The following is a 111452-nucleotide window of genomic DNA, read 5'->3' as shown; positions in this document are numbered from 1 at the left end:
CAGGCCTATGCCACAACCGTTGCCGCTCCGGAAAAAACCTTGAAGGCGGCTGCAACCAAGATTGAAGATAAAATCAAACAGCTTGAGCAACTTTTGAAATCTGTCAACGGATTGCAGAGCCAACTGAATCCCCTGGCCACTCCACTTGCCGAACTGAAAAAAGTCCTGGATCAGTCAGTAGGATTTTCCTTTGCGTACCCTTGCGGCACCAAAATGTGTTCCCAAAACACTCCGTATCCCTGCGGCGTCAAAATCTGCAAAAAATATGGCGTCAAATATCCTTGCGGCACAAAGATCTGCTATAAGGAAGTGCCATTCCCCTGCGGTGTCAATACCTGTTCCGAAAATGTTTCGATTTCGGTCGGCACCGTCATTAATGGTGCTGATGCCGTCGAACAAAAGATTGAATCCCTGTTGAGTTCAACCGCATGGGAAGCATTGAAAGTCGTTGGCGTGAAGAAATATGTTGATGAACTGCAGAGTAAGGCCAACTCTCTTGTCAATCCGGTACTAAGGAAATTCAATCTGGATATTTCCACCACCTTGCCAAGCCTGGATGTATCTATCGATCCCTCAAGCCTGACCACTGCTACCCAGCAACTTACCCATCTTGCCGATGCGCTTGCCCAGATCGGCAAAAAAATCGATATGAACAATGCTGATTTTGCTCCCGAGATAAAAAATCTGAATTCGTTGCAAGGCGATATTACAGGCCTTTTGAAAACTTCCGGGTGCCAAGCTGCTGCGCCCAAAGCCGCTCCGCTAATGCAGAAACGAATTATCTGGAGAAAGGGTAACGGCAAGTAATTACGTGACCCAAATCCCCCCTCCCGCAAGGGAGGGGGATAATCCAACCCGCCCTTGAATAGCCGTTAAAACCGTTTACAATTCCCCCCAGGTATCTTACAGTTTACCCCCCATCCCGCCCACTCTCCTTTATGAGGAACTGCCATGGAAACCCTCAAAAATACCCCCCTTTGCACCGAACACGAGAAGCTGAACGCCCTAATGGCCCCCTTCGGCGGCTGGAACATGCCGATCCAGTACGAGGGAATCATCGCCGAACACCGCTGGTGCCGGGAGCAGGCGGCCCTCTTCGACATCTGCCACATGGGGGAGTTTCTCTTCACGGGGGACATCGTCGCCTCGGGGCTCGAAGATGTCTTCACCTTCTCCGTTAAGTCGATCCCGGTGGGGCGCTCCCGCTACGGCTTCCTCCTGAACGAAAACGGCGGGGTCATCGACGACCTCATCGTCTTCCGCCTGGCCGATGACGAGGCCATGGTAGTGGTGAACGCCGCCACCATCGAGAAAGATTTCGCCGCCATCTCCGCCCGCCTCTCCGGCGGTGAGTTCCGCGACATCTCCGCCGCCACCGGCAAGCTGGACCTCCAGGGGCCCCTCTCCCGGGACGTGCTCTCCGGCGTCATCGGGCCGGATATCGCCGCCATCCCTTACTTCAAGTTCATCCGGACCAAGGTTCTCGGCGCCGACGCCATCGTGAGCCGCACCGGCTACACCGGCGAGCTGGGGTACGAGATTTTCCTCCCGGCGGAAAAGAGCGCGGAGCTATGGGCAAGGCTCCTCGCCGACGAGCGGGTGAAGCCCGCCGGTCTCGGCGCCCGGGATGTGCTCCGGCTGGAGATGGGGTACAGCCTCTACGGGAGCGACATCGACGAGGCCACCACCCCCCTTGAGGCGGGGCTGGAGGCCTTCGTGAACTTCGACAAGGCGTTCGTGGGAAAAGAGGCGCTCCTGAAACAGCGGGCCGAAGGGGTGAAGCGGCTCAAGGTGTCCTTCGACGTGACCTCCCGCCGCTCGCCGCGCCATGACTACGCAATCCATTTCGAGGGTGAGCGGGTCGGCACCGTAACCAGCGGCGTCTTTTCCCCAATGCTCGGCTGTGGCATCGGCATGGGGTACGTGAATCCTTCCGTGGCCACCCTTGGCGCTCCTCTCACCATAACTCACGAGAAGGTGAGCATGGAGGCCACGGTGGTGGATCTGCCGTTCTACCGGGGCGGTTCGCTGCGTTCGTAGGGGCGCTGCTTGCTGCGCCCTGAATGCCTATGTACCCCCTGCCAAAATGGGCGGAGCAAGCGCCACCCCTACAGCTATTTTATTCCCATTAAACGATAAGGAGGATTGTCATGGAAATTTATTTCACCAAAGAGCACGAGTGGGTCAAGGTCAAGGACGGGGTTGCGTCGGTGGGGATCACCGAGCATGCGGCCCACCAGTTGGGAGATGTGACCTTCGTGGAGCTGCCAAAGGTGGGAAAGACCGTGAAACAGTTCGAGGTCCTGGCGGCCATCGAGTCGGTTAAAGCGGCCAGCGACATCTACTCCCCGGTTTCCGGGAAGGTGACCCAGGTGAACGAGGCCCTGGAGGAGCGCCCCGAGATCGTCAACGAGGCGGCCGAGGATGCCGGTTGGATGGCTATTCTTGAAATGGCCGACCCGGCCGAGCTCCAGAAGCTCATGACCCGTGACCAGTATGATGATTACCTGGGGAGCCTCGCATGAGCACCCCCGGTTACTGTCCCAACACACCGGAGGAGGTGCGGGGGATGCTGGCGGCCATGGGGGCGTCGAGCATCGATGATCTGTTCCGGCCGATTCCGGCCGGGCTGCGGGCCAGATCCTTCGAACTTCCGGCGGGGATGTCCGAGTTCGAGATGCTCCATCGTTTCGAGCACCTGGCCGGGAATAACGCCCAGCATCTTTCCCACTTCGTTGGCGGGGGGTACTACGACCACCTGATTCCGGCGGTGGTGGACCATCTTTCGGGGCGTGCCGAATTCTACACCGCCTACACCCCCTACCAGCCCGAGTGCTCCCAGGGGACCCTCCAGGCCCTTTTCGAGTACCAGACCGCCATCTGCCGCATTACGGGAATGGATGTCGCCAATGCTTCCCTCTATGATGGCGGCACGGCCCTGGCCGAGGCGGCCATGATGGCCCTGCGGATCACGGGGAGAAACCGCCTCATTATCGACGGGGCCGTGAACCCCTTCCACCGGGAGATTGTCCGCACCTACCTGGCAAACCTGGATGTGGAGCTGGTGGAGATCGGGCCGAAACTCGGCATGGAGGACGACCTGCGCATCCGTGCCGCCATCGACGACGCCACTGCCGCGGTCCTCGTCCAGAATCCCAATTTCTTCGGGAGCGTCAGCGACTTCCGCAAGCTGGCCGCCGACACCCACGCCGCCGGGGCGCTCCTGATTGTTTCCGCGTATCCGGTGGCCCTGGGGCTCGTGGAGAGTCCCGGCGCCATGGGGGCCGACATCGTGGTGGGCGACGGCCAGAGCCTCGGCAATCCCCTTTCCTTCGGGGGGCCGTCTTTCGGCTTCATCGCCAGCCGCAAGGAGTACATCCGCAATCTGCCGGGCCGTATCATCGGTGAAACCGTGGATGGGAACGGCCAACGGGGCTTCGTCCTCACCCTCCAGGCCCGGGAGCAGCACATCAAGCGCCACAAGGCCACTTCCAACATCTGCAGCAACCAGAGCCTCTGCGCCCTGCGGGGCCTCATCTTCCTCTCCTCCCTGGGAAAAGAGGGATTTGCGGAGCTGGCGCGCCTCAACTACGACAAGGCCGAGTACGCGAAGAAGGTGCTCGGCAACCTCGCCGGGGTCGAAGTGATGAACGGCGGCGCCACCTTCAACGAGTTTACTGTCTGCCTCCCCAAGATTGCCGAGGAGGTGGTCACCAATCTCCTCCGCAAGGGGATTGCGGCCGGAGTGCCCCTGAGCCCCTACTATCCGGAGATGGAGCGGTGCATGGTGGTAACGGTGACCGAGAAGCGGACAAGGGATGAGATCGACACCTTTGCCCGGCATCTGGAGGGTATCCTATGCAGCTGATTTTCGAAAAATCGGTTCCCGGCCGCCGGGGCGTGCGCCTTCCGGCAAGCGATGTCCCGGCTGCCCCGGAGCTACCCGCGGCACTCCGCCGACAGGAGGCGGCCGCCCTTCCCGAGGCGAGCGAACTGGATGTGGTGCGCCACTTCACGAACCTTTCGCGCCGCAACTTCTCGGTGGATACCAATTTCTATCCCCTGGGCTCCTGCACCATGAAGTACAACGCCAAGGCCCTGGAGGAGGCGGCAAAGCTTTTTGCCCCCTACCACCCCATGGTGCCGCTCCTTCCCCATGGGGCTTCCTTCAGCCAGGGGTGCCTGGGGCTCGCCTACGAACTGGGGGCGGCCCTGGCGGAGATCACCGGCATGGACGAGGTGACCACCCAGCCCCTGGCCGGCGCCCACGGCGAGATGACCGGCATCATGCTCATCGCCGCCTACCACGAGGCAAAGGGGAACAAGAAGAAGTACGTGGTGGTCCCCGACTCCTCCCACGGCACCAACCCCGCTTCCGCCGCCATGGTGGGGTACGAGATCATCACCGTGCCGACGGCTCCCTACGGCGACATGGACCTGGATAAATTCCGCGAGGTGATGACCGACGAGGTGGCGGCGGTCATGATGACCTGCCCCAACACCCTGGGGCTTTTCAACCCGCACATCCAGGAGATCTGCGACATTGCCCACGACCACGATGCCCTCATGTACTACGACGGTGCCAACCTGAACGCCATCCTCGGCAAGGTCCGCCCAGGCGACGTGGGGTTCGACGTGATTCACGTGAACCTCCACAAGACCTTCGGCACCCCCCACGGCGGGGGCGGCCCCGGCAGCGGCCCCGTGGGGGTCAAGAAGCAGCTGGTCCCCTTCCTCCCGGTCCCGCGGATTGTGAAATACGACGACGGCTGCTACGGGATCGACGCCCCGGCCCACGGGACCATCGGCCGCCTTGCCGGTTTCTTCGGCAACTTCGGGATCATGGCCAGGGCCTTTGCCTACATCACCATGCTCGGCCGCGACGGCCTCATCCAGGTGAGCGAGCAGGCGGTGCTGAACGCCAACTATGTGATGCATCGCCTGAAGGACGTCTATGACCTTCCCTATGATCAGACCTGCATGCACGAGTGCGTCTTTTCGGCGGCCCGGCAGGTGAAAAACGGCGTCCACGCCATTGACATCGCCAAGTTTCTCATCGACCGGGGCTATCATCCCCCCACGGTCTACTTCCCCCTCATCGTCAAGGAGGCCATCATGATCGAGCCTACCGAGACTGAGAGCAAGGAGACCCTGGACGCCTTCATCGCCGTAATGCGTGAGGCGGCGGAGCTTGCCGAAACCGATCCGGCGGCCTTCGCCGAGATGCCCGGGACCATGCCGGTCACCCGCCTCGACGAGACCAAGGCGGCCCGGGAGCAGAATGTCTGCTATTTCGGCTGCTGATGTTACCGGGGGCCAGGGGCCCTGGCGTCTCGTGGATACCGGCCCCCTGGACGGCCCCGCCAATATGGCGGTGGACGAGTCGCTTCTCCGGCATTTTGATCCCGCCTCGTCTCTGCCGGTGCTCCGCCTTTACGGGTGGGAGCCACCGGCTTTTTCAGCGGGGCGTTTTCAGCGGCCGGAGGAGGCGTTGCTGCTCGACCGGTGCGCGGCCGCCGGCATTCCCGTTGTGCGGCGGATAACCGGCGGCGGGGTTATCTATCACGCTGCGGAGCTTACCTATGCCGTGGTCTGCGCCCCGCGCCACATTTCCGGCGCCCGGGGAGTCAAGGAAACGTTCCGGGCACTCACCGCCTTCCTGCTCCGTTTTTACGGCAACCTCGGCATAACGGCTTCCTGGGCCATGGATTCTCCGTTGGCTGGGGGGGGCTATGGCGTGCGAACGCCCATCTGCTTTGCCGGCAAAGAGGAGTACGACATCGTTGCCGGGGGGAGGAAGATCGGCGGCAATGCCCAGCGGCGGCTGAAGGATGCGATCTTTCAGCATGGCTCCATCCCGCTGAGCTGCGCGATTTCCGAGGCGCTGCCCTTTTTTCGCGAGCCCCCCGCCGGTCTTGTCGACGGGACCACGAGTCTCGCCCAGTTGGGAGTGACGGCAGACCCGGCTTGGCTGCGGGGGGAGCTTGCCCGCGCCTTCGGGGAAACCCTCGGCGTCGAACTCATCCCCTTGGCCCTCACGGCGGAGGAAGGGGCAACCGCCTCCGGTCTCGGCGCCGGGCGTTATGGCGGGGATGCCTGGAATCTGCACGGAGAAACGCCATGAACATCGCCCGCAAGCCCGAGTGGCTGCAAAAGAGGATAAACCCGGCGGCCCACGCAGCCATGGAGGGGCTTCTGGGGGAGTTGCATCTTCACACGGTTTGCCAGGAGGCCCGCTGCCCCAATATTACAGAATGCTTCCGGGAGCGGCAGGCAACCTTTCTCATCCTGGGGGCCGACTGCACCCGTCTCTGCTCTTTCTGCAACGTTACCAAGCGGACGCCGCTCCCCCCCGACTCCACTGAGCCGGCCCGGGTGGCGGAGGCGGTTTTTCGCCTCGGTCTCTCCCACGTGGTAATAACGAGTCCCACCCGGGATGATCTCCCCGACGGCGGCGCCGGCCATTATGCCGAAACCGTTGCCGCCATCCGGAGTGCTGCACCCGCCACGAAGGTGGAACTCCTCATCCCCGATTTTCTCGGCAGTAGCGAGAGTCTTGCCCGGGTCGTAGCCTCGGCGCCGGCCATAATCGGCCACAATGTGGAAACGGTGCCGCGCCTTTATGATATCCGCGCGGGGGGCGAATATGGCCGCTCCCTCCGGGTGCTTCGCATGCTTGGGGAGTTGGCGCCGGCCGTGCGCAGCAAGTCGGGAATCATGCTCGGCCTGGGCGAGACGGAGGACGAAGTGCTGACGGTTTTTGCCGACCTGCGAGCCGCCGGTTGTTCCTATCTCGGAATTGGCCAGTATCTTGCCCCCAGCAGACAGCACCATCCGGTCCGGGAATTCATCAGGCCCGAACTATTCGAAAAGTACCGGATTACGGCACTGTCCATGGGGTTTGCCCACGTGGAGAGCGGGCCATATGTGCGGAGTTCCTACCATGCAGCCCGTTATGACGGGGCGCCATAAACCTCGGCACGAAATGTGCTGAATCTCCGGCAGAACCCTTTGGTCCCCTTTGTCAGGGGGGAGACGGGGATGTGACGGATATTTGACTAATGGGGGTAGTTACGTGGTCTGCGCATGGTGGTGCTGGATAGTCCTGGGGGTTGCATTAATCGGAATCGAGCTTCTCTTCCCCTCGTTTACCATTGTCTGGTTCGGGTTTGGCGCCCTTATGGTCGGAGGGGGGGCGCTTCTTTGGGGAGGGGACTCTTTGCTGATGCAGGCTCTTGTCTGGGTTTTGATTTCGGTTTCCTGTTCCCTTTGCTGGCGCAGGTATCTGCGGCGCAGGTTGAGTCAGGGGGAAAATCGGGACCCCTCTTTACCCCCTTTTGAGGGATGCTCCTCGGTGGCAGACCTTGCCGTTCAGGTCGTCTCCCGCCAGGGGCATCTCCTCAGGGTTGTGACGCTTGCATCCGAAGCCAACAAACGCTTGAACGTCCTTACGACAAAGTGACGGGACGTTACCTAGCGGTTCCGGCGCTTTACACGTATTCACCCGGTGGTATGCTTGTGGAAAATCCAGGTTGCGGAGGATGCCATGAGCTACGGTGACGACAGAGTCTACAAAAAAGTGGAGATTATCGGGGTATCGAAGCGCGGGCTTGATGCGGCCATTCAGGCGGCGGTCACAAAGGCCCACAAAACGCTGCAGAAACTCTCCTGGTTCGAGGTCCAGGATATCCGCGGCCATGTGGGCGATGACGGTACCGTGACCGAGTACCAGGTGATATTGAAGGTGGCATTCGAGATTAAAGAGTAGGCAGATGCCGGACCAGGCAGTTCATTTAAACAAGTGAAAGGAAAAGTAAACATGGCACAGGCAAAAAAGGGTGACACCGTCAAGGTTCACTATACGGGCAAGCTTTCGTCCGGCGAGGTCTTTGATTCTTCCGAAGCAAACGGGAACACTCCCCTCGAGTTCACCATCGGCGAGGGTGACGTGATTGCAGGTTTCGAGGAAGCGGTTATCGGCATGAGTTCCGGCGAAGCCAAGACGGTGACGATTCCCGAGGACAAGGCTTACGGGCCGAGGATTGAAGGGCTTGTGGCCGAGGTGGAGCGGGAATATCTCCCCAAGGATGCCGAGCCCAAGCTGGGGCAGCAGTACGAGGTGACCCAGGATGACGGGCAGATTTTTAACGTGATGGTTACGGAGATGACCGACACTACGGTGACCCTCGACGCCAACCATCCGTTGGCCGGCCGAGACCTGATCTTCGAGATAAAGCTTGTGGAAATTGCCTGATCGCCCGGAGTTGCGTAAAAAGTGAAAAAGGGAAGCGGCCTTGAGCCTCTTCCCTTTTTTTATGACTGCTGATGGGTGCCGTAACCCCGAGAGTGCTTCAGTTCTCGGTCATGAAGTGCTGTTCGTACAAATCCTCAAGCTGTGTGAGGTGTTTTGCCTCGTCGGCCAGCATTTTCTGGAAGATGCCCGCCATGGGGGCGCCTGCACACCCTTCGGCCATACGCTTGTAAAAATCCATTGATCCCTTTTCGAGGTGAATGGCGTAGGCCAGGGCTTCACGGGTATCCGAGTTGGGGCTCAGCTCTTTCTTTGCCAGAACGTAGCCGAGGTTCATGGTCGAAATCGGCCTGTCGAGGGCTTCGGCTCCTTCCATCTCCCCTTCAAGGAGGGCCTGCTCCAGGCTCTGCTTATGTTCCAGTTCGTCCATGGCGGCTTCCTTGAGAATCTCGCGCGCCCCTTTGTTTTTTACCTTTTTTATGGCGGTCAGATAGTGCCGGAATCCTTCTTCCTCCATCTGGATAGCCATTTCCACGGCGGCTTCGAACGTGTAGCAGACCGCACCTTGTTCGCTCATGGTCCTCTTCCCTCCCCGTGTTTCGTTAAATGATTCTTTATTAACACACCCGCTCTTCAAGCACAAGGGTCTTGTATACGATACGGACTGGCAAAAGGGCGTGCGTGCGTTACACTTTGTTCAACTGACCGAGAGTGATGCGTTGCACGGAGGAGTTGCCATGAAAATTTTCCTTTCCGGTGGAACCGGTTTTGTCGGCGGACACCTGAGGCGTGCGCTCCTGGATGCCGGGCATACCGTCCGGCTCCTCGTCCATGGGCAGCATGAGGGTGTGGAGCAGGGGGTGGAGCAGGCCGAAGGGGATGTGACGAAGGTGGAGACTTTCGCAGGGGCCGTGGAGGGGTGTGACGCCACCATCAATCTGGTGGGTATCATCCGTGAGTTTCCCTCCAGGGGGGTCACTTTTGAGCGGCTCCATGTGGAGGCAACTAAAAACGTCCTGGAGGCTGCCCGGCTGGGGGGAGTCCGGCGCCACCTGCAGATGTCGGCCCTGGGCTCCCGGCCCAATGCCACTTCCCGGTATCACCAGACGAAATGGCGCGCCGAGGAGCAGGTGCGCAACTCGGGGCTCGATTGGACCATCTTCCGCCCGTCGATTATCTTCGGCCCTAAGGATGATTTCATCAACAAGCTGGCCGGCTACATCAGGTCATACCCGGCCGTTCCGGTCATAGGCGACGGGAGGTACCGGCTTCAGCCGGTGTCGGCCGACGACGTTGCCCGCTGTTTCACCCTCGCCCTGGAGAAGCCGGAGACTGTGGGGCAGGCCTATGAGCTCTGCGGCCCGGATTGCATCGTCTATAACGATTTGCTCGACATCATCGGCCGGGTGATCGGCAAGGGTCATGTGACGAAGATTCCCAATCCCCTGGGCATCATGAAACTGGTCGTGCCGGTCATGCAGGGCTTCTCTTCCTTTCCCATAACCATGGACCAGATTACGATGCTGGTGGAGGAGAATATCTGCACGAGTCCATGGCCACGGGTATTTGAAGTCGAGCCCGAACGGTTCGAGGCGGGAATTTCCAAATATCTGAGCCGCTGACCCGTTTGCCCCGTTACATGAAACCGGCGGAAATGAAACTTGTGAAGCGGCCGTCTCCGATGATGATGTGATCGAGAACCTTTATTCCCATGAGGTCACCCGCCTCCCGGAGGCGCCGGGTGATTTCCAGGTCTTCGCGGCTCGGAGCCGGGTCCCCAGTGGGGTGGTTGTGGACGAGAATCACCGCTGCCGCCGACTCCCGCACGGCCGGGTTGAAAACTTCCCTTGGATGGACGATGCTCTGGTTTAGGCTTCCTTCCGAAATCTGCACTTCCCGCATGATCCGGTTTTTCCCGTCCAGCAGAAGCACCATGAAGTACTCCTTGCGCCGGTCACGGAAGGCATAGTGGTAGTGGTTGTAAACCTGCTCGGGGGAGGTGAAGCGCTCGCTGCAGATCATGAGCCGCTCCGAATTGATGCGGGTTGCGATCTCCAGTGCCGCCTTGATGGAGGCCGCCTTGGCGGGGCCGGTTCCCTTGACGGCGCAGAGTTCTCCCACAGTCGCGCCGGCCAGGGTTCTGAGATCCCCGAATTCCTGGAGCAGGTCCCTGCCGAGGTCGATGGCGCTGCGCTTTGTGACCGTATCACCGGTACGGATTATAAGGGCCAGGAGTTCTGCGTCGGAAAGGGCGGGGCTTCCCCGTCTCACCAGTTTTTCCCTGGGACGCTCGTCCTCGGGCCACGACTTGATGCCGCCTGCCATGCTATGTATTCCTCCCTGCTGATTATTCCCGGTTCGGGAGCGGGAACTGTAACATGGGGGAGAAATAATTAAAAGCTCCTAAGCGTCGCTTATTGGTTGAATATATAGAGGAGAACCGCTCCCCCGGCAAAAATGCGATACCAGACAAAGGGGTAGAGGGAATAGCGCTGCACCAGCTTGAGAAGGAGGGCGACGCTTATGTAGCCGAACGCAGCCGAGACGGCGATGCCGATCAGAAGCGGCTGCAATTCACCTTGTGGCACTCCCTGATGCGCCAGTTGGCCCACTTTCAGCAAGGCGGCCCCGGCAACTATGGGGAGCGAGAGGAGGAACGAGAACCGGGCGGCCGTCTCGCGGCTGAAGCCGAGGAACAGGGCCGCGGTAATTGTGATGCCGGAACGGGAAGCCCCGGGAATGAGCGCCAGACACTGGGCCAGGCCGATCAGCATGGCGTTTTTGAGGTTGATGCGGTCCATTTGCAGGCGTTTTGCGCCCATGGTGTCGGCCAGGGCCAGCAGAAGGCCGAAGCCGATGAGGAGCGTGGCGATTATGGCCGGATTTGAACGGAAGATTTCTTCAATGGGTTCTTCGAGAGTCTTGCCGACGATGGCGGCCGGGATGCACGCTGCAACTATGTAATAGGGAAGGCGGATGGCGGGGGAGCCTGCTCCCTCCCTGAGCCCTGCGATGGCGTTTACGGCCATTTTGGAGATGTCGCGGCGGAAGTAGAAGGCCAAAGCGATGAAGGTCCCCAGATGGAGCGCGACGTCGAAGGTGAGCCCCGATTCGGGCCAGCCCAGCAGCCATGGAACAAGAATCAGGTGTGCCGAACTGCTTATGGGAAGCACTTCGGTCAGTCCTTGAACGGCTCCGAGTACTGTTGCGTGAAGGGGGTTCATAACCGGTCTCCTTGGTGTGCGGGCATAAGTTATACAACCTAATAAATATGTGCCCACAAGTCAAAGGTTGATGCTGATATGGCACAGAGTTGTAACATCGTCGCAATAATTTTCATAGGCAAAGGAGCGATTTTGTGTTATTTCTCTTCTGTTACAGACCTTAATCAGCGCGGCGTAGTGCCGCCTACCAGAATCGGAGGAAGCAATGTTCGGCCTTATTCCGAAGGAAGAGAAGTTTTTTGCCCTGTTCAATGACATGACCGCCAATATCATCGAGGGGGCCAAGCTCCTCAAGGATATGATGGATAATTACGACGACCCCCAGGGGAGTCAGAAAAAGATCAAGGACATCGAGCATAAGGGTGATCAGATAACCCACGACATCATCCAGAAACTCAACAAGAGCTTCGTGACCCCCCTTGACCGGGAGGATATCTACTCCCTGTCGGCGGCCCTCGATGACATGATCGACCTCATTGACGCATCATCGCAGCGCTTCATCATGTATAACGTGGAGAAACCGACACAGGAAGCGAAGGAGCTTGCCTTCATCATCCTCAAGTCGTGCGAGGCGGTTGCCAAGGCAGTGGGACACCTGGGGGGCAAGTTCGAGCATATGGCAGGGCACTGCGTTGAGGTCAACGCCCTGGAAAACGAGGCTGACCGCGTTTGCCGCGAGGCCATAAGCAAGCTCTTCGACGAAGAGAAGGATCCGATTCAGCTCATCAAGTGGAAAGAGATTTACGAAACACTCGAGCGGGCAACCGATAAGTGCGAGGACGCAGCCAACATCCTTGAGAGCGTGGTGGTGAAAAATGCCTGATGCGACATTGCTCATGCTTGTCCTGGTTATCGGGGCGGCACTGGCTTTCGACTACATCAACGGCTTCCACGATACGGCAAATGCCATCGCCACCTGCGTATCCACCCGCGCCCTTTCCATAAGGGCTGCAATCACCATGGCGGCGGTGCTCAACTTCGCCGGCGCAATGATTTCCACGAAAGTGGCCGCCACAATCGGCAAGGGGATAGTGGATGCCAACAACGTAACTCAGATGGTGGTGCTTGCCGGGATACTCGGCGCCATCGTCTGGGACCTCATCACCTGGTATTACGGGCTTCCCGCATCCTCTTCCCATGCCATCATCGGTGGACTGATGGGGGCGGTCATAGCCCATGCCGGTACGGCTGCCCTCCATTGGAAGGGGCTTGAAAAGATAGTCCTGTCGCTGGTTCTTTCCCCCATCGTTGGCGTCGTGCTCGGTTTCATTGCCATGATCATCATGCTTTGGTGCTTCAAGAGCAAATCGCCCCATTCCATCAATAATAATTTCCGGCGGCTCCAAGTCCTGTCGGCCGCTTTCATGGCCTTCTCCCACGGCACCGCCGACGCCCAGAAATCCATGGGCGTCATCACCATGGCACTGGTGAGTTACGGCTCCCTGACCACCTTCGATGTCCCCACATGGGTCAAGATTGCCTGCGCATTGGCCATGGGCTTCGGCACCGCTGCCGGCGGGTGGCGGATCATCAAGACTGTCGGGAAGGACTTCGTGAAGCTTCAACCGGTTCACGGCTTCTGCGTCGAAACCGCCTCGGCGGGGGTCATCCTGGGGGCCTCATCCATCGGGATGCCGGTAAGTACCACCCACGTAATCACCTCATCCATCCTCGGCGTCGGCCTCTCGAAGCGCCTCACTGCGGTAAACTGGAACGTGGCAGGCAGGATAATCGTCGCCTGGGTTCTGACTATCCCGGCATCGGCGATCATGGCCTACGTCTGCTATCAGGTTCTTAGCCCGCTGCTCGGGCAGTGAGCGCGGGGATTCCCGTGGGTGCCCGGCCGATTGGCTACGGTTGGTAAAAATTCAGAGAAAATGAAAAAGCGGGGATTTCCCCGCTTTTTCTATTCCAGGTCCTCGCCCAGTTCTTCCATTTCATCGGTGAGAGTGGCAAGGGTTTCGTCCTTTTTCCGGAAGCGGACGATGAGCCAGTAGCAGAGGGCGTAGGAGAAGAGGGCCGCTGCAAAGCCTAAAATGGATGAGCCGATGATGAGGGTTGCGGCATGGCTCTTGAGGTGAACCCACTGGATACTCTTGAAATGGAATTCCTGGGGAGGGAGTCCTCTGACGACGAGGCCGATCTTGTAGCTGGCGGCCAGGACCGGCACTACGGTGAGGGGGGTGTTGACCCAGGCGCCCGTGACGCAGGTGAGCTTGTTGAGCCGGAAGATGAAGGCTGCTGCTATGGCAAGAACGGTGTGCAGCGAGAAAAAGGGGGTGAATCCGATAAATACGCCGACGGCCAGCCCCGCTGCGATATGGCCCGGATGGCTGTCCAGGGAAAGAATCGCTCGTATGTTGTGCTTCCACTTCTCTTTGTTGATCACGAAATCCTCCGCAGGTAACGCAGGGGTTCGAGTCTAAGGTCCCGTCCCCCGCATTGTCAATCCATTTCCCCCCAGCCCGTCTCCCCCGGTTTTTTGTCCCCATCTTCACCCCTGACAAATTATATACTTCCGCTATACTTAGAACTTGTTCGTAAATAAGCTTTGCGGTCCCGCATCCCGCCTTCACGGCATCTTTGCCTCGGCCTCAATCGCAAAATCCTCAACGTAGCCTTGCTACGCCTGCGGTTTTGTTCAATCGGTCAAGTCAAATCTGCCCCAAATCCGGGCGCGGTCCTCGCGGCAGTTGTTTACGGACAAGTTCTTATTAACGGTTGACAACGAGGAATGTGATATATATAAAAATATATATGTTTGATGCGCCGTAGGGATTATGAAGGACATCAACGAGAAGGGGTTGCCCGTGAAGTTTTTTGCTGCCGGCTTGCTGATACTGTTGCTGGTTCCCAATGTGCTGCTGGGGGCCGAGCGTTCCGTCGCCCTCGATGAGGTGCTTATACTTGCCCTGGAACGGAACCATCTGGTGAGCGGCGCAGCCTACGAAAAGCAGGCCGCCGAAGAGGGGGCCGCGGCGAGCCGCAGCCGTTACTTGCCGCGCATTACGTTCGACGAGGCGTTCAGCGCTTCCGACCTCCCCACCCGGGTTTTCATGATGAAGCTGGATCAGGGGCGCTTCACCGCGAACGACTTCGCCATCGGCAATCTGAATACCCCTTCCTCCACCACTGATTTCCGCACATCACTCTCCCTGGAGCAGCCCCTGTTCGATCTGGGGATAGGCTACGGGCGGGAGATGGCCCAGCGGGAGGCCGAACGGATGGGCGAACGGTTCGAGGGGCGGCGCGAGGATGTGGGGTTTGCGGTTTATGCCGCGTATCTCGGTGTGCAGAGGGCAAAGGCGGTGCTGGCGGCGGCCGAGAAGGATGTGGCCGAGGCACGGGAGCACCTGCGGGTGGCAAAGGTCCGCAACGAGCAGGGAGCCGGCCTCAAGTCCGATGAGCTGCGGGCACGTACCTTTCTTTCGGAGATGGAGGAGCGAAACATTACCGCACTCAACGACCTGAAGCTGGCCAAAATGCGGTTGGCGCTGGCCGTGGGGGGGGATGCCGGCGACTCCCTCGACATCCGGGGGGATGTGACGGCAGAGGCATTCCGTCTGGACGAGGCGGAGGTCGTGGGGACGGCCGTTGCCAACCGCCGTGACCTGAAGGGTGCCGAAAAAGGGGTGGAGCGGGCCGAGGCCGCCGTGGGACTTGCCCGCAGTGCCTGGTTTCCAACGGTTTACGGCGGGGCTTCAGTGCAGATGAATGACAGGGATGTTCCCTTTGGCCATGACAACGACGGATGGAGCGCGGGGGTGAACCTGCGCTGGGAAATCTTCGACGGACTCGGGCGAAGCCACAACTCGGCCAGGGCCCGTGCTGAGCGGGATGCGGCGAACCAGTACCGGGAACAGCTGCGCAAGGAAATCGAACTTCAGGTGCGCGAGAGCATCCTGCGCCGCGCCGAGGCCGGGAAGCGGCTGGAGGTGGCGCGTCACGCGCTTCTGGCGGCCGAAGAGGGGACGCGGCTGGTGAACAAGCGGTTTGCAAACGGTCTTGCCACCATGGTGGAGCTCCTGGATGCCCAGTCATCCCTGAACCGTGCCCGTACCGGGCTTGTGGAGCGGGAGACCGACCACCTGCTGGCTACGGCGCGGATTTACCATGCCGCCGGCATATTCCTGAAGGAGATGACCCAATGAGGAGCCCCACGGCAATAATTCCACTCCTTGCTTTAACCGTTCTTGCCTTTTCCGGCTGTGGCGGCGACAAGGCGGGATCCGGAGAAAAAGAGAAGCCCGTCGTCGTGACCGGAGTGCCGACGGAGAAGGTTGAATCGGTGGCGCTTCCCGAAGGGATGGAGGCGGTGGGGACGGTTAAGGCCCGCAACTCCGCAGTCATTGCTTCCCGGATTCCGGGTACGGTTACCGGCGTTTTTGTGACTGAGGGACAACGGGTCGGGCGGGGGAAGATTCTCGTGACCCTGGAAGCTGCCGAGAGCACTGCCCAGGCTGCCGCCGCATATGCGTCGGTGGAAGAGGCGGAGAGGGGGCTGGAGGAGGCGCGGGCGCGCCGGCGCCTTGCCGATGCCACCTTCGAGCGTTACCACAACCTCTTCAGGGAGGAAGCGGTCACACGGCAGGAGCTGGACAACCGCCGGGCCGACCGGGACGTGTCCGCCCAGGCGGTGGCCCGGTCGGAGGCGAGGGTGGCGGCGGCGCGGCAGGCTGCCCGCGCGGCCGGAGCCGTTGCCGGCTACACCCGCATCTCGGCTCCCATGGCCGGAGTGGTCACGGCGAAGCAGGTGGAGCGGGGAATGACGGTTTTTCCGGGTACGCCGCTGCTGACCGTTGAGGAAGAGGGAAACTATCGCCTTGAAGTGGCGATTCCGGAATCCCTTGTGGCACAGGTGAGGGTTGGCGACACGGTACAGGTGTCGGTGGATGGGGCCGGTGTAGCCTCCTCCGGGCGCATTGCCGAGGTGGTTCCTGCCGCGGACCCGGCGAGCCGCACCTTTACCACCAAAGTCGATATCGCGGGCAAAGGGCTGAAATCCGGGATGTTCGGCCGCGTATTCCTCGCGACCGGCGAGCGGAAAGGCGTCGCCGTCCCCCGGGGTGCCGTCGTGGAGCGTGGTGCTCTCACGTCCGTATGGGTGGTTGACGGGCGCAACATTGCCCGGATGCGGCTTGTCAAGACCGGCTCGCTCCATGGGGACCGCCTGGAAATCCTCTCGGGGCTCTCCCCGGGGGAGCGGGTGGTGACCGGCGGCGTGGAGAAGGTGGTCGAAGGGGCGGAAGTCCGATAATACGGTTTTTCAGCCATTGGGGAGGCGCTCTGCATGCGTCTCGGCGATGATGATATCCGCAGCGGGAGGTACCTCGTCTGGTTCCTCTGCTTCCTTGCGGTCTGGCTGCTGCTTGCCGGTATAGTTCTGGTGGTGCGTCACGGCTGGTCGTTTCCCGATATGGAATAGGGTGCATTAGATGGAAAAACTCGGCATTGCCGGAAAAATAGCCAAATCGTTCATCAACTCGAAGCTGACTCCTCTTCTGGTACTGGCCGCGCTTCTGCTCGGGGTCTATGCGGTGCTCGTGACCCCGCGGGAGGAGGAGCCCCAGATTGTCGTGCCGATGATCGACATCTACCTCCCACTTCCCGGTTCTACCCCCAAGGAGGTGGAGGAGCGGGTGGTGGTCCCCTTTGAGAAGACCATGTGGGAGCTTCCGGGGGTGGAGTACGTCTACTCCATGAGCAAGCCGGGGATGGGGCTGGTGACGGTCCGTTTCCTCGTGGGCGAGGATATGGAGAAGTCCCTCGTCAAGCTCCACAACAAGGTGATGGAAAAGCGGACCATCCTCCCCCCGGGGGCCGGTGAGCCGCTGGTGATGCCCAAGTCCATAGATGATGTGCCGATCCTGACCCTGACCCTCTGGTCCGGCCGCTACGACGGCCAGACGCTCCGGAAATTGGGGCGCGAGCTCTGCGAAGAACTGAAGAAGGGGTACAACGTTGCCGAAACCAGGATTGTGGGTGGGCTCGGCCGCCAACTCACGGTGCGTCTCGATTCTGCGCGGCTGGCCGCCTACGGACTCTCGCCCCTCCAGGTGATGGGGGCGATCAAGGGGGGGAACGCACGCCTGCCTTCCGGGGCCTTCTCCACCGGGAACCGGGAGTTTCTGGTGGAGACCGGCAGCTTCATCGCCGATGCCGAGGATGCCCGGCGGCTGGTGGTGAGCGCCCGCGACGGCCGCCCCGTCTACCTCTCCGACGTGGCCACGGTGGTGGACGGTCCCGAGGAGCCAAAGGACTACGTCTTCTTCGGCCTGGGACCGGCGGCGGACCACAAGGGGATTTCCGGAAACCGGGCCGAGAGCTACCCGGCGGTCACCCTCTCCGTGGCAAAGCGCAAGGGGGCCAACGCCACCTGGGTGGCGGAGGACCTGATCCGGCGGGTGGAGTTCCTGAAGGGTAAAGTCATCCCCTCCGACGTGCAGGTTACGGTCACCCGCAACTACGGCGAGACCGCGAAAGAGAAGAACAACGAACTTCTGTTCCACATGTTCCTGGCGGCCATTTCGGTCACGCTTCTCATAGCCGTTTTCATGGGGTGGCGGGCCGGAGCGGTGGCGGCCATCGCCATCCCGGTGACCCTGGCCCTCACCATGCTGGTCTTCAACCTGATCGGCTACACCCTGAACCGGATTACGCTGTTCGCCCTCATCTTCTCCATCGGCATCCTGGTGGACGACGCTATCGTGGTTGTGGAGAACATCCACCGCTATTTCACCACCACCCGGTTCAAGCCCCTGGAGGCGGCCATCCGGGCCGTGGACGAGATCGGCAACCCCACGGTGCTCGCCACCTTTGCAGTCATCGCCTCCATCCTCCCCATGGGGTTCGTGGGGGGGCTCATGGGGCCGTACATGCGGCCCATTCCCGTGGGGGCCAGCATGGCGATGCTCCTCTCCATGTTCATTGCCTTCATGGTCACCCCATACTTTGCCTACCGGCTCATGAAAGGGGAGTCCCATTTCGGGAGCGATGCCGAGGCGGAGGAGTCGAAACTCACGCTTTTCTACCGGAAGTGGATGGGGCGTCTCATCCACCGCAAGCCGCTCCGCTACGGCTTTCTGGCCGGGGTGACGGTGCTGCTGCTCGTGTCGTGCTCTCTCATCTACTTCAAGCTCGTCACCGTGAAGATGCTCCCCTTTGACAACAAGAACGAGCTCCAGGTTATCATCGACGCCCCCGAGGGGACCCCCCTGGAGGAAACGGCGCGGATGACCGTAGAGATGGCCGAGGCCCTGCGCACCGTGCCGGAGGTGACCGACTTCCAGACCTACGTGGGGACCAGCGCTCCCTTCAATTTCAACGGTCTCGTGCGCCATTACTATTTGCGGAGCGGCTCCAACGTGGCCGACATCCAGGTGAACTTCCTTCCCAAGGGAGAGCGCAAGGACCAGTCCCACGCCCTGGCTACCCGCATAAGGCCCGTTCTCAAGGCCGTGGCCGACCGCCACGGCGCCCGCATCAAGGTTGCCGAGGTGCCGCCGGGACCACCGGTCATCTCCACGCTCGTCACCGAAGTGTACGGGCCGGACCAGGCGACTCGCCTTGATATAGCGGCAAAAATCAAGGCTATCTACGAGAAGATTGACGGGGTGGTGGACACCGATTGGTACGTGGAGGACAACCAGCAGAAAGTCACCTTTGCCGTGGACCGGGAGAAAGCTGCCCTCTCCGGCATTGCCGTGGAGGATGTGGCGAAGGCGCTCCGGATTGCCCTTGCGGGGATGGACGCCGGCATCATGCACCTGCCGGAAGAAAAAGAGCCGGTTCCCATAACGCTTCGGCTTCCGGTTGAGCAGCGGAGCTCCGTGGCTTCCCTTTCCTCCATCTACGTGCCCGGCCCCCGCGGAAACGTCCCCCTGTCGCAGCTGATACGGGTCGCCACCGGTAATGAGGACCGGAGCCTCTACCGGAAGAACCTGAAGAGCGTCGTCTATGTCACCGGCGATGTGGCCGGGAAGATCGAGGCGCCGGTTTACGCTATCCTGAAGATGCAGAAGGAGATTGACAAGATAGCGCTCCCCGGCGGCTACCATATCGAGCAGCGGGCCGCCACCCAGCCCTGGAGCGAGGAGCGCCCCGGCATCAAGTGGGACGGCGAGTGGCACATTACCTATGAGGTATTCCGTGACCTGGGGCTTGCATTCGGAGCGGTGATGATCCTAATCTATGTCCTGGTTGTGGCCTGGTTCAAGGATTTCACCACTCCCCTCGTCATAATGGTGCCGATTCCCCTCACCCTCATCGGCATCCTGCCGGGGCACGCCCTTTTCGGCGCCTTTTTCACCGCCACGAGCATGATCGGTTTCATCGCCCTGGCAGGCATCATTGTGCGCAACTCCATCATCCTCATAGATTTCGCCGAATTGAAGCGGCGGGAGGGGCTGCCACTGGATGAAGCCATCATCGAGGCGGGCGCGGTGCGGTTCCGGCCCATGCTTCTGACCGCGGCGGCGGTGGTGGTGGGGAGCTTCGTCATCGTCTTCGACCCCATCTTCCAGGGGCTGGCTCTGGCCATGATGTTCGGGGAGATTGCTTCCACTACCCTTTCCCGCGTGACCATACCGATACTGTACTATCTGGTGGAGGACTGGAAGGAGCGCCGCCGGAAACGCGACTTTCCCGCAATATCTGCGTAAGTCTTCGGGTTCGCTTGTGCGGCGTAGCGCTGCTACGCCTCCGCGCTCTCCCTTGACAGCCTTGATCTTGCGGGAAATTCACGTTTCCTCGATCACACAATAAATTTTGGAGGTTCAATGTTCTGGCAGAATAAACAAAACGTTCCCGTTGCGGAGTCCGTGGCGGATAAGGTGGGCATAGAGGCGGAAGGTTTTTACCGCTCGGGGAAGATGCACTGCGCCGAATCGGTGCTCATGGCGGCCCGTAACCAGTTTTTCCCCTCCTTACCCGAGGAGGTCGTGCGGGCTGCATCCGGTTTCGGCGGCGGTTCCGGGGTGGGGTGCATCTGCGGCGCCGTCTCCGGCGGCACCATGGCCTTCGGTTTCGTCCTGAAGGACGACAAGCGTACCCTCAAGCGGGTCACCAAGGAGCTGCACGAGTGGTTCAAGCACGAGTACGGCGCCGCCTGCTGCCGCATTGCCACTAAAAACGCCAAGGACAAGGGTGGGTGCGCGGTCCTGACCGGCGAGGTGGCGAAGAAGGTGGCCGAGCTTCTGCTGTCGTAGGGGCGAATCTTGTATTCGCCCGGTACTGGGGCGATCATGAGGATTGCCCCGACGAAACAAGGAGGTTTGTCATGGAACTCACGAGATCGTATGCATTCGGCAAGACTGTGGAGATGGGCTATGCGGAGACCGTGGCCAGAGTCCGGGAGGAACTGGCGAAGGAAGGGTTCGGCGTCCTCACCGAGATCGACGTTACGGAGAAGTTCCGGGAGAAACTGGGCCGTGACTTCCGCGACTACATAATCCTTGGAGCCTGCAACCCGGCCATGGCCTGGGAGGCGTTCCAAATGGAGCTGAACATCGGGACCCTGCTTCCCTGCAACGTGTGCGTCTACACCGGCAATGACGGGAAAACCGTCGTGATGGCCATGGACCCGGTAGCTGCACTCGGTATCATCGGCAACGCCGAACTGACCGACGTGGCCGCAACGGTGCGGCAGAAAATGGAGCGGGTGCTGGCCGCCCTGTAACAAACGCAAGGAGAATAGCTTATGTACATCGATCGCCTGCTCAGAATCATTGCCGGCAGCTTCATTCTGATTTCGCTGCTGCTGGCCCATTATCACAGCCCCAACTGGCTCTGGTTCACCGCCTTCGTGGGGCTGAACCTCTTCCAGTCGGGATTCACCAACTGGTGCCCCATGATTACCATCCTGGATAAACTGGGGGTGCCGAGGTTCCCCAATGAGAGCTGCCGCAAATGAGCTGCCGGATAACCATCCTTTGCGACAACTCCGTGGGACCCATTGCCGGCACCATCGGAGAGCACGGTTTCTCCGCCCTGGTGGAGTGGGACGGCGGCTCGCTCCTGTTCGACACCGGCAGCGGCAAGGGGCTTCTTCCCAATGCCCAGCGCATGAACCGGGACCTCCGCAGGGTGGGCGCCGTGGCCATTTCCCACGGCCATCACGACCATACCGGCGGGCTGTGGGGGCTTCTTTCCGCCTGCGGCGGAAAAGAAGTACTGGCGCATCCGGGAATCTTTGCCCGGCGCTACCGGGTGAAGGATGGCGGCGCAGCCCTCTCTATAGGTATCCCTTACGCCGAGGAATTTCTCCGGGGCCAGGGTGCCAGTTTCTCCTTTTCGGACCAGTTCCGCGAGGTGGGGCCCGGTCTGTTCCTTACGGGCGAGGTGCCCCGGACGGCAACCTTCGAGGTTGGCGACACGGGGCTTTTCTGTGACGATACAGGGTGTGCCCCGGATTCCATCCGCGATGACCAGTCCCTCATCATCAGTACCGGACGTGGGCTCGTACTCCTTCTGGGCTGCTGCCACGCCGGGCTGGTGAATACCATTGAATGGGCCCGGGAGACCACCGGAGTCGCCGAAATCCATGCGGTCATCGGCGGGACCCACCTCGGTTTCTGCGGCCAAAACCAGCTGGACGAGACGGTGGCCGCGTTGCGCGGGTATGGCGTGCGGAAGATTCTCGGCAGCCATTGCACCGGTTTTGCCGCTGCCGCCCGGCTCCATCAGGAGTTCCCCGGCTGTTTCCACCCGGCTTCCGTGGGCTATACCATCGAAGTTTAGAATGTATGAATCCGTGACGGATGCCTTCCCGCCACGCTACGCGTGCTGCTCGTCACAGATTCGGTAGAAAGATTCCCCTCCTCAACGACGCGACGGCGGACCATTCCATCCGCCGTCGCGTTTTCCTTTTTTTACAATTTATAATCGCGTTTTAATCTAAAGAGATTTCCGTTCCTGCCGATAGGGATTAGTACGCCAATGCACTGTTTTCGCCATAAATTACCGTGTTTTGCATATATATAACCTCGATCCAGCAAAGGAGGCAGCCTATGACAATCAAGCGGTACAGAAACTGGGGGATTCTCCCCAAAGTCATGACCATCTCGGCGCTTACCGTGGTCCTCTTCGCCGGTATGGTCCTCCTCTTTTTCCTCCCCTATATCGAGGGGAAGATGATGGATGGCAAGAAGGAATCAACCAGGAATGTTGTCGAGGTGGCCTTCGCCACCCTTAACCGCTACGGCGAGAAGGCGAAACTGGGGGAGATTCCCCTGGAAGAGGCCCAGCGTCTTGCCATGGCTGATATCAAGGAGCTCCGTTACAAGGGGAAGGAGTATTTCTGGATCAACGACCTTTCTCCCCGGATGATCATGCATCCCGTGAAGCCGGAGCTTGACGGTACAGATCTCTCAGGAAACAAGGACCCGAAGGGGAAACATCTTTTCGTGGAGTTCGTGAAGGTTTGCCGGGAAAAGGGGGCAGGTTTCGTGGATTACATGTGGCCCATGCCCGGCCAGAGCGAGCCGGTACCGAAAATTTCCTACGTGAAGCTCTACGAGCCGTGGGGCTGGATTATCGGAAGCGGCATCTATGTGGATGACGTGCGCAGCGATATGGCAAAGCTCCACTGGGGAGTGATCGGCGGCACGCTCATCTTTTCCGTCCTTACCCTGATGCTTGCCTTGTCCGTGGGGCTCGGCATCGTGCGCCCCCTGCGGAATGTGGTGGCGAGCCTCCACGACATTGCCGACGGGGAGGGAGACCTGACGAAGCGGATTGCCGTGACGCGGGAGGATGAATCGGGAGACCTGGCCCGCTCGTTCAACACCTTTGTGGAAAAGCTTCAGGGGATTATCGGTCAGGTGGCCCAGAACGCTACCATGGTGGCGGCATCGGCAAGCCAGGTGGAATCCGCCTCGCGGCAGATGGCCAATGGCGCCGACCATGTGGCCGGTCAGGCCGGCACGGTGGCCACGGCCAGCGAGGAAATGGCCGCCACGAGCGTCGAGATTGCCGGCAACTGCGTGAGCCTTGCCGAGGGGGCCAACCAGGCAAGCGCCACGGCCCGCACGGGGGCTGCCGTGGTGCAGGAAACCGTGTCGGTAATGAGCCGGATTGCCGAACGGGTTAAGGATGCGGCCCGCACCGTGGACAGCCTCGGCACCAGGAGCGATCAGATAGGGGAAATCATCCGGACCATTGAGGATATTGCCGACCAGACCAACCTCCTGGCGCTGAACGCGGCCATTGAGGCTGCCCGGGCCGGTGAGTACGGCCGCGGTTTTGCGGTGGTGGCCGATGAGGTGCGCGCCCTTGCCGAGCGAACCACCCGCGCCACCAAAGAGATATCACAGATGATCAAGGCGATTCAGCAGGAGACCAAAGGGGCCGTCGCCTCCATGGAGGAGGGGGTCAACGAGGTGGAGCTGGGGACCGGCGAGGCGGCACGCTCGGGGGATGCCCTGCGGGATATCCTTGACCAGATCAACAACGTGACCATGCAAATCAACCAGATAGCCACCGCAGCCGAACAGCAGACTGCCACTACCACCGAGATCAGCCGGAATATCCAGCAGATTACCGATGTTGCCCACGATACTGCCAGCGGGGCACAGCAATCGGCGGGAGCGGCCGGGCAGCTTGCGGAATTGGCGGAAGAATTGCAGAAGCTGGTTGGACGGTTCCGCCTTGCGTCGTGACGGGGTTCTGTGATTAAGGGGTTAGAGCTCTTGGCTCGTGGCGCAGGCACGTTTGTCACCGATTGCAGTGGGTGAAAAAAGTCAAAACACTGACTTTGTTTCCGCATTTTGTAAGCGGCAATTGCGAGAGGAGAAAAAGGTACCATGCGTCTCACCATCAAGAAAAGGATGGGCATCACTCTTGTTCTGACCCTTGTCGGCATGGGTGTCATAATCGGGTTCATGCTCTTCGGTTTCGCCAAGGTTCACCGCCAGCAGGAGTTCATGGAGAAACTCACGCAGGTGAACAATACGGCGCTGCGCGGCAATATCGCCATGCTCAAGGCCAGGGAGTACGAGGCTGAATTCTTCGACCGGAAGCAGGATAAGTGGGTTCCGCGGGTCAAGGAGGCGGTGGCGAAGGTAAACAACAACCTGGACGCCATTGCCGCCGGCACCGAAGACCCGAAGATCCGGGAGTGGGCTGCCGGCGGCAAGAAGCTTGCGGCGCAATATGATGAACTGTTCGCAACGATTGCCCAGAAGGCCCTGGCAAGCAACTTCCAGAGCGAGGAACTTTCCGAGGACCGGGAGGAGTTGCGCGACGTAATTAATGAATTTGAACCGCTGCTGGACAACTATATTCCAAAGCAGGTGGGGGTTGTCTACCAGGCAGCCAGTGCCGAGATGGACCATATCCTCTCTGTTACCCGCATACAGATTCTGGCTACGATTTTTGCTGTTGCCGTGCTGCTGCTGGCCATGCTTGTTTCGACGGCCATGCGGGTCGGGTCTGCGCTCAAACTTTTCGTGGAACGGCTTCGTGACATTTCCGAAGGGGAGGGGGACCTGACGAAGCGGATTGAGTTTGCCCGCCAGGACGAGTTCGGTGAACTTGCCGCATGTTTCAATAATTTTGTGGAGAAGCTCCACGGCATCATCTTCGAGGTTTCCCAGAACACCCTTCAGGTGGCTTCGGCGTCGTATCAGCTCCAGTCCAATGCCGAACAGATGGCCCATGGCGCCGAGGAGGCAGCTTCCCAATCCGGAGCCGTTGCTTCGGCCAGCGAGGAGTTGGCCGCGTCCACCTTTGAAATAGCTTCCAACTGCGGCACCGTGGCGGAAAGCACCCGCAACGCCAACGATACGGCCATGACCGGCGCAACGGTTATCCAGAACACCGTAGCCATAATGGAGCGCATTTCCGACCGGGTAAAGGATTCTGCGCGAACAGTGGAGAGTCTTGGCGAGCGGGGGCAGCAGATCGGCGAAATCATATCCACCATTGAAGACATCGCCGACCAGACGAATCTTCTTGCGCTGAACGCGGCCATCGAAGCGGCCCGCGCCGGTGAGCAGGGGCGCGGTTTTGCCGTCGTTGCCGACGAAGTGCGGGCCCTGGCTGAGCGCACATCCCGGGCGACCCGCGAGATCTCCAAGATGATCAAGGGGGTTCAGGACGGAACCCGTGAAGCCGTTGCCGCCATGGAGGAAGGGGTGCGCGAGGTGGAGAAGGGTACTAGCGAGGCATCCCGTTCGGGTGATGCCATCCGGGAGATTCTCGAACTCTTCCGTGCCCTAGATTCACAGGTGGCCGAGATCGCCACCACTGCCGGCGACCAGACGCGCACCACCAGCGAAATCAGCTCGAACATCCTCACCATCTCCGAAATCATCGAGACCACCGCCAAGGGGGCCTCTGATTCGGCGGCGGCGGCGGATGGCCTGGCTCGACTGGCTGAGCAGCTGAAGTCCCTTGTCGGCAGGTTCCGGCTGGCAGAATAAGGGACGGTGGGATTATCGGCGACAGATTCTTTTTCGGTCTAAAGTTTTCCAGTAGTTGGCCGATTGGAATATATGTGGCACGGAAGACCACATTACCAATCGGAGAGGGAGGCCACCAATGGCACTTATTACGTGGAGCGACAGTCTTAGCGTTAAAGTAAAGCAGTTTGACGATCAGCACAAAAAGCTCGTGGATTTGGTAAACCAGCTTTTCGATGCCATGAAGACCGGAAAAGGTAATCAGGTCATGGGAGACATTCTCAAGCAGCTCACGGCCTATACCCAGACGCATTTTGCCGCCGAAGAGCGGCTTTTGAAGCAGCATGCCTATCCCGAGTTGAGCGCGCATCAGAAGGAGCACAGCGCCCTTGTCACGCAGGTGCTCGATCTTCAGAAGCAGTTCCAGGAGGGGAAAGCGGTCCTGACCCAGAACGTCATGACCTTCCTGCGGGACTGGCTCTCCAAGCACATTCAGGGTGACGACAAGAAATATGGCGAATTCCTCAACGGCAAGGGAATCAAGTAGGCTTTTATTGCCGTGGAAGCGCTGATGGAACGGACCATGCATCGGCTACGGATGTCCGGGGCGGATCTGCGGACGGGGAGGGGATTCGTGAACGTGGCAAAAATATCGGATACGGATCAGCTGGGACTGCTTCGAACTGCCGAAGAGCTAATCGATGCGGCCAATCTCCTGGCCCTGGATGCGGCCCTCGATGGTCTCGAAGATGTCGGGAACGGGCCTGTCTGTACCGATTGCCTCGTGCAGGCCGCGGAACGCGCGGTGCGCGCCACCGGCGATATCGCCCGCCTTGCGGGTGCTGCCGGACTTTGTTAGCAGGCGGTTCAAATTTCTGACTCACCGCGGTTGAGCGGTATAATTCTTACAAAAAAACAGAGGGAGACAGATATGGCCAACGTACTCATTGTGGACGACTCTTCTACCATGAGGAAGATAATTTCCCGTTCGCTCCGGCAGGCGGGACTTCCCGTTGACGAGATATTCGAGGGGGGTGACGGAATCGAAGGACTCAATGTCCTTGCCGGCAAGAGCGTCGATCTTATCCTCTCCGATATCAACATGCCCAACATGGATGGCCTGGAGTTTATCAAGCAGGCCCGGGCCAATGGCTGCAAGGCGCCCATCGTCATGATCACCACCGAAGGGGGCGAGGACATTCTCAAGCAGGCCCTGGAGAACGGCGCCAGCGACAGCATCAAAAAGCCCTTTACTCCGGACCAGCTCAATGAGAAGCTCGGAGGTCTCCTATGACCCTCTCGAGCGGTGTGGCCGAAGCGACCAAGCTTTCAGAGGAGCAGGTCGCAGGCTTCATCATCGATGCCACCAAAGAGGTTTTCGGCACCATGGTGATGATGGAGCTTGAAGACCAGTATCCCCTCCGGGAACCGGTCACGAAATTCCATTGCAGCGTTACGGGAATGGTGGGGCTTGCTGGCACCTATTCGGGAATCCTTTCCATACACTGCCCCCTTGAGTTTGCCCTGCGTATCACCTCCAGCATGCTCGGCATGGAGGTGGACGAGGTGGGAGAAGACGTGAACGACGCCCTGGGCGAGATTGCCAACATGCTGGGCGGCTACGTTAAGATGGTCCTCTCCAAGGGGGGGATGGATCTGCACCTCTCGGTGCCGACGGTTATCTCCGGCGAGGAGTACACCTTGAACGCCATGGCCGACAACGACTGTGTCATCATCCCCTTTGTCAATGACTCCCAGCGGTTTCTCGTGGGGTTGAAGCTGCAGAAGGAAGCATAGATTCGAGCAGGAGCCACTAGATCCATGGATGGGTTCGTCAATCTTACCACTATTGTCAATAATGCCTTCAGGCAGGCCGCGGAAGACAGCGGCATGCTCCTGGGGCAGGAACTCACCATCGGCGAAGCCGATATCATCGCCACGAACCGCGCAACCTACTTCTGCGACATGGACGACGTCTGTTTCGTTGCGGAGGTGACGGCAAGCGGCGAATACTCCGGTACATTCCACACCATTTTCGGGTTGCGGGACGCCATCTGCATGAGCGGTTTCCTCCTCGGCATCCCCCCTGCCCGCATTAACGAGAAGCGTCGTCTTGCCATCATGGAGGACGACGATGTGGATGCCTTCTCCGAGATCATCAACCAGGCGGTCGGCTCCTTCAACTCGGTCTTCCAGCCGGCCTTCGAGAACAAAGTTCACCTGAAGGTGGTCCCCCCCAAGAAGTTCATTCCCGAAACGACGGAACTGACCGATACCGAGCCGGTGCCCGACGGCGAGTACATAATGTTCCGGGCCCGTATGGAGATGCCCGGGCTGGAGATGGGAAATCTCGATATCCTCATGCCGAGGGATCTTGCCGAGCTCTTTGACCCCCCCCAGGAAGAGCCGGAGCCGGAGCCTGTGCCTGAGGAGGCCGCTACCGAAGCGGAGGAGAGCGTTGACGATGGATCGGCCGTTGAGGGGAGCCCCGACGGTGATGAAGCGCCGGTGGCGGCTGCGGCTGCCGGTGATGCCGATGCCGTGGCCGGGCCAGCCGAGGATGCGGCCCGCCGGGTTCTCATACTTGAGGATGACGAAACCGACCGCCGGATGGTTGGCGAGCTCCTTGCGGACCGCGGTTTCGAATTGGTGGAGGCGCGGCTTGACGCTGATATCCAGGAGATTTTTTCTCAAGGGGGAGTTCAGCTCGTGGTCCTCGGTATTCACAACAATGACGACCGGGACATGTCCCTTTGCATCAAGATAAAGGCTATCACCCAGGGCAAAAACCTTCCCATTATCATGTGCGCCAAGGAATGGACCCGCACTGCCGTTCTCAAGGCGGTTAGGTATGGTGCCCGCGATATCATTCTCAAGCCCTACCAGGGGGATGATGTGCTGGCCAAGGTGGATAGATTCATGAACGCCGCGTGACGTTTTCGCGCCCCGTCTCTTGCCGGTCAAAAATGTGACACACAAATCCCTCTTTTGACGTCTCACCGCTCCTGTTTCCCGCTATATCGTTCCAAATCATCCCTTTTGATGCCTGTTCATCACGGCACGACTTTTGCCGTCTACTGTGGGGGACTCGCCCCGACTCCATCCAAGGTGTCAAGACCGTGAATAGAATTTCGAACATTGCATTGGGCTGCATTGCGGCATTGCTCTTGACTCTCGCCTCCGCGGGAAGCAGCCGGGCCGATGAGCAGAATCATCTTTGCCGAATCGGCGTCAGGCCCCACGCCGGCTTCACGCGGCTCACGCTGGCACTGGACCGCCGGCCGGACTACGAACTGACATACCTTCCGGGCAACCGGGTGCGGGTGGCGTTGCGCGATACCGGCGGCGCCCGGTGGAAAAGGCTCCGCTCCTACCAGGATGCCAATGTGTCCGGCTGCAAAGTTTCCAGCCGCCGGGGGGATCTCTTCGTCACCGTCGGCGTCAAGGGAGATCCGCGCGGCGTCAGGGTTTTCGCCGCGCCGGACGCAACCGTGCTCACGCTTGATGTGGGGAGCCGGCTGGCCCCTTCCCGCATGTCTCCGTTCATCCAGGGGCGCGAAGGGATCCGGGAGGGGGTAGAGCAGCTCGTGACCCATTTCGATCCCCCCGTCAAAAGCGACATTCCCTTTATTCCCACAGATCGCCGCATTCTCCAGAAGATGCTGACGCCCGAGGAGGTGGATCTCGTCCTTTCCGGTGAAGCGGCCCTCTACAGGGGGCAGGGGAGCGAGGCCGAAGGGGTTTTTGCCCCCATTGTCACGGTCCAGTCACCGGTGAGGGCCCTGGCCTTTTACCGGCTCGGCGAGGCCCGCGCCATGCTCCAGAAATACGGCGATGCCCTCAAGGCCTTCCGTGAGGCAGAGAAGCTGCAACCCGAATATCTTGCCCAGTCGCCGGGAACCGCCTTCGCTTATGCCGATGCCGTAGTTCGCAGCGGCGACCTGGAGCTGGGGAGAAAGATGATGGGGCGGCTCATTGCGAGCCTTGCGGACAAAAGGTATGCGCCGGTGCTTCTGGTGAGGCTTGCCAATATCCTTGCCCGTCAGGGAAAGGATATTGAGGCGGAGGCCATTTACCGGAATGTCTCGGAGAACTTTGCCGGCAACAAGGCAGTCTGGCAGGCCCGGATGAAGCTGGCCGACCGCCGCATGATGACGTTGGAACCGGTCATCTTTTCCGGTCTTGTGGATGAGTACCTGAAAATCAATCAGAATGGCGACTTCGCCCTGCGAGAGGAGTCGCTGTTCAAGGCGGCGCTGCTCACTGCCCTCTTCGGAGAGGCGCCCGAAGGCTTTTCCCTTGTCGCCGAGTATGAGAAAAAGTTTCCCAAAGGCACCTATGCCAACGTCGCCCGGGGGATGCATGAAGAGCTCATCGTACCCATGGTGCGGACGCTGGCCGAGACCAAGGATTTCCCCGCCCTTATCAAGCTTGCCCAGGATAATCAGGACTATCTGGCCAAGTGTATCTCCGACCCGGACTTCGTCCGGAATCTCGTCATCGCCTTTGCCGACCAGGGGCGCTTTTCGGAAGAAGCGGAACTCTTCTCGGCCATTGCCGCCAAGGACTGGAGCGCTCCCCAGGCGCCGGAACTCTACCGGAGGATAATCGAAGCTGCGGAACGTACCGGCGATATCCCCCTGCTGGAAAATACGGCCGACAATTTCCTGGGTCGTTTCCCCGATCATCCGCTGGCCCTCCGTTACCGGGAGCAGGTTGCCGCCCTCGACTACAGCCGGGGCGACAAGGCCAAGGTTGTGGCGAGACTCGCGCCCTTGCTGAATTCCAGGCAGCATCCCGATGATGTGGAGAGCTTCTACATCCTGGGCAAGTCCCTGGAGGGGACCGGCAACAAGAAAGATGCCGAGCGCGCCATGCTCCTCTTCCTGTCAGAACTCCGACAGCGGGGTGGGACCTCGGAGCTGGTGCCGGATGCCCATTATGTTGCGGCAACAGCCCGTCTTGCACGACGCGACCGCAAGGGGGCCATGGAACTTCTCCGTGCCGGAAGCGCCTCCGCCCCCGAGGAGCAGCGGGCCCCGTTCCTCTATAAAATGGGCGAAATTGCCCGGATGGAGGGGCGCTACCAGGAGGCAGCCGCCCATTTCAAGGCAGTTGTCGACGGCGGCAAAGACCCGGTCTGGCAGAGCATGGCAAGCCAGGTGCTGGCAGACATGGAACTCAAGAAGAAACTGGCGGGGCAGGCCGGCCTGTCAAAATAGTGACTGGATGGCCGGGCAGGGGCGGGGCAAGGTCTATCTGCTTCGCCTTTCTTGTACCTGGAATTACAGGGCGAAGCAGAACAGCCGTTTGCTTTGCCCCCCGCGGGTGTGGGGTTTTACGGTGAGTAATAACTCTGGTACGCCTTTTGCTGAAGAGGGTGCGTAGGAATAAGGAGGACGGCAATGCCGATCGACAATATTTTCGGAACCACCGTGGATCTTCTGGCAAAGAGCATCGACCTTCGGTCAAGAAGCCACACCATGATTTCCGCTAATCTGGCCAATGTTGAGACCCCCAACTACACCCCGACGAACCTCTCCTTCGAGGACGAGCTCAAGGGGGCACTCAAGGGGAAGAAGGCTGGGACCCCGGCAATCACCCATCCGAAACATATTCCTCTCAAGGGGCAGGGGGAGTCCATCCAGCAGGTTCAGGGGATAGTAATCGATACCGCCTCGCTTTCTCCCGGCAAAGACGGCAACGGTGTTGAGCTTGAGGGGGAAATGTCCCGCATGGCGGAGAACCAGATCATGTATAACGCTTCGATCCAGATTCTTGCCAAGAAGTTCGAAGGAATAAAATCAGCCATCAGGGAGAATAAATAATGGATTTCTTCAGCGCCATGCAGATCAGCTCATCCGCCCTTTCTGCCGAGCGGACGCGGATGAATCTCATTTCCTCCAATATCGCCAACGCAAACTCCACCCGCACTGCGGAAGGGGGGCCCTACAAGCGCAAGGATGCCGTCTTCGCCGCTGCGCCCGCAGCGGAGAAATTCCAGGCCGCCATGGATCGGATGCGTCAAGGCGCAAGTCCCGCCGGAGTTCAGGTGACCCAGATTATAGAAGACCAGAATCCGCCCCGGCTCCAGTACGATCCAACCCATCCCGACGCCAATGCCCAGGGGTACGTTGCGCTTCCCAACGTGAACGTGGTGGAGGAGATGGCCGACATGATCGCCGCCACCCGGGCTTACGAGGCCAACGTCACGGCGGTTCAGGCCGCTAAAAGCATGGCCCTTAAAACCCTTGACCTTGCCTCGCGGTAGGGAGGGGCATTTTTTTGACACAAAAAAAGGGCGCCACATGGGTCCCCTTATGGAAACTTATCGGTAGACGGTTCAGAAACTTTAGAGTTTTTTCAGGAGGCAGTCATGATTGAGGGAATCGAAAGCGGCATCGGCATCGGCAAGGCGTTCCCGGATGTTGGAACGAAGGGTGCGAAGCCGTCCAGCCTGGTAAACGATACCGGCAAGTTTTTCGGCGAACTTGTAACCAAGGTGAACGAGCTTCAGGCCCAGTCGGATTCGGCCATTCAGTCGCTGGCCACCGGAGAATCCCAGGGGCTCCACGAAGTGATGATTGCCATGGAGAAATCGTCCATCGCGTTCCAGTTCCTGGGGCAGGTCCGGAACAAGGCGATAGATGCCTACAACGAAGTCATGCGGATGCAGGTGTAGGGTGTGCGCTGATTATACCCCCCTTTATGAAAGGGGGGCAGGGGGGATTTGCCCTTGCTTTAAATTCCCCTGAATCCCCCTTTCGTAAAGGGGGACTTACTAAGAACCGGAGTCATAAATGCCTGAAGGTCTGAAAAAACTGTTGGAACCGTTTCTCGCACTTCCTCCCGCCAAGCGGTGGATCGTGGGTGGTGTCGCGGGTGTCTCCATCATCGCCTTCGCCCTCCTGATAATGGTCGCCAACCGGACTGACTACCGGCCCCTCTTCACCAATCTCACCACTGAGGATGCCGGCGAAATCGTCACGAAGCTGAAGGAACAGAAGGTGCCCTACAGGATTGCCACCGACGGCAAGGCTATCCTCGTCCCTTCGGACAAGGTGTATGACCTGCGGCTCACCATGGCCTCCGAGGGGCTTCCCCAAGGTGGAGGCGTCGGCTTTGAGATATTCGACCGGAAGAACTTCGGCATGACCGAATTCGTCCAGAAGCTCAACTACCAGCGGGCCCTCCAGGGGGAACTCTCCCGGACCATCGCGCAGATCTCCGGTGTCGAGCAGGCCCGGGTCCATCTGGCGATTCCCGAGAAAGCCCTCTTCAAGGAGGATGAGAAACCCGCCACCGCCTCGGTGGTGCTCAAGGTGAAAGGGAACCGCCAGCTACGGGAGAACGATGTGCAGGGGGTTGTTCATCTGGTGGCTTCTTCCATCGAGGGGATGAACCCTGAACATGTAACCGTTCTCGACCAGAGGGGAAAACTCCTTTCAAAAAATTCCCCCGACGACGCCGCAGGCAAGATGACCGCTTCCATGCAGGAAGTGCAGCGGGCTTACGAGCGGAGCACCGAGGAGCGGCTCCAGTCGCTTCTGGACAAGGCGGTCGGCTCCGGCAAATCGGTAGCCCGCGTGTCGGCGGTTTTCGATTTCCGCCAGGTGGAGCGGTATGAGGAGAAGTACGATCCTGAAACCGTGGTTCGCAGCGAGCAGCGCAGCGAGGAGAGCATGGGGGGCGCCGCTGCCACGGCAGGCGTTCCCGGCGTCCAGACCAACCTCGGCCGGAACCCGGCCGGCACCGGCGGGGCCACCGGACCTACCGGAAGCAAGAACGACGAAACCCTCAATTACGAGGTCAGCCGCTCCACGGCCCGGACCGTCGAACCGGTAGGAACCCTTTCAAAGGTGTCGGTGGCCATCCTTGTTGACGGCAAGTACGACGCTGCCGCAGCCGGTAAAGAGGGCCAGAACGCAAAGCCCAAGTATGCGCCACGCTCCCCCGCCGAGCTTCAGCAGATCGACGCCCTGGTGAAGAGCGCCGTCGGCTTCAACGTAGAGCGGGGCGATCAGGTCACGGTGGTGAATATACCGTTCCAGGATACCGGCGAGATGGGGTCCGACGAGGGGAGCAAGTGGTGGAACGCACCGATTTTCCTGGCTCTCATCAAAAACGGCCTTATCGGCCTGGGTTTTGTGGCACTCCTCTTCTTCGTGGTCCGTCCTCTCATGAAGATGCTGAAGCCCGAGAAGAAGACTTCCTTCGAGCCGATCACTGCTGCTGAAGAAACCCTGAACCAGATTGCCGAGGTCCATCGGGCCCAGATCCAGAACCAGACCATCCGGCAGATGGAGCTCATGAACAAGGTGAAGGATGAGCCCTACCAGGCGGCACAAATCCTCCAGAACTGGCTGCGCGCCAAGGAACAGTGAACCCATTTAGCATGAACCGACATTCCATTCCACGTTTTCCGAGGCACTGACCATGGACGGTACCGACAAGGCTGCCATACTGCTTCTTTACCTGGGTCCCGAAGCGACCGCCAAGGTATTCGAGCATATGGACGATTCCGAGATAAAGCAGATATCCAAAAGCATGGCGCGATTGGGGCATGTCCCCCATTCCACCATCCAGGAAGTGGTCAACGAATTCACCAACATGACCAACCCGGAGACCGGCATCTTCTCCCAGGGGGAGGAGTTCGTCCGCAAGATCCTGGAGCAGACCCTGGGGGTCCAGAAGGCCGAGATGCTCCTCAAGGAGATCAGTTCCGCCAGTTTCGGGGATATGGTCGACATTCTCGCCAACCTGGACGGCAAGACCATTGCCAACTTCCTCTCCCAGGAGCATCCCCAGACCATCGCCGTCATTCTGGCCAAGCTGCGGGCGAAGCAGACCGGCGAGATTATCGCCATGCTTCCCCAGGAACTCCAGGCCGAGGTGGTGATGCGGATTGCCGACGTCGATCAGGTGTCGCCGGAAATTCTGGAGGATATCGACGAGGTCATCAAGCGGGAGCTGACCGCCATGGGGGGGATTCAGCGCTACAAGGTCGGCGGCGTGGAAAAGGTGGTCGATATGTTCAACTACCTGGACCGGAGCAAGGAGAAGCAGATACTCGACAAGCTCGATGTGCTCAATCCGCCCCTGGCCGAAGTCATCCGCAAGCATCTGTTCACCTTCGACGACATCTTCAAGCTGGACGATCGCTCCATCCAGGGAATCATGCGCGAGCTTTCCAACGATACCCTGACCCTTGCCATGAAGACAGCTCCCGACGAGATCAAGGATAAGATCTTCCGCAACATCTCCAGCCGTGCCGCCGAGATGATCAAGGAGGACCTGGAGGTCATGGGTCCGGTCCGCCTCTCCGACGTGGAAAAGGCCCAGGGCGAGATTATCAAGATCGTCCGCCGTATGGAGGAGGAGGGAAAAGTGGTGCTGGCGGGTCGTGGAGGCGACGATGTCCTCGTCTAGCAGGCTCTCGCGAATCATCAAGGCGGGCGAGCCGTCACGTTATTCGTCCCAGAGCTTCTCCTTCGGCCGAATTCTGGACGATGTTCAAGACCAGGACTCCCAACCGGCAGTGTCGGGATTTGTTCCCATGTCCCTGGGCATCGGAGATGCCGGGTACGGGCTGCCCGATCCGGCTGCTTCGGTGGAGGAGGCTCCGGAACCGGCAATGCCGAGCCTGGAGGGGATGATTGTCCTGTCCGAGGAGGAGTTCCAGGCCAAGGTGGATGAGATTTACCACAACGGCATGGACGAGGGGCGCCGCCAGGCTGAACGGGGGCTGGCAAATGTTTTCAAATCGTTGCGGGATGGCGTTACCGCCTTGACGGGATTGCGGAGCCGGCTCCTCAAGGAGAGCGAGGAAGATCTCCTTACGCTGGCCGTAATGATTGCCCGCAAGATAGTCCAGCGGGAGATTTCCCAGGACCCCGGAATTCTCGCCACCATCATCTCTTCTGCGGTGGGGGGGTGCACCGAGCGGGATCGGGTGGTTGTGCACCTCAATCCCGACGATTACGGACTGGTGTCGGCAAACCGGCAGACGTTCCTGCCGGGGGGGGGCGATGACGTTCCCATTACCCTTTCTCCCAATGAGGATGTGGGGCCCGGCGGCTGTCTTGTGGAAACCTCCACCGGGACCGTGGATGCCCGGATCGAGTCCCAGATTGACGAGATTTACCGGATACTTCTCGAAGAGCGGAGCGTGCAGGCAGAGGCTCCGGTTGCAGCGCCTCCCGAGCCGGAGCCCCGCGGCGAACTTCCCCTCCCCGGCACCGATGATGTGGTTGCCCCCTACGCGGGACCGGGCGCCTGGGTGAAGGCCGTTGACGAGGAAAAAAACATTGGCACTGAATAGAGTCGATTTCTCCCGTTACCTCGCGGCCGTGGAGAGCGTGAGGCCGATTCGGTTCCACGGTAAGGTGACCCAGGTCGTGGGGCTCGTCATCGAAGGTTTCTGCCCCGACGCAGCGGTGGGCACCCTCTGCCAGGTCCATCCCCTCGAAGGCGATCCCATCCCGGCCGAAGTGGTGGGTTTCCGCGACAACAAGACGCTCCTCATGCCCTTGGGCGAGCTGCGCGGCGTTGGGCTCGGAAGTCTGATATCCGTCAAGAGGAAGAAATCGTCCCTCGGCGTCGGCCCCGGTCTCCTGGGGAGGGTTATCGACGGCCTCGGCGAGCCCATTGACGATAAAGGTCCCCTTTCGACCCGCGAAGAGTACCCCATCTACGCCAATCCCGTGAACCCCATGAAGCGGCGCCCCATCCGAAAGCCTCTGGATCTGGGCATCCGGGCCATAAATGGGCTCCTCACCTGTGGCGAGGGGCAGCGTGTCGGAATCATGGCCGGTTCCGGTGTCGGAAAATCGACACTGCTCGGGATGATTGCCCGCTACACGGAGGCGGATGTGAACGTCATCGCCCTCATCGGCGAACGGGGGCGGGAGCTTCGTGAGTTCATCGAAAAGGATCTCCAGGAGGAGGGGCTGAAAAAATCGGTGGTGGTTGTCGCCACCAGCGACCAGCCGCCCCTGGTGCGGATGCGCGGCGCCTACATCGCCACCACCATTGCCGAGTATTTCCAGGCCCAGGGGAAGAAGGTGCTCCTCATGATGGATTCGGCCACCCGCTTCGCCATGGCCATGCGGGAGGTGGGTCTGGCCATAGGCGAGCCACCCACCACCAAGGGGTACACCCCGTCGGTTTTTGCAGCCCTTCCCAAGCTTCTCGAGCGGACCGGAAACTTCATGGACGGCAGCATCACCGGGCTTTACACGGTGCTGGTGGAGGGGGACGACTTCAACGAGCCGGTTTCCGACGCCATGCGGAGCATCCTTGACGGCCACATCGTCCTGAACCGCGAGTTGGCGGCCCGGGCCATCTATCCCCCCATCGACGTCCTGGCCAGCGCCTCACGGGTGATGATGGACGTTACCGACAAAGGCCAGCAGCAGTTCGCCTCCCGCTTCAAAGAGCTTCTTGCCTCCCACAAGCAGGCGGAGGACCTGATAAATATCGGGGCCTACAAACCGGGGTCCAACCCGACCATCGACTATGCCATCTCCAAGATGGAGGGGATGATGGGGTACATCCGCCAGGGCGTCCATGACGGCGTAACCATGGAGCAGGCGGTCAGGGGATTGGGCGATATTTTCGACGAAGGAATGGCACTCTGATTGCACATTGACAGAGTGTGAAAAAGTTCTTCTGATTCCGGGGGATTCGGGAGCAAGCCATGATGCATAACAACGGATTTCAGTTGCAGCAGGTTCTAAACTACCGCAAAGAGGTGGAAAAGGTGCGCAAGGTGGAGTTTGCCGCCGCCAAGCGCGAGTTCGAAAGTGCCACCGAATTGCTGGAGCATCACAAGGCAGAGGCCGACCGGGCGAGGGTCGAGTACAACAACAAGCAGGCCGCCGTGGTCAATGCCGCCGAACTCCAGATGTATGCAGATTTTTTCCGCCGCAAGACCGGCGATATCCAATCCCAAAGGCTGGAGGTCGTCAACCGGGGCCAGGCTATGACCGAGCGGCGCGAGGAATTGATGGACGCCGCCAAGGACAAGAAGGCACTGGAGCTCCTCAAGGAGAAACAAATGGCAATGCTGCGGCGGGAGCGGGCCGAGAAGGAACGGGCCTTTCTCGAAGAGCTGGCCATACAGAGGTCCTTCAGATAAATCATGCGCACAACAACGATCATGCCGCTTATGGCGGCGATGGGGTTCCTTCTCCTCGCGCCGCCGCTTTGTACTCCTTCCGCCGTCGAGGCCCAGTCTTCCGGCGGGAGCGGGGGACGGTCCACCGTACAGGGGCCGGTTTATCCCACGGCTTCTACCCGGAACGGCGTCGGGGAGGCGGCGGCGCTGGAGATGAAAAAACAGCAGCTCGCCGCCAGGGAAGCGGCCCTGGCCATAAAGGAACAGGAGCTGAAGTCGCTGGCAGCCACCCTTGATGCGCGGGTGAAGGAACTGGAAACGGCCAAAACGTCCCTTGACCATTCCCTCGACGCCCGGAAAAAGGTGCAGAGCGCCAATTATCAGAAGCTCCTCAAAGTTTACAAGGCGCTGAAGCCCCAGCAGGCGGTGAAGCTTCTGGACGGGCTCCCCGAGCGGGAGGCGCTGGAGCTCCTGAGCGAGATGGACCAGAAGCGGGCCGCCAAGCTCCTCCCCCTTATCAAACAAGATAGGGCGCTGAAGTGGACCCGGCAAAACCTCGCGGCCCGTTAGGGAAGAGCTTTTTACCACCCGCTCGCTTTGCTCGCTAGAGGGCACAGAGAAAAACAAAAAAAGTTTTTTTGCTCTTTGACAACCACATAGGTTTCAGAAACGTGGATTTTTCGCAAGATCAACGCCGAGATTGCGGAAAAGCCGCGTTTCATCTCACCAAGAAAGGAGGTGAACAAGTATGGAGATCATGCAGATGCTCCAGGTGATTCCCCAGGCAGTCCCTGCCCCCGGAACCGCACCTGAAGTCCCTGCCGGATCTGCCGCCACCCCTGACCACTTCGCTTCGCTCATGGCCGGGCTTCTTGTGCAGCCCCCCGCCACGACGGCTTCCGCTGACGAACTTCCAACACTTGCTGCGGAAACCATGGGGCCGAACGATCAAAATGCCGCCGCCCCCGAGACCGATGACATCGATACCGCCGAATTAGCCATGATGTCGCTCGCTTCTCTTGTGGCACCTCCGACGATCGTTCCGCAGAACGCTACGGTTATCGGAATTCCCGACCCTGCCGTTGCGACCGTCGAAGCGAACGCCGCCATCCCGGCGACGCAGGTCACTGCCACCGCCCCTGAGCCGGCACCAGCGATGGTGCTTGCAACCGCAACTTCTGCGGAATCGGCCGCGCTTCCGTCCCAAACTCCCCAGACCGCCACCGTTATCCCCCAGCCTGAACTTCTCCGGGATACGACCCAGGCGAAACCGCCGATGGAAGCAGCTTCCCCCGCATCGGCACCCCAGGCCGCAACCCAGCCTGTACCGGTAAAGAATGCGGTTGAGGTTCTGTCGGTCACCCTTGAACCGGCTAAAACTGCCGGGGTGCCCGCATCCGAACCCTTGCCCGAAACGGCATTGGATGTTGCCGTGGCGGAAAAACCGTCACCCCGTGCCACGGGATTGACGGCAGCCTATCCCGATCGGATACCGGTCATCCCGAAGGGGGAACATTCCCCTGTGACGGCTGAACGGGCACCGGTGACGGAAACGGCACGGCAGACGGATGCCTCACCCGTTGCGGGCGCCAAGGCCCAGGAGGTTGAGGTGATCGTCAAGGGAGAAGCCGGAGAGCAGCAATCCTCCGGCGAGCAGGGATCAGGCGGCAGCCACACCGCTGACTTGAAGGGACATGCCGCACCCGTCCACACCGACACGGCGAAATCCTTCGAGCCCGCTCTCACCGGCACCACGAAGTCCGAGCACCAGCCGGCCAACGGCTTGCGCGACAGCATCATGGCCCAGGTGAAAGAGGGAATCGCAACCCGCGAGCCCGCCCGCAACGGCGAGATCGCGATTCGCCTCGCTCCGGCAGAACTGGGGGAGCTCCGGATTAACGTAAGGGTTGTGGATCAGCAGGTTAGGGTAGAAGTAGTGGCGGCCAACAGCCAGGTGCGGGAGATTCTTCTCAACAACCAGGATTCCCTCAAGGAGAACTTCTCGCGGCAGAATCTGACCATGACCGGTTTCGACGTATCCACCGGCACGGGTCAGGGGCAGGAGCAACTCTTCCGCGAAGGAAGGGAAGCCGGGCAACAGGGAGGCTTCAGGACCGCTTACCGGCGGGGAACGGCAGAGGAGGAAACAATGGCGGTTCAGGAAACCGGCTATTACTACACTGACCGGCGCGATTCGATCCTCGACGTTCGACTTTAGGAAAGGAGGTAATTACATTCATGATAACCGGAGTCACCACTGATACAGCAGCAGCGACAGCGGCCATGAAGCAGTCCACCGGGCTGAGCAAGGATGATTTTCTTCAGCTGTTCATAACCCAGTTGCAGAATCAGGATCCGCTGAACCCCCAGGACAGCTCGGAGTTCATCGGCCAGATGGCGCAACTGACCCAGGTGGAGCAGGCCTACAACACCAACACCAATCTGGCTTCCATTATCGACCAGCTCAATGGTGCCACGAGTTTTTCTTCCGTAGCATACATCGGCAAGACGGTCACGGCGAACGGCGACCAGATCCAGCTTACCGCCGGCACTCAACCGACCATCGGCTACCGGCTTGACGCCAATGCCGGCAAAGTAACCATCGACATAACCGACAGTACCGGCGCCGTTGTCCGCACCCTGACCCTCGGAAACACCCCGGCCGGAGACGGCACGATTGTCTGGGACGGAAAAGACGGCAGAGGGGTCACCCTGCCGGCAGGGGAATATGCCTTCAGCGTGACCGGATACAATGCGGACGGAGAGAAGTTCCAGGGTTATCCGCATCTCGTCGGCACGGTTCAGGGAGTAACGCTGGAAGGGGAAGAACCTTACGTAACTATCGGCGGCGTCAGCGTGCCGCTCAGCAATGTACTCTCGGTGAAAGGAGCGTGAGCCAGGGATGATCGACAAGATCTATTTTCCCGAACCACTCCCCATTAACCCGGTACAAAAACCGGCGCAACCGCAACCGGCGAAACAGGGCGGAGCAAAGTCCGGATTCGCTACGATCCTCGACGGCAAGATGCCGGCCGAGGGGGTCAAATTCTCCCAACATGCCCAGGAACGCCTGAGGTCGAGGGGGATCAGCCTCAATGAAGCAGACATGAAGAGGCTGGAGGGAGCGGTGGACAGCGTGGCACAGAAGGGTGGGCGCGAATCGCTCATCATGCTCGGCGACGCAGCACTTGTGGTGAGTGTCAAAAATCGGACAGTCATCACCGCCATGGACCGGGGCAGCATGCAAGGGAATGTGTTCACGAACATCGATTCGGCAGTTGTTTTATAGGATAAGGGGACCAGGGATCAGGGACCTGAAGCAGCAGGGAAGAAGATGATTCACAACGGGCCGGACCTTCACGGGGGCCCGGGAATGCCGACCGACTGAGGCGTTCCATTTGAACCAGGCGGCAGTCGACTACTGCCGACCCCACGGAGGCAACACAAAATGAGCGTTACATCTGCAATGTACACCGGCATCAGCGGCCTTAATGCCAATGGCGAGGCCATGTCCGTTATCGGCAACAACATCTCCAACGTGAACACCATCGGTTTCAAGCAGGGGCGCATGCTCTTCTCCGATGTCCTCTCCAGCACCATCAGCGGCGGCTCCCAGATCGGCCGAGGCGTCCAGATCCAGACCGTGGAGAACCAGTTCACCCAAGGCTCCTTCGAGAGCACCGAAAACGGCACCGACCTGGCCATCCAGGGGGATTCCTTCTTCGTGGTCCAGAGCGACAACGGCCGCTACTACACCCGCGCCGGCGCCTTCCACTTCGACAAGGATGATGTTCTGGTGAACCCTGACGGATATCAGGTTCAGGGGTATGGAATCGTTCCGGATTCAGGCCTGTCCGACGGCGTCATGAAGCCCATCGACCTGACCGATTATGCCACTACTCCGCCGAAACTCACTTCAAAGGTCGAGATGGTGCTGAACCTGGATTCCACCCAGGCGGTACCGACCCTCCCCTGGGATCCGGCCAACCCGGTGGCGACTTCCAACTTCTCCACAAGCATGTCGGTCTATGACTCCCAGGGCAATGCCCATACCGCTACGGTCTACTTCCGCAAGACCGCCGACAACGCCTGGGACTGGCACGCGATTCTTCCCGATGCAACGGCCGGGAGCCCCGTAGACGGGACCCTCACCTTTGACTCCACCGGCGCTCTCACGAGCCAGCTGCCGGATGCCGCCACCGCCCAGAGCCTCACCTTCGTAGGGGGCGTCACCGCTCCCCAGTCGATATTCTTCGACCTCGGCGTCGGGGCCACCACCCAGTACGCCAGCGCCTCCATCGTCTCTTCCCAGACCCAGGACGGCTACTACCAGGGCACCCTGACCAAGGTTACCATCGACGACAAGGGGTACGTGAACGGGGTTTACTCCAACGGCCAACTCAAAAAGCTGGCTCAGGTTGCCCTGGCCAAGTTCTCCTCCACCGCCGGCCTCTCCAAGTCGGGGGGGACCCTCTTCGAGGAGACCCTTGCATCGGGCCAGCCCATCTTCTCCAACGCCAGTACCCCCGGCGTGGGCAAGGTGCTTGCCAACTCCCTTGAGCAGTCCAACGTGGACTTGGCTGCCCAGTTCGTAAAGATGATCACCACCCAGCGGGGCTATTCCGCCAACTCCAAGACCATTACCACGGCCGACGAGATGCTTCAGGAAGTTCTCAATCTCAAGCGGTAATCCGATATCTTTAAAGGGGGGAGCCACGGGGCTCCCCTTTTTTTTGTCCCAAACGGTGCTCATTCGCGGTGGCTGCATGCCGGAAAATTGACTCATCGGCTTTGTCGTGCCGGCCGAAAGCGCTCTATGCCCCCATTGCTGCGGGATGTGGCGCCCCATGTCGCCATGGGGCTGTCAAAACATCGACTTCTTGCCATCGATTCCAAGGCACGCAGCATTCCCGCTCCTTTCCGAACATCCCCGGCGAACATCAGAGACCTGCGGTTTTTCGTCAATTTCCGGGTCTGGACGGATCGCCCGGTTCTTTTGGCGTCTTTTTTTCATTCTGGCACTTCGGTTGCAGTATCTGCATCGGTGCGTCAAGCCCACTGATATCAACCGCATAGTAACAAGGAGGAGAACCTCAATGGCTGCAGAAGAAAACGCTCCGGCGGACGCTACGCCGAAAAACAAGAAAATGCTTTTCATCATTATCGGCGCGGTTGCCGTGGTGGTGATTGCCCTTGCCGTCGTGTTCATGGGGGGGGGCAAAAAGGAGAAGAGCGAAGGCGCCTCCGAGGCTAAGGTGGAGGAGAAGGCCGAGGGTGGAAGCCACGGCGCATCCGGAGGGAAGGAAGGGGCCGCCGGCGCCGCCTCTGCTGCCAATATCTTCCCCATGGAGCCGTTTATCGTCAATATTTACGATGGCCAGGAACTCCGTTACCTGCGGGTCAAGGTGGAATTAGAGACCGCCACTGCCGATGCCAAGAACGAGATCGAGCTTCGTCAGGCACCGCTGCGGGACGCCATCCTGGTGCTCCTGACCACCAAAACGCTTCAGGATGTCCAGGATCTCCAGGGCAAGAACCAGCTCCGTGACGAGATTATGGTGGCCATCAACAAGATCCTTCCTCCGGGCAAGGTGAGCAGGGTCTATTTCACGGACTTCGTGGTGCAGTAGGGTGAGAATCCGCCTTCCTATGCATACCGGCATGGCCGAATAGGGACCGATCATGGAGAAGATCCTCACCAAGCAGGAAATAGAGGCACTGCTGGCCGCCGTTTTCGAGGGGAAAATCGAACCCGAAAAGGAACTGGCCAAAGCAGAGGGAATGGTCCATGCCTATGATCTCTTCAACAACGAGACCAAAGGAAACATCCCCAGCCTCGATATTATCTACGACAGCTTCATCCGCTATCAGCGCGGTACCCTGTCGAACCGGCTGGGCCGTATCGTAGAGATCAAGAAGATGGGGGCGGCAGCCTACAAATTCGATGATTTCCTCCATACCCTGCCGTCGCCTGTGGCAATGGCAATCTATAAGGCCGACCCCCTCAAGGGCGCGGCACTGGTTGCCTTCGACAGCGCCCTTGTTTTCACCATCGTTGACTGCATCCTTGGGGGGACCGGCTCTTCGGCCGTGCCGATGACCGGCAACAGGATGTTCACCTCCATAGAGCTGCGGCTGGTCCAGAAGATAATGCAGGACATCCTCGCCGATCTGGAAAAGGCGTGGGCACCCATCTACGCCACCAAGATGTCGCTCATGCGGATGGAGATGAACCCGCGGCTGGTCAATATCGTCCCCCCAGAATACCAGGTGCTGACGATGGAGTTGCAGATCCAGATCGAGGAAATCATCGGCAAAATGGTTTTCGCCGTCCCACTTACGACGATCGATCCGGTGAGGGACAAGCTGAAGACGGGCGCCCAGGTCGACATGATGGCCGTTGATCCCCAGTGGTCATTCCGGCTTTCATCGGGGCTGCTTGAGGCGCCCCTTGACCTCTCGGTGGAGGTGGGAGGGGCGACCATAAGCCTGGATGACCTTCTCAGCCTGGCGCCCGGCGACACCATCATGCTGGAAACCCCCTGTGCCAGCGACCTGGTGGTCAAGGTGGGGGGAGTACCTAAATTCATGTCGGCTCCGGGACTCAGGCACGGAAACAAGGCGGCGCAGATTACCACCATACTCGGCAAAGGGAGAGAGCAGTGAGCGACCTCGATAATGACAACCTGAAGGATGGCGAACTGGATACCAAGAATCTGAACTTCATCCTCGATATACCGCTGCAGCTTACGGTGGAACTGGGCCGGACCAAGATCCTCGTGAAGGACGTGCTCCAGTTGAATCAGGGGGCGGTCGTGGAGTTGACGAAGCTGGCCGGGGAGCCCCTGGACGTTTTCGTCAACTCGAAGCTGGTGGCCCGGGGCGAGGCGGTGGTGGTGAACGAGAAGTTCGGTGTCCGGCTCGTGGATATCGTGAGCCCCAACGAGCGGGTGGAGAAGGTGCTGTGAGACGGCTCGCCGTGACGGGATGGGCCGTGGCTGCTGCCCTGGCGCCGGCCGCCGCCTTTGCTTCCGATAAGCCGGGCAGTCCCAGCCTTGTCATCCTGACCCTCCAGATGCTGGCATCGCTGGCAGTGGTGCTGGGTCTCATCTATCTCTTTTACTACATCAGCAACCGCTGGTTCAGGCTGGGTGCGCCGGCCCGGGGCGAAGAGCGCCACATCCGGCTGGTGGAGACCCGCTACCTGGCTCCCAAAAAGTCGCTGATCCTGGTGGAGGTTGGAGGGGAGTACCTCCTTATGGGCTCCAGCAACGACAACCTCACCTTCATCAAGCAAATCGACATCCTCGAAGAGATCGAGGTTGTCGAAGATACCGAGAAGCGCCCCATGTCCGCCCTTTTCCAGGGAAAGCTCGACGCCATGGCCGCAAAGATTGCCGCCATGAAGCATGGCCGTGCCGATTCCGCCGGCCGCCATGCTGCGAAACTCTGACACCAGGGACGGTGTTGTCATGAAAAAAAATCTCCTTATAACATTATCCATAATAGCCATGGTGATGGGAGTTGCTGCTGCGGCTTCCGCCGAACCGGCGGTCCCGGCCATTTCCATAGGTGTCGGGAAAGCCGCCAAGCCGGGGGACGTCTCCTCGCTGATGCAGATATTCTTCCTCATGACGGTGCTCTCCCTGGCGCCGGGCCTGATGATGATGACCACCTCCTTCACCCGGATCGTCATCGTCCTTTCGTTTCTGCGCACCGCCATCGGCACCCAGCAGTCTCCGCCGAACCAGATAATCGTGGCCCTGTCGCTCTTCCTCACCTTTTTCGTCATGAGCCCTGTCTGGCAGCAGGTTAATACCCAGGCGATCCAGCCCTACCGGGCAGCCCAGATTACCCAGGAAGAGGCATTGAAGCGGGCCCAGGTTCCCATGCGCAAGTTCATGCTCTCCCAGACGCGGGAGAAGGATATCGCCCTTTTCATCAATCTCTCCAAGCTGCCGCGCCCCCGCAATGCCAACGACATCCCGACCATGACCCTCATCCCGGCCTTCATGGTTTCGGAGTTGCGGACGGCATTCCAGATAGGTTTCCTCATTTTCATCCCGTTCCTGGTGGTTGACATGGTGGTGGCGTCGGTTCTCATGTCCATGGGCATGATGATGCTGCCGCCGGTCATGATCTCGCTCCCCTTCAAGATCCTCCTCTTCGTCCTGGTGGACGGGTGGGGGCTGGTCATCGGCTCGCTTATCAAGAGTTTTGGATAAAGTCCGGTCCCGGAGGTTAAACCATGAGTCCCGATCTCGTCGTCCAGATAGCCCGCCGCAGTTTCGAGGTTACGCTGCTTCTTGCCGCGCCGCTCCTTATTTCCGGCCTTGTGGTGGGTCTGCTCATAAGCATCTTCCAGGCGGTCACCTCCATACAGGAGGCGACTCTCGCCTTCGCGCCGAAGATTATTATCGTCATGGTGACGATGGTCATCTTCTTTCCGTGGATGATGAGCTACATGAGCGACTTCACCCGTGAGCTTTACGCGCTGATCCCCTCCATGAGGAATTGAGGTGAACGCAGGGGCAATTCATGAATTGCCCCCGCATCCTCGTCGAGAACCCATGTTCCCTTTAACCACGCCATTTCCATCGGTCAACGAGATCGCCTTTTTCACTCTTGTGATGGGGCGAATGGCTGGCATCTTTGCATCCATCCCCCTTTTCGGTGGCACGCGGGTGCCGATGAACATCAAGGCCCTGGTTATCTTTTCCCTTTCCATGGTCTGTTTTCCCCTTGTGAAGGCTAAATTTCCCCAGATTCCCGAAGACATGCTGTCCCTCGGCATCCTCATGATCCGCGAGACCCTGATCGGCACCTGCCTCGGGCTCCTTTCCCTCATTGTCTTCGCCGCCGTGGAATTCTGCGGCCAGATCTGCGGTATCCAGATCGGGTTTTCCATCGTCAGCGAGATTGACCCCACCCAGGGGGGGCAGCAGTCAGTCCTCTCCATCTTTCAGGAAATGCTGGCAACTCTGCTGTTCCTTTCCCTCGGGGTCCACCATGTATTTATCGGGGCGCTGGTGGAGAGCTATAACGTGCTGCCGGTGGGGGCCTGGACCATGAGCGAGGGGCTTCTGAATTTCCTTGTCATCACCATCGGCCAGGTTTTCGTTCTGGCCATCAAGCTTGCGGCGCCGGTGATGGTGACGCTGCTCCTCACGAGCGTCATGTTAGGCATCATGGCCCGGGCATTTCCCCAGATGAACGTCTTTTTCGTGAGCATGCCGCTCAATATCGGTATCGGCTTCATAATCCTGGGGCTCTCGCTCCACGTTTTCCTCAGCACCCTCAGGGGATCGTTCGGGGTGCTGGACGAGCAGATCATGACCATCATGAAGCTCATGGGTAACGGATAATGGCTGACGAAGACAGGCATTCAAAAACAGAACAGCCGACACCCAAGCGGCTGGACGAGGCGAAGAAGAAGGGGATCCCCCACAGCCGGGACCTCACCTCCACCGTCACCCTTATCGCTTCCATGATCGCCCTCTACACCACCGGGGGCTTCATGTTCTCCACCCTCAAGACCACAACCGGCGAGATTTTTGCCGATATGGGGACGTTCGAGGTCACCGAGTCGAGCATCGAGATGCTGCTGGTCAAGCTCTCTCTCGTTATGCTGAGTGTTGTCGGGCCGTTCATGATTGTGGTGGTCCTCGTGGGGCTTTGCACCACCATGGCCCAGGTAGGCTTTTCCATAAACGCCGAGCGCATCACCTTCAAGCTCGACAAGCTTAATCCCGTTGCCAATTTCGGCAAGCTCTTCAACAAAGACTCCATGATGGAGATGGCCAAGGCAATCCTCAAAATCGTGATCGTCGGCTACATGTCCTACAAGATCCTGCGCGACGAGCTGGACGGGATCATCTACCTGACCGACACCGACTTCGCGGGTATCCTCGAACTTTTCAAGCATCTGGCGTTCAAGCTGGTACTCCACACCTGCGGCGTGCTCCTGATCCTCGGGGTCATCGACCTTGTATTCGTCAAGTGGCGCTTCATCGAGCGGCAGAAGATGACCAAGCAGGAGGTCAAGGAGGAGCACAAGGAGTCGGAGGGGGACCCGAAGGTCAAGGGGAAGATCCGCCAGATGCAGTTCCAGCAGGCCCAGCGCCGGCTGCGCACCGTCATCCCCACTGCCGACGTGGTCATCACCAACCCGACCCACTTTGCCGTGGCCCTCAAGTACGATCGCCTCACCATGGCCGCCCCTACGGTTCTCGCCAAGGGCGCCGATCACATGGCCCAGACCATCAAGGCCATGGCCCGGGAAAACAACATCATGCTCGTGGAAAACCGCTTCCTGGCCCGGGAGCTTTACGCCCAGGTGAAGGAGGGGGAAGAGATTCCCGAGGCGCTTTATGCGGCGGTGGCGGAGGTTCTAGCCTACGTCTACAGCCTCAAAGGCAAAGTGTAGGTGGCTCGCGTCCGTCTGCACGCCATCTTTGCCGCGGCTTCAATCACGTCATCCTCGACGTAGCTTGGGCTACGCCTGCGGTGCCGTTCAATCAGTCACGACAAATCTGACGCACATACGAACGCGATGGTGATATTGGTGGTGATCGCGTCCGTCTGCACGCCATCTTCGGCCGCTCCTCAATCACGCAATCCTCGACGTAGCTGGGCTACGCCTGCGGTTGCGCTCAATCGTCGCGGTCAAATCTGGCGCACATACGAAGCGATGAAATAGTGGTGGTTGTTGGGATGGAAGCTGGAATGAAGAAGGCCGGAGGGGGTGCCCTCCGGCCTTCTTGTCGTTGCTGGTGATGTTTTGTGCTGCTATGCGGCGTAACGGAGAATTTCCACTTCAACGGTCTTTCCGGTTCCGGCGATGATTGCCTCCACCTTTTCCATGACCGGGTCTTCCAGCAGAAATTCGCTGCAGCTGCCGCATTGCAAGACCGGCAGGTCCTTGATTATGATGATGGAGTGGGGGCCGGTCTTGAAGGGAAGGTCTGTGGTGATCTGCTCGAAAGATCCCCCGCAATGGTGACACTTCATGATTTCCTCCGTCTCCTGCCGTCAGATTCCCATTTATCATCCGACGGCATATATGTGGTTATGATCCTGACCGCATCGTTGTCTCGATCCAGAGCGAAGAGAATATGGAAGACCATCCCTTCGTGTTCAGCCCGGATCAGGTAACTGGGCAGGTATTTGTCATCGGGATACCGTTCAATTATTTCATAAGTATTTATGGATGCAAAGATAATTTGCCGAGGGACAAAACGTTCGGCCATGCGCATGTTGACGTGATAGGTCCAGAAAATACTCTTGCGTCTGACGCACGACTGGATGATATCAAGGATGTTCTGTTCTTTCCGGTGGGACTGCACGACTTCGGCGGAAAGTCAATTCTGGTGGCTCGCGTCCGTCTGCACGCCATCTTCGGCCGCTTCTCAATCACGCAATCCTCGACGTAGCTTTGGCTACGCCTGCGGTTGTGCTCAATCGTCGCGGCCAAATCTGGCGCACATACGAACGCGATGTTGGCATCGGTGGTGGTTGGAATCGTGCTGAAAAGTAAAAGGCCGGAGAGGGTGACCCTCCGGCCTTTTTGTTTTTGCTCAGTTCGAGATGGGGCGGGGGGTGGTGTCGGAGTTGGGGGGGAGTACCGGGTGCACCACCAGCGGCTGCTTGCCGGTTAGGGTCTTCATGAATGCGGTGATCTTGCCGGCGTCGTCATCGGTGAGGGAGATGCCGAGCTGGGCGCTTCCCATGATCTTGACGGCGTCCTTCAGGTCCCATACCTTGCCCGAGTGGAAATAGGGCATGGTGATGGCCACGTTGCGCAGGCTCGGGGAGCGGAACACATATTTGTCGGCCGAGGTGTTGGTGACTTTGAAGCGACCGGTGTCGTCCACGGGCCGGACCTCGGGCCCGGGATCTTCTCTTACGCCGAAGGGGAAGTAGCCGGTCCCTCCCACGTTGATGCCGCTGTGGCAGGCGACGCACCCCTTGTCGAGGAAGAGGGCGAGTCCCTGCTCCTCGGTGGCGGAGAGCGCCTTTTTGTTCCCGTTCAGGTATCTGTCGAAGGGGGCGTCGGGGGTGACTAGTGTCGCCTCGAATACCTCGATGGCCCTGGCCACGTTGTCGAAGGTGACGGGGTCGGCCTCGCCGGGGAAGGCCTTCTTGAACAGGGGCTGGTAGCCGGGGATGCTCTTGAGGGTCGCCACCAGGTTTTCGGGCTTGTTGTTCATCTCAACCGATGCCTGGACCGGCCCCTTGGCCTGGGCAGCCAGGTCCTCGGCCCGGCCGTCCCAGAACTGGGCTATGTTGTAGACGGCGTTCAGCACCGTGGGAGAGTTGCGGGGACCCTTCTGCCAGCCGTGGCCGATGGAGGTCTCCAGAATGTCGGTGCCGCCGAGTCCCACGTTGTGGCAGGTGTTGCAGCTGATAAGGTGCGACGACGAGAGGCGCGGGTCGAAGTAGAGCATTTTACCCAATTCAACCTTTGCCGGCGTGGCCGGATTTCCCTTCAGGGCCTTGGCTTTGGCGGGGATTGGCTTGAAAATCCCCTTTGCCCGGCCCATGATGTCGTCTTTGCCCCATGCTGCACCTGCTGCAAGGGCAAGCACTGCCGCACATGCGATGGCCTTTTTCTCCATGCGTCTTCCTCCTCCTGAGTAATTGGTACATTGTGTCAAGTATACCCCCTCTTCCTTTCTCTGCAAGGAGACGGGCGGGCAGATTGTGCTTCCAGCACCGCCGCCGGTGGGGTATCATCGGCCTCAAGCTCCATTACGCCCCAGGAGGTGACACCGTGCAGAAGGGAAAACCGGCCAAGAAATATTCCCAGGCGGGGAGGGTCCACGACCTCATCCGGCTCATCGAGGCCCGCCACGGGGTTACCCTGGAGGAGATGGCCGAGGAAACCGGGGTGGACCGCCGCACAGTCCACAGGGATCTGAATGTCATCCATGAGGCGGGCTATCCCCTGGTCTCCGAATGGCTCAATGGCCGGAAAATCTACCGCTTTCTCACCCGTTTCAAGGATGTGCCACCCATAACGTTCACCCTTCAGGAGCTGATGTCCCTGTCGTTTTTCCGTTCCCAGCTCTCCTTTCTTGACGGAACCCCCTTCCGGCAGGATCTGGATGCGGTTTTCCGCAAGATCGGCTCGGTGCTTCCCCCCCGCTATGCGGCTCACATGGAGAGGATTGCCGATGTGTCGCTGCCGCTGTTGCAGGGAAGGCGCGACTACTCCCCGGTGGCCGCGCATCTGGAAAGCCTGCGGGACGCTCTCATCTACCAGTACCGGGTGAGGCTCTCCTACCGTGGGGCGGGTAAAGGTAAGGCAACCGCCTACGAGGTTGACCCCTACACCCTGGTTTTCTACAAGGGGGGGCTCTATCTGGTGGGGTACGCCCATAACCGCAATGATCTGCGGACTTTTGCCGTCGAGCGGATCGCCGGCGTCGAGGTGCGGAAGGAGCGCTTCGAGATCCCTGACGGGTACCGGCCGGAGGAACGGCTCAAGGGGGCTTTCGGCATCGTTGAAGAGGAGCCGTTGGAGGTTGAAATCCGCTTTTCGCCTGAAATCGCCCATGCGGTTCAGGGGAGGGTCTGGCACCCGAGCCAGACCGTGAAAAACGGGGAGGACGGGAGTCTCGTCCTTTCCTTCTTCGCCGGGGGGAAGATGGAGATTATCTCGTGGGTTCTTTCTTACGGCGAGCATGCAGAGGTGCTGGCGCCAGCCGCTTTGCGCCATGAGATGGGGGCCATTGCGCGGCGGATGGCCGGGAGATACGGAGAGAAGCCCGAAGTATAGAAAATGCCGATGAATCGACGACAGGGCTAAAGTTCTTTCACGGCCGGCCGATACGGATAAATAGAGTTAAAGTAATCTGTATCGCGCGGCTTTTCGTCCAGCCAGGGACCGCGCCGGGGTGCCTGCATGGGGTTGGCCGATAAGTCTGATAAAATTTTGCGGTATCTGCCGTCGCCGATAAAACAGCTGCTGGTGCTCCTGTCCATAATTTTTGTCATCGAGACGTTCCTTATGCTTCTGTTGCCGCAGTTTGCGGACAGCAGGAGCATTTTTACGTTCCCTCTTCTCGATGCTTTCATGCTGGTGCTCATCTCTGCTCCGATTATCTGGTGGTGCATTGTCCGGCCGTTGCGCAGCGTGGCGTTCACCGCCTCGCTCCACGCCGACCTCCTCCTCGATCACATTGCCGACGGCATCATCAGCTTTGACGAGACGGGATGCCTCCGGTCCCTCAACCCTGCCGCCGAGCAGCTGTTCGGCTATGGCAGCGCCGAAGCGGTGGGCCGTTCCGTCAGCGATATCCTGTCAATCCGGTCGGGAGGGAAAGCGGAATCGTTCATGGCTTCCCTCGCATCCTGCAAGTGCGGCTGCGATCGCATCACGTGTGATGCCGAGGGGATCAGGAGCGACGGAGGCCGTTTTCCCGCGGCACTTACCCTGAGCCGGCTCCAGTTCGAGGGGGTCTGGAACTTCATCGGCATCATCCGCGATGTTACCGAGAGCCGGGAGGCCGAGGAACGGCTCATCGAAACCAACGAGAGGCTGACCCTCCTGAAGCGGGCCATAGAGTCGAGCATCAACGGTATCGTCATTACCGATTCAACCCATCCCGACAATCCCATTATCTATGTGAACCCGGCTTTCGAGCGGATCACCGGTTATGATGCCGAGGGGGTTATCGGCAAGAACCCCCGCTTCCTCCAGGGGGCCGACAGGGATCAGTCAGAGCTCAAGAAGCTCGCCATAGCCTACCGGGCGGAGCGGGAGGGGTGCTTCGTGCTCCGCAACTACCGCAAGGATGGCATCCCCTTCTGGAACGAGCTTTCCATCGCCCCGGTCCGCGATCGTGACGGTGTTGTGGTCAGCTATGTCGGCATCATGAACGACATCACTGAACACCGTCGCTACGAGGAGCAGCTCGTCTACCAGGCAACCCATGATACCCTCACGGGGCTTCCCAACCGCAACCTCCTCCAGGACCGCCTCGGCCAGTCCCTGGCCCTGGAAGCCTTCCGGCGGCGCAATCCCATCTGCGTGATGTTCCTCGATCTCGACAATTTCAAAAAGGTGAACGATACCCTGGGGCACACCGTCGGCGACATGCTGCTGAAGGCGGTGGCAAACCGACTCAAGAACTGTGTCCGGGGTGGCGATACGGTGGCGAGGCTTGGGGGGGACGAGTACATCATTGTTCTCCCCAACGTGCGGGAAACGCATGATGTGGTGACCGTGGCCAAGAAGATGATCAACATCTTCGTTGCTCCGTTTCTGCTCATGGGCAACGAGATATACGTGACATCCAGTATCGGTATCGCTCTCTTTCCCAATGACGGTGATACCGTGGATGCGCTCCTCAAAAATGCCGATGCCGCCATGTACCACGCCAAGGATCAGGGGAAGAACAACTACCAGTTCTACTCGTCGGAGATGAACACCAGGGTCTTCGAGCGGCTCTCCCTGGAGACGAGTCTCCACCGGGCCGTCAAGCAGCGGGAATTCCTCCTCCATTACCAGCCGCGGGTTGACCTGCGTACCGGCCGGATCTGCGGGGTCGAGGCGCTGGTGCGCTGGAACCACCCGGAAATGGGGCTTGTTTCCCCGGCACGGTTCATCCCCCTGGCGGAAGAAACGGGCCTCATCGTCCCCATGGGCGAGTGGGTGCTCAGGACCGCTTGCGCCCAGAACCGGGCATGGCAGGAGGCCGGGTACCCGCCGTTGCGCATGGCCGTCAACCTCTCGGCCCGTCAGTTCCGTCAGGAGAACCTCCTTGAGATGGTGGATGAGATCCTGCAGGAGACGGGGCTCGATCCCCAGTGGCTGGAGCTGGAGTTGACCGAGAGCCTGGTCATGCAGGAGGCGGAAAAGTCGGCCGCCATCCTCCACGAACTCACCAACCGGGGGATAGAGGTTGCCATCGACGACTTCGGTACCGGCTATTCCTCCCTCAGCTACCTCAAGCGCTTCCCCATCGCAAACCTGAAGATCGACCAGTCCTTCATCCGCGACATGACCCGCGATCCCGATGATGCCACCCTGGTCAGGACAATCATCACCATGGCCCACGGCCTCGGCATGAAGACTATCGCCGAGGGGGTGGAACTGGCGGAGCAGATCGACTTCCTCAATCTCCACCAGTGCGAAGAGATGCAGGGGTACTACTTCAGCCGCCCGGTTACCTCCGAAGAGCTGGGCCGTTTCCTGGCGGAAGGGAAGACCCTCGACATTTCCTTGATTCGTGGAGATGCGCGGGAACGGATTCGGGTGGTGTAAGCCATCCATTCCCCCCTTCTTCGTCTACCTGCATTTCCTACCGCTGCATTGACAAACCCCTCCTCATCCTCTATAACTAAGCTTTTTTCGGGAGGTTTTGCGTGGATCAGGTGGATGACGGCAAGCTGCGGGGAATCATCCTCGACCGTATCGGGCAACGGGGGCCTATCCCCTTTGCCGACTTCATGGCGGCGTGTCTCTATGAGCCGGGCCTCGGCTACTACACGTCGCCCGGCCGCAAGGTGGGCGCCGAGGGTGACTTCTATACCAGCATAAACGTTCACCGGGTATTCGGGCGCCTCATCGCCCGTGAAATCTGCCGCATGTGGGAGGAGATGGGATGCCCGGCAAGTTTCGATATCGTCGAGGCGGGAGCCGGCCATGGCCAATTGGCTACCGATGTCCTGGATGCCGTCTGCGAGCTGAACAGCCAGCTGTATGAGGGGGTGCGGCTCACCCTCGTCGAAGCCGAGCCGAGCCTTGCCGAAGTCCAGGGCAAGCTTCTGGAGCGCCACCTGGCGAAGGTTTCCTGGAGTGCCCCGGCCGATCTGGCCGAGGGGAAACTCCGGTTTTCCGGCTGCCTCTATTCCAATGAACTGATCGATTCCTTCCCGACCCACCTGGTCGAGATGACCCCCGAGGGGCTGCGGGAGGTTTTTGTCGCGGCAGAGGGAGACCAGTTTTCCGAAGTCCTCGACAGCCCCTCGACTCCCGAGCTGGAAGCCTACCTGTCCCGCCTCGGCATAACCCTTAATCCCGGGCAGCGGACCGAGATCAACCTGAATGCCGTCCGGTGGCTTGAATCGGCGGCCGCCTCCCTGGAGCGCGGTTTCATCCTCACCATCGATTACGGCTACCTGGCTCCCGAACTCTACGGGCCCATGCGCCTGAACGGCACCCTTCTCTGCTACTATCGCCATACAACCGAAGAAAATCCCTACATCCGGGTTGGCCTCCAGGATATTACCACCCACGTGGATTTCACCACCCTGGCCCTGCGGGGCGAGGAGCTGGGACTCAGCAAGGTCTGGTACGGAGAGCAGTATCGCTTCCTGATGGCCGCCGGCATGATGCAGGAGCTGATGGCCCTGGAGGCCGCGGCCAAAACCGAAAAAGAGCAGATTGCCATCCGCATTTCCCTGAAGAAGCTCATTCTCCCCGAGGGGGGGATGGGGGATACTTTCAAGGTCCTGATCCAGGCAAAGGGGGTTGATCACCCTCAGCTGCTCTGCATGCGCGACTGGGGGAAGCTCATTTGATGTGGCGGGACTCAATCAGTATGGGGAGGGTAATCCGGTGAGCGGCATCCGCGCCCTGGTCTTCGACCTCGACGGCACCCTCTACGTGAGCGACGGGCTTGGCCACGAAATCGAGGCCTCGGCCATGCGGCATATCGCTTCGGTCCGGGGAATATCCTGCGAAGAGGCTACCCTGCTGGTCAGGGAGACCCGGAAGGCGATTGCCGCCCGCACCTGCCGCACCGCATCCCTGAGCCACGCCTGCCTGGAGCTGGGGATAGACCTGCGGGAGCTCCATCTCCATTTTGTCTCCGATATCGTGCCGGAGCCGTTCCTTGTCCGGGACGAGCGGGTGGTGGCGTTGCTGCGGAGGCTCGGTGAGCGGTTCGATCTGCATATCTACACGAACAACGATCTTCCCCTTGCCTCGCGGATTATGGACTCCCTGGGCATTGCCGGGTTTTTCCGGCGTATCTTCACCATCGAGGACTCCTGGCGCCCCAAGCCCGACCGCGCAGTGCTGGCCGACATTTTCCGCGAAATCGGGTGCGAGCCCGCCCAGTGCTTTTTCGTGGGGGACCGCTACGACATCGACCTGCGGCTCCCCATGGAACTCGGCTGCCGCGGCTTTCACACCCGCACCGTTGACGAACTGCTGACCATAGAAACCATTCTAGAGTAAGGAGCGCCGATGAACGAGCAGACCAAGGAAACCCTCGACGCCATCATGCGGGCCATGGAGATCGAAAAGGAGACCTTCGATTTCTACACCAAGGCCGAAAAGAAAACCTTCAACCCCGAGGGAAAGCGGATTTTCCGCTGGCTTGCCAAGACCGAGGAGCAGCACTATCTCAAGCTGAACGAGCTTTACCAGTCCCTGCACGAAGGGGGGCGCTGGGTCTTCTACGGCGGCTCCACCATCGCCATCGAACCTGCCGGTGCCGACGAGAAACAGGTGGGGTTCGATACCGACGACCGCCAGGCGCTGGAAATCGCCATGGAGATCGAGAAGAAGGGAATCGCCTACTTTGACGCCCTGCTGGAGAAAACCAGCGACCAGGACGGCAGGGATATGCTCCTGGCGCTGCGGAACGAAGAGGCTGAACACCTGCGGGTGGTGACCGAGAAGTACAATGCCATAAAACGGTGATCGGGGGGGGTGGACCGGGGACCGGGAAAGGCGAAACAGTGACGTTTCGAATTGAGAAGGATACTCTCGGAGAGGTGCAAGTTCCGGAAGACGCCTACTACGGGGCGCAAACGGCCCGGGCCGTGGCTAATTCCCCCATTTCCGGGCTCCGGCCCCATCCCGCCCTGGTCCGGGCGACGGTCATCGCCAAGAAATGCGCGGCCCTCGCCAACATGGCCACGGGGAGGCTCGATGCCCGGCTCGGGGGCGCCATCGTCAAGGCCGCCGAAGAGGCCCTGTCCGGCGCGTTCGATGCCCATTTCGTCGTGGATCCGTTCCAGGCCGGCGCCGGCACCTCCCACAACATGAACGTCAACGAGGTGCTTGCCAACAGGGCAAATGAACTGCTTGGCGGCCGGCGCGGCGCCTATGACCAGGTCCATCCCAATGACCATGTGAACATGGCCCAGTCCACCAACGACGTCTTCCCCACGGTTATCCGGCTGGCGGCCCTGGCCCTCGTAGAGGGGCTCCGGCCGGGGCTGGAGGAGTTGGTGGCGGCCTTGCGCGGGAAGGGGCAGGAGTTCGACGGCATCCTCAAGAGCGGCCGGACCCACCTCCAGGATGCGGTGCCTATCAGGCTTGGCCAGGAGTTCGAGGCATGGGGGGTGGCGCTGGAGAAGAACCTGGCCGGGATTGACGGTGCGCTGCCGGGACTCCGGGAGCTGGGGATCGGCGGCACCGCCGTCGGCACCGGCATGAACGCCGAGGAGGCCTACATCGGCCTGATGGTGTCCGAGCTCGTCCGGGAAACCGGGTTTCCCCTTGTGCGGGGGGCGAATCTGGTGGAGCGGATGCAGAACATGGACCCCTTCGTGGCCCTTTCGTCGGCCCTGAAGGGCCTCGCCGTAAACCTGGCCCGCATCGCCAACGATCTGCGGCTGCTCGCTTCGGGTCCCAGAACCGGGTTTGCCGAGATTGCTCTTCCGGCGCTTCAGCCCGGTTCATCCATCATGCCGGGAAAGGTGAACCCTTCCATGGCGGAGGTGACCGACATGGTCGCCTTCCAGGTGATGGGGGCCGATGCGGCCATTACCCTTGCCGCCCAGGCGGGACAGCTTGAGCTGAACGTGATGATGCCGCTCATCGCCTTCAATCTCCTCTTCAGCCTGGAGCTTCTGAAGAACACGGCGCCGAAACTGGCCAGGGCGTGCATTGCCGGCATCACTGCCGACCGTGAGCGCTGCCGCCGGTATTTTGAACAGTCGGTGGGCCTTGCCACGGTGCTGGCCCCCTATATCGGCTATGCGGCTGCGGCCGAAATTGCGAAGGAATCGACGGCCACGGGGCGAAGCATCCGGGAGATCGTTATAGAGCGCCGGATACTGCCGGAGGAAAAGCTCGCCGGAATCCTCGACCCGTACCCCCTCACAACACCCGGCGTGCCGGGAGAGAAGCACAACTGAGCAATCAGAGCATACAACGCCAAGGAGGAAACAACGATGCTGGAAGAAGTGAAGAAGGTTCTCGATACGGTGCGCCCCGCGCTCCAGGCTGACGGCGGCGACGTGGAGCTGGTTGAGGTTACCGAAGACGGCGTGGTTAAAGTTAAGCTTGTCGGTGCCTGCGGCCACTGCCCCATGTCCACCATGACTCTCAAGATGGGGATCGAGCGGACCTTGAAGGAGAAGGTGCCCGGCGTGAAGGAAGTGGTTTCCGTCTAGCCGGGTCACGGTAAAATCGGAGTCTGATGCTGATCACCCATGATGAAGGTGGAGGAGCGCGGGGATATCTCCGCGCTCCTTTGCGTATGTCCTCCGGTCCACTTGCCCCGGCCGCCCGCCTGCGTTACCCTTTGGGACAGGAGACCAACCCATGTCCATCGTGCGCCGCAGACAGATATTCGGCACCCCCCGCGCCCCCCGCTTCCTGCGCATTTTCCGGAGAAATGCCGAGGCTTCCCATTCCCGCGGCAACAGGGTAAAGCTCTATGATTCGGGAAGCGAGTTCTTTCCGGCCATGCTGGAGGCTTTTGCCGAAGCCAGGCACCAGATCTGCGCCGAGTTCTACATCATTCGCGATGATGTCACCGGGGGGGCCTTTGCCGCTGCTCTCCTGGCCGCCGCGGACCGCGGGGTCGATGTCTGCCTCATCTACGACTACATCGGCTGTTTTGATACCCCGTCCTCCTACTTTCGGCGCCTGGAGCAGGGGGGGGTGCGCTGCCTTGCCTTCAACCCGCCCCCCTTCAGGCGCGGGCTTGCCTGGTTCGACAAGCGGGACCACCGCAAGATGGCCATTATCGACGAGGAAACCGCTTTTACCGGCGGGATTAACATTGGCGACGAGTATTCGGGGTTCGGCCGCGGCACCGAGCGGTGGAGGGATGTGGGGATCCGCATCGACGGCCCTGCGGTTTCCGACATGGTCCGGCTGTTCCGGGATTTCTGGCTTGAAGAAAAGGGGAGCCCCTCGTCGGCCTGGTTTCTGGAGCATGCCCCCGTGCCGGGCATGGGGGATGCCGGGGTGATGATCGTCAGTGACGGCCCCTACCATGCCCGCTCTTTCATCCGTAACGCCTTTCGCATCGCCATGGCCGGCGCGGGGGACTCCATTCGCATCATGAACCCCTATTTTGTGCCCGGGCCCCGGATCGTCCGCTCGCTGCTGCGGGCCGTGCGCCGGGGGGTGAGGGTCCAGCTCATACTTCCCGACAAAACCGATGTTCCCATCATGCGCCTGGTGAGCCGCGGCTATTACACCCCCCTGCTCCGGGGAGGCATAGAAATATACGAGCGGCAGGGGGAAGTGCTCCATGCCAAGGTCATGCTCATTGACGACTCATGGGGGGTTATCGGTTCGGCAAACCTGGACCAGCGCAGTTTCCACCGCAACTACGAAGTCAACGCCATCGTTGCCGGCCACGAATTCGGCCGCCAGGTGGCGGCCATGTTCGCCGACGATCTGAAGGGCTCACGGCGCGTCGTCCTGGAGGAGCACGAGAATCGGGGATGGCTTGTCCGCATCATGGAGCGGCTCTGCAACTCGGTGAGCTGGTTTCTCTAGTTGTCTGCTTCTGCATCATGGGGTAGGATGAGCAAATGCATTCACGGCGCCAGGGGGCGCATTCTTTTTGGGAGAAATCCATGGGTAAAAAAGCTGTCATCCTCTACAGCGGAGGACTCGATTCCACTACCTGCCTCGCCATAGCCAGGGCCGAGGGGTATGAACCCTACGCCATGAGCTTTTCCTACGGCCAGCGCCACAGCGTGGAACTGGAGCGGGCCAAGGCAAATGCCCGCCCCATGGGGGCCGTTGACCACCTGGTGGTGGAGTTCGACTACCGTCAGGTGGGGGGGAGCGCCCTTACCGCCGATATCGCCGTCCCGAAAGAAGGGGTGGGGAGCGATATCCCGGTCACCTACGTTCCGGCCCGCAATACGGTTTTTCTCTCCTTTGCCCTGGGGTGGGCCGAAGCGCTGGGCGCCTTCGATATTTTCATCGGCGTCAACGCCCTGGACTATTCCGGCTATCCCGATTGCCGCCCCGAATACATCGCCGCCTTCGAGGCCATGGCAAACCTGGCCACAAAGGCCGGGGTAGAGGGGGCCGGTCGGTTCACGATCCATACCCCCCTCATCAGCCTCACCAAGGCCGAGATAGTCCGGAAGGGTCTCTCCCTCGGCGTCGATTACGGCCGGACCCACTCCTGCTACGACCCGACTCCGGAGGGGCTCGCCTGCGGCCTTTGCGACTCCTGCCGCCTGCGGCTCAAGGGGTTTGCGGAGGCGGGGGTGGTGGACCCGGTGGAATACGTGACCGGGAGGAAAGACCAATGAACGCGAAAAAAACGGATCAAAACCGGTCCCCTGCCGGCCAGATGCCCGATATGCAGAAATCCCGCGACACCCGCAAGATTCCCATCAACAAGGTGGGGGTGAAGGATATTTCCTACCCCATCGTGGTGATGGACAAGAACAAGAAGTTCCAGCAGACCGTGGCCCGGATCAACATGTACGTGGACCTTCCCCACCATTTCAAGGGGACCCACATGAGCCGCTTCGTTGAAATCCTCAACGTCCACCGGGAGGATATCGCCCTGGACAAGATGGAGCCGATCCTCCAGAGCATGAAGGATAAGCTGGGGGCCTCGTCGGCCCATCTGGAGATCGAGTTCCCCTACTTCATTGAGAAGCGGGCCCCGGTTTCCGGCGCCCGGAGCCTCATGGAGTACACCTGCACCTTCAGCGGCAGCCTGGGGGATGATTTCGATTTCGTTCTGGGGATTCAGGTGCCGGTTACGTCGCTCTGCCCCTGCAGCAAGGAACTCTCCCGCTACGGTGCCCATAACCAGCGGAGCCACATCACCGTGAGGCTCCGGTATACCGATTTCGTTTGGATTGAGGATCTGGTGGAAATGATCGAGGAGTGCGGGTCGAGCCCGGTCTGGTCGCTGCTCAAGCGGGTGGACGAGCAGTACGTCACGGAGCGGGCCTACGAGAACCCCAAGTTCGTGGAGGATATCGTCCGTGAAGTGACCCAGAAGCTTCTGGCATTTGACGCTGTTACCTGGTTTTCCGTAGAGGCGGAGAATTTCGAATCGATCCACAAGCACTCGGCTTATGCCGCCATTGAGCGTGACAAAAAAATGACATAACGATTGTGTGTTGTTGTTTATGGGGTGAAGTTTCTTCCTCCAGGCGCATCACCCTTGATGTACACATTAGGTGTGGATAACCATGTTGAAAAAAGCCAAACTTGTGGATAAGGCTAGATGTTGCCGCCACGACTTCTTTCCGCTGAATCCCCTTGAAGCATGTCAAAAGCACTGATCATTTTTGCCAAAAGACCGTCACCGGGGCGTGTCAAAACAAGGCTGGTCCCGCATCTTACTGCGGAAGAGGCCGCCGAGCTTTACCGGCGGATGCTTTTGGATATCCTTGCCAAAACCGGGCAAATAACGGATGTGGACAAATTCCTCTTTTATGAACAGTGGGCTGGAGCGGCGGAATACTTCGCCGAAACGGCCAGTGGAGGATTTATTTGTCCACAGGTGGGGAAGGGGATGGGGGAACGGCTGGAGACTGCCTTCGACCATGTCTTTCGCCGGGGATACGACGAAGTGGCGGTAATAGGTACCGATTCTCCCGATCTGCCGGTATCTTTCGTGGAGCGGGCCTTTGATCTGCTCCGTTTTCCTGACGTTGATGCCGTGTTCGGTCCCGCCGTGGACGGGGGCTACTACCTCGTGGCCATGGCCCGGCTCCATCGTGAGCTCTTCAGGGATATTCCCTGGTCCACGGGGAAAGTGCTGCAGCGGTCACTGTCCAAGGCGGCCGGGGCGGGGGTCGCAACGGCCCTTCTCCCCCTGTGGCACGATGTTGACACGGCCGCCGACCTCCTGCGGCCGGAGCTCGTGGACCCGGACAACGGCGCCCCCCTCACACGGGAGTTCATTTTACGACATCAACTTCGTAGCCCTGTTTTCCCAGGTGGGCGATAATCTCCTGGATATGCTCGTAGCCCCGGGTCTCCAGTTCCAGGAGGACTTCGGTCTTGCCGAGGGGAAGATCGATGGAGCGGCGTTCGTGGTTGATGAGGAAGATGTTGGCCCGTACGGCGGCCACTTCAGCAGCCAGCCTGGCCAGCGACCCGGGGATATCGTCCAGCACCACTTGCAGTTTCAGGTAGCGCCCCGCCGCCACCAGGCCGCGCTCCACCACGGTGGAGATGGTTTTTACGTCGATGTTGCCGCCGGAGAGGACGCAAACCGTCTTGCCCGGCAGCTTTCCAGCCTTGCCGTTCAGGAGGGCCGCCAGGGTCACGGCTCCGGCGCCTTCCACCAGCAGTTTCGTCCGCTCCAGAAGCCCCACGATGGCCAGGGCGATCTCTTCCTCCTCCACGAGCACCACGTCGTCCACCAGTTCCCGCACGATGGGGAACGTGCTTTTTCCCACTTTTTTTACGGCGATGCCGTCGGCAAGCGTCACCGAGAGTGAGGTGTCCTGGATCCTCCCCTTCTTGAGGGAGTAGTGCATGGAGGGAGCGGCCTTGGATTCGATGCCGATAATCTTCACGTGGGGGTGGGTTTCCTTGACCGCCGTGGCGATGCCGGCGATGAGGCCGCCTCCGCCGATGGGTACCAGGATGGCCGAGACATCTGGAAGCTCTTCCAGGATTTCGAGGCCGATGGTCCCCTGTCCGGCCATGACCAGCGGGTCGTCGAAGGGATGTACGAAGAGGGCGCCGGTTTCTTTCTGGGCCTGGACGGAGGCAGCGTAGGCCTCATCGAAGTTCCTGCCGGTGAGGACGACTTCGGCCCCGTACTCCTTGGTGGCCTGCACCTTCTGCGGAGGGGTGCTTTCGGGCATGAAGACGGTGGCCTTTACCCCCAGCAGGTCGGCGGAAAAGGCGACCCCCTGGGCGTGGTTCCCGGCGGATGCGGTTATTACCCCCTTTACCAGGGCCTCCCGGGGTTGAGCCGTCATGAAGTTGAGGGCGCCCCGGATTTTGAAGGCTCCGGTTCGCTGGAGATTCTCGCATTTGAAGAGCAGGGGGAACCCGAACCGTTCGCTGAAATGGTGGGAGGGTATCAGTTCGGTACGCCGGACCCGCTTCTTGAGGCGGTCGGCAGCTTCCTGGATCAGGGTGTAGTGGAGCATCGGTTCTCCATGTGTCCGGCTAGTGATCGTGCGCATGGTGCCCATGGTCGTGATGATCATGATCATGATCGTGGTCATGGGGTTGGTTGTGACGGGGGCGGTGGCGCAGTTCCTTGATGACGGGCGGCGCCTCCACGCACCGGGTGCACTCGGCCTGGAGAGTGGTGTGGGATATGTGATAGCGCTCGAACAGCATCTCTTCGATCTGCCGCAGCACCTCTGCCTGCCGCTCCTTTTGCTCCGGCTTAACGTCGATGTGGGCCGAAAGCGCCAGGATATGGGAGCAGATGGTCCAGATATTCATGTGGTGAACGGCATTCACCCCTTCCACCTCCGCCATGGCCGCAGCCACCTGTTGGGTGCTCATGCCGCGGGGAACCCCTTCAAGCAGGATATGGGACGACTCGCGGATGACCCGCCAGGAGCCCCAGAAGATGACGCATCCAATGCCGGCGGAGATGAGGGCGTCCAGGATGTACCAGTTTGTGTAGTACATGATGATGCCGCCGATGATTACTCCCACCGAGGCCGCCGCGTCGCCGATGACATGGAGAAAGGCGCTGTGGACGTTCAGGTCGTCGTGGGAGTGGCTATGGAGGGCCGATGCGGCGATCAGGTTCATGACGAGGCCGATTGCGGCGATGATCAGCATCGGGAGGCTCTTTACTTCCACCGGATGGAGCAATCGCTCCCATGCTTCGTAGAATATCCCCAGCGCCATGAGGAATACCGTGGCGCCGTTGATGAAGGAAGCAAAGACTTCGGTCCGGTGCCAGCCGAAGGTGCGGGTGTCGGAGACCGGGTAGGCCGCAAGCCTGATGGCTGCCAGCGACAGCACCAGGGCGAAAAGGTCGAGGAAGACGTGGGCGGCGTCCGAAAGGAGCGCCAGGGAGTTGGTCCATATCCCCCCTGCTACCTCGGCCGCCAGGGTCACGGCAGTCAGAAAGATGGCGTATTTGAATCGTCCGGTAATGCTTTGGTCAAGGTGCGCGTCAGCGTGCATGGCAGGTGTCATTTTCTCCCTTCAGGCAGTGATTCACTGTAGCAGATGCCCCTTTGGCGGGTCAAACGGAAAGAGGCGCTCCCCCCTTGCATTTCCGCAGGGTTGCTGGTATCTTACCTGGACTGTTTTTGGAGGATTTTAATATGGAGACAACCCATCACCGGCTGATTATTCTCGGCTCCGGCCCTGCCGGATATACTGCGGCGGTTTACGCAGCGCGGGCAAACCTGAACCCTGCCCTCATAACCGGACTTGCCCAGGGGGGGCAGTTGATGACCACCACCGACGTGGACAACTGGCCCGGCGATCCGGACGGCGTGCTCGGACCGGAGCTGATGGACCGGATGCGCCGCCATGCCGAGCGGTTCAATACCGCGATGGTCTACGACCACATCAACAAGGCTGAACTCCGCGAGCGCCCTTTTCGCCTGGAGGGGGACAACGGCGTTTATACCTGCGATGCCCTCATTATCGCCACCGGCGCCACCGCCAAATACTTGGGCCTTCCGTCGGAAGAGGCATTCAAGGGGAAAGGGGTTTCGGCCTGCGCCACCTGCGACGGCTTTTTCTACCGCAACAAACCGGTTGCGGTAATCGGCGGCGGCAACACCGCCGTGGAGGAGGCGCTCTACCTCTCCAATATCGCCAGCCACGTTACGGTTGTACACCGTCGCGACAAGTTCCGCTCCGAGAAGATTCTTGCCGACCGCCTGATCGAGAAGACCAGGGGGGGCAACGTCACCATCGAATGGAATCATGTGCTGGACGAGGTCCTGGGTGATGAGAGCGGGGTAACCGGTATCCGCATTTGTCATACCGACGGCACCACCAAGGATATTCCGGTGCATGGCTGCTTCATCGCCATCGGCCACGCCCCCAACACCCAGCTGTTCGAGGGACAGTTGGAGATGGACAACGGCTATATCCGCACTCTCTGTGGCGGCGAGGGAAACATGACCGCCACCAGCGTTCCCGGCGTGTTTGCCGCCGGCGACGTCCAGGATCAGCATTACAAACAGGCGATCACCTCCGCCGGCACTGGCTGCATGGCCGCCCTGGACGCCGAAAAATACCTGGAGTCCGCGGGATGATGACTATGAAGGTTTCTTTCTTTGCCAGTCCCCGGCCCCTGGTCCCCGGCCGCTGATGCTTGCCAAGGCCCTTTCCAGCGCCCTCCTGGGTATCGACGCCGTCATCGTCGATGTGGAGGTGGATATCGCCCAGGGGCTGCCCCAGTTTGCCACCGTCGGCCTCCCCGACGGTGCAGTGAAGGAAAGCAAGGACCGGGTCAAGTCGGCCCTCAAGAATGCCGGCTACGACTTCCCCCCCCGCAAGATAACCGTCAACCTGGCCCCCGCCGACCTGAAAAAGGAGGGGGCCGCCTTCGATCTTCCCATTTCTGTAGGCATACTGGCCGCCACCGGTGTCATCAAGGGTGAAAGGCTCAAGGAATATCTCCTGTTGGGGGAACTGTCCCTGGATGGGAGCGTAAAGCCGGTTCGCGGCTGCCTGCCGGTTGCCGTGGCGGCCCGGAGCGCGGGGCTGCGCGGCATCGTCGTGCCCCTGGAGAACGCCCCGGAAGGGGCGGTGGTTGAGGGTGTGGATGTTATCGGCGTCAGGGAGCTGGCGGAGGTGGTGGAGTTCCTGAACGGGGAGCGGGAGATTGAACCGTTCCGGGTTGATGTGGCGGAGTTTTTCGAGCGAAGCGCCGAGGCCGGCGACGACTTTTCCGAGGTCAAGGGGCAGGAGCACGCCAAGCGGGCCCTGGAAGTGGCAGCTGCCGGCGCGCACAACATTATCATGATCGGCCCTCCCGGGTCCGGCAAGACGATGCTCTCCCGCCGCATCCCGACCATCCTTCCCCGGATGTCATTTGAAGAGGCCATAGAAACCACCAAGGTCTACAGCGTCATGGGACTCCTGGACCGGGAGAACGCCCTCGTGGCCCAGCGTCCGTTCCGGTCTCCCCATCATACCATCTCGGACGTGGGTTTGATCGGCGGCGGGAATATGCCCCGCCCCGGCGAAGTCTCCATGGCGAACCATGGCGTGCTGTTCCTGGACGAGCTCCCCGAGTTCAAGAAGCATGTCCTCGAAGTCCTCCGCCAGCCCCTTGAGGATGGCCGGGTCTCCATCTCCCGAGCCCTCATGTCGCTCACCTATCCGTCGCGCTTTATGCTCGTGGCGGCCATGAATCCCTGCCCCTGCGGCTACCTGGGGGATCCCCTCCACCCCTGTTCCTGCACGCCGGTCATGGTGCAGCGCTACCGGTCCCGGATCTCCGGGCCGCTGTTGGACCGGATCGACATCCATATTGAAGTCCCCGCCGTCAAGTACCGGGATCTGGCCGACGGCCGCGAGGGTGAAAGCTCCCGGGCCATCGGCAGCCGGGTGGAGCAGGCGCGGGAGGTTCAGAGGGATCGTTTCAGGGGCTCCAAGGTCCACAGCAATGCCCAGATGACACCCCGCTTCATAAAGAAGTTCTGCGAGCCGGACGCGGCCGGCAGCCGGCTGCTGGAACTGGTCACCGACCGTCTCGGCCTCTCGGCCCGTTCCTACAGCCGGATCCTCAAAGTGGCCCGCACCATCGCCGATCTGGACGGTAGCGATGCCGTGCGGGAGCAGCATGTCTCCGAAGCGATCCAGTACCGCAGTTTGGATCGGAAGACGGTCTGACCATTCCCCTGACCTCCCCCCAGAAAAATGGTCCGGCTAAAAGTGAGGAATTCCGGCTTGCCAGATATCTCTACGTTTGCATGGAGCATTTTCCCGGGATGAGATCAACCTCCTTTCTACGATAATCAGACGCAAAACAACTCCATGAATTCATGGGCGGGAGTATTCTCCAGGCGCTGCTGGTCCCGGCAACAATCGACTATCCGCTGGACCTGTTCTTCGGGGAAACGTACTGCAAGGTTTCTCCTGAATTTTTCCAGCAGAAGCGGGATCCCTTCGGCGCGGCGCCGACGATGCCCCAGGGGATATTCCACCTCGACACGCTCGGTGCAGGTGTCGTCACGGAAGAACACCTGGACGGCATTGGCGATGGAACGTTTATCCGGCTCAAGGTATTCGCGGCTGTAGCGGGGCTCTTCCACCACCTCCATCCGCTCCCGCAGGGCATCTATGCGGGGGTCGGCCGCCGCCTTCTCCTCGTAATGGTCGGCGGTCAGGGTTCCGAAGATGAGGCCGATTGCGGTCATATACTGGAGGCAGTGGTCCCGGTCCGCCGGGTTATGGAGTTTGCCGGTCTTGCTGATGATGCGGATGGCGGATTCGTGGGTGGTGATGACCACCTTTTCGATGTCCGGGAGTCGTTCCCGCATCTGGGGATGGAGTCGCACGGCGGCTTCGACGGCTGTCTGGGCATGAAATTCCGCAGGGTAGGCGATCTTGAAGAGCACGTTTTCCATGACGTAGGAGCCATAGGGGCGCTGGAGGCGGAACGGCTTCCCCTTGAAGGAGACATCGTAGAATCCCCAGGTTGGGGCGGTGAGCGCGCTCGGATAGCCCTTCTCCCCCTGGAGGGTCATGAGGGCCAGCCGTACCGCCCGGCTGACGGCATCTCCGGCGGCCCAGGATTTGCGGCTGCCGGTGTTGGGCGCATGGCGATAGGTGCGCAGGCTCTGGCCGTCGACCCACGCTTGGGACAGGACATCGATTATCTGCTCTTTCGTCCCCCCGAAAAGCCTCATGACAACCGCGGTCGAAGCGACCTTGACCAGCAGGACATGGTCGAGCCCCACCCGGTTGAAACTGTTCTCCAGGGCCAGGCACCCCTGGATTTCATGGGCCATGACCATGCAGGTCACCACCTCGCCCATGGTCACCGGAGCTTTCCCTTTGGCAATGCTGCGCCGGCTCAGGTGGTCGGCAACGGCCAGGATCGCCCCCAGGTTGTCGGATGGGTGCCCCCATTCCGCGGCCAGCCAGGTGTCGTTAAAGTCGAGCCACCGTATGATGCAGCCGATGTCGAAGGCGGCCTTGACGGGGTCAAGCTCGTAACGGGTACCCGGCACCCGGGAGCCGTGGGGTACGACGGTGCCGGGGACTATCGGCCCAAGAAGTTTGCTGCATTCCGGGAACGTCAGGGCCAGCATGCCGCACCCGAGAGCGTCCATCAGGCTGTAGCGGGCAGTTTCACGGGCCTCGTCACTGGTTGCCCGGTAGCCCGTGACGTAGTCGGCAATATCGACCATCACCTGATCGGGCTCTGGCCTGACATTCACTTCGGCAGTCGCTCTCATCGGCCCTCCTCCCCGCTTTCGGCAGTGCCACGGGCAGACAGCCGGTCGAGCGTCTGCTCGTAATCGTAATAGTGGAGCAGGTCGTAGAGTTCCTCCCGGGGTTGCATGGCAGCCACAACCGGTTCCTGGGTCCCGGCGTGGAGGATGGTTTCATACACATCGAGCGCGGCCTTGCTCATGGCCCGGAAAGCGCTCAGCGGATAGAGCACCATGGCCACCCCCTGCTCGGCAAACTGCTCTTTCGTGTAGTAGGGCGTTTTCCCGAATTCGGTCATGTTTGCCAGGAGCGGCACGGCGATGGCATCGGCAAACTGACTGTACGTCGCCAGATCGGTCACCCCCTCCGCAAAGATGCTCTCCGCGCCTGCCTCCACATAGAGGGCAGCCCTTTCGACGGCTGCTTCAAGCCCTTCGGTCGCCAGGGCATCGGTACGGGCCATTATCATGAAATCCCCATCGTCTCTGGCATCCACAGCGACCTTTATCCGGTCGGCCATTCTGCTCCTCGAAACAACGGACTTGTTGGGGCGATGGCCGCAGCGCTTCGGTTCCACCTGGTCCTCAAGGTGAACCGCTGCCGCCCCTGCGCGAATCATCTCCTTAACCGTACGGGCGATCCCGAATTCCTCTCCCCATCCCGTATCGATGTCGACCAGCAGGGGAAGAGGCGAAACGCCGGTAATGCGCCGGACCTCTTCCAGGACATCATTGCGGGAAGTTATGCCCAAGTCGGGAAGGCCGAACGACGCGTTGGCGACCCCGGCGCCGGAAAGGTAAATTGCCCTGTGGCCTGCTTTTTCGGCCAGTATTGCGCAGTATGCGTTGATCGTCCCCACAACCTGAAGAGGCCTTTCAGCTTCAATGGCCCTGCGGAAACGCCTTCCGGCAGAAATGTGCTCAGACATTGCCCCCGTCCTTTGCCATGGCTTTTTTGTGCCGTTCCTCGACACTAAGGCGTGCCGTTCGTATGTGGCGGCGCATGAGAAGTTCCGCCAGATCCTCGTCCCGCTCCTCAATGGCCTCGACAATACGGCGATGCTCCTTGAGCGCCAGTAATGGCCGGGGGCTTTCATTGCTGAACTGGTACCGGTACATCCTGATCAACTGGTAGAGACCGCCGTCCAGAATGGTCAACAGCTTCTTGTTGCGGCTTCCCTGCAGAATCCGGTAGTGGAAATCGAATTCCCCTTCCTTCTGGTAATAGGAAAGCCCCTGATCTTCCTCAATACTCTTCTCGTGCTCATCCAGAAGCCTTTTCAATTCTTCGATCTCGCTGTCGGTCATGTTCCGGACGGCGAGCCTGCATCCCAACCCCCCGAGGGCTTCGCGAATCTGGTAGGTCTCGATCAGTTCCTCATAGGAAAGGGAGATGACCCTGGCACCGTGGTTCGGCGCCCGGACGACAAGATGCCTTTCTTCCAGGCGGCTCATGGCTTCGCGCAATGTTCCCCGGCTTACGCCGTATGCCTTGGCCAGCTCGGGCTCTGAAATCTTGCTCCCTGCGGGAATCTCGCCCCTAATGATTGAGTCCTGCAGGACGTCAAAAATCCGATCCGTCAATGGGGGGGCGGACTGGTTGGCATCGTTAACCGGAGGTCTCATGGTGTCGACACTTCCTCTCTGTAAAATTGAATTGTTCATCATTTATACCCCTCTGTTTTAATGTACAAGCAAAAAGTGTCGACATTTTTATTGTTGGTAAAAAAATTATATTTTGGTAAAATTGTTAAATATGAGTAAGCTAATGGGGTCCGGCTGGGTTATATGCTTTGCGAGTCTTTCGGATGGATTCGGTGACCGGCATCTCCTGTCGTCTGAATAGTCCTGAAGGCGTGAAGTACGATGCTGGAGTGGGGATTCGATTCTTCCATATGGGTCATTTTGTCATGCAGATTAACGCCTATATGACACCCCGTTTCATAATAGAAGCTCTGCAAGCCTGGTACGGTCGGTTGTAGGCTGCTGGAAGGGGTCGCCGCGTATCGCTTTCCAGGTCTGTTGTTGCGGGGGAGGCGTGAGGGTGCTCGCGCCGCCGTCGGCCTGCACGGAAGAGGCGGGGTTCGGGAGCAGCAATTTTCCGAAGCGGCCCAGTGCCGTAGCCGTGACCGCAAAGCATCTTTTTGACAACAATCGTCCCTTCCCGTTGCCCACCCTGCTTGCAAGTGTATGCAGTATGCCGCACGAGACGGGCTATTCTGTGAATTGTTAATGTTTTTTTAACTTGACTAAAGGTAGTCGCGTAAGTAAAATCCGGTTCTAATTTTTGGTAGACACTACCGGCTTTCGCGGCAATTTGGGGCTTCCCGATGCCCGGGAATCAACGGTTTCTGATTCAGCGTTTACAGGCTTTGCTTGTAATCACCATCACACAACGGAGGTACGAGATGTCTGAGTACGGCACACTGCAGGACCGCGTACGTTGCAAGTCGCTTATGAACAAGGTTATGACGGCTGAAGAGACGGTGCAGTTCTTCAAGCCTGGAATGAACCTCGGCTGGTCTGGCTTTACCCCGGCCGGTTACCCCAAGGCTGTACCCATTGCGCTGGCAGATCACGTTGAGAAGAACAACCTCCAGGGCAAGATGAAGTTCAACCTTTTCATCGGCGCTTCCGTCGGGGCCGAAACCGAAGACCGCTGGGCCACCCTCGACATGATCGACCGCCGCTGGCCGTACCAGACTGGCAAGAACATCGCCGCAGGCATCAACGAAGGGCGTATCCGGATGGGTGACAAGCACCTCTCCCTCTTTGCCCAGGACCTTGGCTACGGCTTCTACACCAAGGACAGCGAGTCCGGCAAGCTGGACCTCGCCATCATCGAAGTTTCCGCCATCACCGAGGACGGCGGCCTGGTTCCCACCACTTCCTGCGGCGTCATCCCCGAGATCCTCATGATCTGCGACAAGATCATCGTCGAGGTTAACACCGGCGAGCCTTCCTTCGAAGGTATGCATGACATCGTCGTCTGCAACCATCCCCCGAAGCGGCAGATCCTCGGCATCACCCATGCCGGCGAGCGGATCGGCACCACCTATGTGCCGTGCGACCCGAGCAAGATCATTGCTGTCGTCGAGTCCAAGCACCGGGACAAGGGGCGCGCCTTCTCCGAGCAGGACGATACCTCCGAGGCCATCGCCAACAACATCATCGACTTCTTCAGCCATGAAGTGAAGATGGGCCGTCTGCCCAAGAACCTCCTGCCGCTCCAGTCGGGTGTTGGTTCCATCGCCAACGCCGTCATCGGCGGCCTGGCAAAGGGACCGTTCCAGAACCTGACCGTTTACACCGAGGTTCTCCAGGACACCATGCTCGATCTGTTCGACTCGGGCAAGCTGGACGCCGCTTCTTCCTGCTCCCTCTCCCTTTCCGAGACCCCGGGCTTCCCCCGCTTCTTCGAGAACTGGGAGAAGTACTTCGACAAGATCACCCTCCGGCCGCTCTCCATCTCCAACGCTCCTGAGCCGATCCGCCGTCTCGGGTGTATCGCCATGAACACCCCGGTCGAGATCGACATCTATGCCCACGCCAACTCCACGCTGGTCGGCGGCACCAGGATGATCAACGGCCTCGGCGGCTCCGGCGACTTCCTCCGCAACGGCTTCCTGAAAATCATGCACACCCCGTCGAGCCGTCCCTCCAAGACCGACCCGACCGGTATCTCCTGCGTGGTGCCGCACTGCTCCCACATCGACCACACCGAGCACGATCTGGATTGCGTCGTTACCGAGCAGGGTCTGGCTGACCTCCGCGGCATGGCTCCGAAGGAGCGCGCCAAGCGGATCATCGAGAAGTGCGCCCATCCGGACTACAAGCCGATTCTCAGCGAGTACCTCGAAATTGCCAGCAAGGACTGCCTTGCCAAGAAGGTCGGCCACGAGCCGCAACTGTGGGACCGCGCCTTCAAGATGCATCTCAACCTGGCCCAGAACGGCACCATGAAGATCAAGAACTGGGATGTGAAGATCGACCTCTGCGAATAAGAGCCGCATCGATCTAAAGCAAAAAACCCCCACCGGAAAACGGTGGGGGTTTTTTATTGCTTCAGCGGCAGTTACAAGAAAATGTCCGATGATTTTTCCTCTGCCCGGTTGGTGTTGTGCTGTCAGGAAGGTCTGCTTCCCTGGCGCCCCTTGGAGTTGCGATACTCCACAATCGGGCCGTTGGAAGAAGTCTGCTTGCCCCAGGGGGTGCGTTTGGCGCCGCCGGACCTGTTGCCCGTCCGGGCTGCGTCGCGGTTCCCGTAGTTTTTCCGGGGGCCGCCGGTGCCGGTTCCCGGCCTGCTGCCACGGTTGGCCGAGACGCGGGAGAGGGGGCGGCTCGGTTCGAGACCCTGGATACGGTGCTCGGGGATTGATTGGCCAATGTAGCGCTCAATCCGGGCCAGGTAGCTGACTTCGCTAAGGGATGCGAAGGAGATGGCAATGCCCGATGCCCCCGCCCTGCCGGTGCGGCCGATGCGGTGGACGTAGTCTTCGGCGAATTTCGGCAGGTCGAAGTTGATGACATGGCTGATGCCGGAGACGTCCAGCCCGCGGGCCGCCACGTCGGTTGCCACCAGGAGCCTGATCCGCCCTTGCTTCATGGCGGCGATGGTCCGGTTGCGGGCATTCTGGGGCATGTCGCCGTGGAGGGCCGCAGCCGAGTGCCCCTGGCTCCTGAGTTCAATGGCCATGTTTTCGGCGTCGCGCTTGGTGGCTGAGAAGATGATTGCCTTCTTGAGCTCATCCCTAGTGATCAGATGCTGCAGGAGCCTGTTCTTATGGGACAGGTCATCGGCCACGTGGAGCCGCTGCTCGATATGCTCGTGGGTCGTTTTGGGGGTGGCGATTTCGATCCGCTCCGGGTCCCGCAGCAGGCGGCTCGCCAGTCGCGCCATGGTATTGTCCATGGTGGCCGTGAAGAGGAGGGTCTGCCGGTCCGTTGGCGCGGCTCCGGCGATCTTGTCCACATCATCGCTGAAACCCATGTCGAGCATCCGGTCGGCTTCGTCGAGAACCAGAACTTCCAGTCGGGAGAGGTTGAGCTTTCCCCGGTCCAGGAGGTCCACAAGGCGTCCAGGTGTGGCTACGATCAGGTCCACGGGGGCTGAAAGGAGCCGGAGCTGCTCCCGGTAGGGCATTCCGCCCAGTATGGAGCCGCTGCGAATCCTCAGGAGCTTGCCGTAGGAGCGGACCGCATCGGTGACCTGCTGGGCCAGTTCACGGGTCGGGGTCAGAACGAGGACACGCGGGCCCCGGCCTGGTTTTTGTGCCGGAAGAGCCAGCCGCTGGAGTGCCGGCAGGACAAAGGCTGCGGTTTTGCCGGTGCCGGTCTGGGCGGTGGCCATAAGGTCGCGCCCTTCCAGTGCCTTGGGGATCGCTTCGGCCTGGACCGGCGTCGGTTCGGTGTAGCCGCAGGCGGAGACCGCCTTAAGAATGGGGGGGAGGAGGTTCAGTTCGGAAAACGTCATGTAATGGAGTTCCTTTGAGTCGTTTTCCGGGGGCAATGGGCACTCCCTGACGAGGCCGTGGGCATGCAACGCACCATGCCACGCGCGTCGAGACGGGCGCCGTGATTGTCACCGGAAAGATTGCAAAAGTGTGCGTGTGAGCCGCAGGACAACCTGATGCCCTGGAGGAGAACGGCAACAACACAAAAATGACTGGCATGAAACATCGTCGCCAACCGTTTGTGCTGCTGCGCCGTGAGGCGTTGCCGTAAGCAAAGGGGGTTAGTGAGCGATGAAGCAAATGGCGGGGGTACTTCGAAGGTGTGCCTTGGTGGCAGGTTCCGCCTGAGCGTTGATCAGTCAGCGGGTACTGTACGGGATAATTAATGAAATGACAAGGATTTATTTCCGGGCCTTCGGATGGGCCTTGTCGTAGACCTCCATGAGGCGGTCGATGCCGACGTGGGTGTATTTCTGCGTCGTGGAGAGCGAAGCATGGCCGAGAAGCTCCTGGATTGCCCGCAGATCCGCTCCCCCCTCCAGCAGATGGGTGGCGAAGGTGTGTCGCAGGGTATGGGGGGAAATCTTCCGCATGGTGGCGAGCCGGAGGATGTGCCTGTCCACCACGCGCCGGACGCTGCGGGAGGTGAGCCGTCCCCCCCTGGCGTTGGTGAAGAGAGGGGCTTCGGGGGGAGGGTTGTTCCGGGCGTCGAGGTAGCGGGCGAGGGCGGCGCGGGCGAGGCTTCCCACCGGCACGATCCGTTCCTTGCTCCCCTTGCCGAGCACCCGGGCAGTGCCTCCATCAAGGTCTATTCCTCCCACGTTCAGGCCGGTCAGTTCCGACACCCGGACTCCGCAGGAGTAAAGGGTTTCCAGGATTGCCCGGTCCCGCAGGCTCAGGATGCCGGGCTCGCGGGGCGCTTCCACCAGAGCTGTCACTTCGTCGATGGAGAGGTGATAGGGTACTTTCTTTTCCTTCTTGGGGGTTGAAACAAGTTCCGCCGGATTTTTACTGAGGCGCCCGGTCCGGACGAGATGTTTGAAAAAGGCCCGCACCGCCGCCAGCTTCCGTCCCACGGAGCTTTTGGAGTGATCCCGGTGCAGGAGGGCGAGCCACCGCCGGATCAGCAGGTGCGTAACTTGCTCCGGTGCCGCTGCCGTCCCGAGCTCATCCTGGATGAACCCCATGAACTGAGCCAGATCGGAATGGTAGGCGGAAAGGGTGTGGGGCGAGGAGTTGCGCTCCGTTTCCAGGTGGCGGATGAAGTCGGCTATCTCCTGTTCCATGGCGGCTCCTTTCTGATTGGAGCTACCATAGCAGATTTTTTGCGTAACAGCCTGTTGAATCTGGCGCCGGTTGTTCAAAGGGGGAAAACAGGGTATTCTTATTTCCTCTGGTTTTGACCGCGGTCAAGGCGCAGGAGGTGAGATCGGCGCATATTTCCGGAGAGCCGGACAGCGGTGGAGGGCAGAATATAGTGAAACGGGTTGTCATCATAGGCATGGGATTCGGCGGCATCAGGGCCGCCCGCGTTCTTGCAGGAAAAGGGCTCGATGTGGTGCTGGTGGACCGGAACAACTACCACCTCTTTCAGCCCCTCCTCTACCAGGTGGGTACGGCGGGGCTTGAGCAGGAATCCATCGCCTATCCGGTACGGGCCATGTCCCGGCATTGGGCCGGCACCCGCTTCCATCTGGCGGAGGTGGCCGGAGTCGACTTCGCTGCCCGGGAGGTCGTGACCAGCACGGGCCGGATTCCCTATGATTACCTTGTTGTCGGAGCCGGAAGCGTCACCAATTATTTCGGTCTCGAATCGGTGGAGCGCCACGCTTTCGATCTCAAGGAGCTTGTGGATGCCGAGCGGCTCCGCAACCACATCCTCACCGCCTTCGAGCGGGCCGTGGTCGAGCCCGATCCGGCCCGGCGCAGGGCCCTCATGACCTTTGTCATCGTGGGGGGCGGACCCACCGGAGTGGAGTTCGCCGGTGCCCTCATCGAGCTCGTCCGTTTCGTTCTGGCCAAGGACTACCCGGAATTAAGCGTGCAAACGGCAAGGGTGGTGCTGGTGGAGGCCTTTGACCGGCTCCTTGCCAGCATGCCTTCCCAGCTCCAGGAGTATACCCTGGAAAAGCTGCGGAGCATGGGGGTCGAGGTCGTTCTCAATGCCCGGGTCGTGGATGCGGCTTCCGAGCGGGTTACGCTCCACGACGGCGCCGTCATCCCGGCCCATACGCTCCTCTGGTCGGCGGGGGTTAAAGCTGCCCCTCTGGCCTCGGCCCTGGGCGCAGCATCCCGGCCGGGGGGGAGAGTTCCCGTGGAGCCGGACCTGACCCTTGCCGGCCATCCCGAGGTCTATGTCATCGGGGACATGGCGTATCTTGAGCAGGACGGTGCGGCGCTTCCCATGGTGGCGCCGGTGGCGATGCAGATGGGAATCTATGCCGGCGGGGCCATCCTGGCAAGGGAAAAGGGGGAGGCTCCGCAGCCCTTCCGCTACCACGACCGGGGGAGCATGGCCACCATCGGCCGGAGCGCCGCCGTTGCCTGTGCCGCCGGCATGAAGTTCCGGGGGTTCCCGGCGTGGCTCGTCTGGCTCCTGCTTCACCTTTACTATCTCATCGGTTTCCGCAACCGGATCGTCGTCATGCTCAACTGGATCTGGTACTACTGGTTCCACGAGCGGCAGGTGCGGCTCATTACCGAGCGGGTGGAGGAGTGAGGTACACCGTCGCCATCGGGCGGGCCGAAACGTACCATCCAGATGTGTTGCAGCCTGCCCTTGTCAGGCTCCTGGCGCCCTTGGGGGGTATTGCTTCTTTCGTGAAACCGGGGGAGCGGGTCCTCCTGAAGCCGAACATGCTTGCGGCCAGGGAGCCTGAGCGGGCGGTCACGACCCACCCGGAAATTCTCCGGCAGGTGATCGCCCTTGTGCGGGAAGCGGGAGGTGTTCCGCTTGTGGGGGATTCCCCCGGCGTCGGCGGCATCCGGCGCGTGGCGGAGCGAAGCGGCATCCTGGCCGTGGTGGAGGAGACCGGGGCCGAGCTGGCTCCCTTCGACGAAACGGTAACGGTGCGGGGCCGGGGGCTCTTCCGGGAGTTTCAGATTGCCCGACCCTACCTGGAGGCGGACCGCCTCATCAACCTCCCCAAGCTCAAGACCCACGAGATGATGACCATGACCTGTGCCGTGAAGAACCTCTTCGGCGCGGTGGTGGGGACCGCCAAGGCCGGGTGGCACCTGAAGGCGGGGGCCGACCGGGAGCTCTTCGCCCGGATGCTACTGGAGATCTACCTCCTGCGCCTGCCCGACCTGACTATCGTGGACGGCATACTCGCCATGGAAGGGGACGGGCCGGGAAGCGGCGACCCGCGCCACTGCGGGCTCCTCCTGGCGGGGGCGAACGCCGTGGCGGTGGATGTCATCGCCGCGGAGCTGGCCGGCATCCCCAAAAAGCTTCTCTGGGTGGAGCGGGCCGCCGAGAAGCTCGGCATCGACGGCTGGGACCGGGGCGCCATCGACACCTGCGGCTTGTGTTTTGACGATGCGCGGGTTTCCCCTTTTCGCCTTCCCCACATTTCCGATGTCCAGTTCGGCCTGCCCCGCTTTCTCAAGAACCGGCTCAGGCACTACCTCACGTCGCGCCCCTGCGGCAATCCCGATGCCTGTAACCTTTGCGGCATCTGCCGGGATACCTGCCCTCCCGGGGCCATCGAGATCCGGGACGGCAAGCTCCGGTTCGACTACCATGCCTGCATCCGTTGCTTCTGCTGCCGGGAGCTCTGCCCCCAGGGGGTCTTGGAGGTACGGGAGGGGGCGCTCCTGAAGATTATTAAGAAATTCGTATAAAGATATTTAATCGCCCCCTCCGTTGACATTCCAAATGGGGGTGATTACTATTGAATTAGGCCCGCAAACGCGGGAACATCATTGCGAAAGGAGACCTCGGCCATGTGGACCACGATCTATATGCTTCGCCCGGTAACCCGTTGCAAGGAGGGTTGCCGAATCTTGCCCGTCGCCTAGTGCGGCGGGCTTAACCACCAGCCCCCTGCCCCATGGCAGGGGGCTTTTTCGTGTCAACGGTTCCAGTGCCGGAACGTTTCTGTTATACATACCAAGCATAACCAATCCCCTTTCGAGGTCGTCATGAAAAGAGTCGCCATCATTGCCGCGGTGCTCGTCCTGGCCGTGGCTGGCGGGTACTACATCTTTGCCGGCCGGGAACCGGAGCGTACCTACAGGACCGTTCCGGTGGAACGGGGCGACATCGTCGCCACGGTTTCCGCCACCGGCAATCTTTCCGCCGTCACCACCGTCCAGGTGGGAACCCAGGTTTCCGGCACCATCCAGAGGCTCTTTGCGGACTTTAACTCGCCCGTGAAGCGGGGGGAGGTCATCGCCCAGATCGACCCGGCCCTCTTCAACGCCGAGGTGGAGCAGACCCGGGGTAACTTTCTCGCGGCCCGGGCGAATCTGGCCAAGGCCCGGGCCACCGCCACCGATGCGAAGCGAACCATGGAGCGGAACCGGCAGCTAGTGAAGGACGGGGTTGTTTCCCAGGGGGACTTCGATACCGCCGAGACCCGCGCCGAAGAGGCCGTTGCCGCGGTGAGGGCTGCCGAGGCCACCGTGCTCCAGACCCGTGGAGCCCTGACCAGGGCCGAAACTAACCTGAACAACGCCACCATCCGCTCGCCGGTGGACGGAGTCGTCATCTCCCGCAGCGTCGACGTGGGGCAGACCGTGGCCGCTTCCTTCCAGACCCCGACCCTTTTCACTATTGCCCAGGACCTTACCCGGATGCAGATTGAGACCAGCGTCGATGAGGCTGATATCAGCCGGGTGCGGGTGGGGCAACCGGTCACTTTTACGGTGGACGCCTATCCCGACACCCCCTTCAGGGCTCAAGTGGCCCAGGTGCGCAACGCCCCGGTGGTTACCCAGAATGTGGTCACTTACGTGGTGGTGATTACCGTGGCCAACCCCGACCTGAAGCTGAAGCCGGGAATGACCGCCAACGTAGCCGTCGAGGTGGGGCGCAAGGACAACGTCCTAAAGGTGCCAAAGGCGGCGCTCCGCTACCGGCCCGGTTCCGGCAAGGATGAGAGCGAACCCCGTGGCATGGGGGGGCGTCCAGGAGGGATGAAGGTCAAGGGCGATGGCGGGCAGCAGGTCTACGTGCTGACGGCCGAGAAGAAGCCGGTGCCGGTTAAGATTGCCACGGGGCTCGGCAACGACAGTCATGTTGAAGTGGCATCCGGCGGGCTCAAGGAGGGGGATGCAGTCATAGTTCAGGAGACCACCCCCAACGGCAAGCAGAAACGAAGCGGCGGCGGACCGCCCATGAGGTTCTGATGGAGCGGGTCGTCGAAATCGCCAATGTTACCAAGGTCTACACCATGGGAGACCAGCGGGTGGAGGCATTGCGGGGGATATCCTTCACGGTGGGGGAGGGGGAGTACATTGCCATCATGGGGGCTTCGGGGAGCGGTAAGTCCACCTGCATGAACATTCTCGGCTGCCTTGATGTCCCCACTTCCGGCGATTACCTCCTCGGGGGGGTGAACGTGGGGCGGCTTTCCCCCAATGAGCTGGCCGATATCCGCAACCGTCGGCTGGGGTTCGTCTTCCAGGGGTTCAACCTCCTGAAACGTACGAGCGCCCGGGAGAATGTGGAGCTTCCCCTCATCTACGGGGGGGTGCCGGCGGCGGAGCGCCGCGATCGGGCCATGGCGGCCCTCGGCCTGGTGGGGCTCGCCGAGCGGGCCGGCCACTACAGCAACCAGCTTTCGGGTGGGCAGCAGCAGCGGGTGGCCATTGCCCGGGCACTGGTGAACAATCCGACGCTGCTTCTGGCCGACGAGCCCACCGGAAACCTGGATACCGCAACTAGTGAGGATATCATGCGGATCTTCGGCCAGTTGAACGACCGGGGAATCACCATCATCATGGTGACCCACGAGGCGGACATCGCCGCCCACGCGAAACGGGTCATGTCCTTCCGGGACGGCATGATTATCGACGACAGCCTCAATGCCGGAGCCGGCACGGGGGGGATGCCCTGATGGACCTCCTCATGTGTTTCCGGATATCGCTGCGGGCCCTGCGCAGCAACAAGATGCGCTCATTTCTCACCATGCTCGGAATCATCATCGGCATTGCGGCGGTCATCATCATGATCGCCATCGGTTCCGGCGCCCGGAAGATCATTTCCGACCAGATCGCCAGCATCGGCAGCAACATCATTCTCGTCATCCCCGGCACCACCACCGCCGGCGGGCTTAGGGCCGGGGCCGGCACCACCCCGACGCTGACCTTTGACGATGCCAGGGCGGTCAACACCGAGCTCCCCGCAGTGCTCCGGGCGGCCCCCACGGTGAGGGGGACGGCCCAGGTGGTCTACGGCAACATGAACTGGTCCACGATCATCATGGGGGTGACGCCGGAGTTTCTGGAGATCCGCGCCTGGACCGTGGCGGCGGGGCGCGAGTTCTCACCGTCCGACGTTGAGGGGGCCACCAAGAACTGCATCATCGGCCAGACCGTGGCCGAAAACCTTTTCGGGAGCGACGACCCCATCGGCAAGTCGATCCGGATCAAGCGGGTCCCCTTCACCGTGGTGGGGCTCCTGGAGGAAAAGGGGCAGTCGGCCCAGGGGAGCGACCAGGACGACATTATCCTGCTACCCCTCAAGACCGCACAGCGCAAGATCCTCGGCGCCCAATTCCCCAACACCGTCGGCTCCATCCTCGTGCAGGCCCGGAGCAAGGACCTTCTCAGCCAGGCCGAGGAGGAGGTGACAACCCTCCTGGACCAGCGCCACCGGATCGGCCCCTCGAAGGAGCGGGACTACTCGGTGCGCAACCTTTCCGAGATCCTGGCGGCCTCGGAACAGTCATCCAAGGTCATGTCGATACTTCTCGGCGCGGTGGCTTCAATTTCGCTCGTGGTCGGCGGGATCGGCATCATGAACATCATGCTCGTGTCGGTGACGGAACGGACCCGCGAGATCGGTATCCGCATGGCCATCGGTGCGAAAAAAGGGGACATAATGCTCCAGTTTCTGACGGAGGCGGTGTTCCTTACGCTCTTCGGGGGGATCATCGGGATGGTGATCGGAGTGGCGGGGGCGCAGCTGGTGACGAAGTTCTTCGACTGGCCGACTCTCATCTCGGCCAAGGCGATTTTCCTCTCCTTCGGTTTCTCCGGCGGGGTGGGGATTTTCTTCGGCTTCTACCCGGCCCGCAAGGCGGCGTCCCTCAACCCCATCGAGGCGTTGCGATACGAGTGATTTGCGATAACTGGGACCGGTGAATGTGAAAAGGGGAAAGGCATGGTGCCTTTCCCCTTTTTCGCGATCTGCCCGGGTGGTTGTCAATCTGCCTTCGGCGCATCTCCCGCCGGCTTCTTCCGTGGCCGCCGCCGGCGCTTCTTCGCCTCCCCTTCACCTTCCTTCTTTTCCCCTTCCGGGTGTTTACGTCCGTGGTGGGTCGGCCCCTTGGCCCGGGTCTCGTGTCCCTTGGGCTTGGGCTTCACCCGCTTGAAGTCGTGGACGAAGAGGTCGTCCTCAGGCCATTCAACCGGTATCTTGTCTTTTATGTACTCGTGGATTGCCTCCAGGTGGAAGGCGCCGTCCTCGTCGGCCATGGAGATGGCTTTCCCCTCCGCTCCGGCCCTGGCGGTACGGCCGATGCGGTGAACGTAGTCTTCCGGGTCCTGGGGAAGGTCGTAGTTTACCACGTGGGAGACCCCGTCGATGTGGAGCCCCCGGGAGGCCACGTCGGTGGCGATGAGGATCGGGAGTTTGCCGCTCTTGAAATCCTCCAGGATTCTGAGGCGCTTTCTCTGCTCCACGTCGCCGGAGATGACCCGGCAGGGAAAGTCGTTGGCGTTGAGCCGCTCGTCCAGGAATTCCGCCTCCCGCTTGGTGTTGACGAAGATCATGGTCCGTTCCATCACCTTCGTGCGCAGAAGGCCCAGAAGCAGCGGAAATTTCTCCTTGCGCCCCACGTGGTAGAGAATCTGCTCCACCCTCTCGGCGGTCATCTGCTCGGGGGTGACAGCCACCTTTTCGGGGACGTTCATGAACTCGTAGGCAAGCTCCATGACCCGCTGGTTCAAGGTGGCGGAGAACATGAGATTCTGCCGCTTGTCGAAGGGGGGAAGCCGCCGGAGGATGAAGCGGAGATCGGCGATGAACCCCATGTCGAACATCCGGTCCGCCTCGTCGATGACGAGGACCTCGATCTCCTTGAGGGAGTAAACCTTCTGCTTGAGGTAGTCGATGAGGCGTCCCGGCGTGCCTACCACCACGTCGGCCCCTTCCTTCAGGGCGCTGCGCTGCTTCATGTAGTCGACGCCGCCGTAGATGGCCTGGATAACCAAGTCGCAGTGGGCGCCCAGGGCCTGGGCGTCCTTCTCGATCTGGACGACGAGTTCCCTTGTCGGGGCGAGGATCAGGGCCCGCGGGTTGCGGGTTTCCCCGCCTTTGGGATTGTTGAGGAGGCGGGTGAAGAGGCTGATGAGGAATGCTGCGGTTTTGCCGGTGCCGGTTTGGGCCTGGCCGGCCACATCCTTGCCCGCAAGGGCCAGGGGAAGGGTTTTTTCCTGGATCGGGGTGCAGTCGGTGAAGCCGGTGTCGGCAATGCCCCGCTGCACCTCCTCGGGGAGGTGCAAGTCGCTGAATTTCATCCGGTGTTCCTTTTTTTCGTTATTTCAACCAGATAGCTATAACACAGGAGGTGTGAAATGGCAAGAAAAGCGCTTCCGCGCTCCAGTGCTTTTGTGGTATGGTACGCCCACTTTTACCTGCCGAGGAACTGACTTAATGCAGCGCATGATTGAAATCGATTCCCCTTTTTTTCTGAACCTCGATGAACTGTCAACGCCCGCCGATTGGGCTGCCGTTTTCGGCAATGACAATCCCCTGGCCCTTGAGATCGGCTGCGGCGTCGGCGACTTCATCGCCAAGACTGCCGTCGATAATCCCGGCATCAACTATATCGCCATCGATTTCTACAACAAGGGTTGTGACAAGACCTGCCGCCGGCTCGAACGGCTGGGAATACCCAACGTCCGCGTGGTGCGGGACGAGGCCCGAAACTTCATCGTTGAGCGTATTCCCAAGGGCTCACTCTGCGCGGTCCACATCAACTGCCCCGATCCGTGGCCCAAGAAGCGGCACCGCAAGCGGCGTCTCGTGAACCGGGAGTTTGCCGGCTTTATGCGCGAGTATCTCGCGCCGGGGGGCGATTTTTATTTCGCCACCGATTTCGACGACTACGGCATCGATGTGGCGGAGTTCATGCCCGGCGTTGAGGGTTACGGCAACATGCTCGCCCCCGACGGCTACCGCCACGAACTGGAGGGGTACCACCTCTCCAAGTACATGATGAAATTCATGGCCGAGGGGAAACGGATCTACTTCGTCCACTACCGGAAATCGGCAGGGGGCGCCGAATGAGCGGCGATAAGCGCTACCTGACTTCCGGGCTGCCCGGCACCGGCGGTACCATCAAGGATTCCATCGAGGATTTTTGCGTGGAGGAGATTCCCCTCTACCTCCCCTGCGGCGAGGGGGAGCATCTCTATACCGTCATCGAAAAGCGGGGGGTGACGACCCTGGATGCCATCCGCCGCCTGGCCCGGGCACTGAAACTCTCCGAGCGGGACGTGGGGTATGCCGGCATGAAGGATGCCCGTGGTGTGACCCGCCAGACCGTGTCGCTCCCCCGGGTGAAGCCGGATGAGGTGCTTGCGCTGGAGCTTCCCGGCATCAGCGTTCTTTCGGCGGTGCGGCACCGGAACAAGCTCAAGCTCGGCCATCTGGCGGGAAACCGCTTCAGGATTCGGGTGCGGGGCGTGGTGCCCGACGCCCTCTCCAGGGCCGAGACAATTCTTGCGGTGCTGGCGCGGCGCGGCGTTCCCAACCGTTTCGGCGAACAGCGCTACGGCGTTCAGGGTAACAGCCATCTCATCGGCCGGGCCATGCTGGCCGGAGACTGGCGTGCCGCGGTGGACCTTGTCATCGGGTATCCGGAGAAGGTGTCGGCGGAGGCGTGGCGGAGCGCCATCGAGGCGTACCAACGGGGGGAACTGGAGGCGAGCCTGCAACTCTTCCCTGGGCACTGCCGCACCGAGCGGGACATCATCCAGCGCCTCGTGAAGCGCCCCGACGATTTCGAGGGAGCCTTTCGCGCGGTCAATCCCCGCCTCAAAAAGCTCTACTTATCGGCCTGCCAGTCGGCCCTCTTCGACCGGGTGGTGGAGGCGCGCCTCGATTCCCTCGATATCGTCCGGGGTGGGGATCTGGCCTGGAAACACGCAAACGGCGCCTGCTTTCTCGTGACGGATGCTGCGGCCGAGGCCCCTCGGGCGGAGCACTTTGAAATCTCTCCCTCCGGACCTCTCTTCGGCTGTCGGATGACCACGCCCGAAGGGGAGGAACAGGTGCTGGAGCAGTCTATCCTTGCGGATGAAGGGCTTGATCCGGCGGCCTTCGATCTCTCCGGCGGCCTCCGGATGGAGGGGGAACGGCGTCCTCTCCGGGTCCCATTGGAGAACCCGCAGGCTTCTCTGGATGACGGTGGGCTGATTCTGGAGTTTTCTCTTCCCAAGGGGAGCTACGCCACGGCGGTCCTGCGGGAGATTGTAAAGGCCTGATTCCTGCTCGGCCTGAGGAAATCGCGGCAAAACCCGGTACAATTAAAAGGCAGCCTGCATTCAAGACGAGTCTCGACGGGGAGGTGTGTCCATGGGGCATGACCGCGACTGGTACGACGTCAATATCTTTCGCCCCAGGAAGGGGTACATGACCGGCGAGGTGGTGATTATCCTCTTCGTGCTCCTTGGCTGGGCCGCGGCCAATTTCGGCGTGCAGGCAATTCTCTTCCTCCTTGCCGAAAGCCCCAACGGCGAGGGGATACTGACCCGTCTCACGTTCCTGTCGTTCCCATGGCATTTCTGGTTCACCGCCCAGTTTCTCCCCCTCTGGTTCATCATTCTTTGCATCCTCTTCAATATCTACATCGACCGCCATACGGAGCAGCACAGCAGAAGGAAGGATCGAAGCCATGACTGACGCGGGGCCCAACCTTACACCCCTCATCATCGTCACCCTGACCCTTGTTTCCTTCATTGTCGCGGGTCTTCGCGCCCGCGCCCGGAGCGCCAGCGATTACGGCATCGGCGGCCGCTACATCGGCCGGATCGGCGGCGGGGCAGCCATTGCCAGCAACTGGATGAGCGCGGCGAGCCTCCTGGGTATGGGAGGGCTCCTCTATCTCCAGGGGTATTACGCCCTGGCCTATGTGATCGGCTGGACCGGCGGTTACGTGCTCCTTCTGGTCCTCATGGCGGGGCAGATCCGGCGCTTCGGCAAGTACACGGCCCCGGACTTCATGGGGGACCGCTACGCTTCACCCTCTGCCGGACTCATCTCCGCCGGCATATCCATCATTATTTCGATTATCTACTGCACGGCCCAGTTCAAGGGGATCGGGATGCTCTTCGGCTGGCTCTTCGGCACCAGTTACCGGAACGGCGTGATCCTGGGCTCAGTTGTGGTGGTGGGGTACGTGATAATCTCGGGGGTCCTCGGGGTGGCCCGCAACCAGCAACTCCAGTATACGGTCCTCATCGTCTCCTTCATCCTTCCGCTAATGGCGCTGGCCTACAAGCTCGGCTACTTCTGGCCCCTCCCCCAGTTCGGTTACGGGGTGGCTATTCAGGATCTCAAGCAGGAGTTCGGAATCAATTTCACTGCTCCCTTTGCCTCCGGTTCCCTCTTTCAGTGGATTTCCCTCTGCTTCACCCTCATGGTTGGGACTGCCGGGCTTCCCCATGTGCTGTCCCGTTTCTATGTGGTGCCCAACATCAGGGACGCCCGGTGGAGTCTCGTGTGGGGACTTTTCTTCATTGCCCTCATTTACTGGTCGGCCCCGGCATACGCCGTCTTCGCCCGGCTTCTTGAAGCCCGCTCCGGCATGCCTCTCCCCCCCGCGGCAGCAGGGAAAATGGCCGATATCATCGTCATAAAAACGGCGGTCATGGGGGGGCTTCCCCCCTGGATGGTGGGTGTTCTGGCCGCCGGGGCCGTGAGCGCCGCCTTTTTCACCGTGGCCGGCCTCCTCATCAACGGGGCGGCCTCGTTCTCCCACGATATCTACTACCGCTTCATCAACCCACGGGCGTCCGAGAGCACCAAAATGGCCCTCTCCAAGGGAGCCGTGGTAGCACTGGCCGCCATTGTAATGGTGATCGCCCTCGACCCGCCGGGGCTAATAGCGGAGATTACGGCCGTGGCATTCGCCCTGGCGGGCAACACCATTTTCCCCGCCTTCCTTCTGGGCATCTGGTGGGGGAGGGCAAACCGCCAGGGGGTCATCTCCGGTATGCTGGCTGGAGTTGTCATCACATTTTCGACCCCCCTCTTCGGTCATTTTCTGCCGTTTGTGGCAGTCATATTCCCTCTTACCTCTTCAGCCTTTTTCGGTGCCCCAGCCGTTATCGCCATCATGGTTGTGGTGTCGCTTCTGACGCCTCCTCCCCCCGAGGAGATGCGGCGCTTCCTGGCCGAGCGGGTTCACGGCCACATGGATTGACTATTACGTTAAAGGAGCTGTGACATGGCGTTGTTACTTGGCGCAAGAGGTGAGGATCTCCTGACTCGACGTGGTACTGCCGAGTTCATCGAACAGATGCGCCAGGGACTCTATGCCCACATGGCGCAGCTGTCGGCGGGGGAGGAGGAGTTGCTGCTCCTGGGGGTGAAAGGGGCGCTGGAAGAGGAGTTGGCGTCCGAGAAAGAGAGCCGCGAAGAGTTTTCCCGCGTTCTGGACGAGACGGATGGCGTTGAGGATGTTCAGGGGCTGATACTGGTCCAGGACCGGCTGCGGGCCATGGCGGCCGACCAGTTCCGCCGTAACGGGTCGGTGACGGCCTATCATCTCTTGCGTACGGTTGCCCTGGACCGGATAACAATGGCTGTCCTGAGGATGATTGCCGCCCAGATGTCCGCCGGAGGGGTGGGGGGGCCGGCCGGGCGCTGGTGCTGGATGGCCCTTGGTGCTGCGGGGCGGGGCGAAGTGAGCCGGTTCGATGTCTGCGATTTCCTGCTGGTCCATGAGGAGAACGAAGCTGGTCCGTCATTCGTGGGGTTCAGCGGCAGGTCGGCTGCGTTGCTGGAACGGCTGGGCATCGGCAGCCGCGCCGGAATCACTCCAGCTTCTTCATCGTGGCGCGGCAGCCTTTCGGAGTGGCGCCAGCGGATTTCTGCCCGGGGGGGCGACGGGGGGGCAGACCTTGAGTGGCTTGTGGGGCTGGCCGATCTGCGCCTTGTGGGCGGCGATCCCTCCCTGGCGACCGAGATGGTTAACCTGGTCCGGGCAGCGCTCGCGCATCAGGACGATTCTCTGAGGGAGATAGCCCGGCGGACGGCGATGATGCAATCGGGCTTTGATTTCTTCGGCAGGCTCCGGCTGGACCGGGGAATGTTCAATCTTGCCTTCTACGGCATAGGCCCCCTTGTTGCCAACGTGCGGATTATGACAGTGCGTTTCGATATCCAGGAAACTGGGACGGCGGAGCGGCTCCGGGAGTTGCTCTATCGGGGACGGGTCGACGTGGAGCTGGCGGAGCGGCTCCTGCGGGCCTGGCACTGCTTCTGCCGCCATGCCGTTCAGCGTGAGATTGCAGGGGAGGCGGGCATTGCCATAGATGCCGAAGGACTTGACGACGATGCGAAACGCGAACTGCACAGCGGTCTAGAAGCGGTGGGAACCCTTCAGAAGATCGTTTACAGCAGCATCAGCGGACAGGGGTAGGGCGAATGCGGATATCCCTCTCCACCGGGACCCTCTTTACCTTCCCTCTGGGCAAAGTCGTGACTATTGCCCGGGAGGCGGGTTTCGACGGGGTGGAGCTCATCGTTAATCAGGATTTCCAGAAGGTCAACTGCCGCACTCTTATCCGGGAACTTGCGGAAATCCTGCCGATAAATTCCATGCACGCGCCCTTTATGCCCCTGGACGGCTGGGGGAGCCCCATCGATTCCCTCAAGCGGTGTGTGGAGCTCTCGGCGGACTGCGGCATCCCGCTGGTCAATTTCCATCCCCCGTCCTGGATGGGGGGCGAGCTGGGATTCTGGCGCTGGCTCTACCGGGTGATGGATTTCCAGAAGGAGGTGGGGCAGGGGGCGGTTATCGTCACCCTGGAGAACATGCCGTGGGTGGGGAAGCGGGTCAGGATGAACCCCCACATCCTCTCCAGCACGACGAAATTCATCGACTTCATCCAGGAGCGCAACCTCTTCATGACCTTCGACACCACCCACATGGGGTCGGGGAAGGCCAACTTCATCAACGACTTTTATCTCTGCTACAACAGCGGCCGAATCAGGAACATCCATTTTTCCGACTACGGCCATGGGCGGGAACACCTTCTGCCGGGGCACGGCATCCTTCCCCTTACCCGCTTCCTCAATCATCTGCGCAGCACCGGCTACAACGAGACCCTGACACTGGAACTTTCCCCCGAAGAGTTTCCCCGTGACGAGCGGATCATCGTCGAGAGCCTTGGCGAGATACTCTCCTATCTGCGCAAGGAAACGGAATCTCCTACCCCCTGACGATGTAGACCGAGCATGGGGCGTTCTTTACCACCTTATGTGAGACACTCCCCAGCAACTTCCGTTTCAGAAACCCTTTGCCGGAACTTCCTATCACGATTACATCAATCTGTTCCTTTTCAGCGAAATTGATGAGTTCGTCCGCCGGATCGCCATACACTACCTTGATTTCGAGGGGGATATTCGCTTCGCTTGAGTTCTTCTCGATTACATAGAACACCCTCTCTCTCAATTCATCCCATTCTTTGGTTTCGGTAATTGGAGGAGGGGGGACGAAGTCGGTGAAGGTGCTGCGTGGGGCGTTGGGGAGGACCAGCATGGCGTAGATTTTGCTTTTGAATTGACTTGCGTTCCCGGCCGCTATCCGCACGGCCTCTTCCGCCGCTTTGTCGGAGAAGGGGGAGCCATCAATTGCAACAAGGATCTTTTTGCGCAGGTTGAGCATGGGAATCTCCTGGGAATAAAACGGGTGTCAATCTATCTGGAAGAATAACCCGTTCCCTGGGGCGTATGTAAAAAATAGGAGTGCGTAGGGACTTAAGCCATAACGCGCAAAACGGTTACTGCTGCTATGCGTTTGAATCAACTATAAAATAAATGATGATGCTTGACAATTATAAAACAATATTCTACAGTTTGGTGGATTTTTTAGATTAATATTGCGGAAGTCCGGCTGGACTCGGGGGTAACGTCTTCATATGCAGATGTTGCACTTGACATATCCCCCCTTAAGGCTTATGTAGGAAGGCTTATTTCTTTCCGGGAAAGAGGAGTGCAATGGCCAAGAAGGATAAATCGGAATATATCATACAGGCAGTCGATCATGCCCTCGACCTGCTCGAACAATTCCATGACGATGTGGACGAGCTCGGCGTGACGGAGTTGTCCAAGCGGCTGAAGCTTCACAAGAACAACGTGTTCCGGCTGCTGGCCACTTTGGAGGCGCGGGGTTATATAGAGCAGAATAGGGTTACGGAGAATTACCGGCTCGGGCTGAAAACGCTGGAGTTGGGGCAGACCTTCATCAAGCAGATGGGACTCCTGCGTCAATCCCGCCCGGTCCTTGAATGGCTCGTCAAGGAGTGCAACGAAACCGCATACGTGGCTATCCTCAAGGAACAGAGCATTGTTTATCTGGACGTTGTGGAAACCGATCTGACCGTAAGGGTCGTGCCGCGCGTCGGGTCCCGGCTTCCGGCGTACTGCACGGCCGCCGGAAAGGTCCAGATTGCCTATATGCCCGACGAGGAGTTTGAAGCCTTTTACCCCGTCAAGGAACTCAAGCCGTTCACATCGCATACCATCACCGATCGGGATGTGCTGAAAAAGCATCTCAAAGAGGTTGCGGAACAAGGATATGCCATCGACAACGAGGAGCTTGATCTTGGGGTGCGCTGCGTCGGTTCGCCGATCAGGGATTATACCCGGCGGATTATCGGAGCAGTAAGCCTGTCGGGACCATCCATGCGCTTCACCGACGAGCGGATGGAGAAGGAGCTCATCCCTCACGTCAAGCAGGCTGCCGAAGAGATATCAATGAAGCTCGGCTACCATAAATGAAAAAAACCCCTGGATTTACCAGGGGTTTTTTTCTATTTTCTCTTTCCAGAGGGCGGTCACTTGCCGCTCGGTTTCTTCCGGCGTTCCCCGGTTGTCAATGACTGCCGATCCGTAGGCTGCCTTTTCCTCCATGGGAATTTGAGCGGCGAGCCGCTGCTCCGCTTCTTCCCGCCGTATATGGTCACGCTCTGTAAGGCGTGCGATTTGTGTTTCCCTGTCCGCGTATACTACCCATATATCGTCTACCCTATTCGCAGCTCCCGCTTCAATGAGAAGCGGTGCCACATAAAAAGTCACGGGTGCATCGGAACGCCTGGCCTCCGCAATCCGTTCCTCCGCCAACCGTGCAATGGCCGGGTGGGTTATGGCCTCCAGCCGCCGCCGGGCTTCAGTGGAAGCGAAGATTATGCGGCCCAGGGCCTTGCGGTCTATGGTTGCGTCCTGCAGGAGGATTTCGGGGCCGAATTCCGCCACGATGGCATCGTGGGCCGGGGTGCCGGGGAGTACCGCCTCGCGCGAGAGCAGATCGGCATCGATGACCACGGCGCCGAGCCGTTCCAGAATCCGTGCAACTGTACTTTTTCCCGACGCGATGCCGCCGGTCAGCCCAATGACTTGCATGGCTCCCTCCCCTGATGACCGGGAACCATTCCATACTTCGCGGAAGGTGTCAATCTGTAAGGTGGGCGATGGGGAGGAGACCTCACTGGGAGGAGACGATGGCGTCATCCTCCTGCCTGAAAGTTACCCCCCCCTCTATATCTTCCCTTATTTCAAGGGTTCTTGTGCCGATTGAAATGACGACTCCGCTCAACACTGCCCGGCCAACGCGGATTTGCGCATCTGTAGCCTGCTCGAGCCTCTTTTCGAGCCGTTTTTTTTCACTCGTAAGCTCTGATAATGTTGTCGCGAGCTTATCCCGAACGTACCGGGTTTCGTTGGCCTGGGCGGATGTCTCTCTGTGTGGATCCGAGGCGAAATATTCAAGCCTCTTGGTCAATTCCTCGAGGTCCCGCTCCGCTTCCCGAATCTTCAATTTCACGGTTGAGAGTTTTTCCTTTACGTGAGGATTTATCCCCACGCTTACCGCAGTGTGGACCCCTGCCGGGGAGCCGAGAGTCACGGCCTGAACGCGCGATATTGCCTGACACGAGCCGCCGATGATGTGCCCCTGAGAGTTCCCGTCCTGGCCCACCACAACCTGTGTTCCTGCTACCAGCTCGCTCTGCATGGCAAATCCGTCGATCTGGATCATGCCGTCAGCTTCAAGGCGGGAGTTCTCCACAAAGAGTGCCTGAATGTTCCCCTTGGCGCGTATCATGGAACTTTCCTGCCCCAGCTTGCCCTGTTTGTCCCGGCTCTCCCCCTGGCCGATGATTCCCCCCCGTACCAGAACATTCCCCCCCGCCTCAACGGTGGCTCCTTCCACAACGCCGCCTATGGTGACGTCGCCCGTGGCTCGCACTGTCATTGCCAAGGTAACGTCTCCGGCGATGTCGATGGAGCCTTTGAATGTTATGTTTCCCGTCGAGAGGTCGACGGTTTTGACCTTTATAATCGGTTCAACAACGACACCGTTGGCAACAATTACCGGTTGTCCGTCAATGGCGGCGATAAGCAGGTCGGGGTCATCGGGGGCAAAGGCCGTCCCTTCCAGGTTTTGGGTAAACTGGATATCTTTTGCCGGCGGCGGCAAGACTTCCTTGCCCATGAGGTTGGTGCCCGGTTTTCCCTGGGAGGGTGGAATCCGGCGCATGAGCGGATCTCCTGCGCTGACGCAGATCATTTCTCCCTTGTTACGGTAGTCGACGATGTCATTGTCCATGAGCTGGGGTTGGCGGTCGTTTATTTGAGGAAGCAAGCTCACCAGTTCCGCGTCGGTTCCCGGTTCGCAGGGAATCCCCCGGGCAATGAGGAGATCCTTGGCCTCTCCGGCAGCTATGGCAGCCTCGATTTCTTCGTTTATAACGCCATAAATGATTCCCTGCTCTCTTAGGGTCTTGTGCACTTGCTCCGCGAGCGCCGGTTTTCCGCCATAGGCACGGGTAAGGGTCAGGTAGGCCTCGATGTTGTCGGGGGTGCTGCGAGCAATGAAAGTTGCGTCGCGTTCTTCGCCTATATCGTAGACAAACTCCTGGGTGGCTGCATTGTATCGCTTGATTAGTTCCACAAGGGCGTGATCGTAAATGAAAAGATCAGCAAAACCGGCGCTGATGAGGGCCTGCCTCACAAAGCCGAGGTTAATCTGGGCCTTCTCGCTTGCGGGAACGTAGCTGGCTTTCAGCTTGCGATCATCGGCAAGGATGAAGGTAATGCCTGCGGTTGTAGTAAAGGATTTGCCCATGGTTTAGCCCGTTTTACAGATGGTGCGCATTGTTTGTGTAGACACGTTTTGTGTATACTTATCGGCGGTATGGAAAAGAACTTAAGTCTTTTAAGCAATTTTATGGGCCGAAAATTTTAGAGTGTGAGGATGCCTTGGCGCAGAAGCACCCTGCGGGAACCGTCAGGTGCTATGGCGGTAAGGGTTGGCCCGTAGAAAACATAATCCTCGTGAAACGGGGTCTGCACTGTGCCGCCGAAACCGGAGTTGTCTCCTAGGGCGATGTGGATTGTGCCGAGAATCTTCTCCGCCTCAAGAATATTGTCGGGGCGGGTGGCACGGTCATTGGTTCCGATGCCGAGTTCGGCAATGTTGCGGTTTTTGCTGTTTTCCGCGAACCGGCGCTCTAGCCATTCCCGGTGAGGTTCATCACCAATGATGTCTGTTACCAGCCCATTGTTAACAATGAGTTTTAGCGGGGATGAGAGCTTTCTGGTCGGACCGTACTCCAGCACCATCACACCTTCGCTGGTCCCTTCTAGGGGGGCCAGGTATACTTCGCCGGCCGGCAGGTTCCCGAAACTTCCGGCCGTGGTCAGGAGGCCATCATCTCCCTCGGCCTGCCTGCCGGCCTTGCCGATTCGCATTCGCGTGCCGTTGGGGGTCTCGATAAGAATCTCCACGGCTGAGTTGACCGCTTCAGCCAGCCGGCTTGTGCGTTCCGACAGGGCATGCCAGTCAACCTGCATGGAAGAAAAAAACATTTCGGGATCGAAGTGGGGAAGGCTCGCGAAGCGCCCGCCTGCGGCATTCACCAGAAATCGAAACTTGGTGTGACTTGTGGAGTTGTTGGCGAGTGCTATGACAACATCTGTTACATCGGTACGATTGGCGAGTACTATTTGTCTGGAGCGTTCTACGTCATCCCCTGTCGCCTCTTTAGCCAGAAGGCGAGGCAGTAGCCCCTCTGCAGCAAGGCATTCAACGATGCTGCTTCCGAAAGCGGCTCTCCATAGCGCCACCGGCGGCTCTGCTCCTGATGCGGCCGTGGCTGGAAATTCAACGAACTCGGTATTCCCGTAAGTGTTTTTTGCGAAGAGAGCCGCTTTCTCCGCCACTTGCAGAAGCCGTTCGCGGCGGTCTCGCTCGTCATGGCCGGGTGATTCGTCCGGGCGAACCGTATCGCTGAATACGAGTATTCTTTCTCCGGCACGAAGCCCCATGTTTACCTCAAACAACGATTTGAAAGCTTCCTGGTACATCCGCCCGGCTCCTTTCTCTATTGGTCGGTTTGTTTGCAGACTATAACAGAGCGGTCGGGTATGGGCAATCCTAAGGGAAAACCAATTTATTCATTATTTTTCCCTTGATTTATCAAAGGGTAATGTGATAGATAGTGCATACTGTATACAATTAGGATTAACAAATTTAGTTAATAAATACAGATAGTTAAGAGTAGTTGACCCTGTCTGTGAAGGTCTGAACGGAGGCGTACGTGGCACAGGTGGTTTTTTCGAGCTGGGGAGGGAGTGTCGTTGACAATCGCACGGGTGGCGAGGCGAAGGACGCAAGCTTCAGACTCCCGACTTCCTTGGACGGGGAACGGTCTCTGGCTGCCTTTATGGGGTGGGACGGCATTATCGTTTTCGATAAGGGTGTCGATGTGCCGGCCATGGCCGCGGAATACATGAAGAGAGTGCAGACCCTCTACTGCTGCGGCAAGTGCACGCCGGGCAAGAAGGGGACCCGCGTTCTCATGGATGCTCTGGCCGCCATTGTGGAGGGGAGAGGCACCGAAGCCCATCTGGATAGCATAACGGATCTGGGCGATCTCTTGAAAAACTGCAAATGCACCCTCTGTCAGTCATCGGCGGTGCCGGTAGTTCATGCGGTGACCCATTTCAGGGAAGACTTCCTCGCGTACATCCAGGGGGGAGCAAAGCCGGCCTCTCCCCACCGTTACATCGAAAAATATACGGCTCCCTGCATGGACCGTTGTCCCGCCCATATCGATATTCCTGCCTATATAGAGTCGATCAAGGAATACCGCTTTGATGAATCGCTTTCCATTATTCGCGAGAATATGCCCCTTCCGTCGGTCTGCGGCCGCGTCTGCCCCCATCCATGCGAAACCCATTGCCGCAGAAAGAATGTGGATGATCCGGTCAGTATAATGGTGCTTAAGCGCACGGCGTCGGACTATGAATGGATGCATCACGCCGAACCCCCAATGAAGCCGAAGGCCCGGAAAAACAAGACTGTCGCCATAGTCGGGGCAGGGCCCGCCGGTCTTGCCTGTGCCTATTACCTGGCCCTGGAAGGGTACCCCTGTACCATTTACGAAGCACTCCCCGAAGGATACGGCGGCGGTATGATCGCTGTAGGTATTCCCCCCTACCGGCAGCCGCGGCACCTGTTGCAGCGGGATATCGATATTATTGCCTCCATGGGAGTTGAGATTATCTACAACACCCGGATTGGCGTGGATATTTCTCTGGAAGAACTCAAGAACAAGTACAACGCCGTATTCCTTGCCCCTGGTGCCCACCGCTCGAAACCCATGGGGGTTGAGGGCGAGGACAAGGGGTACAAGGGCTTCCTCCGTGGTGGTATCGATTTCCTCCGCGAGGCTTACATGGGGCGCCCCACCGGCATGGGTAAAAAGGTGGTCGTTGTCGGCGGCGGAAACACCGCCATCGACTGCGTTCGTGTTGCGTTGCGCGAGGGGGCCGATGAGTCGGTTCTTTTGTATCGCCGCTCACGGAAAGAGATGCCGGCCGACGTATGGGAAGTGGATGGCGCCGATGAGGAGGGGGTCCGCTTCGAGTTCCAGGTCCTCCCCACTAAAATTATCGTGGACGAAAATGAGCAGGTTACGGGCGTCGAGTGCGTCAGAATGGCCCTGGGTGAGCCCGACGCCTCTGGTCGTCGTCGTCCCGAGCCGGTTCCCGGCAGCGAGTTCGTGGTTGAATGCGACACGGTAATCCCTGCAATCGGTCAAGATCCGGACCTCGCTTTCATTCCTGAAAATATGGGGATCGATATCACCAAGTGGAATACGGTCGTCACCAAATACATTCCTCTTAAGGACGCTGCGGGCAAAGAACTGAAAGACGGTATGGGCAATCCACTTGTCCGGACCCTCATTACCGACCTGGATGGTGTTTTTGCCGGTGGTGACGCCGAAATCGGTCCTTTGACCGTTGTCGCTTGCATCGGCAATGCCCATAGGGCCGCACGGGTCATCCAGCGCTGGCTGGAAGAAGGAAAGGCATATCTCACCGATGACGAGTTCATGGAAGATATCCTCACTAATTTCCCTGTCTACGATAAGGGAGAGGCCGTGCCGTGGCTCGATTCCGTTGAGAGAGCCCACCAGGCTGAAGTCCACGGCAAAGAGCGGGCCTGCAAGGGTAACTACCAGGAAGTTGAGCTCGGATTCGCCGACAGCCAGGCTGTTCGTGAAGCTGAACGGTGTCTGCGCTGCTATCGCGTTGCGATGGTGGCTGTCTAGTCATAAAAGGTCAGTATGTTACTTCGGCCTATGGCCGGTACCATTGCGACCCGGGAATCGTCAACGATCCCCGGGCTGCGGTGTGTCCCGAGCTATGGCCGCTTTCCAGGGGTGAAACGTATATGGTCAGTCTTACAATCGACGGGAAGGACATCTCGGTAGCCAAGGGAAGCACCATTCTTGAGGCGGCAGCACAGCTCGGCATCACCATACCGACTCTTTGCTGGCTCAAGAAGGTTTCACCCACAGGTGCCTGCCGTGTCTGCGCGGTGGAGGTTGAGGGTGTTGACCGGCCCATGACCGCCTGCAATACGCCAGTGAAGGATGGGCTCAAGGTAACAACCCAGTCTGAGAATCTGTCCCGGACCCGTCAGAAGATAATGGAGCTGATGCTGGTCAACCACCCACTTGATTGTCCCGTCTGCGACGCCGGTGGCGAGTGCGATCTCCAGAACTCCTGTTATGGCCTCGGGGCTTCCCGTCAGGAATATTCGGCACTGCTCGAGCGGCGTGAAATTCGCTATGACTGGCCTCTGATCGAGAGTGACCCCAATCGCTGCATCCTCTGTGAGAAATGCGTCAAGGTTGACCACGAGGTGGTGGGGTGCAATGCCATTGCCGTAGTGAACCGCGGTGAGGCTACTGTAATCGATACAGTGGACGGCAAGCCTCTCAACTGCGAATTTTGCGGCAACTGCGTCGATGCCTGCCCCACCGGTACCCTGATCAGCAAGCCCTTCAAGTTCCGGGGCCGGCCGTGGGCATTTACGACAACAAAGAGTGTCTGCGCATTTTGCTCAACTGGTTGCCAAATCGAGTATCGCACCCGCAATGGCCGTGTCGAGCGGGTAACCGGTGACGATGAGTCATACAACAGCGGCAATCTGTGCATCAACGGCCGTTTCGGATACAGCTACGTGAACTCCACGGAGCGGCTCGTTCAACCCATGGTGCGTGGGGAGAAAGTCGACTGGAACGTTGCCATGGGGGCTGCCGCAACTGGGCTGAAGGATGTCATAGCCAAGTATGGACCGGATGCAGTCGCCGGTTTCGGCTCACCCAGGGTTACCAATGAGGAAAACTTCCTCTTTCAAAAACTTTTCCGTGGTGCAATGGGGAGTGGAAACATCGACTCTGAGGCGCGTCTCGGCTTTGCAACGGCACAGCGGGTGCTCCGGGAACGGGTTGGCCTTCGGGGTGCCAGTACAACCATTGACGCCATTGACCGTGCCGGCGCCGTTCTCGTGTTCGGTTGTGATTTGAACGCCGAGGCGACCGGTATTGAGTATCGGGTGATAAAGGCTGTCACCAAGAACGATGCAAAACTTGTTCTTGCAAATATGCGGGATGTCAAGCTGAAGAAATTTGCCAACAGTCATCTCAAATACCGGCCCGGGAGTGAGCTTGCCGTCATAAACGCCCTTACCCGGATTGTGCTTGACGAAGGGCTGCAGGACAATGACTTCGTTGCAAGCCGCATTGCCAATCTGCCGGAACTGGTATCTTCCCTCAGCGCTGTATCGGTTGCCGACGCGGCTGCTGCTGCCGGTATGGCGGAAGGGGAACTTCGCGCGGCCGCCCGTCTGCTCGGCAAGAAAAAGAGTGTAGCCGTACTGTTCGGCGCCGATCTGATGCGGATCAACGGGGCGGAGAAGGCGGTGAATGCCCTGGTTAACCTCGCCCTCGTCCTTGGGGCGCTGGGCAAAGATGCCGGAGGCCTTTTCCCCGTCTACGAGAAGACCAATATCCGCGGGCTCCTCGATATGGGGGTTGCGCCGGACATGCTTCCAGGGTATGTGGCTGCCCCTGCTAAAGGTAAAGATGTCTGGCAGATTATCGAGGGGATAGAGCAGGGAGCCATAAAGGCGCTCTATCTGATGGGCTGCGATCCGGTTGCTTCTTTCCCCGAGGGTGAGCGGATTCGCGCTGCTCTTGGCAAACTGGAGCTTTTAATTGTCCAGGATCCGTTCCCTGGCGAGTCGATGAAACTGGCCCAGGTTGTATTCCCTGCTTCAGTTGCAGCAGAGAAGAGCGGAACGTTCACCACCATCGACGGTCGTATCCAATCCCTCGGCAAGGCTGCCAACCCTCCCGGTGAAGCCCGCGAGGACTGGGACATACTGACTGAACTCTATAACCGGCTTGCGGGTGAGAGTCGCTCTGTTTCACCGGCGCTGATCATGCAGGAGATTGCTGAACTGGTTCCCTGTTACGGCGCCGATGTTGTCCTGCCCGCTGCTTTCCCTGTTTCCGGCCCTGTTTCCCTGGTTCCGGCGGCTGATTCAGGTGCAGCACAGTCCGGACAGGCCCCCGTGCTCCTTGCCGGTGCAATTCTTTACCACAGTGGAACAACCACGGTATGGTCAAAGAATAACCTCGAGGTGGCTCCAGCCGGTTATGTGGAGATTCATCCGGAAGATGCCGCAAAGCTCGGCGTTGCTGACGGTTCCGGGGTGCGGATTTCCGCCGGCGGCGTGAGTGTGACCGGTCCGGCGAAGGTGTCAGGCAATGTGCAGCCGGGCCTTCTGTTTGCGCCTTCCCATTTCAGGACTATGAATGTGAACGCTCTCCTTGCAAGGAATGCCGGGATGGTACAGGTAAAGGTGGAAAAGGCGTAACGAACAGTTTCACATTTCCCATAAGCACGAAACCCCGCCGTATGATCCGGCGGGGTTTTTTTGTGCGTACGCCTGGATCGTGCCCGGCAATCTTGTCGCCATCCGCACCGAACTTTACAGGGGAGTGCTATCTGGTGCGGTTGTTTTTGAGGTAGGTGGTGACAGCGGCGTTATGCTCGTCGAGGTTGGTGGAAAAGTGGTGTGTGCCGTCTTTTTTTGACACGAAATACAGGTAATTGGTGCGAACCGGATTTATGGCGGCCTCCAGGGCTCCCTTGCCTGGATTACCTATGGGGCCGGGGGGAAGGCCGGGAATGAGATAGGTGTTGTAGGGGGTGGTGCGTCCGATGTCATGCTTGGTCACGTTGCCGGCGAACGCTCTTACCCCGTAAACGGCGGTAGGGTCGCTCTGGAGTCGCATGCCCCCGGCAAGCCGGTTGTGAAATACCGAAGAGATGAGAGGCCGCTCTTCTGCTACCACAGCCTCTTTCTCGATGAGAGAGGCCAGGGTAACCACCTGGGTGCGCGTCATGCCGGAACGCTGTGCCGCATCAGCAAAACAGTCGTCATATATTTTGCTGAACTGGGCTGCCATGGCCCGGATGAGATCCACCTCGTCCATGGCGCGAGCTACATTGTATGTGCTGGGGAAAAGATATCCTTCGACACTGTTCCCATCAATGCCCAATTCGGCCAGCAGCTTTGGGTCCTTGGCTGCTTTAAGGAATCTCTCTTTGGCGAAAAGATGCTGACTCTCCAGTAGTTCGGCGATCTGATGGATCGAGTATCCTTCGGGGACCGTGAACCTGCGTGTATAAACCTCACCGCTCACCATTCTGCGAAGGATTTCCGATGGGCGCATCCCGTTGTTGAATTGATATTCTCCAGCTTGCAGTTTGCCGGAGACCCCCTTGATGCGAATGTGGAATACAAAGAGGCGGGCGCTGGAAAGGATTCCTTCCCGTTCCATGTCAGCGGCGACCTGCGAGATTGATTCTCCCTTTTGGAAGTCAATTATCCGTACGGTCCTGCCATCCCCGGCGGGAAGGGCGAGGAAGAGAAGATAGCGGGCGGTGGGTGCCAGAAGCAGAAGCAGTGCAATGGCAAGCGCGGCGATAATGCGGCGGTCTCTCAGCATGGAAAAACCCGGGGGCGGTGCGCCACCATTGCTTGAGGGCTGATCATTTGGCGGGATGGATTCGTCCATGGGCGCAGGGTTGATGCTGAAGGCGCGTCAGGCTTTGAAACGGTTTTCCGTTCCAGCCCTGAGTCGTGCGATATTATCGCGGTGTTTGAAGATGACGATGGAAGCGATCACCACGGTCACTGCAACCAGTGGAGGGCGTCCATCCAGAAAAGCCACCAGGGGGGGCATTGCCGCTGCGGCGATGATGGAGCCGAGAGAGATGTAGCGCGATGCGACGACAACGGCAATGAAAATACCAAGTGATATCAGAACCGCAAGGGGTGATATGCCGAGAAAGACGCCGAGGGCCGTGGCCACGCCCTTTCCACCCTTGAAGGCAAGGAATATCGAGTAGACATGGCCCAGGAAGGCCGCCAGACCCGCAAGGGCTATCCACAGGTCGGCCATCCCCAGGTATTTGGCGGCAATTATCGGGAGAAACCCCTTGAGGCAGTCTCCCGCCAGGGTGGCGATACCCACGGAGCGGCCCAGGGTACGGTACACGTTGGTGGCGCCGATGTTGCCGCTGCCGGTGGTCCGGATGTCGACGCCGGCGGCTTTGGCAAGCAGTAATCCCGTTGGTATTGAGCCGAGTAGGTACGCTGCGGCCAGCAGAAGGATTTCGTTAAGCATGTAAAACTCCGACACGATATGAAAACGCCGGGCATAGTAACCTATTTTGTTGCCGGCGGCAAGAATGCGGCGTTACTTTGTCCCCTTCCGGTAGACGAAGACGGCGGCCACCAGGAACATGGTGTCGCGGAAAATGGCGGTCCAGGCCGTGGTCTTATCCCCCCCCTGCTTGAAGCATCCGCAATCGATGTCGAGTCCCCGTGCTACCGTGGAGAAAAGAAGAATGATAAAAAATGCGTTCATGAGGGCCACCAGGGCGGCAGCGCTCCGGGTTCGCCACCCGGTGACGAGCAGTGCCCCGCAGATGACTTCGATCCATGGCAGGATTGCCGCTGCGAGGTAGTTTCCCGCATAGGGAAGTACCTGGTAGTTGGCGATGCTGCCGGCAAAAGCAGCGGGGGTTAGGATCTTGATGATCCCCGCGTAGAGGAAAAGTGCCCCGAGGCCAACCCTGAGCACGGCGGTAAGGTGCTTCTTGACAGGGTCCATTATTGGTCCCCCTTCGCTACGGGATGGCCCGCATCCTGCCACTCGGGGAACCCCCCCTCGTAGACGAATACCTGACCGAAGCCCGCTGCCAGAAGTTTTTCGCCCAGGAGCCTGCTGTCGTGGCAGTCATAGCCGCCGCAATACACGATGACTAACCTGTCCTTTGGGGTGCGTTCTGCAAAGGGAGGGACGAGGCCGTCGGCCTCACCCACTGGAAGGGACAGGGCGCCTTTGATGTGCCCCTTGCGGAAGGTTTCACGATCACGGGCGTCGATTATGACAGCCTCGCCGGTTTCGAATAGTTCCTTCACCTGCATGAGGCCAAGGGGAAGCGGTGTTGCACCTGCGGCAGAGGATGCCGGGGGAGTTGCTGTTGCCGCTTGAGGCGTCTGGACCCCTTGTTCCAGGATTACTCCCCGGAGAACCCGGTAGTTCCAGGCGATGCCGATTATAGCTGCGATGACGATGATCGTCGCCATTTCGGCGGCGAGACGCTTCAGGTCCGTCTTCATGGGTGCTGCCGCTCCTCTGTTCATTAGTCGTAGTGGATGACCGTGGCCTTTTCCAGCGTAATCATCCCGCCGTTCATCATGGCATCGATCTTCGGCATGATTGCGTCGAACCGTTCCTGGGAATCGACCACTTCCACAACAATGGGGAGGTCGGCGGAAAGGCGCAGAAGCTTGTCGGTGTGGTAGACGCTGCGGGCGCCGAATCCCGCCACTCCGCGCAGTACGGTGGCTCCGGCAAACCCCTCCCGGCGAAAGAGTTCCACGAGGGCTTCGTGGAGGGGGGTACGGCCATGCCGGTCGCTTTCACCGATGAAGATGCGCATGAGAACCTGTTCGCCGATGAGTTTGGACATGGTGCCTCCCGTTACAGGTGCCGCGCGGTCGCTATCCCCGCCCAAGTGCAGGCGAGGCAGACCAGGACGCTGACAACTACGTTTACGGCCGCGGTGACGAACTCGCCATCTTCAAGCAGCCGGAAGGTTTCATAGCTGAAGGTTGAGAAGGTGGTGAGCCCCCCCAGGAAACCGATGGTGAGCCCGACCCGGATTTCCTGCGGGATTAGGGTGGTGCGGAGTCCGAACTCCATGATGAGGCCGATGAGGAAGGCTCCCACAACGTTCACCGCCATGGTTCCGTAAGGAAAGCCCCGGCCGGCCAGGGCATAGACCCAACCGGAGAGGATGTAGCGGGCAAGGCAGCCGAGGGCGCCGAAGATGGCTATGGAGGCAACGGTCAGCATACGATGTTCAGATCCCCCCGACGATCTTCCAGCCGTCCGTTTCCCGGCGGAGCCGGATTGCTTCCTCGCCGGTAATCTCCAGGGGGTTTCCTTTTACGGTGACTTTCATTGCGTAGCGGCCGGTTACGGTGGCTTCGCCGCCACTTGCCGATACGGTGCGGCTGAGAGAGCGATATGAGACGGGGCCGAAATCAGAAAGTGTTTTGGCCAGTTCGGCGCGCTTTTCCCGGCAATCTATCCCTTTATCCTGGTAGCCGGGGGATATGAGCGATGCGTATAGGCTTGCGTCCGCCGTGGCAAGGGCCTGTTCCCGCAGCCGCATTACCTCCTCGACCGTCCGGCTTTCGGTTGAGCAACCGGCAAGCGCAAGGGTGAGCAGGAGCGGAAGCAGGGGGCGCATCAGTAATTCTTGTCCAGGAACTTCCGGGCCTCGTTTACGTATTTGCTAGTCCGGTATTCGGCGAAGAGTTGCTGGAAAGCGTCGCGCCCCTTTGCCTTCTCGCCGGTGCGGATGTAGGCTGACCCCAGATAGAAGAGGGTTTCGTCATTGATCGGAGACTTGGGATACTTTTTCAAGGTCTCTTCCAGGCGCTTCACCGCTGCACTGTACTTCTCCGTCCGATAGTAAAAGCGTCCGACGTAGACTTCGTACTCCACCTGCTTCATGCGGCAGACTTCCAGCTTGTTCCGCACGTCCTCTGCATATTCGGAGGAGGGATAGAGCCGCAGGAAGGATTCAAACAGGGTCACAGCGTTGGAAACCGGCGTCTGGTCGGTGTCGATGCCGGTTATCTGCTCGTAGTGGCTGAGGGCCTGGCGGTAGAGGGCATAGGGGGCCTGCTCGTGGTTGGGGTGGAGCTTGCGGAATTCCTCGTAGGAAGCGGCCGCCTCGATGTAGTCCTTGTTGTCGAACTGGGCATCGGCAATCTTGATTTCGGCCTGGGTGGTCAGCTCCGGTGATGCATAGCTCTCCCGCACCTTCCGCCACTGGGCGATGGCGTCCTCGTAGCGGCCGGAGGTCTGGAAATCCTCGGCAGCCTTGGCCATGGAGTCGGGGTTGCGGCTGACCGCGTCGGGCGATGTTGCGCAGCCGGCGGCCACAAGGGCAAGGAGGCTCAGTAAGCAGTAGAGAAAGGGTCGCTGGATACGGTTCATGGGGGTCCCGCCTTCCGTCTGGTATCAGGGAAAAAGTAGTGAAATCCCCCGATAAAGTCAACGCAAAGTTCCATCCCGCCCCCGAAAGGGCGGGATGGTGTGGTGTTATTTCCGCTTGCGCCGGTTCGGGTCGAGCTCTTTCTTTCGGAGCCGGATTGACTGGGGGGTCACTTCCACCAGCTCATCGTCGTCTATGAACTCCAGGGCCTGCTCCAGGGTCAGGTTGCGGGGCGGGGTGAGCTTGATGGCGTCATCGGAGCCAGAGGCACGGACGTTGGTGAGCTTTTTGCCCTTGCAGGGGTTTACGTCAAGGTCGTTGTCCTTGGCGTGCTGGCCGATGATCATCCCGCCGTAGACCTCGACGCCCGCCCCGATGAAGAGGATGCCGCGGGGCTGGAGGGCATCAAGGGAGTAGGCGGTGGTTTCGCCGTTCTCCATGGCGATGAGAACCCCGTTCTTGCGTCCCGGGATGTCACCCTTGTAGGGGGCGTAATCGTGGAAAGTATGGGTCATGACGGCCGTGCCGCGGGTTTCGGTGAGGAGCTCGCCCCGGAGGCCGATGAGTCCACGGGCCGGCACGATGAATTCCAGCCTGATGGTTTCGCCCATGGGCTGCATGGAGGTCATCTCCCCTTTGCGGGGGCCCATCTTTTCGATGATTGCCCCCTGGAACTCGGAGGGAACGTCCACCACCAGGTACTCCATCGGCTCCATCTTCTTCCCGTCGATTTCACGGAGGATGACCTCGGGCTTGGAGACCGCCATCTCGAACCCTTCGCGGCGCATGTTCTCGATGAGGATGGAGAGGTGGAGCTCGCCCCGGCCGGAAACCTTGAAGGTGTCGGCGTTGCCGGTATCCTCAACCCGCAGTGACACGTTGGTCCGCAACTCTTTGTCGAGCCGGTCGCGGATGTTGCGGGAGGTGACGAATTTACCCTCCTTGCCGGCGAAGGGAGATGAGTTGACGATGAAGTTCATGGAGATGGTCGGCTCGTCGATGGAGACGTAGGGGAGGGCCACCGGATTGTCGGCGGCAGCCAGGGTCTCGCCGATACCCACTTCGTCGAATCCGGCCACGGTGACGATGTCGCCGGTGCACGCTTCCGGAACCTCCACCTGCTTGAGCCCCTCGTAGCCCAGGAGCTTTGAGATGCGGCTCCTGACGATGCTTCCGTCGCGGCGCACCAGCGCCACGGTTTCGCCGCTCTTGACGCTGCCGTTGAAGACCTTGCCCGTGGCGATGCGGCCGATATAGTCATTGTAATCGATGTTGGTGACCAGCAGTTGGAACGGTAATTTGGGATCGCCTGAGGGGGGGCGGACATTGGATTCCACCACGGCGAAGAGGGGTTCCATGCTGGTGGAGTCGGAGGCGAGGTCCAGTTTGGCGAAGCCGAGCTTGGCGCTGGTGTAGACGATGGGGAAATCCAGCTGCTCGTCGTTGGCGTTCAGCTCGCAGAAGAGATCGAAGACCATGTCGACAACTTCGTCGGGACGGGCGCCGGGGCGGTCGATCTTGTTGATTACGACGATGGGCTTCAGGCCAAGATCAAGAGACTTCTTGAGAACGAAGCGGGTCTGGGGCATGGGGCCGTCCAGGGCATCCACCAGCAGCAGCACCGAGTCCACCATCTTGAGGACCCGCTCCACCTCGCCGCCGAAGTCGGCGTGGCCCGGGGTGTCGATGATGTTGATCTTGTAGCGGCCGTGGTGCACCGACAGGTTCTTGGCGAGGATGGTGATCCCCCGCTCCTTCTCCAGGTCGTTGCTGTCCATGACCCGTTCGGTGATTGCTTCGTTTTCGCGGAAAACCCCCGCGTGCTTCAGCATGGCGTCCACGAGGGTTGTCTTGCCGTGGTCGACGTGTGCTATGATGGCGATGTTTCTGATCCGTTCTTGCATGGGTGGTGCGTGCTCCTTCTGCCGTGTGCGGCGATAGATTCAAGTGTGTGGTGGTAAATGAAAAAGACGAGCGGCGGCTCGTCGTAAAAAACGGTACAGTATCGCAATGTTCAGGCTAAAAAACAAGTTAAATCTGGTTTCCGGGGTTGCCCTCCATGGATGATTCGTGGCATGTATGTTGCTTTTCATAGAGACGTCAGATCATCCGAGGGTATACCCATGTGGATCATAAAAGATTTTATACGTACCTTCAGGGCGGGTGCGGCAAGTGGCGACAGGCCAATCCTGTCCGCCATGTTTGCTCTTCTCGTTCTCTCCATCACCCTTATTGCCTACGGACTCGCCAAGTGACTGGACCTGCTGGCCAAAAGACCATGAAAATGAAACCTGTCGCCGCCGTTATCCTTTGTCTGCTGCTCCTTCCCGGCATCGCCGCCGCGTCACGGCGGCTGCCGGTGGATGGAGGCAGTGTCACCTCCGGCATCGGCTGGCGGATCGATCCTTTCGGCAGTGGCCGAATGACCTATCATCGTGGTGTCGATATTGCCGTCCCCCAGGGGACTCCCGTTTACCCAACCCAGCGGGGCACCGTTACCTTCGCCGGGTCTTACAAGGGGTATGGGAACCTTGTGGCGGTGGACCACGGCAATGGCTATGTGACCCTATACGGCCATAATTCGACGATTCGCGTTACGCCCGGCCAGGCCGTGGACACGGAAACCGTTCTGGCCCTGGCCGGGAGCACTGGCCGCTCCACCGGCCCCCATGTCCATTATGAGGTGCGGCAGTATCCCGGCTATGGCGGCAGGGCGCTGGAGCTTCCTGAGGCGCAGTTGACGGCCATGGCGGATGGGAAGGACAACGCCCTGGACGAGGATCATGCTGCCGGCAAGGGTGATGGTGAAGAAGAAACCGTCGAGGAAGAGGTTCCCCTGCACCCCCTGGCCGGGCTGGCCCTGCCGGGGGGTGATGAGCTTCCTTAGGTGGGGCTGCCGGAGGAACGCGGATAAAGGAAGGCCCCGGTCAGAAGGCTGACCGCCGGGGAGGGAACGGTTTCACCGGGCGATGGTCTTGAACAGGGCGGAAAAGTCCTCGTCGCCGAAGCCGTCACTCCTGGCCCCCTTGAAGAGTTCGTTGGCGGCGGCCGAGGCCACCAGAGGTTGCCCCGCCCGGTCGCCCAGGGCAACCGCCAGTCGCATATCTTTTTGCATATGCTTCAGGGGGAAGGCGGGCGCGAAATTCCCCTCCCGGATGAGCCCCCCCTTCAGGGCGAACATGGGGTTTGCCATGGCGCCGGCGCCTATAACGTCGAGGATGGCGTCCGCGGCGAGTCCCGCCTTTTCTCCCAGGGCCAGCCCCTCGCAGAACACGGCCATCATCCCCCCCATGACCATGTTCACCACCAGCTTCATCTCGGCTCCTTTCCCCACGTCGCCGAGATGGAGGACCTTTTTCCCCATCTTCTCGAAGCCCGGCAGCGCCTCGTCGTAGAGGGACCGATCGCCGGCGGCCAGGATGATGAGGGTGCCGTCCTCGGCCGGCTTCTTGCTCCCCGATACCGGCGCCTCCAGGAAACGTCCCCCCTTGGCCACCACCGCCACGCCGATTTTTTGGGATGTGGCCGGGTCCACAGTGGACATGTCCACGTAGCCGCGCCCTTCGCCGATTCCCTCCAGCACCCCGTGCTTGCCGAAGCAGACCTCCTCCGCCGCAGCCGGGTCCGCCAGCATGGCGAAGGTAACCGGGCAGGATGCAGCCACCTCCGCAGGTGTGGACGCCTGTTCCGCCCCCAGAGCCACCAGTTCCTCCGTCTTCGCGGCGGAGCGGTTCCAGACTGTCACTGAAAAGCCCGCCTTCAGAAGATTCTTCGCCATGGCGCTTCCCATGATGCCGAGGCCGATGAAGCCGAATTTCTGCATGGATTACCTCCGTTTTCTTTTTAGGCCAACCGTGCCCAGCGCCACTGCCGGACCGAATTGATGAGGTAGATATCTTCGGCCCGCTCCAGTTCCTCGCGGGTGATGACCCGCTCGCGCACCTGGCCCAGGGCCAGGATTTCCTCCCGGAAGGTGCCGGGGAGGAGCCCGGATTTCAGGGGCGGGGTTACCAGGGTGCCGCCGATGCGGGCCACCACGTTGGCGGTGGTTGCCTCGGTCACCTCTCCCCGCTCGTTCAATAAGATCACGTCGTCGCAGTCGGGGCGAAGCTCCCGCTCTTGCACATGGAGGGGGCGATGGGTGGTTTTGTGGTAGAGGAACGGGTTGCTGGAGTCGACTTTCCCGGAGGCGAAGCCGACGATCATCGTTTCAACCCCTTCCGGCGGCGGCAGCGGCTCGGTTTCGATGGTGAAGGCCCCCCGGCGGTTGAGCAGGAGCCGCACCTTGTGCTTCCCGACAAGGCTGCCGGTCCGGTGGGTCAGGACGGTGTTGATGGAGCCGAGGCGGATGTTGAAGCCGAAATAGGCGGCCGAGCGGAAAAGCCTAGCAAGGTGCCGATCCAGAAGGAAGCAACCCTTGTCCTCTTCGTAGAGCAAAGTTTCCACCAACTGGAAATCGGGGAGGCGCGTGCGGGCAAAACGGGCCTTGGCGAGACACTCCCGGTACTCGTCCTCATCTCGCGAGCCGATGGTGACGCCGCTTCCGATCCCCAGTTCCCCGGCACCCGTTTCGGTGTCGATTACCACGGTGCGGATGGCGACGCTGAAGGTCATCTCGCCTCCGGGCGATACATGGCCGATGCAGCCGGTGTAGACTCCCCGTGGTGAATCCTCCAGTTCCCGGATGATTTCCATGCTTCGCATTTTTGGCGCGCCGGTGATGGAGCCGCAGGGAAAGAGGGCACGGAACAACTCCGGCAGGTCCACGTCCTTCCGCATTCGGGCCGAGATGGTGGAGGTCATCTGGTGTACCGTGTCCAGGGTCTCCACCGCGAAGAGGTTGTCCACCCGCACCGATCCGGTTTCGGCCACCATCCCCAGATCGTTGCGCAGGAGATCCACGATCATCAGGTTCTCGGCCCGCTCCTTCTCGTCCTCGGCAAGGCGCGCCTTGATCTGCTCGTCCTCGCTGCGCCAGCGTCCCCGGGGGGCGGTCCCCTTCATGGGGCGGCAGGTGAGGGTGCCGTGGCGCAGTTCAAAGAAGAGCTCGGGGGAGGCAGACAATATCTGGAAGCGACCCATGTCCAAATGGGCGCAGAAGGGGGCCTTCTGGGCCCGGCAGAGGTCGCCGAAGTAGGCGCCGGGGTCTCCCGTGAAGGCGAAGCGCCGGCGGAAGGTGAAGTTCACCTGGTAGGTGTCGCCGGCGGCGATATATTCCCGGATGCGTCCGATGGCCTCACGGTAGGTTTCAGGCGAGAGGCCGGGCTCCCAGCCGGCGGTTCCGTAAGCCGTTTCGCACATCTCGGCGTCGCGGATGCGCGGGGGGAGGCCGAAGCGTTTCTCGAACAGTCCGAACCAGAGGAGCGGCAGGGGGCCGGGGGGGTGCGTGGCAAGGCCGGTGCCGAGCCCCGCGGCTGCCTCGTAGGAGACAAAGCCCGCTGCGTGGAGCCCCTTGGACACAGCCTCCTCGATTCGCCTGAGGGCCGGGATCACCTCCTCGGAGGTGTGGGCGGTGATTTCCTCCACGAGCCCTTCGAAGCGGTACGAGGCCGGGTGGTGTTCCGGAGCGAAAGAAACGAGGGTGACAGATGGGGTCCCGCTCATGGCGCACCTGCCCTGCAGAACTCCACAACCGGGCATTCCCGGCAAAGTGGCTGCACCGTGCCGTCGCACCCCTCCGAAATCCCCAGGTGGCAGAGGGGGAAATCGTACTTCACCGGGTCGGCCGGGTCCAGTTGCCGGAGGGCCGCCGTAATTTCCCTGGCCATGCGCCAATCGGCCTGTTTGCGCTTCGTGAATCCCAGGTGGCGGCAGATCCGCTGGATGTGGGCATCAACGGGAATTACCAGCTGGCTCGGGGAAACCCCCTTCCATATCCCCAGGTCGATGCCGTCGGCGGGGCGGACCATCCAGCGCAGGTACATGCAGAGCCGCTTGCAGGCGCTCCCCGATGCGGGTGAGGGGAAGAAAAAGGAGAAGTAGGAATCGGCCGGGATGGCGTCGGTGCCGAAAACCGGCGAGTAATCGAAGGCGAGAACGGCAGCGCTGAACTCCGTGAGGGATGAGGTGATGTCCACGGCATGGGGGTCGTGGCACCCCAGGAAGAAATCGCCGATGGTGTCCGCCTCTTCGATCATGGTCCGGGCTGCCAGGAAGAGGGCGCAGAGGTCGCGGCCGTCATTAAAGCGGTGCTTGAATCCGGCGAAGCGCCGCAGCCCCTCCTGGGGCTCGAACCGCTCCACGAACCGCCGGGGCGACGGCCCCGTGAGGGCGAAGACCTCTCCCAGGTTCCGGAGGATGATCTTCACGTTGCCGTAGGCGAGGCACGACGCCACGAGCCCTGCGATCTCCCGGTCCTCGGGTGCCCCGAAGCGGTGGCAGAAGGAGAGGGGGTCGTTCGCCAGGTGCCGCGTCGAGCGGGATGCGTAGAGGTTGTCGAGGACGGCCTTGATATCCAACGGTCAGCTCCGGTCAGGAGTGTATACGGAAAGCCATCATGGTACACCACGACGGCGGGAAGCGCCAAATGGAAAAACAGGTGTTGGGAGCCAGAAGCATTTCTCCCGGATTTACAACTTCTGCTTCATTGCAATTATGCTTTTGATGGCATAATATTATGGCAGGAGGTGCGCCATGAAAACCGTGTCAATGCACAATTTTCACCTTCCCCTGCCTGCTGACGTCTATGAGGGGCTCAGGGACGCGGCCCGTCGGCTCAGTGTCCCCGCCACCCAGCTTGCCCGGCAGGCGGTGGAAGAGTGGGTGAGACAACAGCGGGTCAATGCCGTCCATGAAGAGCTGGCCTCCTATGCCCAAGCCCACGCCGGCACCGCTGCCGACCTGGACGAAACCCTGGAAGGGGCTGCAATAGAGCACCTTGTCAACGGGGAGGAGAAGCCGTGAAGCGGGGCGACGTGTACTGGGCCGATCTGGTTCCCAGGTCCGGTTCGGAACAGACCGGCCGGCGTCCCGTGGTCATCATCTCCCACAATGCCTTCAATCAGACCCCCGGTTGGCGCTCCGTCATCGTTGTCCCCCTTTCCACCTCGCCGCGTCAGGCCGGCCGCGGACCCACCGTGGTGCCGATCGGCAAGGGGAAGGGTGGACTCTCGAAGGATTCTGCGGCCCTCTGCCACCAGATAACCACCCTGGATCGAAGTAAGCTGACTGAGTTCATCGGAGAGCTCCCTCTCCCGCTTATGACGAAGATCGAAGAAGGGACCATGATTGCCGTGGGGATTATACCCCGGTAGACTTTGGGCTCTCCAGGATGAAGGTCACCGGCCCGTCGTTCACCAGGTGCACCTTCATATCCGCCTGGAAGATCCCCGTGGCCGTGGGGATGCCGGTTTCCCGCACGAAATCGACGAAACGATCATAGAGCCGCTTCCCCTCGTCGGGTGGGGCCGCAGTGTCGAAGGAGGGGCGGCGCCCCTTGGCGCAGTTCCCCGCCAGGGTGAACTGGGACACGGCCAAAATCCCACCGGCCACCTCCCGCACCGACAGGTTCATCTTTCCCGCCTCGTCCTCGAAGATCCGCAGTCCGGCGATTTTCTCCGCCAGCCACGCCGCATCCCGCTCCGAGTCCCCCTTCTCCACCCCGAGAAGGACCAGGATCCCCCGGCCCATGGCCCCCACGGTCTCGCCGTCCACCACCACCCGCGCCTCGCTTGCCCGCTGGATTACCGCCTTCATGCCCCGAATACCTGTGCCAGTGCGGCTCGGTAGGCGCTTTCAGCCTCGGCCCCGAAGGGGGTGAAGATCACCCGCTCCAGTTCCGGATAGCGCTCCAGTGCCGCCTTGGTTTCCTCCAGGGCGATGGCGCACGCCTCCTCCAGGGGGTAGCCGTAGACCCCGCAGCTTATGGCCGGAAACGCGACGGACGCGAGGCCGGCCCCGTGGGCCACCTCGAAGGAGCGGCGGTAGCAGCTCCGCAGAAGCCCCGGCTCACCCTTCGCCCCCCCGTGCCACACCGGCCCCACCGTGTGGATCACGTGCTTCGCCGGCAACCGGTACCCTTTCGTTATCTTGGCATCTCCCGTGGCGCAGCCGTTCAGGGTCCGGCACTCCGCCAGCAGTTCCGGCCCCGCGGCCCGGTGGATGGCGCCGTCCACCCCGCCACCGCCCAG

At 60.1% G+C, this 111452-nt stretch carries 115 protein-coding genes (2 of these 115 cut by a window edge); 81 read left to right on the top strand and 34 right to left on the bottom strand.

The window, feature by feature from the left end:
* From JZM60_RS03670 to JZM60_RS03625, 9 genes are all read left to right on the top strand, one after another.
* Positions 1-807, top strand: the 3' portion of a protein-coding gene (locus JZM60_RS03670; protein ID WP_207164169.1) for a hypothetical protein. Its footprint begins 630 nt before the window's first position; only the last 807 of its 1437 coding nucleotides appear in the window; its start codon lies off the left edge, out of view; it ends in the stop codon at positions 805-807.
* A 144-nt stretch (positions 808-951) separates the two neighbouring features.
* Positions 952-2040: a glycine cleavage system aminomethyltransferase GcvT gene (gcvT, locus tag JZM60_RS03665; protein ID WP_207164168.1), complete on the top strand. Its 1089-nt coding sequence runs from the start codon at positions 952-954 to the stop codon at positions 2038-2040.
* Between the two features lie 110 nt (positions 2041-2150).
* Positions 2151-2525, top strand: coding sequence for a glycine cleavage system protein GcvH (gene gcvH / locus JZM60_RS03660; protein WP_207164167.1), 375 nt, complete (start codon positions 2151-2153; stop codon positions 2523-2525).
* Entirely contained in the window at positions 2522-3868 is a 1347-nt protein-coding gene (gene gcvPA / locus JZM60_RS03655) for an aminomethyl-transferring glycine dehydrogenase subunit GcvPA (protein WP_207164166.1), read from the top strand. The genes gcvH and gcvPA overlap by 4 nt, the downstream gene beginning before the upstream one ends.
* A complete protein-coding gene (gene gcvPB, locus JZM60_RS03650) occupies positions 3859-5304 on the top strand; it encodes an aminomethyl-transferring glycine dehydrogenase subunit GcvPB (RefSeq protein ID WP_207164165.1) in 1446 nt (481 codons plus the stop codon). The genes gcvPA and gcvPB overlap by 10 nt, the downstream gene beginning before the upstream one ends.
* The gene (locus JZM60_RS03645) at positions 5282-6124 is read left to right on the top strand and encodes a lipoate--protein ligase family protein (RefSeq protein WP_207164164.1); all 843 of its coding nucleotides are present in this window, start codon (positions 5282-5284) and stop codon (positions 6122-6124) included. The genes gcvPB and JZM60_RS03645 overlap by 23 nt, the downstream gene beginning before the upstream one ends.
* Positions 6121-6972, top strand: coding sequence for a lipoyl synthase (lipA, locus tag JZM60_RS03640; protein ID WP_207164163.1), 852 nt, complete (start codon positions 6121-6123; stop codon positions 6970-6972). The genes JZM60_RS03645 and lipA overlap by 4 nt, the downstream gene beginning before the upstream one ends.
* Positions 6973-7546: 574 nt before the next feature.
* Positions 7547-7768: a dodecin gene (locus JZM60_RS03630; protein ID WP_207164161.1), complete on the top strand. Its 222-nt coding sequence runs from the start codon at positions 7547-7549 to the stop codon at positions 7766-7768.
* Positions 7769-7819: 51 nt separating this feature from the next.
* Positions 7820-8254: an FKBP-type peptidyl-prolyl cis-trans isomerase gene (locus tag JZM60_RS03625; RefSeq protein WP_207164160.1), complete on the top strand. Its 435-nt coding sequence runs from the start codon at positions 7820-7822 to the stop codon at positions 8252-8254.
* Between the two features lie 97 nt (positions 8255-8351).
* Here JZM60_RS03625 and JZM60_RS03620 read toward each other — a convergent pair whose 3' ends face one another.
* Positions 8352-8828 (bottom strand): ferritin family protein, encoded by a 477-nt coding sequence (locus JZM60_RS03620; RefSeq protein WP_207164159.1) that lies wholly within the window; start codon positions 8826-8828, stop codon positions 8352-8354.
* A 160-nt stretch (positions 8829-8988) separates the two neighbouring features.
* Between JZM60_RS03620 and JZM60_RS03615 the strand changes: the two genes are divergently transcribed.
* Positions 8989-9873 (top strand): complex I NDUFA9 subunit family protein, encoded by an 885-nt coding sequence (locus JZM60_RS03615; protein WP_207164158.1) that lies wholly within the window; start codon positions 8989-8991, stop codon positions 9871-9873.
* Positions 9874-9886: 13 nt separating this feature from the next.
* Here the strand turns inward: JZM60_RS03615 and radC are convergent, their stop codons facing one another.
* Together radC and JZM60_RS03605 are read right to left on the bottom strand one after the other, a co-directional pair.
* Positions 9887-10576: a RadC family protein gene (gene radC, locus JZM60_RS03610; protein ID WP_207164157.1), complete on the bottom strand. Its 690-nt coding sequence runs from the start codon at positions 10574-10576 to the stop codon at positions 9887-9889.
* Between the two features lie 89 nt (positions 10577-10665).
* Complete coding sequence (locus JZM60_RS03605; protein ID WP_207164156.1) at positions 10666-11475, bottom strand: undecaprenyl-diphosphate phosphatase; 810 nt, start codon at positions 11473-11475, stop codon at positions 10666-10668.
* Positions 11476-11680: 205 nt separating this feature from the next.
* On the opposite strand from JZM60_RS03605, the gene JZM60_RS03600 reads away from it, so the two are divergent.
* Together JZM60_RS03600 and JZM60_RS03595 are read left to right on the top strand one after the other, a co-directional pair.
* Entirely contained in the window at positions 11681-12298 is a 618-nt protein-coding gene (locus tag JZM60_RS03600) for a DUF47 domain-containing protein (protein WP_207164155.1), read from the top strand.
* The gene (locus JZM60_RS03595; protein ID WP_207164154.1) at positions 12291-13292 is read left to right on the top strand and encodes an inorganic phosphate transporter; all 1002 of its coding nucleotides are present in this window, start codon (positions 12291-12293) and stop codon (positions 13290-13292) included. Before JZM60_RS03600 ends, JZM60_RS03595 begins: the two co-directional genes overlap by 8 nt.
* Positions 13293-13381: 89 nt before the next feature.
* Here the strand turns inward: JZM60_RS03595 and JZM60_RS03590 are convergent, their stop codons facing one another.
* Positions 13382-13864 (bottom strand): DUF2062 domain-containing protein, encoded by a 483-nt coding sequence (locus JZM60_RS03590; RefSeq protein WP_207164153.1) that lies wholly within the window; start codon positions 13862-13864, stop codon positions 13382-13384.
* Between the two features lie 391 nt (positions 13865-14255).
* Here JZM60_RS03590 and JZM60_RS03585 point away from each other — a divergent pair, with 391 nt between their 5' ends.
* The 37 genes from JZM60_RS03585 (at position 14256) to flhB (ending at position 48418) form a co-directional block, all read left to right on the top strand.
* Entirely contained in the window at positions 14256-15626 is a 1371-nt protein-coding gene (locus JZM60_RS03585; protein ID WP_241426360.1) for a TolC family protein, read from the top strand.
* Positions 15623-16732, top strand: a complete 1110-nt coding sequence (locus JZM60_RS03580; protein WP_207164152.1) for an efflux RND transporter periplasmic adaptor subunit — start codon at positions 15623-15625, stop codon at positions 16730-16732. Before JZM60_RS03585 ends, JZM60_RS03580 begins: the two co-directional genes overlap by 4 nt.
* 33 nt (positions 16733-16765) lie before the next feature.
* Positions 16766-16900: a hypothetical protein gene (locus JZM60_RS16840; RefSeq protein ID WP_277603781.1), complete on the top strand. Its 135-nt coding sequence runs from the start codon at positions 16766-16768 to the stop codon at positions 16898-16900.
* A gap of 10 nt (positions 16901-16910) precedes the next feature.
* Positions 16911-20135: an efflux RND transporter permease subunit gene (locus JZM60_RS03575; RefSeq protein WP_207164151.1), complete on the top strand. Its 3225-nt coding sequence runs from the start codon at positions 16911-16913 to the stop codon at positions 20133-20135.
* Between the two features lie 117 nt (positions 20136-20252).
* Entirely contained in the window at positions 20253-20681 is a 429-nt protein-coding gene (locus tag JZM60_RS03570) for a C-GCAxxG-C-C family protein (RefSeq protein WP_207164150.1), read from the top strand.
* Between the two features lie 71 nt (positions 20682-20752).
* Positions 20753-21151, top strand: coding sequence for a DUF302 domain-containing protein (locus JZM60_RS03565; protein WP_207164149.1), 399 nt, complete (start codon positions 20753-20755; stop codon positions 21149-21151).
* A 21-nt stretch (positions 21152-21172) separates the two neighbouring features.
* Positions 21173-21385 carry a YgaP family membrane protein gene (locus JZM60_RS03560; RefSeq protein ID WP_207164148.1) on the top strand — a complete coding sequence of 71 codons (213 nt, stop codon included), beginning with the start codon at positions 21173-21175 and terminating at the stop codon, positions 21383-21385.
* Positions 21382-22212 carry an MBL fold metallo-hydrolase gene (locus JZM60_RS03555; RefSeq protein WP_207164147.1) on the top strand — a complete coding sequence of 277 codons (831 nt, stop codon included), beginning with the start codon at positions 21382-21384 and terminating at the stop codon, positions 22210-22212. Before JZM60_RS03560 ends, JZM60_RS03555 begins: the two co-directional genes overlap by 4 nt.
* Before the next feature lie 269 nt (positions 22213-22481).
* Positions 22482-24131 carry a methyl-accepting chemotaxis protein gene (locus JZM60_RS03550; RefSeq protein WP_207164146.1) on the top strand — a complete coding sequence of 550 codons (1650 nt, stop codon included), beginning with the start codon at positions 22482-22484 and terminating at the stop codon, positions 24129-24131.
* Positions 24132-24275: 144 nt separating this feature from the next.
* Positions 24276-25895 carry a methyl-accepting chemotaxis protein gene (locus JZM60_RS03545; protein WP_207164145.1) on the top strand — a complete coding sequence of 540 codons (1620 nt, stop codon included), beginning with the start codon at positions 24276-24278 and terminating at the stop codon, positions 25893-25895.
* Positions 25896-26013: 118 nt separating this feature from the next.
* On the top strand, positions 26014-26421 hold the full coding sequence (locus JZM60_RS03540) for a bacteriohemerythrin (RefSeq protein WP_207164144.1): 408 nt from the start codon (positions 26014-26016) through the stop codon (positions 26419-26421).
* Between the two features lie 24 nt (positions 26422-26445).
* Positions 26446-26733, top strand: a complete 288-nt coding sequence (locus JZM60_RS03535; RefSeq protein WP_207164143.1) for a hypothetical protein — start codon at positions 26446-26448, stop codon at positions 26731-26733.
* Positions 26734-26805: 72 nt separating this feature from the next.
* A complete protein-coding gene (locus JZM60_RS03530; protein WP_004514294.1) occupies positions 26806-27168 on the top strand; it encodes a response regulator in 363 nt (120 codons plus the stop codon).
* Positions 27165-27671, top strand: coding sequence for a chemotaxis protein CheX (locus JZM60_RS03525; protein ID WP_207164142.1), 507 nt, complete (start codon positions 27165-27167; stop codon positions 27669-27671). The genes JZM60_RS03530 and JZM60_RS03525 overlap by 4 nt, the downstream gene beginning before the upstream one ends.
* Positions 27672-27695: 24 nt before the next feature.
* Entirely contained in the window at positions 27696-28808 is a 1113-nt protein-coding gene (locus tag JZM60_RS03520) for a response regulator (RefSeq protein ID WP_207164141.1), read from the top strand.
* A 185-nt stretch (positions 28809-28993) separates the two neighbouring features.
* Positions 28994-31096 carry a tetratricopeptide repeat protein gene (locus tag JZM60_RS03515; RefSeq protein WP_207164140.1) on the top strand — a complete coding sequence of 701 codons (2103 nt, stop codon included), beginning with the start codon at positions 28994-28996 and terminating at the stop codon, positions 31094-31096.
* A 183-nt stretch (positions 31097-31279) separates the two neighbouring features.
* Positions 31280-31702, top strand: a complete 423-nt coding sequence (flgB, locus tag JZM60_RS03510; protein WP_207164139.1) for a flagellar basal body rod protein FlgB — start codon at positions 31280-31282, stop codon at positions 31700-31702.
* A complete protein-coding gene (gene flgC, locus JZM60_RS03505; RefSeq protein ID WP_207164138.1) occupies positions 31702-32145 on the top strand; it encodes a flagellar basal body rod protein FlgC in 444 nt (147 codons plus the stop codon). The genes flgB and flgC overlap by 1 nt, the downstream gene beginning before the upstream one ends.
* 105 nt (positions 32146-32250) lie before the next feature.
* On the top strand, positions 32251-32556 hold the full coding sequence (gene fliE, locus JZM60_RS03500; RefSeq protein WP_207164137.1) for a flagellar hook-basal body complex protein FliE: 306 nt from the start codon (positions 32251-32253) through the stop codon (positions 32554-32556).
* A gap of 118 nt (positions 32557-32674) precedes the next feature.
* Positions 32675-34258 carry a flagellar basal-body MS-ring/collar protein FliF gene (gene fliF, locus JZM60_RS03495; RefSeq protein WP_207164136.1) on the top strand — a complete coding sequence of 528 codons (1584 nt, stop codon included), beginning with the start codon at positions 32675-32677 and terminating at the stop codon, positions 34256-34258.
* Positions 34259-34310: 52 nt separating this feature from the next.
* Positions 34311-35303 (top strand): flagellar motor switch protein FliG, encoded by a 993-nt coding sequence (fliG, locus tag JZM60_RS03490; RefSeq protein ID WP_207164135.1) that lies wholly within the window; start codon positions 34311-34313, stop codon positions 35301-35303.
* Positions 35290-36195 carry a FliH/SctL family protein gene (locus JZM60_RS03485; protein ID WP_207164134.1) on the top strand — a complete coding sequence of 302 codons (906 nt, stop codon included), beginning with the start codon at positions 35290-35292 and terminating at the stop codon, positions 36193-36195. The genes fliG and JZM60_RS03485 overlap by 14 nt, the downstream gene beginning before the upstream one ends.
* Entirely contained in the window at positions 36188-37513 is a 1326-nt protein-coding gene (locus tag JZM60_RS03480) for a FliI/YscN family ATPase (protein ID WP_420907834.1), read from the top strand. Before JZM60_RS03485 ends, JZM60_RS03480 begins: the two co-directional genes overlap by 8 nt.
* A 59-nt stretch (positions 37514-37572) precedes the next feature.
* Positions 37573-38013: a flagellar export protein FliJ gene (gene fliJ, locus JZM60_RS03475; RefSeq protein ID WP_207164132.1), complete on the top strand. Its 441-nt coding sequence runs from the start codon at positions 37573-37575 to the stop codon at positions 38011-38013.
* 3 nt (positions 38014-38016) lie between these two features.
* The gene (locus tag JZM60_RS03470) at positions 38017-38562 is read left to right on the top strand and encodes a MotE family protein (protein WP_207164131.1); all 546 of its coding nucleotides are present in this window, start codon (positions 38017-38019) and stop codon (positions 38560-38562) included.
* A 178-nt stretch (positions 38563-38740) separates the two neighbouring features.
* Complete coding sequence (locus JZM60_RS03465; protein ID WP_207164130.1) at positions 38741-40210, top strand: flagellar hook-length control protein FliK; 1470 nt, start codon at positions 38741-38743, stop codon at positions 40208-40210.
* 20 nt (positions 40211-40230) lie between these two features.
* Positions 40231-40887: a flagellar hook assembly protein FlgD gene (locus JZM60_RS03460; protein WP_207164129.1), complete on the top strand. Its 657-nt coding sequence runs from the start codon at positions 40231-40233 to the stop codon at positions 40885-40887.
* A 7-nt stretch (positions 40888-40894) separates the two neighbouring features.
* Complete coding sequence (locus JZM60_RS03455; RefSeq protein WP_207164128.1) at positions 40895-41281, top strand: TIGR02530 family flagellar biosynthesis protein; 387 nt, start codon at positions 40895-40897, stop codon at positions 41279-41281.
* Between the two features lie 159 nt (positions 41282-41440).
* On the top strand, positions 41441-42682 hold the full coding sequence (locus JZM60_RS03450; RefSeq protein WP_207164127.1) for a flagellar hook protein FlgE: 1242 nt from the start codon (positions 41441-41443) through the stop codon (positions 42680-42682).
* A gap of 406 nt (positions 42683-43088) precedes the next feature.
* Positions 43089-43622, top strand: coding sequence for a flagellar basal body-associated FliL family protein (locus tag JZM60_RS03445; RefSeq protein WP_207164126.1), 534 nt, complete (start codon positions 43089-43091; stop codon positions 43620-43622).
* 52 nt (positions 43623-43674) lie between these two features.
* On the top strand, positions 43675-44658 hold the full coding sequence (fliM, locus tag JZM60_RS03440) for a flagellar motor switch protein FliM (protein ID WP_207164125.1): 984 nt from the start codon (positions 43675-43677) through the stop codon (positions 44656-44658).
* On the top strand, positions 44655-44960 hold the full coding sequence (gene fliN / locus JZM60_RS03435; protein WP_207164124.1) for a flagellar motor switch protein FliN: 306 nt from the start codon (positions 44655-44657) through the stop codon (positions 44958-44960). Before fliM ends, fliN begins: the two co-directional genes overlap by 4 nt.
* Positions 44957-45445, top strand: a complete 489-nt coding sequence (gene fliO / locus JZM60_RS03430) for a flagellar biosynthetic protein FliO (protein ID WP_241426359.1) — start codon at positions 44957-44959, stop codon at positions 45443-45445. The genes fliN and fliO overlap by 4 nt, the downstream gene beginning before the upstream one ends.
* A gap of 19 nt (positions 45446-45464) precedes the next feature.
* Positions 45465-46217 (top strand): flagellar type III secretion system pore protein FliP, encoded by a 753-nt coding sequence (fliP, locus tag JZM60_RS03425; protein ID WP_207164123.1) that lies wholly within the window; start codon positions 45465-45467, stop codon positions 46215-46217.
* 23 nt (positions 46218-46240) lie between these two features.
* A complete protein-coding gene (gene fliQ / locus JZM60_RS03420) occupies positions 46241-46510 on the top strand; it encodes a flagellar biosynthesis protein FliQ (RefSeq protein ID WP_207164122.1) in 270 nt (89 codons plus the stop codon).
* A 52-nt stretch (positions 46511-46562) separates the two neighbouring features.
* Positions 46563-47357 (top strand): flagellar biosynthetic protein FliR, encoded by a 795-nt coding sequence (gene fliR / locus JZM60_RS03415; protein WP_207164121.1) that lies wholly within the window; start codon positions 46563-46565, stop codon positions 47355-47357.
* Complete coding sequence (flhB, locus tag JZM60_RS03410) at positions 47357-48418, top strand: flagellar biosynthesis protein FlhB (protein WP_207164120.1); 1062 nt, start codon at positions 47357-47359, stop codon at positions 48416-48418. Before fliR ends, flhB begins: the two co-directional genes overlap by 1 nt.
* Before the next feature lie 362 nt (positions 48419-48780).
* Here flhB and JZM60_RS03405 read toward each other — a convergent pair whose 3' ends face one another.
* The 3 genes from JZM60_RS03405 to JZM60_RS03395 form a co-directional block, all read right to left on the bottom strand.
* Complete coding sequence (locus JZM60_RS03405) at positions 48781-49002, bottom strand: YgiT-type zinc finger protein (protein ID WP_207164119.1); 222 nt, start codon at positions 49000-49002, stop codon at positions 48781-48783.
* Positions 48999-49241 carry a DUF4258 domain-containing protein gene (locus tag JZM60_RS03400; RefSeq protein ID WP_241426421.1) on the bottom strand — a complete coding sequence of 81 codons (243 nt, stop codon included), beginning with the start codon at positions 49239-49241 and terminating at the stop codon, positions 48999-49001. The genes JZM60_RS03405 and JZM60_RS03400 overlap by 4 nt, the downstream gene beginning before the upstream one ends.
* A gap of 327 nt (positions 49242-49568) precedes the next feature.
* Positions 49569-50609 carry a cytochrome-c peroxidase gene (locus tag JZM60_RS03395; RefSeq protein ID WP_207164117.1) on the bottom strand — a complete coding sequence of 347 codons (1041 nt, stop codon included), beginning with the start codon at positions 50607-50609 and terminating at the stop codon, positions 49569-49571.
* A gap of 155 nt (positions 50610-50764) precedes the next feature.
* Between JZM60_RS03395 and JZM60_RS03390 the strand changes: the two genes are divergently transcribed.
* The 11 genes from JZM60_RS03390 (at position 50765) to JZM60_RS03345 (ending at position 62132) form a co-directional block, all read left to right on the top strand.
* Positions 50765-51772 carry a helix-turn-helix transcriptional regulator gene (locus JZM60_RS03390; RefSeq protein ID WP_207164116.1) on the top strand — a complete coding sequence of 336 codons (1008 nt, stop codon included), beginning with the start codon at positions 50765-50767 and terminating at the stop codon, positions 51770-51772.
* A gap of 126 nt (positions 51773-51898) precedes the next feature.
* The gene (locus tag JZM60_RS03385) at positions 51899-54262 is read left to right on the top strand and encodes a sensor domain-containing protein (RefSeq protein ID WP_207164115.1); all 2364 of its coding nucleotides are present in this window, start codon (positions 51899-51901) and stop codon (positions 54260-54262) included.
* A gap of 101 nt (positions 54263-54363) precedes the next feature.
* Positions 54364-55521 (top strand): class I SAM-dependent methyltransferase, encoded by a 1158-nt coding sequence (locus JZM60_RS03380; RefSeq protein WP_207164114.1) that lies wholly within the window; start codon positions 54364-54366, stop codon positions 55519-55521.
* A 1-nt stretch (position 55522) separates the two neighbouring features.
* Positions 55523-56182, top strand: coding sequence for an HAD family hydrolase (locus tag JZM60_RS16735; protein ID WP_241426358.1), 660 nt, complete (start codon positions 55523-55525; stop codon positions 56180-56182).
* 9 nt (positions 56183-56191) lie between these two features.
* The gene (locus JZM60_RS16730) at positions 56192-56650 is read left to right on the top strand and encodes a ferritin family protein (protein ID WP_241426357.1); all 459 of its coding nucleotides are present in this window, start codon (positions 56192-56194) and stop codon (positions 56648-56650) included.
* A gap of 38 nt (positions 56651-56688) precedes the next feature.
* Positions 56689-58095, top strand: a complete 1407-nt coding sequence (locus tag JZM60_RS03370; protein WP_207164113.1) for an aspartate ammonia-lyase — start codon at positions 56689-56691, stop codon at positions 58093-58095.
* Positions 58096-58131: 36 nt separating this feature from the next.
* The gene (locus tag JZM60_RS03365; RefSeq protein WP_207164112.1) at positions 58132-58353 is read left to right on the top strand and encodes a NifU family protein; all 222 of its coding nucleotides are present in this window, start codon (positions 58132-58134) and stop codon (positions 58351-58353) included.
* Between the two features lie 151 nt (positions 58354-58504).
* A complete protein-coding gene (locus tag JZM60_RS03360; RefSeq protein ID WP_207164111.1) occupies positions 58505-59695 on the top strand; it encodes a phospholipase D-like domain-containing protein in 1191 nt (396 codons plus the stop codon).
* Between the two features lie 80 nt (positions 59696-59775).
* Complete coding sequence (queC, locus tag JZM60_RS03355) at positions 59776-60468, top strand: 7-cyano-7-deazaguanine synthase QueC (protein WP_207164110.1); 693 nt, start codon at positions 59776-59778, stop codon at positions 60466-60468.
* A gap of 41 nt (positions 60469-60509) precedes the next feature.
* Positions 60510-61286, top strand: a complete 777-nt coding sequence (gene folE2, locus JZM60_RS03350) for a GTP cyclohydrolase FolE2 (RefSeq protein WP_207165455.1) — start codon at positions 60510-60512, stop codon at positions 61284-61286.
* 159 nt (positions 61287-61445) lie between these two features.
* Positions 61446-62132 (top strand): TIGR04282 family arsenosugar biosynthesis glycosyltransferase, encoded by a 687-nt coding sequence (locus JZM60_RS03345; protein WP_207164109.1) that lies wholly within the window; start codon positions 61446-61448, stop codon positions 62130-62132.
* Here the strand turns inward: JZM60_RS03345 and ilvA are convergent.
* Together ilvA and JZM60_RS03335 are read right to left on the bottom strand one after the other, a co-directional pair.
* Entirely contained in the window at positions 62083-63291 is a 1209-nt protein-coding gene (gene ilvA, locus JZM60_RS03340) for a threonine ammonia-lyase (RefSeq protein ID WP_207165453.1), read from the bottom strand. The two genes, JZM60_RS03345 and ilvA, sit on opposite strands and share 50 nt — an antisense overlap.
* 19 nt (positions 63292-63310) lie before the next feature.
* Positions 63311-64294, bottom strand: coding sequence for a cation diffusion facilitator family transporter (locus tag JZM60_RS03335; protein WP_207164108.1), 984 nt, complete (start codon positions 64292-64294; stop codon positions 63311-63313).
* A 143-nt stretch (positions 64295-64437) separates the two neighbouring features.
* Between JZM60_RS03335 and trxB the strand changes: the two genes are divergently transcribed.
* Complete coding sequence (gene trxB / locus JZM60_RS03330) at positions 64438-65385, top strand: thioredoxin-disulfide reductase (protein WP_207164107.1); 948 nt, start codon at positions 64438-64440, stop codon at positions 65383-65385.
* Positions 65386-65440: 55 nt separating this feature from the next.
* On the top strand, positions 65441-66970 hold the full coding sequence (locus JZM60_RS03325) for a YifB family Mg chelatase-like AAA ATPase (RefSeq protein WP_207164106.1): 1530 nt from the start codon (positions 65441-65443) through the stop codon (positions 66968-66970).
* A 125-nt stretch (positions 66971-67095) separates the two neighbouring features.
* On the opposite strand, the gene JZM60_RS03320 is transcribed toward JZM60_RS03325, so the two are convergent.
* The 4 genes from JZM60_RS03320 to JZM60_RS03305 form a co-directional block, all read right to left on the bottom strand.
* Complete coding sequence (locus tag JZM60_RS03320; RefSeq protein WP_207164105.1) at positions 67096-68541, bottom strand: bifunctional 2-methylcitrate dehydratase/aconitate hydratase; 1446 nt, start codon at positions 68539-68541, stop codon at positions 67096-67098.
* Positions 68538-69446: a methylisocitrate lyase gene (gene prpB, locus JZM60_RS03315; RefSeq protein WP_207164104.1), complete on the bottom strand. Its 909-nt coding sequence runs from the start codon at positions 69444-69446 to the stop codon at positions 68538-68540. Before prpB ends, JZM60_RS03320 begins: the two co-directional genes overlap by 4 nt.
* Entirely contained in the window at positions 69439-70143 is a 705-nt protein-coding gene (locus tag JZM60_RS03310) for a GntR family transcriptional regulator (RefSeq protein ID WP_207164103.1), read from the bottom strand. Before JZM60_RS03310 ends, prpB begins: the two co-directional genes overlap by 8 nt.
* A 315-nt stretch (positions 70144-70458) precedes the next feature.
* A complete protein-coding gene (locus tag JZM60_RS03305; RefSeq protein WP_207164102.1) occupies positions 70459-70671 on the bottom strand; it encodes a hypothetical protein in 213 nt (70 codons plus the stop codon).
* A gap of 254 nt (positions 70672-70925) precedes the next feature.
* Here JZM60_RS03305 and JZM60_RS03300 point away from each other — a divergent pair, with 254 nt between their 5' ends.
* Positions 70926-72521 carry an acetyl-CoA hydrolase/transferase C-terminal domain-containing protein gene (locus JZM60_RS03300; RefSeq protein WP_207164101.1) on the top strand — a complete coding sequence of 532 codons (1596 nt, stop codon included), beginning with the start codon at positions 70926-70928 and terminating at the stop codon, positions 72519-72521.
* Between the two features lie 122 nt (positions 72522-72643).
* Here the strand turns inward: JZM60_RS03300 and JZM60_RS03295 are convergent, their stop codons facing one another.
* Positions 72644-73990, bottom strand: coding sequence for a DEAD/DEAH box helicase (locus tag JZM60_RS03295; RefSeq protein ID WP_207164100.1), 1347 nt, complete (start codon positions 73988-73990; stop codon positions 72644-72646).
* A 381-nt stretch (positions 73991-74371) separates the two neighbouring features.
* Entirely contained in the window at positions 74372-75256 is an 885-nt protein-coding gene (xerC, locus tag JZM60_RS03290; RefSeq protein ID WP_207164099.1) for a tyrosine recombinase XerC, read from the bottom strand.
* Between the two features lie 191 nt (positions 75257-75447).
* On the opposite strand from xerC, the gene JZM60_RS03285 reads away from it, so the two are divergent.
* The 5 genes from JZM60_RS03285 (at position 75448) to JZM60_RS03265 (ending at position 81261) form a co-directional block, all read left to right on the top strand.
* Positions 75448-76689, top strand: a complete 1242-nt coding sequence (locus JZM60_RS03285) for an NAD(P)/FAD-dependent oxidoreductase (RefSeq protein WP_207164098.1) — start codon at positions 75448-75450, stop codon at positions 76687-76689.
* Positions 76686-77816 carry a DUF362 domain-containing protein gene (locus JZM60_RS03280; protein ID WP_207164097.1) on the top strand — a complete coding sequence of 377 codons (1131 nt, stop codon included), beginning with the start codon at positions 76686-76688 and terminating at the stop codon, positions 77814-77816. The genes JZM60_RS03285 and JZM60_RS03280 overlap by 4 nt, the downstream gene beginning before the upstream one ends.
* 300 nt (positions 77817-78116) lie before the next feature.
* Positions 78117-79325 carry an efflux RND transporter periplasmic adaptor subunit gene (locus JZM60_RS03275; RefSeq protein ID WP_207164096.1) on the top strand — a complete coding sequence of 403 codons (1209 nt, stop codon included), beginning with the start codon at positions 78117-78119 and terminating at the stop codon, positions 79323-79325.
* On the top strand, positions 79325-80035 hold the full coding sequence (locus JZM60_RS03270) for an ABC transporter ATP-binding protein (protein WP_207164095.1): 711 nt from the start codon (positions 79325-79327) through the stop codon (positions 80033-80035). The genes JZM60_RS03275 and JZM60_RS03270 overlap by 1 nt, the downstream gene beginning before the upstream one ends.
* Positions 80035-81261: an ABC transporter permease gene (locus tag JZM60_RS03265; protein WP_207164094.1), complete on the top strand. Its 1227-nt coding sequence runs from the start codon at positions 80035-80037 to the stop codon at positions 81259-81261. Before JZM60_RS03270 ends, JZM60_RS03265 begins: the two co-directional genes overlap by 1 nt.
* A gap of 83 nt (positions 81262-81344) precedes the next feature.
* On the opposite strand, the gene JZM60_RS03260 is transcribed toward JZM60_RS03265, so the two are convergent.
* Positions 81345-82661: a DEAD/DEAH box helicase gene (locus JZM60_RS03260; protein ID WP_207164093.1), complete on the bottom strand. Its 1317-nt coding sequence runs from the start codon at positions 82659-82661 to the stop codon at positions 81345-81347.
* Positions 82662-82797: 136 nt separating this feature from the next.
* On the opposite strand from JZM60_RS03260, the gene trmB reads away from it, so the two are divergent.
* From trmB to JZM60_RS03230, 6 genes are all read left to right on the top strand, one after another.
* The gene (gene trmB, locus JZM60_RS03255; protein WP_207164092.1) at positions 82798-83433 is read left to right on the top strand and encodes a tRNA (guanosine(46)-N7)-methyltransferase TrmB; all 636 of its coding nucleotides are present in this window, start codon (positions 82798-82800) and stop codon (positions 83431-83433) included.
* Positions 83430-84632, top strand: a complete 1203-nt coding sequence (truD, locus tag JZM60_RS03250; RefSeq protein ID WP_207164091.1) for a tRNA pseudouridine(13) synthase TruD — start codon at positions 83430-83432, stop codon at positions 84630-84632. The genes trmB and truD overlap by 4 nt, the downstream gene beginning before the upstream one ends.
* Before the next feature lie 91 nt (positions 84633-84723).
* The gene (locus tag JZM60_RS03245; RefSeq protein ID WP_207164090.1) at positions 84724-85050 is read left to right on the top strand and encodes a DUF4212 domain-containing protein; all 327 of its coding nucleotides are present in this window, start codon (positions 84724-84726) and stop codon (positions 85048-85050) included.
* Positions 85043-86572 carry a VC_2705 family sodium/solute symporter gene (locus JZM60_RS03240; RefSeq protein ID WP_207164089.1) on the top strand — a complete coding sequence of 510 codons (1530 nt, stop codon included), beginning with the start codon at positions 85043-85045 and terminating at the stop codon, positions 86570-86572. Before JZM60_RS03245 ends, JZM60_RS03240 begins: the two co-directional genes overlap by 8 nt.
* Before the next feature lie 24 nt (positions 86573-86596).
* Positions 86597-87793, top strand: coding sequence for a putative nucleotidyltransferase substrate binding domain-containing protein (locus JZM60_RS03235; protein WP_207164088.1), 1197 nt, complete (start codon positions 86597-86599; stop codon positions 87791-87793).
* 5 nt (positions 87794-87798) lie between these two features.
* Complete coding sequence (locus JZM60_RS03230; protein WP_207164087.1) at positions 87799-88596, top strand: sugar phosphate isomerase/epimerase family protein; 798 nt, start codon at positions 87799-87801, stop codon at positions 88594-88596.
* Here JZM60_RS03230 and JZM60_RS03225 read toward each other — a convergent pair.
* The gene (locus JZM60_RS03225; protein ID WP_207164086.1) at positions 88586-89041 is read right to left on the bottom strand and encodes a universal stress protein; all 456 of its coding nucleotides are present in this window, start codon (positions 89039-89041) and stop codon (positions 88586-88588) included. The genes JZM60_RS03230 and JZM60_RS03225 overlap by 11 nt on opposite strands.
* A gap of 332 nt (positions 89042-89373) precedes the next feature.
* On the opposite strand from JZM60_RS03225, the gene JZM60_RS03220 reads away from it, so the two are divergent.
* Positions 89374-90156, top strand: a complete 783-nt coding sequence (locus JZM60_RS03220; protein ID WP_207164085.1) for an IclR family transcriptional regulator — start codon at positions 89374-89376, stop codon at positions 90154-90156.
* 15 nt (positions 90157-90171) lie between these two features.
* On the opposite strand, the gene coaE is transcribed toward JZM60_RS03220, so the two are convergent.
* The 3 genes from coaE to JZM60_RS03205 all read right to left on the bottom strand — a co-directional run bounded on the left by coaE (position 90172) and on the right by JZM60_RS03205 (position 93741).
* A complete protein-coding gene (gene coaE, locus JZM60_RS03215) occupies positions 90172-90777 on the bottom strand; it encodes a dephospho-CoA kinase (RefSeq protein ID WP_207164084.1) in 606 nt (201 codons plus the stop codon).
* 82 nt (positions 90778-90859) lie between these two features.
* On the bottom strand, positions 90860-92500 hold the full coding sequence (locus tag JZM60_RS03210) for a DUF342 domain-containing protein (RefSeq protein WP_207164083.1): 1641 nt from the start codon (positions 92498-92500) through the stop codon (positions 90860-90862).
* A 116-nt stretch (positions 92501-92616) separates the two neighbouring features.
* Positions 92617-93741: an aminopeptidase gene (locus tag JZM60_RS03205; RefSeq protein WP_207164082.1), complete on the bottom strand. Its 1125-nt coding sequence runs from the start codon at positions 93739-93741 to the stop codon at positions 92617-92619.
* 233 nt (positions 93742-93974) lie between these two features.
* Here JZM60_RS03205 and JZM60_RS03200 point away from each other — a divergent pair, with 233 nt between their 5' ends.
* Together JZM60_RS03200 and JZM60_RS03195 are read left to right on the top strand one after the other, a co-directional pair.
* Positions 93975-95993 (top strand): FAD-dependent oxidoreductase, encoded by a 2019-nt coding sequence (locus JZM60_RS03200; protein WP_207164081.1) that lies wholly within the window; start codon positions 93975-93977, stop codon positions 95991-95993.
* Between the two features lie 122 nt (positions 95994-96115).
* On the top strand, positions 96116-98611 hold the full coding sequence (locus tag JZM60_RS03195; protein WP_207164080.1) for a molybdopterin-dependent oxidoreductase: 2496 nt from the start codon (positions 96116-96118) through the stop codon (positions 98609-98611).
* A 127-nt stretch (positions 98612-98738) separates the two neighbouring features.
* Here the strand turns inward: JZM60_RS03195 and mltG are convergent, their stop codons facing one another.
* The 9 genes from mltG to typA all read right to left on the bottom strand — a co-directional run bounded on the left by mltG (position 98739) and on the right by typA (position 105227).
* Positions 98739-99749 carry an endolytic transglycosylase MltG gene (mltG, locus tag JZM60_RS03190; protein WP_241426356.1) on the bottom strand — a complete coding sequence of 337 codons (1011 nt, stop codon included), beginning with the start codon at positions 99747-99749 and terminating at the stop codon, positions 98739-98741.
* Positions 99750-99845: 96 nt separating this feature from the next.
* Positions 99846-100430 carry a glycerol-3-phosphate 1-O-acyltransferase PlsY gene (plsY, locus tag JZM60_RS03185; RefSeq protein WP_207164078.1) on the bottom strand — a complete coding sequence of 195 codons (585 nt, stop codon included), beginning with the start codon at positions 100428-100430 and terminating at the stop codon, positions 99846-99848.
* A 72-nt stretch (positions 100431-100502) separates the two neighbouring features.
* Positions 100503-100919 carry a DoxX family protein gene (locus JZM60_RS03180; RefSeq protein ID WP_207164077.1) on the bottom strand — a complete coding sequence of 139 codons (417 nt, stop codon included), beginning with the start codon at positions 100917-100919 and terminating at the stop codon, positions 100503-100505.
* Entirely contained in the window at positions 100919-101431 is a 513-nt protein-coding gene (locus JZM60_RS03175) for a rhodanese-like domain-containing protein (protein WP_207164076.1), read from the bottom strand. The genes JZM60_RS03180 and JZM60_RS03175 overlap by 1 nt, the downstream gene beginning before the upstream one ends.
* A 23-nt stretch (positions 101432-101454) precedes the next feature.
* Positions 101455-101784, bottom strand: a complete 330-nt coding sequence (locus JZM60_RS03170; RefSeq protein WP_207164075.1) for a DUF190 domain-containing protein — start codon at positions 101782-101784, stop codon at positions 101455-101457.
* A gap of 11 nt (positions 101785-101795) precedes the next feature.
* A complete protein-coding gene (crcB, locus tag JZM60_RS03165) occupies positions 101796-102170 on the bottom strand; it encodes a fluoride efflux transporter CrcB (protein WP_207164074.1) in 375 nt (124 codons plus the stop codon).
* Between the two features lie 7 nt (positions 102171-102177).
* A complete protein-coding gene (locus JZM60_RS03160) occupies positions 102178-102570 on the bottom strand; it encodes a nuclear transport factor 2 family protein (protein ID WP_207164073.1) in 393 nt (130 codons plus the stop codon).
* The gene (locus tag JZM60_RS03155) at positions 102570-103325 is read right to left on the bottom strand and encodes an outer membrane protein assembly factor BamD (RefSeq protein WP_207164072.1); all 756 of its coding nucleotides are present in this window, start codon (positions 103323-103325) and stop codon (positions 102570-102572) included. Before JZM60_RS03155 ends, JZM60_RS03160 begins: the two co-directional genes overlap by 1 nt.
* Positions 103326-103430: 105 nt before the next feature.
* On the bottom strand, positions 103431-105227 hold the full coding sequence (gene typA, locus JZM60_RS03150) for a translational GTPase TypA (RefSeq protein ID WP_207164071.1): 1797 nt from the start codon (positions 105225-105227) through the stop codon (positions 103431-103433).
* Between the two features lie 219 nt (positions 105228-105446).
* On the opposite strand from typA, the gene JZM60_RS16835 reads away from it, so the two are divergent.
* Complete coding sequence (locus JZM60_RS16835; RefSeq protein ID WP_277603780.1) at positions 105447-105578, top strand: hypothetical protein; 132 nt, start codon at positions 105447-105449, stop codon at positions 105576-105578.
* A gap of 23 nt (positions 105579-105601) precedes the next feature.
* Positions 105602-106210, top strand: coding sequence for a M23 family metallopeptidase (locus tag JZM60_RS03145; RefSeq protein ID WP_277603779.1), 609 nt, complete (start codon positions 105602-105604; stop codon positions 106208-106210).
* A 72-nt stretch (positions 106211-106282) separates the two neighbouring features.
* Here the strand turns inward: JZM60_RS03145 and JZM60_RS03140 are convergent, their stop codons facing one another.
* From JZM60_RS03140 to JZM60_RS03130, 3 genes are read right to left on the bottom strand one after another with little or no spacing between them, the layout of a single operon-like run.
* Entirely contained in the window at positions 106283-107146 is an 864-nt protein-coding gene (locus JZM60_RS03140) for an NAD(P)-dependent oxidoreductase (RefSeq protein WP_207164070.1), read from the bottom strand.
* A gap of 20 nt (positions 107147-107166) precedes the next feature.
* Positions 107167-108927, bottom strand: coding sequence for an aminodeoxychorismate synthase component I (gene pabB / locus JZM60_RS03135; RefSeq protein WP_207164069.1), 1761 nt, complete (start codon positions 108925-108927; stop codon positions 107167-107169).
* Complete coding sequence (locus tag JZM60_RS03130; protein ID WP_207164068.1) at positions 108924-109781, bottom strand: TIGR02757 family protein; 858 nt, start codon at positions 109779-109781, stop codon at positions 108924-108926. The genes pabB and JZM60_RS03130 overlap by 4 nt, the downstream gene beginning before the upstream one ends.
* A 175-nt stretch (positions 109782-109956) precedes the next feature.
* Between JZM60_RS03130 and JZM60_RS03125 the strand changes: the two genes are divergently transcribed.
* Entirely contained in the window at positions 109957-110226 is a 270-nt protein-coding gene (locus tag JZM60_RS03125) for a type 2 periplasmic-binding domain-containing protein (protein ID WP_207164067.1), read from the top strand.
* Entirely contained in the window at positions 110223-110576 is a 354-nt protein-coding gene (locus tag JZM60_RS03120; RefSeq protein WP_207164066.1) for a type II toxin-antitoxin system PemK/MazF family toxin, read from the top strand. The genes JZM60_RS03125 and JZM60_RS03120 overlap by 4 nt, the downstream gene beginning before the upstream one ends.
* On the opposite strand, the gene dtd is transcribed toward JZM60_RS03120, so the two are convergent.
* Both dtd and JZM60_RS03110 read right to left on the bottom strand, forming a co-directional pair.
* Positions 110563-111018 carry a D-aminoacyl-tRNA deacylase gene (gene dtd, locus JZM60_RS03115; protein ID WP_207164065.1) on the bottom strand — a complete coding sequence of 152 codons (456 nt, stop codon included), beginning with the start codon at positions 111016-111018 and terminating at the stop codon, positions 110563-110565. The genes JZM60_RS03120 and dtd overlap by 14 nt on opposite strands.
* Positions 111015-111452, bottom strand: partial view of an O-acetyl-ADP-ribose deacetylase gene (locus JZM60_RS03110; protein ID WP_207164064.1) — the 3' portion only. Its footprint extends 84 nt past the window's final position; the window shows 438 of its 522 coding nt (coding positions 85-522); the start codon falls outside the window, past its right edge; its stop codon occupies positions 111015-111017. Before JZM60_RS03110 ends, dtd begins: the two co-directional genes overlap by 4 nt.

Source organism: Geobacter benzoatilyticus (genome assembly GCF_017338855.1).
Taxonomy (GTDB): domain Bacteria; phylum Desulfobacterota; class Desulfuromonadia; order Geobacterales; family Geobacteraceae; genus Geobacter; species Geobacter benzoatilyticus.
The sequence above is the reverse complement of the archived record's forward strand: the minus strand, read 5'-3'. Positions and strand labels throughout refer to the sequence as shown.

What these genes read in the sequence shown, in the direction of transcription:
- JZM60_RS03230 (WP_207164087.1), top strand. Translation starts at nt 87,799, where the DNA reads ATGCGGATATCCCTCTCCACCGGGACCCTCTTTACCTTCCCTCTGGGC.
- JZM60_RS03555 (WP_207164147.1), top strand. Translation starts at nt 21,382, where the DNA reads ATGAGCTGCCGGATAACCATCCTTTGCGACAACTCCGTGGGACCCATT.
- JZM60_RS03365 (WP_207164112.1), top strand. Translation starts at nt 58,132, where the DNA reads ATGCTGGAAGAAGTGAAGAAGGTTCTCGATACGGTGCGCCCCGCGCTC.
- fliF (WP_207164136.1), top strand. Translation starts at nt 32,675, where the DNA reads ATGCCTGAAGGTCTGAAAAAACTGTTGGAACCGTTTCTCGCACTTCCT.
- prpB (WP_207164104.1), bottom strand. Translation starts at nt 69,446, where the DNA reads ATGTCTGAGCACATTTCTGCCGGAAGGCGTTTCCGCAGGGCCATTGAA.
- mltG (WP_241426356.1), bottom strand. Translation starts at nt 99,749, where the DNA reads ATGCTGAGAGACCGCCGCATTATCGCCGCGCTTGCCATTGCACTGCTT.
- JZM60_RS03300 (WP_207164101.1), top strand. Translation starts at nt 70,926, where the DNA reads ATGTCTGAGTACGGCACACTGCAGGACCGCGTACGTTGCAAGTCGCTT.
- gcvT (WP_207164168.1), top strand. Translation starts at nt 952, where the DNA reads ATGGAAACCCTCAAAAATACCCCCCTTTGCACCGAACACGAGAAGCTG.
- JZM60_RS03575 (WP_207164151.1), top strand. Translation starts at nt 16,911, where the DNA reads ATGGAAAAACTCGGCATTGCCGGAAAAATAGCCAAATCGTTCATCAAC.
- ilvA (WP_207165453.1), bottom strand. Translation starts at nt 63,291, where the DNA reads ATGCTCCACTACACCCTGATCCAGGAAGCTGCCGACCGCCTCAAGAAG.
- JZM60_RS03520 (WP_207164141.1), top strand. Translation starts at nt 27,696, where the DNA reads ATGGATGGGTTCGTCAATCTTACCACTATTGTCAATAATGCCTTCAGG.
- fliP (WP_207164123.1), top strand. Translation starts at nt 45,465, where the DNA reads ATGAAAAAAAATCTCCTTATAACATTATCCATAATAGCCATGGTGATG.
- JZM60_RS03485 (WP_207164134.1), top strand. Translation starts at nt 35,290, where the DNA reads ATGTCCTCGTCTAGCAGGCTCTCGCGAATCATCAAGGCGGGCGAGCCG.
- JZM60_RS16835 (WP_277603780.1), top strand. Translation starts at nt 105,447, where the DNA reads ATGTGGATCATAAAAGATTTTATACGTACCTTCAGGGCGGGTGCGGCA.
- gcvPB (WP_207164165.1), top strand. Translation starts at nt 3,859, where the DNA reads ATGCAGCTGATTTTCGAAAAATCGGTTCCCGGCCGCCGGGGCGTGCGC.
- JZM60_RS03345 (WP_207164109.1), top strand. Translation starts at nt 61,446, where the DNA reads ATGTCAAAAGCACTGATCATTTTTGCCAAAAGACCGTCACCGGGGCGT.
- JZM60_RS16840 (WP_277603781.1), top strand. Translation starts at nt 16,766, where the DNA reads ATGCGTCTCGGCGATGATGATATCCGCAGCGGGAGGTACCTCGTCTGG.
- radC (WP_207164157.1), bottom strand. Translation starts at nt 10,576, where the DNA reads ATGGCAGGCGGCATCAAGTCGTGGCCCGAGGACGAGCGTCCCAGGGAA.
- gcvPA (WP_207164166.1), top strand. Translation starts at nt 2,522, where the DNA reads ATGAGCACCCCCGGTTACTGTCCCAACACACCGGAGGAGGTGCGGGGG.
- JZM60_RS03295 (WP_207164100.1), bottom strand. Translation starts at nt 73,990, where the DNA reads ATGACGTTTTCCGAACTGAACCTCCTCCCCCCCATTCTTAAGGCGGTC.
- fliQ (WP_207164122.1), top strand. Translation starts at nt 46,241, where the DNA reads ATGAGTCCCGATCTCGTCGTCCAGATAGCCCGCCGCAGTTTCGAGGTT.
- JZM60_RS03585 (WP_241426360.1), top strand. Translation starts at nt 14,256, where the DNA reads ATGAAGGACATCAACGAGAAGGGGTTGCCCGTGAAGTTTTTTGCTGCC.
- JZM60_RS03240 (WP_207164089.1), top strand. Translation starts at nt 85,043, where the DNA reads ATGACTGACGCGGGGCCCAACCTTACACCCCTCATCATCGTCACCCTG.
- flgC (WP_207164138.1), top strand. Translation starts at nt 31,702, where the DNA reads ATGGATTTCTTCAGCGCCATGCAGATCAGCTCATCCGCCCTTTCTGCC.
- JZM60_RS03550 (WP_207164146.1), top strand. Translation starts at nt 22,482, where the DNA reads ATGACAATCAAGCGGTACAGAAACTGGGGGATTCTCCCCAAAGTCATG.
- truD (WP_207164091.1), top strand. Translation starts at nt 83,430, where the DNA reads ATGAGCGGCGATAAGCGCTACCTGACTTCCGGGCTGCCCGGCACCGGC.
- flhB (WP_207164120.1), top strand. Translation starts at nt 47,357, where the DNA reads ATGGCTGACGAAGACAGGCATTCAAAAACAGAACAGCCGACACCCAAG.
- JZM60_RS03210 (WP_207164083.1), bottom strand. Translation starts at nt 92,500, where the DNA reads ATGGGCAAATCCTTTACTACAACCGCAGGCATTACCTTCATCCTTGCC.
- flgB (WP_207164139.1), top strand. Translation starts at nt 31,280, where the DNA reads ATGCCGATCGACAATATTTTCGGAACCACCGTGGATCTTCTGGCAAAG.
- JZM60_RS03180 (WP_207164077.1), bottom strand. Translation starts at nt 100,919, where the DNA reads ATGGACCCTGTCAAGAAGCACCTTACCGCCGTGCTCAGGGTTGGCCTC.
- JZM60_RS03565 (WP_207164149.1), top strand. Translation starts at nt 20,753, where the DNA reads ATGGAACTCACGAGATCGTATGCATTCGGCAAGACTGTGGAGATGGGC.
- typA (WP_207164071.1), bottom strand. Translation starts at nt 105,227, where the DNA reads ATGCAAGAACGGATCAGAAACATCGCCATCATAGCACACGTCGACCAC.
- gcvH (WP_207164167.1), top strand. Translation starts at nt 2,151, where the DNA reads ATGGAAATTTATTTCACCAAAGAGCACGAGTGGGTCAAGGTCAAGGAC.
- fliR (WP_207164121.1), top strand. Translation starts at nt 46,563, where the DNA reads ATGTTCCCTTTAACCACGCCATTTCCATCGGTCAACGAGATCGCCTTT.
- fliG (WP_207164135.1), top strand. Translation starts at nt 34,311, where the DNA reads ATGGACGGTACCGACAAGGCTGCCATACTGCTTCTTTACCTGGGTCCC.
- fliJ (WP_207164132.1), top strand. Translation starts at nt 37,573, where the DNA reads ATGATGCATAACAACGGATTTCAGTTGCAGCAGGTTCTAAACTACCGC.
- JZM60_RS03260 (WP_207164093.1), bottom strand. Translation starts at nt 82,661, where the DNA reads ATGAAATTCAGCGACTTGCACCTCCCCGAGGAGGTGCAGCGGGGCATT.
- JZM60_RS03450 (WP_207164127.1), top strand. Translation starts at nt 41,441, where the DNA reads ATGAGCGTTACATCTGCAATGTACACCGGCATCAGCGGCCTTAATGCC.
- JZM60_RS03320 (WP_207164105.1), bottom strand. Translation starts at nt 68,541, where the DNA reads ATGAGAGCGACTGCCGAAGTGAATGTCAGGCCAGAGCCCGATCAGGTG.
- JZM60_RS03360 (WP_207164111.1), top strand. Translation starts at nt 58,505, where the DNA reads ATGTCCATCGTGCGCCGCAGACAGATATTCGGCACCCCCCGCGCCCCC.
- trxB (WP_207164107.1), top strand. Translation starts at nt 64,438, where the DNA reads ATGGAGACAACCCATCACCGGCTGATTATTCTCGGCTCCGGCCCTGCC.
- JZM60_RS03580 (WP_207164152.1), top strand. Translation starts at nt 15,623, where the DNA reads ATGAGGAGCCCCACGGCAATAATTCCACTCCTTGCTTTAACCGTTCTT.
- JZM60_RS03400 (WP_241426421.1), bottom strand. Translation starts at nt 49,241, where the DNA reads ATGGCCGAACGTTTTGTCCCTCGGCAAATTATCTTTGCATCCATAAAT.
- JZM60_RS03620 (WP_207164159.1), bottom strand. Translation starts at nt 8,828, where the DNA reads ATGAGCGAACAAGGTGCGGTCTGCTACACGTTCGAAGCCGCCGTGGAA.
- JZM60_RS03155 (WP_207164072.1), bottom strand. Translation starts at nt 103,325, where the DNA reads ATGAACCGTATCCAGCGACCCTTTCTCTACTGCTTACTGAGCCTCCTT.
- JZM60_RS03205 (WP_207164082.1), bottom strand. Translation starts at nt 93,741, where the DNA reads ATGTACCAGGAAGCTTTCAAATCGTTGTTTGAGGTAAACATGGGGCTT.
- JZM60_RS03615 (WP_207164158.1), top strand. Translation starts at nt 8,989, where the DNA reads ATGAAAATTTTCCTTTCCGGTGGAACCGGTTTTGTCGGCGGACACCTG.
- JZM60_RS03465 (WP_207164130.1), top strand. Translation starts at nt 38,741, where the DNA reads ATGGAGATCATGCAGATGCTCCAGGTGATTCCCCAGGCAGTCCCTGCC.
- queC (WP_207164110.1), top strand. Translation starts at nt 59,776, where the DNA reads ATGGGTAAAAAAGCTGTCATCCTCTACAGCGGAGGACTCGATTCCACT.
- JZM60_RS03140 (WP_207164070.1), bottom strand. Translation starts at nt 107,146, where the DNA reads ATGCAGAAATTCGGCTTCATCGGCCTCGGCATCATGGGAAGCGCCATG.
- lipA (WP_207164163.1), top strand. Translation starts at nt 6,121, where the DNA reads ATGAACATCGCCCGCAAGCCCGAGTGGCTGCAAAAGAGGATAAACCCG.
- JZM60_RS03275 (WP_207164096.1), top strand. Translation starts at nt 78,117, where the DNA reads ATGAAAAGAGTCGCCATCATTGCCGCGGTGCTCGTCCTGGCCGTGGCT.
- JZM60_RS03460 (WP_207164129.1), top strand. Translation starts at nt 40,231, where the DNA reads ATGATAACCGGAGTCACCACTGATACAGCAGCAGCGACAGCGGCCATG.
- JZM60_RS03125 (WP_207164067.1), top strand. Translation starts at nt 109,957, where the DNA reads ATGAAAACCGTGTCAATGCACAATTTTCACCTTCCCCTGCCTGCTGAC.
- JZM60_RS03630 (WP_207164161.1), top strand. Translation starts at nt 7,547, where the DNA reads ATGAGCTACGGTGACGACAGAGTCTACAAAAAAGTGGAGATTATCGGG.
- JZM60_RS03395 (WP_207164117.1), bottom strand. Translation starts at nt 50,609, where the DNA reads ATGGAGAAAAAGGCCATCGCATGTGCGGCAGTGCTTGCCCTTGCAGCA.
- JZM60_RS03545 (WP_207164145.1), top strand. Translation starts at nt 24,276, where the DNA reads ATGCGTCTCACCATCAAGAAAAGGATGGGCATCACTCTTGTTCTGACC.
- JZM60_RS03325 (WP_207164106.1), top strand. Translation starts at nt 65,441, where the DNA reads ATGCTTGCCAAGGCCCTTTCCAGCGCCCTCCTGGGTATCGACGCCGTC.
- JZM60_RS16730 (WP_241426357.1), top strand. Translation starts at nt 56,192, where the DNA reads ATGAACGAGCAGACCAAGGAAACCCTCGACGCCATCATGCGGGCCATG.
- JZM60_RS03160 (WP_207164073.1), bottom strand. Translation starts at nt 102,570, where the DNA reads ATGCGCCCCCTGCTTCCGCTCCTGCTCACCCTTGCGCTTGCCGGTTGC.
- JZM60_RS03170 (WP_207164075.1), bottom strand. Translation starts at nt 101,784, where the DNA reads ATGTCCAAACTCATCGGCGAACAGGTTCTCATGCGCATCTTCATCGGT.
- xerC (WP_207164099.1), bottom strand. Translation starts at nt 75,256, where the DNA reads ATGGAACAGGAGATAGCCGACTTCATCCGCCACCTGGAAACGGAGCGC.
- JZM60_RS03235 (WP_207164088.1), top strand. Translation starts at nt 86,597, where the DNA reads ATGGCGTTGTTACTTGGCGCAAGAGGTGAGGATCTCCTGACTCGACGT.
- JZM60_RS03605 (WP_207164156.1), bottom strand. Translation starts at nt 11,475, where the DNA reads ATGAACCCCCTTCACGCAACAGTACTCGGAGCCGTTCAAGGACTGACC.
- coaE (WP_207164084.1), bottom strand. Translation starts at nt 90,777, where the DNA reads ATGCAAGTCATTGGGCTGACCGGCGGCATCGCGTCGGGAAAAAGTACA.
- folE2 (WP_207165455.1), top strand. Translation starts at nt 60,510, where the DNA reads ATGCCCGATATGCAGAAATCCCGCGACACCCGCAAGATTCCCATCAAC.
- JZM60_RS03385 (WP_207164115.1), top strand. Translation starts at nt 51,899, where the DNA reads ATGGGGTTGGCCGATAAGTCTGATAAAATTTTGCGGTATCTGCCGTCG.
- pabB (WP_207164069.1), bottom strand. Translation starts at nt 108,927, where the DNA reads ATGAGCGGGACCCCATCTGTCACCCTCGTTTCTTTCGCTCCGGAACAC.
- JZM60_RS03335 (WP_207164108.1), bottom strand. Translation starts at nt 64,294, where the DNA reads ATGCACGCTGACGCGCACCTTGACCAAAGCATTACCGGACGATTCAAA.
- JZM60_RS03560 (WP_207164148.1), top strand. Translation starts at nt 21,173, where the DNA reads ATGTACATCGATCGCCTGCTCAGAATCATTGCCGGCAGCTTCATTCTG.
- JZM60_RS03445 (WP_207164126.1), top strand. Translation starts at nt 43,089, where the DNA reads ATGGCTGCAGAAGAAAACGCTCCGGCGGACGCTACGCCGAAAAACAAG.
- JZM60_RS03470 (WP_207164131.1), top strand. Translation starts at nt 38,017, where the DNA reads ATGCGCACAACAACGATCATGCCGCTTATGGCGGCGATGGGGTTCCTT.
- fliM (WP_207164125.1), top strand. Translation starts at nt 43,675, where the DNA reads ATGGAGAAGATCCTCACCAAGCAGGAAATAGAGGCACTGCTGGCCGCC.
- JZM60_RS03145 (WP_277603779.1), top strand. Translation starts at nt 105,602, where the DNA reads ATGAAAATGAAACCTGTCGCCGCCGTTATCCTTTGTCTGCTGCTCCTT.
- JZM60_RS03175 (WP_207164076.1), bottom strand. Translation starts at nt 101,431, where the DNA reads ATGAAGACGGACCTGAAGCGTCTCGCCGCCGAAATGGCGACGATCATC.
- JZM60_RS03310 (WP_207164103.1), bottom strand. Translation starts at nt 70,143, where the DNA reads ATGAGACCTCCGGTTAACGATGCCAACCAGTCCGCCCCCCCATTGACG.
- JZM60_RS03265 (WP_207164094.1), top strand. Translation starts at nt 80,035, where the DNA reads ATGGACCTCCTCATGTGTTTCCGGATATCGCTGCGGGCCCTGCGCAGC.
- JZM60_RS03195 (WP_207164080.1), top strand. Translation starts at nt 96,116, where the DNA reads ATGGTCAGTCTTACAATCGACGGGAAGGACATCTCGGTAGCCAAGGGA.
- JZM60_RS03625 (WP_207164160.1), top strand. Translation starts at nt 7,820, where the DNA reads ATGGCACAGGCAAAAAAGGGTGACACCGTCAAGGTTCACTATACGGGC.
- JZM60_RS03645 (WP_207164164.1), top strand. Translation starts at nt 5,282, where the DNA reads ATGTCTGCTATTTCGGCTGCTGATGTTACCGGGGGCCAGGGGCCCTGG.
- dtd (WP_207164065.1), bottom strand. Translation starts at nt 111,018, where the DNA reads ATGAAGGCGGTAATCCAGCGGGCAAGCGAGGCGCGGGTGGTGGTGGAC.
- JZM60_RS03225 (WP_207164086.1), bottom strand. Translation starts at nt 89,041, where the DNA reads ATGCTCAACCTGCGCAAAAAGATCCTTGTTGCAATTGATGGCTCCCCC.
- plsY (WP_207164078.1), bottom strand. Translation starts at nt 100,430, where the DNA reads ATGCTTAACGAAATCCTTCTGCTGGCCGCAGCGTACCTACTCGGCTCA.
- JZM60_RS03455 (WP_207164128.1), top strand. Translation starts at nt 40,895, where the DNA reads ATGATCGACAAGATCTATTTTCCCGAACCACTCCCCATTAACCCGGTA.
- crcB (WP_207164074.1), bottom strand. Translation starts at nt 102,170, where the DNA reads ATGCTGACCGTTGCCTCCATAGCCATCTTCGGCGCCCTCGGCTGCCTT.
- JZM60_RS03525 (WP_207164142.1), top strand. Translation starts at nt 27,165, where the DNA reads ATGACCCTCTCGAGCGGTGTGGCCGAAGCGACCAAGCTTTCAGAGGAG.
- JZM60_RS03595 (WP_207164154.1), top strand. Translation starts at nt 12,291, where the DNA reads ATGCCTGATGCGACATTGCTCATGCTTGTCCTGGTTATCGGGGCGGCA.
- JZM60_RS03570 (WP_207164150.1), top strand. Translation starts at nt 20,253, where the DNA reads ATGTTCTGGCAGAATAAACAAAACGTTCCCGTTGCGGAGTCCGTGGCG.
- JZM60_RS03405 (WP_207164119.1), bottom strand. Translation starts at nt 49,002, where the DNA reads ATGAAGTGTCACCATTGCGGGGGATCTTTCGAGCAGATCACCACAGAC.
- JZM60_RS03600 (WP_207164155.1), top strand. Translation starts at nt 11,681, where the DNA reads ATGTTCGGCCTTATTCCGAAGGAAGAGAAGTTTTTTGCCCTGTTCAAT.
- JZM60_RS03245 (WP_207164090.1), top strand. Translation starts at nt 84,724, where the DNA reads ATGGGGCATGACCGCGACTGGTACGACGTCAATATCTTTCGCCCCAGG.
- JZM60_RS03530 (WP_004514294.1), top strand. Translation starts at nt 26,806, where the DNA reads ATGGCCAACGTACTCATTGTGGACGACTCTTCTACCATGAGGAAGATA.
- JZM60_RS03535 (WP_207164143.1), top strand. Translation starts at nt 26,446, where the DNA reads ATGGAACGGACCATGCATCGGCTACGGATGTCCGGGGCGGATCTGCGG.
- fliE (WP_207164137.1), top strand. Translation starts at nt 32,251, where the DNA reads ATGATTGAGGGAATCGAAAGCGGCATCGGCATCGGCAAGGCGTTCCCG.
- JZM60_RS03540 (WP_207164144.1), top strand. Translation starts at nt 26,014, where the DNA reads ATGGCACTTATTACGTGGAGCGACAGTCTTAGCGTTAAAGTAAAGCAG.
- trmB (WP_207164092.1), top strand. Translation starts at nt 82,798, where the DNA reads ATGCAGCGCATGATTGAAATCGATTCCCCTTTTTTTCTGAACCTCGAT.
- JZM60_RS03220 (WP_207164085.1), top strand. Translation starts at nt 89,374, where the DNA reads ATGGCCAAGAAGGATAAATCGGAATATATCATACAGGCAGTCGATCAT.
- JZM60_RS03270 (WP_207164095.1), top strand. Translation starts at nt 79,325, where the DNA reads ATGGAGCGGGTCGTCGAAATCGCCAATGTTACCAAGGTCTACACCATG.